The sequence below is a fragment of the Streptomyces sp. NPDC047453 genome (genome assembly GCF_040643155.1).
In the GTDB taxonomy this organism is placed as follows: domain Bacteria; phylum Actinomycetota; class Actinomycetes; order Streptomycetales; family Streptomycetaceae; genus Streptomyces.
The window spans coordinates 1-114,725 of sequence record NZ_JBEYTS010000013.1 but is presented as its reverse complement, the minus strand read 5'-3'; the positions used below and the strand labels follow the sequence as shown (position 1 = coordinate 114,725).

Genomic DNA, 114,725 nt, shown 5'->3' with positions numbered 1-114,725 from the left:
CCCCCAGGAGCGCAACCTACGGTTGACACATGACGAACCCCACCATCAGGTCGAGCGTCCGTCTGGACGACCTCATCTCGGCCATCAAGAAGGTCCACCAGGAACCCCTCGAACAGCTCCAGGACGCCGTACTCGCCGGCGAGCACCTCGGCGAGGTGGCGGACCACCTCATCGGGCACTTCGTCGACCAGGCCCGCCGCTCCGGCGCCTCCTGGACCGACATCGGCAGGAGCATGGGCGTCACCCGGCAGGCCGCGCAGAAGCGGTTCGTGCCCAAGGAGTCGGCCGACCTCGACCCCAGCCAGGGCTTCAGCCGCTACACGCCCCGCGCCCGCAAGGTGGTCATGGCCGCCCATGAGGAGGCCAAGGCCGCCGGGAGCGCCGAGGGAACCCCCGCGCACCTGGTCCTCGGGTTGCTCACCGAACCGGAGGCCATGGCCGCGCAGGCCGTCGAGGCCCAGGGCGTCACCCTGGACGCCGTCCGCGAGGCCGCTACCGCCGCCCTGCCGCCCGCGTCCGCCGACGCTCCCGAGCTGGTCCCGTACGGCTCGGCCGCCAAGAAGGCCCTGGAACTCACCTTCCGCGAGGCCCTGCGCCTCGGCCACAACTACATCGGCACCGAGCACATCCTGCTGGCCCTGCTGGAGCTGGAGAACGGCGAGGGCGTCCTCAGCGGCCTGGGCCTGGACAAGGCGCGCACCGAGGAGTACGTCGCGGCGGCCTTGGCGGAGCTGGTGAAGGACCGCGCCCGGCAGGACGAGGACCAGGAGCCGCACGACGGCGGACAGGACGGCTGACCGCACTCCCGAGCAGTGGGCCGGAGCCGTTGTCGGACCCGCCTGCGACACTCGCCGACATGACCGACCGGTGGGCTCTGGCACCGGCCGAGGACGGCGGCGCCGAGGTCGCCCCCCTCGGCCGGGACGGCCTGCCCGCCGGTCCGGTGCACCGTGCCGCCGACCTCGCGGAGGCGGTCCGCGGCAGGCCGGACGTCACACGATGGGTGTGGCGGTCCACCGCGGAGGTCTATCCACGCCTGCTCGCCGCGGGCGTACGGGTGGAGCGGTGCTACGACATCGAGGACGCCGAGACGCTCCTCCTCGGCCACGAGGGACGCCACGGCGAGCCCCGCTCGGCCGCCGCCGCCCTGGCCAGGCTGCGCGGCGGCCCCGTACCGCCGGACCCGCCGCACCGTTCCGCCGAACCCGGCGCGCAGTCCTCGCTCTTCGAACCGCAGGGCGTGCGCCTGCCGCTGGCGGACCTGATCACGGCCTACGCCGAGCAGCAGCGGCGGCACGAGCGAGCCGAGCATCCCGACCGTATGCGCCTGCTGACCGCGGCCGAGTCGGCGGGCACCCTGGTGGCGGCCGAGATGAACCGCGCGGGCCTGCCCTGGCGCGCGGACGTGCACCGCGAGGTGCTGCACGAACTGCTCGGCGAGCGGTACGCGGGCGGCGGCGAGCCCCGCCGCCTGGCCGAACTCGCGGACGAGGTGTCCGCTGCCTTCGGCCACCGGGTGCGGCCGGATCTGCCCGCCGACGTGGTCAAGGCCTTCGCCCGGGCCGGGATCAGGGTGAAGTCCACCCGCCGCTGGGAGCTCAGGTCCGTCGACCACCCGGCCGTCGAACCCCTGCTGGAGTACAAGAGGCTGTACCGGATCTGGGTCGCCCACGGCTGGTCCTGGCTCCAGGACTGGGTGCGGGAGGGGCGGTTCAGGCCGGAGTTCCTCGCCGGCGGCACGGTCACCGGCCGCTGGGTGACCAACGGCGGGGGCGCCCTTCAGATCCCCAAGGTCATCCGCCGGGCCGTGGTGGCCGACCCGGGCTGGCGCCTTGTCGTGGCCGACGCCGCCCAGATGGAGCCGCGGGTGCTGGCGGCGATCTCCCGCGACCCGGGGCTGATGGAGGTGGCGGGCCGGGACGCCGACCTCTACCAGTCGGTGTCCGACCGGGCCTTCTCCGGCGACCGCGCCCAGGCGAAACTCGCCGTGCTCGGCGCGGTCTACGGGCAGACCTCCGGCGACGGCCTGAAGAACCTCGCCGCCCTCAGACGCCGCTTCCCGAAGGCGGTGGCGTACGTCGACGAGGCCGCGCGGGCCGGTGAGGAGGGCCGGCTCGTACGGACCTGGCTGGGCCGCACCTGTCCCCCGGCCGCCGGGACGACCGAGGACGCGACCGGGGAGGCGGGCCTCCCGCAGGAGGATCCCGCCGCCGCACCACCCGCCGACCAGGGCTGGATGCCGGGGTACGCCTCCACCAACTCCCGCGCCCGAGGCCGCTTCGCCCGCAACTTCGTCGTACAGGGCAGCGCCGCCGACTGGGCCCTGCTGCTGCTCGCGGCGCTGCGCCGCACCTGCCGGGACATGGCGGCCGAACTGGTCTTCTTCCAGCACGACGAGGTGATCGTGCACTGCCCGAAGGGGGAGGCGGACACGGTCGTCGAGGCGATCCGGCAGGCCGCGGAGGTGGCGGGGCGGCTGACGTTCGGCGAGACCCCGGTGCGGTTTCCGTTCACGACGGCGGTGGTGGAGTGCTACGCCGACGCGAAGTGAGCGCGGGGGCGGGAGGTGAGCCTGAGGCCCGGCACGGGACCGACCCCGTACATGGACCCGGCAACGGCCCGAACACCCTACGGACCCGGCCCCCGCACACACCGAGCCTCGCACGGCCCCAGCGGCTGTGATCCGGCGGGTCAGACGACCGGCGGGCGGCCGAGCCGGGTCAGCCGCCACACGGTCCGCCAGCGCATGGGCCGCCGCTCCCCCGCGGGCTCGCGCAGCCCCTCCACGAACCCGCCGAACCAGGCCCGCAGCCCGGCGGACGAACGGGTCCGCGCCAGGGTGAGCAGCGTCCACACGCCGAGGTGCACCGGGATGAGCGGGAGCGGCAGCCGCCGCCGGACCAGCCAGACCCGGTTGCGGGCGGTGACCCGGTAGTAGATGGCGTGCCGGGCGGGCGAGGTCTTCGGGTGCCGCAGAAGCAGTTCCGGCGCGTAGAGGATCTTCCAGCCGGCGTCGGCGGCACGCCAGGCCAGGTCGGTCTCCTCGTGCGCGAAGAAGAACTCCGCGGGCCAGTCCCCGGTCTGCTCCAGCATCGCCATCCGCAGCGCGTGCCCGCCGCCGAGGAACCCGGTGACGTACCCGCCCCGCATCGGGTCCGACCCGCCGATCCGCGGCACGTGCCGCTGCTGGGTCTCGCCGCACTCGTCGGCGATGCGGAAGCCGACGATGCCGAGGCGCGGGTCGGCGGCGTACAGATCCCGTACCCGGCGCAGTACGTCGGCGTCGACCAGGAGCCCGTCGTCGTCCAGCTCCACGACCACGTCGACGTCCCCGAACTCCCGCAGCCGGGCCAGGGCTGCATTGCGCCCGCCGGGGCAGCCGAGGTTCTCGTCGAGATCGACCGCCGTGACCTCACCGGGCAGGGACAGCCGGCGGGCGAACTCGGGCAGCCGGCACCCGTTGCCGACGATCACGATGCGCGCGGGCGAGAGATCCTGCTTGGCCACGGACTCCAGCAGAGCGTCGACCTCGGCAGGCCGGTTGCCCATGGTCACCACCGCGACAGCGATCCTCGGCTCCACCACGGCCCTCATCCCATCCGACGACAACGGCGCCCGCACGGCGCCCCTCGTTCACCAGGATGTCGCCCGGGCGGCGCCGGTTGCTCCGACGCCACCTCACTTTGCGGCCTCTTACCCCCGCCTCACCGCAACCCTCCCGGAACCGGTACGAAAAACGCACGCCATGCCGTGAGTCCGTCAGCCGCCCGGGTGACGTCCGCGACATTCCGTGCGGTCACCCGGTCGGGTACTGTCCGGCGAAAGATGCCGGAGAGAACCGGTTCAGCCGCGTTTGTACCCCGATCATGCCCGAGTGAGCAAGCAACTCCGAAGTGCCGCACGCCGCCGGGCCGTTCCGGCCACCGTGGGCTCCCTCCTCGCCCTGTCCCTCCTGACCGCCCCGTCCGCCGACGCGCAACCCGCCGGCGCGCGACAGACCGCCGACGCGCAACAGACCGGCGGCGGGCTCCCGTCGCGTGCCGTGCCTCGGTCCAGGCCGATGACGGTCGCGGAGACCCGTACGGACGCCTACCTGAGATCGCTGCGCTCCCGGCCCGTGCCGCTGCGCGGGTTCTTCGTGAGCCTGCCCAAGGGCGGGGACCTGCACAACCACCTCTCCGGCGCGGTGTCCACGGAGTACCTGATCGAACTGGCCGTCGAGGACGGGCTGTGCGTCGAGACCGCGACGCTGACCGCCGTCGCGCCTCCCTGCGGGCCCGGCACCCGCCCCGCGGCGGACGCCCGGACCGACCGCGCCTTCCACGAGGCGCTGGTCCGCGCCTGGTCCATGGAGGACTTCCCGCCGGGCGGCAACGGCCACGACCACTTCTTCGACACCTTCGGGAAGTTCGGCGAGGTGACCTGGCGGCACCGGGGCAAGCTGCTCGCCCAGGTCGCCGACGACGTCGCGGGCCAGAACCAGTTCTATCTGGAGACCATGGTCACCCCGGCCTCCGACGGCGCGAAGCAGTTGGCCGCCGAGGTCGGCTGGGACAGCGATCTCGCCGCGCTGCACCGCAAGTTGGTGGCAGGCGGCAAACTGGACAAGGTGGTCGCCGCGGCCCGCAGGGAGGCCGACGACGGCGACGCCGAGTTCCGCGCGACCGAGCGCTGCGGCACCCGCCAGGCCCGGCCAGGCTGCCGGCTCACCGTCCGCTGGGTCTCGCAGGCCTCCCGGGGCAGCGCCCCGGAGCGGGTCTTCACCCAACTCGCCCTGGGCATGCGGCTGGCCGAGCGCGACCCGCGCTTCGTCGCGGTCAACCTCGTTCAGCCGGAGGACGGGGATGTCGCCCTGCGCGACTACACGCTCCAGATGCGCATGGTCCGCTATCTGCGCGGCCAGTACCCGAAGGCCCATGTCACCTTGCACGCTGGCGAGTTGTGGCCCGGGCTGGTCAAGCCCGAGGACCTGAGGTTCCACATCGAGGAGGCCGTCGACGTCGCCCGCACCGAGCGGGTCGGGCACGGCGTCGACCTCGTCCACGAGGACGGCTGGCAGAGCACGGCCCGCACCATGGCCGCCCGCCAGGTCGCCGTCGAAGTGCCCTTCAGCAGCAACGCCCAGATCCTCGGCGTGAAGGGCGCCGACCACCCCTTCACCACGTATCGCCGCTACGGCGTCCCCATCGTGCTGGCCACCGACGACCCCGGCGTGTCCCGGATCGACATCAGCCACGAGTACCAGTACGCCGCCACGACCTACGGCCTCTCCTACGCCGAGCTGAAGGACCTGGCGCGCGCCTCACTCCAGTACGCCTTCCTGCCCGGTGCGAGCCTGTGGCAGGGCAATCCCACCACCGCGGGCTACCGGGTCGTGTCCGCCTGCCGCGGTGAGCGCCCCGGCCTGCCCGTACGGACCCCGGCCTGTCAGCGCCTGCTCTCCCGCAGCCCCAGGGCGGAACTCGAATGGCGCCAGGAGGCGGCCTTCGCCGTCTTCGAGCGCACGCACACCCGCGCGGTGCGCTGAACACCCTCCGCGCCCTCCCCGATTTGTGCACGGGGCACTCCACGGGGGCACTCCGCGGCGAAAGCCCCGGCGTGCCCCCGTGGCCCCGCCTTCCGCAGCCCTCTCAGGGGTGGGCGGGGCTCTCGGCGGAGGGTGCGGCTTCGGGTACGTCGCCGGCACGGCCGGCCACGGTCAGCCGCAGCGTCGTGGCGGCCACGACTCCCGCCACCAGACCGCAGGTCAGGTCGGCGGGAACGCCGTCCCCGGGGCCCGCTGACAGGTACGTCAACCCCCAGCGCAGGCCCGCCCCGTCCGTCGCCATCCGCAGCGACTGGCTCGCCAGCAGCCCGAGGACGGTCGCGCACACCGCGCCGACCGCCATCGCCGGGACGGTGGCCCGGGTCAGCGGCACGGGCAGCCACCGCAGCGCCCACCACACCACCACGAGCAGCAGTACGCCGCGAAGCCGGTGCAGGAACCAGTCGCCGAACGGCGCGCCCGCCGGTCCCGCCCAGCCGCCGAGCAGGAGCCACTCGCGCAGCAGCTCACCCGGCTCGGCGAACAGCCCACCGACCGGGTCGAACCTCTGGATGGCGGCTGCCACCGACTGGTACGAGAGGACGAGCAGGGACAGCGCGATGATCGCGGTCCCGGCGGTGACGGAAAGGCGGGCGGCGCGCGCCGGGACTGCCTGCCGCGGCAGCGGACCGGCGCCCTTCGCGGTGATCCGGGCCGCGAACACCGTCCCCACCGCCGCGACCAGCGCGGTCACCACCAGGATCTGCCGCCCGGACGAGGTCGTGACCGCCAACTGGGGCAGGAAGCGGTAACTGCCGCGCCCCTGCGAGGCGATCAGCCACGGCGCGGAGACGGCCACCGCCAGGGTCCCCGCCACCAGGCCCCGGGCCACACACCGCGAGCAGCGTGGCGGGCAGCCGGCCGTACACCGGCGGCAGCCTGCGGACCAGGTGCAGCGCGCCGGGCACGAAGAAGGCGAACACCGCGCCGAAGCGGATCTGCATCGCGGTGTGGTAGAGCACCAGGTAGCGCGCTCCGTCGGGCTCAGGCGTGCCGTTGGCCCGGTCCGGACGCCCCGGCACCGAACCGCACGACGTCCGGTGGGTCGTACGACCAGGGGATGAGCCAGTGTTCGAGTTCGGTGGCGGTCCGGCCGCCGATCGCGTCGGCGGTGCCCGCCAGGTGCAGCGCCTGCACGCTCGCCCCCGCCCGCCACAGCAACGCCGTGATCAGCACACCCCCGACCAGCGCCGGTATCGCCGCGCGCCGATACGTCATGACCGTCCCCCGCCCTTGTCCGCGCCTTCCGCGCATCCCACAGCCGGGCGGCGACACTACGGCTCCCCGATCACATGCGGATCACAGCAGGCGGCCCGACCGGGCGCTCGCCGACCCCACGAAAGGCGGGGTCACTGCTCCGAGTCGGACGGCAGCAGGTCGTCCAGAGACAGGCCCTCCACGGCCAGGCCCTCCACCGGCAGGGCCTGCTCGCACCAGATGGTCTTGCCGTCGCGGGCGTGGCGGGTGCCCCAGCGCTGGGTGAGCCGGGCGACCAGCATCAGGCCGCGTCCGCCCTCGTCGAAGATGCGGGCCTGGTGCAGATGCGGGGCGGTACTGCTGGCGTCGGAGACCTCGCAGATGATCGTCCGGTCGTAGATGAGCCGCATCTGTATGGGCGGCTGGCCGTACCGGATGGCGTTGGTGACCAGCTCGCTCACCACCAGCTCGGTCACGAAGCCGATCTCCTCCAGGCCCCAGGTCGCCAGCAGGCGGGCGGTCCGAGCGCGGATCCGGGCCACTTCGGCCGGTTCCGCGGCGATGTCCCAGGTGGCGACCCGCGTCTCGTCCAAGGCGTGCGGCCGGACCAGCAGCAGTGCCGCGTCGTCGGCCGGGGGCTCGGGCAGCAGCGACTTGACCACGTGGTCGCACAGCGCTTCCAGCGAGGCGCACGGCTCGGTCAGTGCGTCGCGCAGTTCTTCCAGCCCCGCTTCCAGGTCGCGCTGCCGGGATTCGACCAGCCCGTCGGTGTAGAAGGCGAGCAGACTGCCCTCCGGCACCTCCAACTCCACCGTCTCGAACGGCACGCCGCCGACACCGAGCGGCGGCCCGGAGGGCAGGTCGAGGAAGTCGGCGCTGCCGTCCGGGGTCACGATGATGGGCACCGGATGGCCGGCACCGGCCAGGGAGCAACGCCCGGCCACCGGGTCGTACACCGCGTACAGGCAGGTGGTTCCGACGTCCACGGCGCCTCCGCGTGCCGGGTCGGCACCGTCGTCGGCGCCCGACTCCGCGGACTGCCGGCTCACCAGGTCGTCCAACCGGGTGAGCAGCTCCTCCGGGGTGGGATCGACATCGGCGAGGGTGCGCACGGCCGTACGCAGCCTGCCCATGGCCGCGGCGGCGTGGATGCCGTGGCCGACCACGTCCCCGACCACCAGCGCGACCCGGGCACCGGAGAGTCCGATCACGTCGAACCAGTCGCCGCCGACCCCGGCGCGGGGTGCGGCGGGCAGGTACCGGGAGGCGGCCGACACCGCCGAGTGCTCGGGCAGTTGCTGCGGCAGCAGACTGCTCTGCAGGGTACGAGCGATCTCGTACTGGTTCTCCAGTGCCGCGGCCTTCTCGATGCTCGCGGAGGCCAGCTGGGCGAGCTGGACGAGGATCGCCTCGTCGTCGGCCGTGAAGTCGCTGCCGTCCTGCTTGTCGGAAAGCTGGATCAGACCCAGGTTGCGACCGTCGGTGCCGATCAGCGGGACGGCCAGCCAACCGCGCATCGGCGGATGAACGGCGGCGTAGGAGCCGAAGCCCCGCCAGGCCGGATGGGCCTCCAGCTCGTCCTGGGTCATCCGCATCGGCCGGTTGTCCTGGCACACCAGGACATAGATCCCCTCTCCGACCGGGGGCGCGTCGAAGAAGCGGTACTCGCCGTACTTGTCCGACAGGGAGACCGCGTTGATCGCCTGGGCCCAGCGGAGGTTCGTGGTCATGCTGGTGACCGACTGGTGCGTGCCCACCAGCGACCTGGCCTCCTCGGTGACCGTCTGGAGGGCGTAGTCCAGTGAGGGCGCGGCATTGATCCGCAGACCGGCCCGGGCCAGGTCCTGCAACTGCTGGGACCGTCTGTGCTCGACCACGGCGGCGGCCGCGGCCTGCTCGTAGAGGCGACCGCGTTCGGCCGCGTCCAGCCGCAACCCGATCTCGCTCATCACCGAGGCGCCCAGTTGCTCCAGGGCGCGCCGCTGCTCCTTGTCCCACAGCCGCGGCCGGGTGTCGATCACGTACAGCGCGCCGAGCGACAGCTCCTCCAGCAGCAGCGGCACGCCCAGGTACGCGCGCATGCCGGTGGCAGCGACCGCGAGGTCGGACCGGTGCGCGGAGTCGTTCCGCACATCGTCGATGACCAGCGGCCGGCCGGACACCACCACCTCGGAGCAGAAGCCCCAGTCGACCCCCTCCTGCTCCCCGTGCCGCGGTACGGCTCGGCCGACCCCGCCCCTGATGAACTGCCGGTCCGCCCCGGCCAGACTGATCAGAGCCATTCGGGTGTCCAGCAGCCGTACGGCCAGGCGCACGGACCGGGCGAAGGCGTCCCTGGTCAGCTCGTCGACCGCGCGGACGGCGTCCACCGCGGCCAGCCGTGAGGGCTCGCGCAGCACCGCGGCAGGGTTCGGCGGGCTGCCCGCCTTACCGAGCTCGGCCATGACCCCTCCGCGCCTGCTGTGTGAGTACGCACCCCGCTCGGATCCGTGGTCCAGGGCCTTGGCCCGGGACCGCCAGGCCGCCCGAAGATCTCGCATGCGCCCTCGTGGCTTCCACCGAGGCCTGGACGTTCCGACCGGGGAGTCACCCTTGCCTGATTTCAAAAGTACGCCTGCCCGTCGCGGCGGCGAACTCGGCCGGGAACCACGGAACGACGAAGGACCAGCTGGGAACGTTCCCAGCTGGTCCTCCGGATGGAGCCGCTTTCGGGATTCGAACTCGAGACCTACGCATTACGAGTTGTCCGATCTTGGTCCGGGGGCGTCTGTAGACGTCCGTGTAACAGGCTCCACTGCCGGTCAGAGCGGGTTCGCGAACCTCGACGGACGTCAGTGGACAGTGCCGGATCGGGAGGCAAATGAGACTGCAACTGAGACTGGCCGCTGATCTCGCCGCGCCCCCAGAACACATCAGGCCCCGTTTCCATCTCTGGAAACCGGGCCTGACCTGGTGTTTCTCTGTCGGGGTGGCGGGGTTTGACCCCACGACCCCTTCGTCCCGAATCAGGCCCTGGAAGATCGTCTACCTGTGCTCCAGGTCAAATATGCAGGTCAGCGCGTCGGGGAGCGTCGGTCTCTGTCGGCTCCCCAGGGGCTTCGATGCAAGATCATCTCCAGGATTTCTCCACGGCAGCGCTCACGCCCCCTGCGCGCGGTGCAGGGTTCGGCGTGTGGTCCGCAAATCGGCTCTTCTCCCCGGATCCGCGGCCTGGTCCAGCGGCTCACCGGACGCCCGGACCCGGCCGAGGTGCCCTGGCTCCTCGCCGACCTCCTCACCAGCCCCGCGAGTGGCAGGCCAGCAAGCCCATCCCCACCCTTGAAGCCGCCCGGCTGACGCTGTGCGGCGGATGCCGCCGCGCCCTCACCGGTGGCACGGAGGGAGTGCTATGAGACAAGCTCAGGTCCCCCACCGTCAGGCGTAGGTCGTATTGCTGTTCCGTCGACGGCACCTCCCATTTCATAGACGAATGACAAAATTCCGTGTATGCGGCGCAGAGGGTAGGTATTTCTCCTGCGATGCGCAAAGCTATCCAGCGGTTCGTAGCCGACGCACAGCATTACTTCGCTCCCCTCATACGACTCCAGGTTAATCACCGCAGCCTCAAGCAGACCGAGCTCGCTGGCAAGTAAAGGGATATTGTCGCGGTGCCGGCTTGAGGCCAACCCGGCCCGTGCATACAGTGCCGGTATTAGCGTGGATCCGCTGGCCTTGGCGATTGTTTCTTTGTCGGCGTCGCTCAATTCGGCTATTTGAGTATAAGCATGCTCAAAACTAGTTCCTTCACTGGCCCCGACGTTTTCCTTCCCTGCCTGAGCGTGCAAGGTGAAGGAGATATCCACCCCAGGCCAATGTCAATCCGGCCAGGAGCCCGCCCAATGCCGTTCGGAGTAGTGATCCGGCGTTGGAGTCAGCTTGCACTTGACTGACCAGTTGAAGGGAAATAACCGCAAAGACGGAAAGAGCGATAGCGGCAAGCGCCGCCTTGCCCAGGTTTCTCATGAGAACCTCCGTGATGGGTGTGAGGCGGTAGATTGTGGCCATTTACGGCCCAATGCCGCTGCTGACCAGGAACGCCTGTCAGCAGCGGCTCTGAAACGGTTTCTCCCTGGGAGGTATCCGTGCGAACGGTCCTCAATGATTACTTAGGACATCAAACCCTCCAGGCTCTTCGGTGTTTGCCGGCTCCCCGGAGCAATCGCCGGCCGCGCCCCACAAAGCCGCCGCCCCTGGGGCAGACTGAACGGTCCCGGACGGCCGCGTACGGCGATGAATGAGACGGAAACTGAGACGGACCGACAGTCTCAAAGGCTGGTCAGACAATGTGCAGAGCACGGGGTTCCATGGCCGGGGAACGATCAGTCACGGACGTCGGCGACCCCGGCCCCGCGCTGCCGACGCCGCCCGACCAAATCCAGCACGAGGTCCCAGGCGGCTGCAGCACCGATCACCAGACACCCCACACGCACCCACGCCGCACTGCCGCTACTGGCAGCTACCCACACAGCCCAGACGAGCTGCACCACCGTCCAGCCGTTGCTGTCGAGAAAGGACCGATCCCGCCCCTGCGACACCACCTGCTCCCCCCTACGCCCAGCCGACGGGCGTACCCCTGAAACGTCGTGCGAACGTCGACCGTTGCCCCCCCATCATCCAACAGCCTCTTGCCTGTGTGCACTCGGCAGGATCGAACCTGCAACCTTCTGGTCCGTAGGCGTGTGCGCCACCTCCGGTGGATCGCGCGTGGGCCTCGTTCAGCACGAGGTGAACGAGGCGGGAGACGTGCCATCGGTGCGCCGTCGTGCGTTGTTGTAGCCGGTGTTGATGTCAGCGGTTGATGTCAGCCCACGTGCTCGGGAGCTGCGGTTTCGTCCGTGAATCCGTGCGCCGCGGGGCCCGTTGCCCGCTGTGCGAGCCACCCTGACACCCTAGGTCCACCGTTCACGGCGACCTCCTGGTGAACCGTCCGAACGTGCCGGAAGCCGTGGCGCAGGTAGTACGCCTGCAAGCCGGTGTTCGTCGTCCAGGCGTCCAGGCGAAGCCACTCGGCACCCGCACGACGGCCACGGTCCCCGGCCCAATCGAGCAGCCGGCCACCAAGGTTCTGGCCAGCGTGCGTACGCGCTACGGTCAGCTTGTTGATGAACAGGGAGGGTTGCCGTAGCTCATCTGCGGTCCACAGTCCCTCTTCCGCTTCCGGGGTCAATGTGATCGTGGCTGCCGTGGCGTCACCGTCGCGCACCATGAAGACCTCTCCCGCCTCGATGGTGGCGAGCAGCTTGTCAGCCGGGTAGGGACGCTGCCACTGGTCGGTACCGAGACCCGACAGCCAAGCTGCCGCCTCCTGTCGGAAGGCGAGCAGCTTGGCCAGGTCATGCGGTTGCGCTGAGCAGATTCTCACTGAGGCTCGTTCTCTTCCCGGCCGGACAGGGTGCCGATCTCGTAGTTCATCTGGTTCAGGTCGCCCCGGAACGTGGTGATCGTGCACCGAATCGGCTGATCCTCCGAGTAGCCGGTACGCGTCACCTTGGGCACCGCCGGTAAGGACCGGCCGGCGGTGCCGTGCGGCCGGTCCGTTCCGGTTCGCAGCACGGTTGCTGCGCCGACTGCCTCTCTCGCCCGTCCGTTCCGCGCGCTGCGTGAGGACGTACGGGCGAGAGCGCGGGGAGTCGGAACCGACTTCAACGGCGAGCGGCTCCCGGGGTGCCACCCGGGAGCCGCGTTCGGGCCGTTCCTCTGTGGAAGGAACCACGACCCAATGAACCACATCGTCACTGTTCAGGACGCTGTTACCGCGTTCGCCGACTTCATGGAGCCGACGGCCGCGGAGCTGGACGCGATCGAGCTGGAGATGCCCGCGATCCTCGCGGACGTCGACCTGATCGACGCGCAGATCATCACGCTCGACCGCACGCCGTCCGAGCTGGACGCCCGCCGTATCCGCCGGGCCCGCCGCCGGGCGCTCGCCGCCCGCGCCGCCCTGCTCAACCGCACGGCCGGCGCGATGGCGCCCGGAGGTGCGGCATGAGCGAGCCGACTGTACGCCTCGACTCCCTCCCTGAGGCTGTCGTAGCGCTGCTGCGCGCGGTGCATGAAGCACTGGACATCCCGCTGCCGGGCCTGACCGACGCCGACGAACGCGCCTACGCCAGGCTCTCGGAGTATCGGTTGCGGGACACGCGGGTCATCCTCGCCGGTGTCCTGGACGAGGGCCACGAGGTCAGCGGCGCCGCCGAGGCGCTGCGTACGTGGACCGAGCAGACGCCGGTCACTCACACGCCGTGGACCGATGGCGGGGGTGCGGCATGAACCGCAAGGAACTGACTCGCTCACAGCGGGTCGTGCTCGGGGCCGCGTTCGTCATCATGGCCGCCGTCGGTGGTATCGGCGGGTACGGCACTTTCAGCAACATCGGCCACGCCTACGGCACCGGCACTGCGCTCGGTGCGGTCGCCGCCGGTGAAGGCGCCACCGCCGTGCTGGGCCTGGTCCTGCTCGGGCTGACCATGCTGGGACAGTCCTCGCCCCGGATCGTCCGTCTCGGGCTGTGGGCGCTGCCCGCCGCCGCGTCCGTGATGGCCGCGATGGCGGGCCCCGACATCGGCCGGACCGTGATCTACGCCGTCACCCCGATGGGCATGTGCGTGTCCGCCGAAGGCATGGCGTTCCTGGCGCGGCGGATCGTCGTCCACACCGACGGCCACGATGCCGAAGCCGAGGCTCGCGCGGCGGCCGTCGTCCGCGAGCTGGCCTATCACCGGGCCGTCGCCGCCCCCGGCGACCTCAAGCGCGTGCTGGAGGACGCCGGCGCGGAGCCGTACAAGTCCGACGGCCGCACGGCCAGTTCGACGGTGCCCGCCCGGGTGTCCCACTCGCGCGGGCGGTAGCCGTTGCGGTGGTTGACTCTCTCGTCGCTGACCTGGCCGTATTCGGCGTTGCAGAGGGCGTCGGCCTCCGCGCCGGGCCGCCGAAGCCGCCGGCAATTACGAGGCGGCGGCGGAGTGGGAGGAGCGGGGGCAGCGCTACCCCCAGAAGCCGCCCGCACGGTGCGGCTGTGGATCGCCGACTCGGGTGCGCTGGACGAGCCGATCGGCCCGTCCCCGCTCGCCACGGACGACACCCTGACCGCCGACTACGCCAAGGGCCGCGCCCCCTGGGGTCACCTGCGCGGGGACGCTGCCGCGCTGAGCGTCCGCTGAACAAGAAAACCCAGCTCAGACAGCGTCTGAGCTGGGTTTCACTGGAGCCGCTTTCGGGATTCGAACCCGAGACCTACGCATTACGAGTGCGTTGCTCTGGCCATCTGAGCTAAAGCGGCGCGCTGCCGCATCATGATGCGATCGGCAACTTCGGTAAGTCTACACAGTTCCCGGGGGTGCTTCGCACACGCCCCGGGGCGCCCCTGGGGCCGGGGGCGCCGGGGTGGGCGCGGTGGTTACGAGCAGCGCTTTCCGTTCGCCGGAGGGGTGCCCTGGAGGAGGTAGGTGTTGATCTCGGAGTCGATGCAGCGACTGCCGCGGCGGTAGGCGGTGTGGCCGTCGCCGTCGTAGGTCAGCAGGCGGGCCGAGGAGAGCTGGCGGGACAGGGACTGGGCCCAGCGGTAGGGGGTCGCCGGGTCGCGGGTGGTGCCGACGACGACGATGGGGGCCGCGCCCTTGGCCTCGATGCGGTGGGGCCGGCCGGTGGGCTTCACCGGCCAGTACGCGCAGTTCAGCGTGTTCCAGGCGAGGCCGCGGCCGAAGACCGGGGAGGCCTTCTCGAAGGCGGGGAGGTATTCCTCCACCTGCTCGGGGGCGGCGAAGGGGGCCGGCAGGTCCAGGCAGTTCACGGCGGCGTTGGCGTACATCAGGTTGCTGTAGTGGCCGCCGGAGTCGCGTTCGTAGTAGCTGTCGGAGAGGGCCAGCAGGGCGGAGCCGTCGTTCTGCTTCATCGCCGACGCCAGCGCCGAGCGCAGTTGCGGCCAGGCCGCCTGGTCGTACATCGCCGCGATGACCCCGGTGGTGGCGAGGGACTCGCCGAGACGGCGGCCGCCGGCGGCACCGGCGGGGATCGACCGGGCGTCGAGTTTGCGGAAGAAGGCGGCGAGCTGGTCGCCGACCTGCTTCGGCGTCGCGCCGCGGCCGCCGAGCGGGCAGTCGCTCTGCTGTACGCAGTCCTTCGCGAACGACTGGAAGGCCTCCTCGAAGCCCGCCGTCTGGTCCAGGTTCATCTGGCGCGCCGACAGCGAGGGGTCCATCGCCCCGTCCAGGACCAGGTGGCCGACGCGGTCCGGGAACAGGCCGGCGTACGTGGCCCCGAGGAACGTCCCGTACGAGGCACCGACGTAGTTCAGCTTCCCGTCGCCCAGCACCGCGCGCACGATGTCCATGTCGCGTGCCGCCTCCATGGTGGAGACGTGCCGCAGCAGGCGGGCGTCGCGTGCGCCGCAGCCCTCCGCGAACTTGCGGTACGCGGCGACGAGCGCGTCGGTCTCCTTGCTGTCGTCCGGCGTGAAGTCGGTCTGTGTGTACGTGTCCATGTCCCGGTCGTCGAGACACCGCACGGACTCGCTGCGGGAGACCCCGCGTGGGTCCGTCGCGACCAGGTCGTAGCGGGCGCTGATCTCGGCCGGGTACCCGACACCGGCGTAGTGCTGGAGATAGGCGACGGCCGCGCCGCCCGGTCCACCCGGGTTCAGCAGGAGCGAGCCGAGCCGCTTGCCCGGGCCGGACGCCTTCTTGCGGGCCACGGCCAGCCGGACGTCGCCCGCGTCGGGCCGGTCGTAGTCGAGCGGCACCTTGACCGTCGTGCACTCGAAGCCGGACACCCCGCAGCTGCGCCAGGCCGGCTTCTGCTCGTAGTACGGCGACAGGATGGGGGGCGTGGCCCGCGGCAGCGCGGCCAGCGCCGCGTCCGCCGCGGGCTCGGTCCGGCGCTGCGTGGTGCCGGGGGAGCAGGCCGAGACCAGCAGGGCGGCGGCCGCCAGGAGGGTGCCGCCCGCGCGGGCCGCGCGGAGGGGGGTTCGGGGCCGGGAGACTCTGCTGCTGTTCGGACGAAGGGCGCGCCTGATGTGCATCCAGCGAGCGTAACTCTCCGCGATCCAATGAGTGCGTTACGTGCGGGTCGTTCCCCGTACGAGTGACGCCGTCGACGCCGGTGGCCTCGGTGTTCTCGGCGCACTTGGCGTACTCGTCAGCCCGCCCTCAGGGCCATCGTCATCGCCTCCACCGCCAGGAGCGGGGCCACGTTGCGGTCGAGCGCGTCGCGGCAGGCGGCGATCGCCTCTATGCGGCGCAGGGTGGATTCGGGCGAGCTGTCGCGGGCGAGGCGCTCCAGGGTGTCCTCGACGTCCGCGTTGGCGATGGCCACGCGGGAGCCGAGTTGGAGGGCCAGGACGTCCCGGTAGAGGCCGGTGAGGTCGGTCAGGGCGAGGTCGAGGCTGTCGCGCTGGGTGCGGGTGCGGCGGCGCTTCTGCTTGTCCTCCAGGTCCTTCATCACGCCCGCCGTACCGCGGGGCAGCCGGCCGCCCTGGGCCGCGCCCAGCGCCGCCTTCAGCTCCTCGGACTCCTTGGCGTCCATCTCCTCCGCGAGCGCCTTGGCGTCGTCCGCCGCCGCGTCGACCAGTTCCTGGGCCGCCCGGAGGCAGCCGCCTATCTCGTCCACGCGCAGCGGGAGCTTCAGGACGGAGGTTCGGCGTTCGCGTGCGGCCGGGTCGGTGGCCAGGCGGCGGGCCCGGTCGATGTGGCCCTGGGTGGCGCGGGCCGCGGCGGCGGCGACGGCGGGTTCGACGCCCTCCCGGCGTACGAGCATGTCGGCGACGGCGTCCACCGACGGCGTGCGCAGGTTCACATGGCGGCAGCGGGAGCGGATCGTGGGCAGGACGTCCTCGACCGAGGGGGCGCACAGCAGCCAGACCGTGCGCGGGGCGGGTTCCTCGACGGCCTTCAGCACGGCGTTGGCGGACTTCTCGTTCAGCCGCTCGGCGTCCTCCACGAGGATCACCTGCCAGCGGCCGGTCGCCGGGGCGGTGAACGACTTGCGCACGGTGTCCCGCATGTCGTCGGCGAGGATCTGCGTACCCACGGCGGCGACCGTGTTGACGTCGGCGTGGGTGCCGACCAGCGCCGTATGGCAGCCGTCGCAGAATCCGCAGCCGGGGACGCCGCCGAGGGCGCGGTCGGGGCTCACACACTGGAGGGCGGCGGCGAAGGCCCTCGCCATCTGCGTGATCCCCGCGCCGGGCGGTCCCGTGAACAGCCACGCGTGCGTCATCTTCGACGCCTCGGGCGGCGGCGCGTCCGTGGCGGCCGCGGTGACCAGGGCGTCGGCGTCCCGGGCAGCGGCGCTCAGCTGTTCGCTGACCTTCTCCTGCCCGACGAGGTCGTCCCACACGCTCATGGGTCACGCCGCCCTTTCGTCATGGTTCGTGGTGCGGGATCCATTGTGCGGGGCACCACTGACAACACGGCGTGCGGCCTCGCCCGAATCGGCGAGCGCACCATCGCCCCGATCACCGCGATCGGCGCCCGTCCGACGGCTCAGCGCCGCCGGTCCCGCCCCCGGCCGCCGTCGCCGTCGTCGAGCCCCTTGCCGTCCTCGCGCGGGCCCAGCAGCTCGTCCGCCAGGGTCGGCAGATCGTCGAGCGGCGTCTCCTCGGCCCAGTCCGGCCGTGGCCGCCGCCGGGCGACCGACTCGGCGTCGACCTGGGGCAGCTCCCGCGTACGGTCGTCGCCCTGGTCGGGCCGCGCGGCCGGCGACCGCTCGCCCCGCTCGTCCCGGAAGAAACCGGGCGGAACCCGGTCCGCGGGGTCCTCCCCGCGGACCGGAGGCAGGACCGCCGTCTCGTCCGCGGCGCCCGGCGTGAAAGCGGGCAGTACGGCGGTCTCGTCCGCGGCCCCCGGCGGGACGGGTGGCAGTACGGCCGTCTCGTCGGCGGCCCCCGGCGGAACCACGGGCTTCGGCAGCTTCGCGGTCACCTCGGACTCGGACTCGCCCGCCGTCCGCGGCCCCGACTCCGCCGACCCGCGGGACGCCCCACGGGAGCCCTCGCTCAAGCCCCGGCCCGACCCCTGGTCCGAGCCCTCGCCCGACGGCTTACCGCTCCCCCGGTCGTCCCGCACCGGCGGCAGCACCGCCGTCTCGTCCGCGGGCCCGCCCGACGCGTTCGTCGGCGTCACCAGCGGCGTCGGCACGGTCACCTCGCCCGGCGGCACCGCCGCGGCCGTCGGCTCCGTGGACCGGCGCGGACCCGACTGCGCGGTGGCCGCGGCCTGCTCCGCCGCCCGCCGGGCCTCCTCCGCCCGCAACAGGGCCTCCTCGGCCTTGCGCTGCTTCTCCAGCCGCCGCGCCTCGGCCTCGGCGCGCAGCCGCTCCTCTTCCTCGGCCTGCCGGCGCCGCTGCTCCTCCTCGGCCTTGCGGCGCGCCTCGGCCTCCGCCCGTGCCCGCTCCTCCGCGAGCAGCCGGGCCTGTTCCTCCTCGGCCTTGCGCCGGGCCTCCTCGGCGCGCTGCCGGGCCTCCTCGGCCTGCCGCTCGGCCTCGCGCCGCTGCGCCTCCTCCAGCTCGCGCCGCTTGCGCTCCTCCTCCTCGGCGCGCAGCCGCGCCAGCTGCTCCTGGCGCTCGCGCTCCAGGCGCTCCTCCTCGGCCTTGCGCCGGGCCTCCTCCTCCGCCTTGCGGCGCGCCTCCTCCTCGGCCTTCCTCCGCGCTTCCTCCTGCGCCTTCAGCTCGGCCTCGGACAGCGGCAGCATCTGGTCGAGCCGGTGCCGGACGACCGTGGTCACCGCCTCGGGCTCCTGCCCGGCGTCCACCACGAGGTAACGGCCGGGGTCGGCGGCGGCCAGCGCCAGGAAACCGGACCGCACGCGCGCGTGGAACTCGGCCGGCTCCGACTCCAGACGGTCGGGAGCCTCCGTGAACCGCTCACGCGCGGTCTCCGGCGAGACGTCCAGCAGGACCGTCAGATGCGGCACAAGACCGTTCGTCGCCCAGCGGGAGATCCGCGCGATCTCCGTCGGGGACAGGTCGCGGCCCGCGCCCTGGTAGGCGACGGAGGAGTCGATGTACCGGTCGCTGATCACGACGGCGCCCCGCTTCAGCGCGGGCCGTACGACCGTGTCGACGTGCTCCGCGCGGTCGGCGGCGTACAGCAGCGCCTCCGCGCGGTGGGACAGGCCCTGCGAGGACACGTCCAGCAGGATCGAGCGCAGCCGTTTGCCCACGGGAGTGGCGCCCGGCTCGCGGGTGAGGACGACCTCGTGGCCCTTGGACCTGATCCAGTCGGCGAGCGCCTCGGCCTGCGTGGACTTGCCGGCGCCGTCGCCGCCTTCGAGGGCGATGAAGAATCCGGACTCGGCGGGGGCCGTCACCGGGTCGTCGCCGCCCCGCAGGGCGTCGACGAGGTCCTGTCGCAGCGGTACGCCGGAGCGGTCGTCGACCTTGGCGAGGACCAGCGCGGCCACCGGCAGGAGCAGCGCGCCGACCAGCATCAGCGTGAACGCGGCGCCTCCGTGCGCGAACACGAACCGCCCGTCCTCGAGGCGGTGCGGGCCGATCCCGGCCGCGACCACGGGGGCGAGCACGGCACCGAGCGCCACGAAGACCCGTACCACCGCGTGCAGGTGCTCGGTCATGCGCGGCTTGCGGTAGTCCTCGGCCTCCTGGTCGAGCAGCGTGTGCCCGGTGTTGGCGGCGGCGCCCGCGCTGACTCCGGCCAGCGCGAGGATCAGCAGGACCGTGGTGACGTCGGGGACCAGCCCGGCGGCGAGCAGGGCGACGCCGGTGAGCGCGATCGTCAGGGCCAGCAGCCGCCGCCGCGACAGGGAGACCAGCGCCTTCGGCGCCGTACGGATGCCGACGGCGACCCCGCCGGTCAGGGCGAGCACCGCCAGCCCGTACAGCACCGGGCCGCCGCGCAGGTCCGTGGCGTGCAGCACGCAGACGGCGACCGCGGCGGCGATCGCCCCGGCGACGGACGCGCAGGCGAGCACGAGCAGCGGAACGGCACCCGTGCGGCCCTTGTCGACGCCGGAGCCCGTCTTCGGGCGGCGCAGCCCCTCCAACGGCGAACGCGGGCGCGGGGTGCGGGTGCCGGGCAGTTCCAGGTAGGTCAGCACGGACAGGGACGCGGCGAACAGGCCGGCCGCGACGTACGCGCCGAGGGCCGCCTGGTGCTGGTCGAACCAGGCGATGCCGGTGCCCAGGAGGTTGTTGAGCAGGGAGGCGGCGACCAGGGCGGCGGCCGCCAGCGGGACCGCCAGGAAGGTGGTCCGCAGCGACAGGCGGCGCAGGGCGTCCATGTGGTCCGGCAGCGGGCGCACCGTGGCGCCCTCCGGGGGCGGGGCGGGCAGCAGCGCGGGGGCCGCGCCCTCCCGGCACACGCTCCAGAAACGCTCGGCGACCCCGGTCACGAAGACGGTGACCAGGAGCAAGGCCAGGGCGTCGTCCGGCGTCCAGTCGATCCACAGGGGCGCGACGAGCAGCAGGGCGGCGCGCAGACCGTCGGCGCCGACCATGGTCCAGCGCCGGTCGAGCGGTCCCTCCTGGGAGGTGAGCGAGGTGAGGGGTCCGAGGAGGACCGCTCCGAAGAGCAACGTCGCCAGGATGCGCGCTCCGAAGACCGTCGCCACTGCGAAGGCCACGCCCCGGTAGCCACCGCCGAAGGGGCCCGCGGCGACCGCCGCCTGGAGGGCGAGGACGACCAGGACCAGGAGTGCGAGGGTGTCCCCGACGCCTCCCACCAGTTGGGCGCTCCACAGCCGCCGCAGCTGCGGTCGGCGCAGCAGGGCGCGGACGGCGCGCTCGCGGGAATCGGCCATGAGTGCGTCGTCGGGTGCGGAGGTGTGGGCCGTTGGCTGCTCGGCTCGCGTCATGCGTTCAGCCTATCGGGACCCACCGACAGCATGGAGTGACCGTCCGGACGTGCGCACGCCCCGACACCAAAGTGATGCCGGGGCGTGCCTTTCGCAAAGGAGCCGCGAGGGACCCGCGGTGCGATCAGTCCTCCGCCGCCTTGGCGGCCGTCGCCTTCGCGGTGGTCTTCTTCGCGGCCGTCTTCTTGGCGGTGGTCGTCTTCTTCGCCGCGGTCTTCTTCGCGGCCGTGGACGCCGTCTTCTTCGCCGTCGTCTTCTTGGCGGCGGCCTTCTTCGCGGTCTTCTTGGCCGGGGCCTTGGCGCGCTTCTCCGCGAGGAGCTCGAAACCGCGCTCCGGAGTGATCTCCTCGACGCTGTCGCCGGAGCGCAGGGTCGCGTTGGTCTCGCCGTCGGTGACGTACGGGCCGAAGCGGCCGTCCTTCACCACGACCGGCTTTCCGCTGACGGGGTCCTGGCCGAGTTCCTTCAGCGGCGGCTTGGCAGCCGCGCGGCCCCGCTGCTTGGGCTGGGCGTAGATCGCCTGCGCCTCCTCCAGCGTGATCGTGAAGAGCTGGTCCTCGGACTGGAGCGAGCGCGAGTCCGTGCCCTTCTTCAGGTACGGGCCGTAGCGGCCGTTCTGCGCGGTGATCTCCTGGCCGTCGGCGTCGGCGCCGACGACGCGCGGCAGCGACATCAGCTTCAGGGCGTCGTCCAGGGTGACGGTGTCCAGGGACATCGACTTGAACAGCGAGGCCGTACGGGGCTTGACCGCGTTCTTGCCGGTCTTCGGGGTGCCCTCGGGGAGCACCTCGGTGACGTAGGGCCCGTAGCGGCCCTTCTTGGCGACGATCGTGTGGCCGCTGGCCGGGTCGGTGCCCAGCTCGACATCGCCGCTGGGCTCGGCCAGCAGCTTCTCGGCCAGCTCGACGGTCAGCTCGTCCGGGGCCAGGTCGGCCGGGATGTCGGCGCGCTGGTGCTGCTCGGTCTCCTTCTCGCCGCGCTCGATGTACGGGCCGAAGCGCCCGACCCGCAGCACGATGTCGTTGCCCACGGGGAACGACGACACCTCGCGCGCGTCGATCGCGCCCAGGTCGGTCACCAGTTCCTTGAGGCCGCCGAGGTGGTCCCCGTCGCCGTTGCCGGCCTCGGCGGCGCCGCCGTGGCCGGTGCCCTCGCCGAAGTAGAAGCGCTTCAGCCACGGCACGGCCTTCGCCTCGCCGCGCGCGATGCGGTCGAGGTCGTCCTCCATCTTGGCGGTGAAGTCGTAGTCGACGAGCCGCCCGAAGTGCTTCTCCAGGAGGTTGACCACGGCGAAGGACAGGAAGGACGGCACCAGGGCCGTGCCCTTCTTGAACACGTAGCCGCGGTCGAGGATCGTGCCGATGATCGACGCGTACGTCGACGGGCGGCCGATCTCCCGCTCCTCCAGCTCCTTGACCAGGCTGGCCTCGGTGTAGCGGGCCGGAGGCTTGGTGGCGTGGCCGTCGACCGTGATCTCCTCGGCCGTGAGCGCGTCGCCCTCGCCGACCTGGGGCAGCCGGCGCTCGCGGTCGTCGAGCTCGGCGTTGGGGTCGTCGGCGCCCTCGACGTACGCCTTGAGGAAGCCGTGGAAGGTGATCGTCTTGCCGGACGCGCTGAACTCGACGTCCCGGCCGTCGGCCGTGGCACCGCCGATCCGCACGGTCACGCTGTTCCCGGTCGCGTCCTTCATCTGGGAGGCGACCGTCCGCTTCCAGATCAGCTCGTAGAGCTTGAACTGGTCGCCGGTCAGACCGGTCTCGGCGGGCGTGCGGAAACGATCACCCGAAGGACGGATCGCCTCGTGCGCCTCCTGCGCGTTCTTGACCTTCCCGGCGTACGTACGGGGCTGCGGCGGCAGGTAGTCGCCGCCGTACAGGTGGGTGACCTGGGCACGGGCGGCGGCGATCGCCGTGTCGCTCAGGGTCGTGGAGTCCGTACGCATGTACGTGATGTAGCCGTTCTCGTACAGCTTCTGGGCGATCTGCATCGTCGCCTTCGCGCCGAAGCCGAGCTTGCGGCTGGCCTCCTGCTGGAGCGTCGTCGTACGGAACGGCGCGTACGGCGAGCGGCGGTACGGCTTGGACTCGACGGACCGGACGGAGAAGCGGGTGTCCTCCAGGGCGGCGGCCAGGGCGCGGGCGGTGGCCTCGTCGAGGTGGAGGGTGTTCGGGCTCTTGAGCTGTCCCAGGGAGTCGAAGTCGCGCCCCTGCGCGACCCGCCTGCCGTCGACGGTCTGCAGCCGGGCGACCAGCGACGACGGGTCGCTCGCGTCACCCGCCCGGCCGGTGGCGAAGGTGCCGGTCAGGTCCCAGTACTCGGCGGAACGGAACGCCATGCGCTCGCGCTCCCGCTCGACGACGAGCCGTGTCGCGACGGACTGGACCCGGCCCGCCGAAAGCCGCGGCATGACCTTCTTCCACAGCACGGGCGAGACCTCGTAGCCGTAGAGGCGGTCGAGGATGCGCCGGGTCTCCTGGGCGTCGACCAGCCGCTGGTTGAGCTGGCGCGGGTTGGCGACCGCCTCCCGGATGGCGTCCTTGGTGATCTCGTGGAAGACCATCCGCTTGACCGGGATCTTCGGCTTGAGCACCTCCTGGAGATGCCAGGCGATGGCCTCGCCCTCGCGGTCCTCATCGGTGGCGAGGAAGAGCTCGTCGGAGTCCTTCAGCAGATCCTTGAGCTTCTTGACCTGGGCCTTCTTGTCCGCGTTGACGACATAGATCGGCTGGAAGTCGTGTTCCACGTCCACACCGAGGCGGCGGACCTCGCCGGTGTACTTCTCGGGTACCTCCGCGGCACCGTTGGGAAGGTCGCGGATGTGCCCGACGCTCGCCTCGACGATGTAGCCGGGGCCGAGGTAGCCCTTGATCGTCTTCGCCTTGGCAGGCGACTCGACGATGACGAGTCGGCGGCCGCCCTGTGCGGTCTCGCTGGTCGGGGACAACTTCGCTCTTCTCTCCGGTCGACGCTTGAGCCTCCCCAGGCCTTGATTTCCCGGGGGTCGGGTGGTGGTGACGCTGCGGAGTGTGACGGTACATCCCGCCCCCGTGTCAAACGGGAAAAGCCCGCAACGGCCACTCGAACGGTAACCCGACTACCCCCCTTCCTGCCGCCCGGACTGCTCACCAGGCTGTTCGGGCTGATGCGGAGGGTGATTTCTCAGTTACGGAGACCGGACAGGAGCGGCGGCCGTCACAGACGCCCGAAGCACCACACGCCGACGGTCAGCGCGGTCACGGCGGCCAGGGTCGCGACGGTCGCCGACGCGGTGCGGGGCAGGCCGTGGGCGACGGGTTCCCGGTGCCGGACCCGGACCGCCGTCCAGCCCAGCAAAGCCGCTCCGAACAGGGAGAACACCGTTCCCGCGAAGATCGTCGGCCCGCTCTCCATGTACGTCCCCTCCCGTCCCCGGATGCCCCGGTACGGGAGGCTGACACCCGCGGGCGACGACGACACCAACCCGCGGTGAACAGGAGTCGCCCCGCTCCCGGGGCGGCGCTCCGACGCCTTCGCGAGGTGACGGGAATCAAGCTCTCCGCTTTTTCCCGCGTTTTTCCGGCTCGGTCCCGGCAAAGATCGAAAACCTTGTCGGAGCACCGTCGAAACGGCCCACACGCCCCGAGAACGACGAGAACTCGCCGCCGCCCCAGTAGCACCTGTGGGCCCGGCGAGCGCTCAGGGGCGCACGGGCCTCATCGGTCGCGTGAACCGGTCACCGAGCCGGTTCCTCCACCGATTTCTGCGCCGGTTCGATGAAGCCCTGCTCCACCAGCAGGCGGATCTGGGCCGGAGTGCGGTCGCGCAGGAGGAGCGGGTTCTCGCCCATCAACTGGGCGATGGCGTCCAGGATGCGGCCGGCGCTCAGCGTGCCGTCGCAAACACCGGCGAAGCCGGCGCCCACCGTGTCCACCGTGGTGGCCCGGCGCATCCCGCGGTTCTGGCGCAGCACGACGTGCTCGGGGTCCTCGGCGCCGGGGAGCCCGACCTGCTCCTGGACCACCTCGCGCACGAGCCGGAAGTGACCGTCGAGCAAGGCCGCGTCGTCGTGGTCCCGCAGATAGTCGACGCGGGCGAAGTGCGCCCGGACGGTGTCGCCGAGCGGCTGCTCCACCGGGTGCGGCCACTCCTCCACGGTGATCGAGGGCGTCGCGGAGCCCGTCCTGCGCAGTGTGATCCAGCCGAAGCCCACGGCCCTGACCTTGCGCGCCTCGAACTCCTCCAGCCAGGCGTCGTACCGCGCCTGGTACTCCGCGGCGTCGCCGCGGTGGTCGCCGGCGTCCCTCAGCCACAGCTCGGCGTACTGCGTGACGTCCTGCACCTCGCGCTGGACGATCCACGCGTCGCACCCGCGGGGCACCCATGACCTGAGCCTGTCCTGCCAGTCCTCCCCTTCGACGTGCTGCCAGTTGGCGAGGAAGTGTGCGAACCCGCCCTCGTTCAGGCGGTCGCCCGCCTCTTGAACGAGCGTGCGGCACAGATCGTCCCCGCTCATCCCGCCGTCGCGGTACGTCAGCCGGGCGCCCGGGGAGATCACGAAGGGCGGGTTCGACACGATCAGGTCGAACCGCTCGTCGTCGTGGACCGGTGCGAACAGCGAGCCCTGGCGCAGATCGGCGGCCCGCGCGCCGGACAGCGCGAGCGTCAGGGCGGTGATGTGCAGCGCGCGCGGGTTGATGTCGGTCGCGGTCACGCGCGTGGCGTGCCGGCCGGCGTGCAGCGCCTGGATGCCGGAGCCGGTGCCGAGGTCGAGCGCGGAGCCGACCGGCGTGCGGACCGTGATGCCGGCCAGCGTCGTGGAGGCGCCGCCGACCCCGAGGACGACGCCCTCGTCGCGGCTGCCGATCCCGCCCGCGCCGCCCACCGCGCAGCCCAGGTCGGACACGATGAACCAGTCCTCGCCGTCGAGTCCGCCGTACGGCCGGACGTCCACAGTCGCGGCGACCTCGTCCGCGCCGGCACGCACCAGCCAGCCGGTCTCCAGGCACGCCTCGACGGGCAGGACGCCCGCCACGCGCGCGTACGGCACCGGCTGCTGGAGCAGGAACAGCCGGACCAGCAGTTCCAGCGGCGTGTCGCCGCGCGTGGCCCGGAGCGCGGGCACGGTCTCGGCGCGCGCCAGCGCCGCGTACGCGGGCGCGCCGAGCAGCTCCAGCAGTCCGTCGGCGGTGAAGGAGGCGCCGAGCAGGGCGTCCCGGAGCCGGGCGGCGACGTCCGGTCGGTCGGAGGCGGGCAGTGCGGGCAGGCTGGTGTCACTCACGCCCCCATTGTGTCGGCTCACTCCGACAGCGCACGCGCGCATGTGCCTGCGTGTGTCTGCGCGCGTGCTCGCGTGCGTCTCTGCGTGCCTGTCCGAGCGCCTGCCTGCGTGCGTCAGCCGCTCGTCGCCGGGGACGAGCCCGAGGTGGACGGGGTGGCGGAGGCGGACTTGCAACTCGGCTGCTGGGCCATCGCCCGGCCGACGTCGCCCTCCTCGAGGTTCTTCAGCGCGTCGCTCCCGGTCCGGCTCAGCTTGTCCAGCCGGGTGGCGACCTCCTTGAGGCCGTCCGCGAACTTGGCCTGGTCCTTGGTGTCGAGCTTGTCCACCTGCTGCTTCAGCGAGGTGTACGAGGCCGCCAGGCCGTTGAGCTCCTTGACCGCGTCCTGCTGCTTCTTCCGGCCGTTGTCGACCTCGGGTGCGCCGGCGGTGTTCACGGCCTGGCCGATGGCCTTGTAGGCGTCGGCCATGTCCTGGAAGGCCTGCGCGTCGGTCTTCTGGACCTGGGCCGGCTCGCTGTTGTCCGAGGTCTCCTTCTGGATGGCGGCGTTGGCGGCCTCGATCTTCTTCGCCTGCGGCTGCACCGCGTCGCACACCTGCTTGGCCCAGGTGTTCAGCGCGTCGTTCTTGCTGTCGGCAGCGCTGCTGGTGCAGCCCGTCAGTGCCAGTACGAGTACCGCACCGCCGGACAGTGCGGCCGCGAGCTTCTTGTTCACCGGGTTGGTCCCTTCCATGGCTCTCGGCCCCGGAACATACACGCCGTGTCGGCCACACCCGGGAGTCGGTCGCCCCTTGTGTGGTGTCTTGCGACCATTTGAACCAAGCGAGAGAAGGCTCACGGAGAGCATCCGCACACACGGCGGGCGGGCGACGCGTCGTACGCGCCGCCCGCCCGTCTCCTGAGCTGGGCCCGGGATGAGACCGCCTACGAAACCACCGCGGGATCGGCCGACTTGGAGACCCGTTCGGCGTTGTCGTCGTCGCCCACGGCGATACCGCGCCGCTTGGAGATGTAGACCGCGCCGACGATCACGGCCAGCGACAGGACCGCGATCACGATCCGTACGCCGAGGCTCTTGTCGCTGCCGTAGGAGAACTTGATGACCGCGGGCGCGATGAGCAGCGACACCAGGTTCATCACCTTCAGCAGCGGGTTGATCGCGGGGCCGGCGGTGTCCTTGAAGGGATCGCCCACCGTGTCCCCGATCACCGTGGCCGCGTGGGCCTCGCTGCCCTTGCCGCCGTGGTTGCCGTCCTCGACCAGCTTCTTGGCGTTGTCCCAGGCGCCACCGGAGTTGGCGAGGAACACCGCCATCAACGTGCCCGCGCCGATCGCGCCCGCGAGATAGGAGCCGAGCGCACCGACCCCGAGCGTGAACCCGATGAAGATGGGCGCCATGACGGCGAGCAGCCCGGGTGTGGCGAGCTCGCGCAGGGCGTCCTTGGTGCAGATGTCGACGACCTTGCCGTACTCCGGCTTCTCGCTGAAGTCCATGATCCCGGGCTTCTCACGGAACTGCCGGCGCACCTCGTACACCACCGAACCCGCCGACCGGGACACCGCGTTGATCGCCAGCCCCGAGAACAGGAAGACGACCGCCGCGCCGGCGATGAGGCCGACCAGGTTGTTGGGCTGCGAGATGTCCATGATCAGGGTCATCGGCGCACCCGAACCCGTCAGCTTCTCCCCGACGTCGCGCGCGCCGGTGGTGATGGCGTCCCGGTACGACCCGAAGAGCGCCGAGGCCGCGAGGACGGCGGTGGCGATGGCGATGCCCTTGGTGATGGCCTTGGTGGTGTTGCCCACCGCGTCCAGGTTGGTGAGCACCTGGGCGCCCGCGCCCTCGACGTCGCCGGACATCTCGGCGATGCCCTGGGCGTTGTCGGAGACCGGGCCGAAGGTGTCCATGGCGACGATCACGCCGACCGTGGTGAGCAGTCCGGTGCCGGCCAGCGCCACCGCGAACAGCGCCAGCATGATCGACGTACCGCCGAGCAGGAAGGCCCCGTACACGCTGAGGCCGATCAGCAGGGCGGTGTAGACCGCGGACTCCAGGCCCACGGAGACACCGGCGAGGACGACGGTGGCCGGACCGGTGAGCGAGGTCTTGCCGATGTCTCTGACCGGACGCCGGTTGGTCTCGGTGAAGTAGCCGGTCAGCTGCTGGATCACGGCGGCCAGCAGGATGCCGATCCCCACCGCGACCAGGGCGAGGATCCGCGGGTCGCCGTCCTTGCCCCTGATCGCCGCGTCGGTGACACCGGTGAGACCGGCGTACGACGACGGCAAATAGACGAAGACGGCGGCCGCGACCAGGGCGAGTGAGATCACCGCGGAGATGAAGAAACCGCGGTTGATCGCGCTCATGCCGCTGCGGTCGGCGCGGCGCGGCGCCACCGCGAAGATCCCGATCATGGCGGTGATCACACCGATGGCCGGTACGAGCAGCGGGAAGGCGAGCCCGTCGTTGCCGAAGGCCGCCTTGCCGAGGATCAGCGCGGCGACCAGCGTGACGGCGTACGACTCGAAGAGGTCGGCCGCCATGCCCGCGCAGTCGCCGACGTTGTCGCCCACGTTGTCGGCGATGGTCGCGGCATTGCGCGGATCGTCCTCCGGAATGCCCTGCTCGACCTTGCCGACCAGGTCGGCGCCGACGTCGGCGGCCTTGGTGAAGATCCCGCCGCCCACACGCATGAACATCGCGATCAGCGCGGCACCGAGGCCGAAGCCCTCCAGGACCTTCGGCGCGTCGGCCGCGTACACCAGCACCACACAGGAGGCGCCGAGCAGGCCGAGCCCCACCGTGAACATGCCGACGACGCCGCCGGTGCGAAAAGCGATCTTCATTGCCTTGTGCGAGACGGCGGTGAGATCCTTTTCCGGCTCACCCTCCGCAGGGGTCGCTTCACGGGCCGCCGCGGCGACACGTACATTGCTGCGCACGGCGAGCCACATGCCGATATAGCCGGTGGCCGCCGAGAAGGCGGCCCCGATCAGGAAGAACACCGATCGTCCGGCGCGCTGATTCCAGTCGTCCGCGGGCAGCAGCATGAGCAGGAAGAACACGACCACGGCGAATACGCCGAGCGTGCGCAACTGGCGGCCCAGATAGGCGTTCGCGCCTTCCTGGACCGCTTCAGCGATCTCCTTCATGCTGCTGGTGCCTTCGCCCGCCGCGAGCACCTGGCGCACCAGGACGCCTGCGACCACGAGCGCGGCCAGCGCGACGGCCGCGATGACCGCCACGATGATCCGATTGTCGTTGGTCAGCACTGCAGCTGCGAAGGTTGTGGGGTGGCCCAACTGATGAGGGGTAGAAAGCCCCGCCATTCGTCCTCCTTGACGCTTGGGCTGAGCTCAAGATGTGGACGGATTGTAGGTAGCGGAACCTGATCAAAACAGAGCGCGGCAAACCGAATTGCCCTTCACCTGCTCTTCAGCAAATGATCGACGTCACGCCACGGAACCCGAAAGAGGTAATGGTTCAAAACCATTGACCCTCGATCACTGCTTGATCAAATGATCTGCCGACCGGTCGTGAATTCATTCACGAATTCAAATGTACCTGGTGGAGGCGGCGGTGCAACAAGAAGGGCCCTGCGAAGCAGGGCCCTCGATGTGGTGCGCCGAACGGATGAGGTGCGTCAGGGAAGCGTCGCGACCGGCGGTGTGGTCGGCCAGGTCATCTTGATCAACCCGCCGTGCTCCCCTGCCGAAACCTCCACGTCGTCGACGAGGCCGCTGATGACCGCGAGGCCCATCTCGTCCTCTTCGGCCTCCGCCTCGTCCGCCGCGCCCGGGGCGTCCCCGGCGTGGTACGGCGCGTGCCGGGCCTCGTCGCCGACCTCGATGGAGAACTGCTTCTCCTCCTCGGTCAGCATCACCTTCACCGGTGCCGAGATCCCGCTGTTGCGATGCAGCCCCACGGCCCGGGAACAGGCCTCGCCGACGGCGAGTCTGACCTCGTCGAGGACGGCCTCGTCCACTCCGGCCCTGCGCGCCACCGCTGCCGCCACCAGACGGGCGGTCCTGACGTGCTCGGGCAGCGCGCTGAAACGGAGTTCGACGGTGGCCATGCATCCCCCTCGGAGCTACGGGCGTGCTGTAGGAGGACCGGGCCGCCGAAATGCCCGGCCCCCCGTTTGGGCTCTTCCGCCCCGGTCACCTGGCCGGGGCCGGTGGTCAGTCTGTCGCCGCCACCGCTTCGTCCACCGAGGTGTGGATCGGGAACACCTTGGTGAGACCGGTGATACGGAAGATCTTGAGAATGCGCTCCTGGTTGCACACCAGGCGCAGCGAGCCCTCATGGGCACGCACGCGCTTCAGGCCACCGACCAGCACGCCGAGCCCGGTGGAGTCGAGGAAGTCCACGCCCTCCATGTCGACGACGAGGTGGAAATTCCCGTCGTTCACCAGCTCGACCAGCTGCTCGCGCAGCTTGGGCGCGGTATATACGTCGATTTCGCCACCGACCTCGACGACCGTACGATCGCCGACGGTACGGGTCGACAGGGACAGGTCCACGGATCCTCCAGCACCTTGCTATCGAGCGGTCGCCCCTCAGGACACCTCGGCTTGAAGCCCCCGGGACGGTTCGCCAGCCGCGATGGCATTCAATCACTTACCGGCAGGCGTGCACGACGCCTTGGTCCCATTGTCCTGCACGTCGGTGACAGACTCGGTGCCGATGGCCAAGAATCACCGATCCGATCGATCCCCGGCTGGCCCCGCAACCCGCCTGGCGCCGGGCGCGGTTCTCGACCGGCTCGCCGCGGGGCAGAGCCGGGCTGCGCGCATCACTCATACGGAGCACTTGCCCCCGCGCGCGGGGCGCCATGCCGTCTGGCCCGACCGGATTCGGCCGGAGGTGATCGCGGCGGTCCAGGCGTGCGGGATCGAGCACCCGTGGGCGCACCAGGCGCGCGCCGCGGAACACGCCCTGGACGGCGACTCCGTAGTCGTCGCCACCGGCACCGCGTCCGGCAAGTCGCTGGCCTACCTCGTCCCGGTGCTCTCGACGTTGCTGGACGGTTCCGAGGCGGCCAACGGCCGCGGCGCCACCGCCCTGTACCTGGCCCCCACCAAGGCCCTCGCGGCCGACCAGTGCCGTGCGGTGAAGGAACTCGCCCGGCCCCTGGGCAAGGCCGTACGCCCCGCGGTGTACGACGGAGACACCCCGCCCGAGGAACGCGAGTGGATCCGCCAGTACGCCAACCACGTCCTGACCAACCCCGACATGCTGCACCGCGGGATCCTTCCCTCCCACCCGCGCTGGTCCTCCTTCCTGCGCGCCCTGAAGTACGTGGTCGTCGACGAATGCCACACCTACCGGGGCGTCTTCGGCTCCCACGTCGCCCAGGTGCTGCGCCGCCTTCGCCGGCTGTGCGCGCGCTACGGCGCCTCTCCGGTCTTCCTGCTGGCCTCGGCGACCGCCGCGGAGCCCGCTGTGGCCGCCCGCCGCCTCACCGGTCTGCCCGTGGTGGAGGTGGCCGACGACGCCTCGCCCCGCGGGGAACTGGTGTTCGCTCTCTGGGAGCCCCCGCTGACCGAGCTGCGGGGCGAACGGGGCGCGCCCGTCCGGCGCACCGCCACCGCCGAGACGGCCGACCTGCTGACCGACCTCACCCTCCAGGGCGTGCGCTCGGTCGCCTTCGTACGGTCCCGGCGCGGCGCCGAGCTGATCTCGGTGATCGCCCAGGAGCGGCTGGCCGAGATCGACCGGCCGCTGTCCCGGCGCGTCGCGGCCTACCGGGGCGGCTACCTGCCCGAGGAGCGCCGCGCACTCGAACGCGCCCTGCACTCCGGCGAGCTCCTGGGCCTGGCCGCCACGACGGCCCTGGAGCTGGGCGTGGACGTGTCCGGCCTGGACGCCGTGCTGATCGCCGGATACCCGGGCACCCGCGCCTCCCTGTGGCAGCAGGCGGGCCGCGCGGGGCGCTCCGGTCAGGGCGCCCTGGCGGTGCTGGTCGCCCGCGACGACCCGCTGGACACCTTCCTCGTCCACCACCCCGAGGCCCTGTTCGACCAGCCGGTCGAGTCCACGGTCCTCGACCCCGACAACCCCTACGTCCTCGCCCCGCACCTGTGCGCGGCCGCCGCCGAGCTGCCGCTCACCGAGGAGGACACCGAACTGTTCGGCGCCGCCTGCGCGGAGCTGCTGCCGCAGCTGGAGGCCGCGAAGCTGCTGCGCCGCCGGACGAAGGCCTGGCACTGGACCCGCCGGGAGCGGGCCGCGGACCTCACCGACATCCGCGGCGAGGGCGGACGACCGGTGCAGATCGTCGAGGCCGGCACCGGCCGGCTGCTCGGCACGGTCGACGCGGGCGCCGCGCACACGACCGTCCACGAGGGTGCGGTCCATCTGCACCAGGGCCGTACGTACCTGGTGCGCTCCCTCGATCTGGACGACTCGGTCGCCCTGGTCGAGGAGGCCGCCCCGCCGTACACGACGGTCGCCCGCGACACGACGGCGATCTCCGTCCTGGAGACGGACGTCGAGGTGCCCTGGGGCGAAGGCCGCCTGTGCTACGGCTCCGTCGAGGTCACCAACCAGGTGGTCTCCTTCCTGCGCAGACGTGTCATCACCGGTGAAGTGCTCGGCGAGACGAAGCTCGACCTCCCTCCTCGTACGCTGCGCACCCGCGCGGTGTGGTGGACGGTCACCGAGGACCAGCTCGACGAGGCCCGGATCAACCCGGAGATCCTCGGTGGCGCCCTCCACGCCGCCGAGCACGCGTCGATCGGCATGCTGCCCCTGTTCGCGACCTGCGACCGCTGGGACATCGGCGGCGTCTCCGTCCCGCTGCACCCCGACACCCTGCTGCCCACGGTCTTCGTCTACGACGGCCATCCGGGCGGCGCGGGCTTCGCCGAACGCGCCTTCCACACCGCGCGCGCCTGGCTCTCGGCCACCCGCGAGGCCATCGCCTCCTGCGAGTGCGACTCCGGCTGCCCGTCCTGCATCCAGTCCCCCAAGTGCGGCAACGGCAACGACCCGCTGCACAAGAGGGGGGCCGTGCGCCTGCTGACGGTGCTGCTGAAGGCAGCCCCGGAGGAGAAGGAGGCGGAGGTGCAGGCGGAGGCGAAGATGGATGCGGAGGCTTAGCCCACGCGGGTGAAAGGCACGGGCGCCATGGTCCCTGTGGAAGCCGTAGGCCCCGCTATGTATCCCGCGGAAGCCGTGGACCCTGCCATCCCTGCCGTGGATCCAGCGGAGGCCGTAGACCCTCCCATGGGCCCTCCAGGCCCCACAGACCCTGCCGTGGGCTCCCCGGGCCGCGCCGCCCTTGCCACGGGCCCCGCCGCCCCCGCCATGGGCTCCCCGGGCCCTACCGGCCCCGCCGGTCCCACCGGGGCGTCTGCCTGGGCCGCCGGTCCCGCTCTCGCCCTCACCTCCGCGGTGAAGGGTCCCCGTTCCACCGCCGCCGTGACGTCCGAGGTGTCGCCCACAATGGCGCACCGGACGAGTCGAGTGCCCTGTGCACGGGCCACCTCGTCCGCCCGGGCGCATGCGGCGGCACCGCCCTTCGCCCAGTGGCCCGCCGCCGCCAGCGCCGCGAGGTCGGCGGCCCCGGCCGCTCGGTGCCGGTCGACCACCGCCTGCCCCAGGGCGAGACCGATGCCGAACACCACGCAGAGCAGGGCGATCGCCCCGACGCTCCACACGGTGGCGGAACCGCGGTCGGACGGACGGCGTCCGCCACGTCCGCCACCGATGAGGCGACGAAAGCCGCGGAGGACCGGAATGCGGCACCTCATGTCCCCGTCCTCCGCTTCATGTCCCCGTCCCCCGCTGTGCGCGCGTCCCGAGCGTGTCCTCCGCCTCCGCCACGGCCTCCTCCCTCAGCCGGAAGGGCAGCACCTCCAGCCCCGGCGGGTCGGCCACGACGACCACGTGCACGTGGTCTCCCCGGCGGGTCACCGTGACCTTCGCTCCATGCGGTGCCACGTCCCGGTTACTCGGGTGACCGCGCCGTCCGGGTCCTGGCGGGCGGCGGCCCGGGCCCCTGCCCGTGCCGCGTCCACGCACTGGATCTGCGCGAGCACGACCAGCAGGACCCAGACCAGCGTCGTCACCACCAGCACCAGCACGGGCAGGACCATGGCCGCCTCCGCCGTCACGAACCCCGCGTCGGCGCCTTGCCGTTCCGCCCGGTGCGCCCGTGCCCGTTCACATCCGCGCACTGAGCGCTCGCTTCACGATGTTCTGCAACTCCGTCTTGACCTGGCCGCTCGTCACCACCTCGTACAGCAGCACGGCGAACGCCACCGCCGCGATGATCCCCATCGCGTACTCGGACGTCACCATTCCCGCGTCCCTGCGCGCCAGGGCACGCAGCCGTGCCCGCACCTTTTCGTACATCTCAACCCCCGTAACGTCTTGGTCTGTTGGTTGGCTGTTGTCTGTCAGTTGGCTGTTGTCTGTCAGTTGGCTGTTGTCCGCTGGTTCTCGACTCGCTGCTCCCGTATCCGTTCCGCCGGCGCCTCAGCCACCACCTCCGCCCAGCACTCCGCCCGCAAGGCCGATCAGCACGGGCAGCACGCCCACCGCGACGAAGGCGGGCAGGAAGCACAGCCCCACCGGCGCGGTGACCAGCACGGCCGCGCGGCGCGCCCGGGCCGTCGCGATGCGCGCCCGGTCGGCGCGGACGTCGGCCGCGAGCCGGGCCACCGGTCCGGCGGCGGGAAGGCCCGACTCGTCGGCCCGCTCCAGCAGCCGTGCCAGGGCCGCGGCCCCCGGTATCGAGGCGAGTCCGCGCCAGGCGTCGGCCGGCTGCCCGCCGAGCCGCACCTGGGCGGCGCCCCGGGCCAGTGCGTCCCCGACGGGGCCGCCCAGGGCCTCCCCGACGGCCTGGGCGGCGATCACGGGACCGGCACCGGCCGCGATGCAGGCCGCCAGCAGGTCGGCCGCGAGCGGGAGTTGACGGGCGGCTTCGGCCGCGCCGGACTCCGCTTCGGGGCGGCCGGCCGTACGCCGCCGCCACTGCCACATCCCGGCCGCCCCGGCCAGCCCGAGCGCGAGCCCGGTGAGCCCGCCGACCAGCACCCACCCGGCCCCGGCCACACCCACCGCCGGCAGCCACCGCCGCACGGCACCGGCCGCCAGGAGCCGTGAGCGCGAGCGCCATGCCTCTTCCGCCGAACGCTCCGTCCCCAGCAGCGCGGCCATCCGCCGCCGCGCGCTCCGCTCCCGGCCCATCGCCGCCAGCCATCTCACCGACAGCCACAGGAGCACCGCCGCCCCGGCGACCATCCCCAACCTGTGGACAACACCACCCGCGCTCACATCGCCTCCGCCCCTCGCACGATCCGCAGGGCCCACCACAGCCCCGCGCCCTCCAGCACGCCACCGATGGCCAGGCAGCCCAGTCCCGCTCCCGTGTGCAGCAGCACCCGCAAGGGATCGGCTCCCATGGCCGTGCCCAGCAGGAGTCCGAGGACCGGCAGGCCGGCGAGCATGACGGCCGTGGCCCTTGCGCCCGACAACTGGGCCCGCAGATCAGCGCGTTGGTCGCGCTCCACCCGCAGCGCGCCTTCGAGCCGGTCCAGCCCGGCCGCCAGGCCCGCGCCCTGGTCCACCGCCACTCGCCAGCAGGCCGCGAGGCCACGGAGGCCCTCGGCGCCCGGCTGCCGGGCCGCCGCGGCGAGCGCCGCGGGCACGTCGCCGCCGAACCGGGCCGCCGCCAGCACCGACGCCTGGGCGTCGCCGAGCCCACCCGAGTCCCGCGCGGCGCACAGCAGCGCCTCGCCCGGCTGCCGCCCGGCCCGCACCTCGCCGGCGAGCGCCCCGCACAGGGCGATCACCGCGTCCGCCCGCCGCTCCTGCCGTCGGCGCGCCGCCCGGGCGAGCCGGGTGCGGCGCAGCAGCGGCACCCCGACCGCCCCCGCGACGACCGGCAGCACCGAGGCACCCAGCACCGCGAGCACCATCCCGGCGGCCGGCGCCCACCACTCGGCGTGCAACCGCCGTCGAACCTGGGCCAGTCCGCGAAGGACCCGGCCCGAGAGCGGCGGCCCCGTGCCCTCCGGCCCGCCGCCGGCGAGCAGCGACCGCGCCCGCCGTGCCGCGGAGTGCCGGCCGCCCAGCAGCCACACGGCCGCCCCGGCACACACCGCGCCCGCGGCCACGCAGGCCGAGCCCGGAAACCACTCATCCATCGCGGTCGTCGCCCCCTCTCCCGCTCTCCGTCCGAAGCAGCCCCCGCAGCCGCTCCCACCCCCGTTCCGCCACGAACGCCTCCGCGCCCCAGCGCAGCGCCGGCACGGTCCGCACCAGTCCCGACGCGTCCCGCTCCAGCACCCGCACCTCGGCGATCCGTCGCCGCCCGGAGCGGTCCCGCACGAGGTGCAGTACCACCGACAGCGCGGCCGCCAACTGGCTGTGCAGCGCCGCCCGGTCGAGCCCTGCGGCGGTGCCCAGCGCCTCCAGCCGGGCGGGAACGTCTGCCGCCGCGTTGGCATGGACCGTGCCGCATCCGCCCTCGTGGCCGGTGTTCAGCGCGGCCAGCAGATGGACCACCTCGCCACCGCGCACCTCGCCCACGACCAGTCGGTCCGGCCTCATCCGCAGTGCCTGCCGCACCAGGTCCTCGAGGGTGACCAGGCCCGCGCCCTCCTGGTTGGCGGGCCTGGTCTCCAGGCGGACGACGTGCGGATGGTCGGGTCGCAGCTCCGCGGAGTCCTCGGCGAGGACGATCCGCTCGCCCGGTCCGGCCAGCCCGAGCAGCGCGCTGAGCAGCGTGGTCTTGCCGGTTCCGGTCCCCCCGCTGATGAGGAAGGACAGCCGGGCCTCGATCAGCGCCCGCAGCACGCGGTCCCCGCCGGGCGGCACCGTGCCCGCCGCGACCAGTTCCTCCAGCGTGAACGCGCGCGGCCGTACGACCCGCAGGGACAGGCAGGTGCAGCCGACGGCGACGGGAGGCAGCACCGCGTGCAGCCGGGTGCCGTCGGGCAGCCGGGCGTCAACCCATGGCCGGGCGTCGTCCAGCCGGCGGCCGGCCACGGCGGCCAGGCGCTGCGCGAGGCGCCGTACGGCCGCCGCGTCGGGGAAGGCGACGGCGGTCCGCTCCAGTCCGCCGCCCCGGTCCACCCACACCCGGTCCGGGGCCGACACGAGGACGTCGGTCACCGACGGATCGGCCAGCAACGGCTCCAGCGGACCGCTGCCGATCAGCTCGGAACGCAACTGCTCGGCCGCGCCGAGCACTTCGGCGTCCCCGAGCACACGGCCCTGTTCGCGCAAGGCCTGGGCGACCCGCGCGGGCGTCGGCTCGGCCCCGCTCTCGGCGAGCCACCGCCGTACACCGTCCAGCAACTCCGCGGGCATCCGGGATCCATTGGCAGGCACGGGCTCGCGGAGCGCATCCGCCGGGGCCGTCCGCAAGTCCGTTCGCAAGTCCGTTCGCAGGTGTTCGGCAACCGTCCTCATGCGGCGGCCGCCTCGATCAGCGCCCGCTCCCAGAAGGCGGTGCAGAAGCGGGCGAGCGGTCCGCGCGCCACCGCCCCGGGCGGGGTCCTGCCCTCGCCGGAGCGCCGCAACGCGGACTCCACGGGAACCTCGCCCGCGAGCGGCAGACCGAGCAGCCGGGCCACCTCGCGGTCGTCGAGCCCGGGCGCGTACGGCCCCCGGACCGCCACCCGCAGATCGCGCAGGACCATGCCGACCGCGGACGCCACCCGTGCCGCGGCCGCCACGGCGCGCAGCTCGGCGGGGACCACGAGCAGGCCGAGGTCGATCTGGGCGAGGGCCTCGGCGACCCCCTCGTCGACGCGGCGGGGAAGGTCGACCACCACGGCGCCACCGCGCCGCCGGGCGGCGGCCAGCACCGCCCGGACGGCCTGCGGCGGGACGGCCACGCAGTCGCCGCGGTCCCAGCTGAGCACGCGCAGCGAGTGCAGTTCGGGCAGCGACTCCTCCAGGGCGCCGCCGCCGACTCTCCCGCGCGAGGCGGCGAACGCCGGCCAGCGCAGCCCCTCGGCCGTCTCCCCGCCCAGCAGGACGTCGAGGCCGCCGCCCAGCGGATCGGCGTCCACGAGCAGGGTGCGCAGGCCCTCCCGCGCCGCGGTGACGGCGAGCGCGCAGGCCAGCGTGGACGCGCCCGCTCCGCCGCGGCCGCCGATGACGCCCACGGTGAGCGCGGGACGGCCGACGCCCTCGGCGACGTCGGCGATGCGGTCGACCAGCCACTGCTCGCCGTCGGGCAGCACCAGCACGTGATCGGCGCCGATCTCGATGGCGCGCCGCCAGATCCCGGAGTCGTCCTGGTCGCGGCCGACCAGCACCACTCCGCGCCGGCGTGCCGCCCCGCGCACCCGCCGAGCGGCGTCGTCGCCTACCAGCACCAGCGGCGCCGCCTCCCAGCCGCCTCTGCGCTCGGGCAGGCCGTGGTGGACCTCGGGTGTGGCGCCGGCCGCCGCGCACAGGCGCAGCAGGTCGTCGAGAAGCCCGGCGTCCTCGGTGACGATCAGCGGTCTGCCCTGGAGCCCTCCGGCATCGGGCGGTGGATCGTGTGTGACGGTTCCGGCCACGGGCCGAACCCCCTTCGCTGCTTCTTGCGCGCGGCCCGTGCGGCCCCGCGAATCCCGAACGTGAGAAGAACCGGCGACCGGCCTTCCTTTGGGCGGCCGATACGAACCGGCCGCACGCGCCCGGACAATCGGAACCGGCCATGAACTCGCCGGGAACGGTGCGCGTCGGAATCAGGGTGCAGTGATCCGGGGAATCGTGTGGATCTTGGTCAAAAACTGTGGACAACTCGATGGCTGTGAATATCGCCATCACCCATACCGGTGACCCCTGTACTGGTTCCCGTACGACTTCCACAGAGCAGCGTCACCACTACACAGCGTGACGGATCATGGAACCCCTTGAATCCCGCGCGGTGCGGCCGATCCGGCGCGGCAACCACGGACAGAAAGGGAGAAACCCACCCGGACATGCGACGACCCCCGCCGGGGGGGAGAGCGGGGGTCGTCTCCACGGCCGACTCGGGGGGGGAGGAGTCGGACCGGGTTGGCACGGTCGCGAACGATCCGTGACTTCCATGGTGTACCCGAGAGCCCTCTCAGGCAAACCCACGCGCCCACCTTACGCCGAATGGGCTGCCCCTATGCTCAGGGGCGTGGAAAACCACTCCTTGCCCCGCACAGCGGCCTTCTTCGATCTGGACAAGACGGTCATTGCGAAGTCGAGCACGCTCACCTTCAGCAAGTCCTTCTACCAAGGCGGACTGATCAACCGCAGGGCCGTGTTGCGAACGGCGTACGCCCAGTTCGTCTTCCTCGCCGGCGGCGCCGACCACGACCAGATGGAGCGCATGCGCGAGTATCTGTCCGCGCTGTGCCGCGGCTGGAACGTGCGGCAGGTCAAGGAGATCGTCGCCGAGACGCTGCACGACCTGATCGACCCGATCATCTACGACGAGGCCGCTTCCCTCATCGAGGAGCACCACACCGCCGGCCGCGACGTGGTCATCGTGTCCACGTCGGGCGCGGAGGTGGTCGAGCCGATCGGCGAACTGCTGGGCGCGGACCGCGTGGTGGCCACCCGGATGGTGGTGGGGGAGGACGGCTGCTTCACCGGCGAGGTGGAGTACTACGCCTACGGCCCGACCAAGGCGGAGGCGATCCGCGAGCTGGCCGAGTCCGAGGGGTACGACCTCAGCCGCTGCTACGCCTACAGCGACTCGGTGACCGACCTGCCGATGCTGGAGTCGGTCGGGCATCCGCACGCCGTGAACCCCGACCGGGCGCTGCGCCGGGAGGCCGTCGCGCGCGCGTGGCCGATTCTCGACTTCCACCGGCCGGTGCGGCTCAAGCAACGGCTGCCCGCGTTCTCCGTACCGCCGCGTCCGGCCCTGGTCGCGGCGGCGGCCATAGGCGCGGCGGCGGCCACCGCGGGGCTCGTCTGGTACACGAGCCGGCGCCGGAACTCGATCGTCTGATCCGCCGCCCGGCCGCCGGAAAAACCCGCGCGGCACTCGCGCGCCCTTTTAGCTCCTGTTTGAACCTGAAAGTAAAGAAGTGCGGCCAGGGGTTCCGCTTACTCCCGGCTTGCAGTACAAAGGACTCGACGGCCCGCGAGACCAAAGGACATCCGAAAGGATCACCTTTAAAGCTCAATTGGCCCCACGGACCGAGCATGAACACGGAGCACCCACGCGACGTCGACCCGTCGATTACGGGCCAGCCGCACCAGGTGACGGGCAAAGATCCCGACCTGATGGGCGACATATCGAGGACGCTTGGTAACTCGGTGGTCATGCCAGCGGCGGTACGAGTTCTCGTACCGCCGCAACCCTGTGTCCGGGTCCGTCACGCCGCCCCGCGCTGGAGCGCCTCGCACACCGCCGTGGACTCGCGCGCACCCAGCTCAACCGCCCTTGCGCAGTGGGCGATCCAGGCCGCCATGCCCTCCGGGGTGCCGGATACATAGCCGTCGAGGGCGGCCACGTAGGCCGCGCGGCCCAGTTCGGCGTGGCCGACCTCGGCGGGGCAGACCGACTTGGGGTCGAGACCGCTGCCGACCAGGACGATGCGCTCGGCCGTCCGGGCGACCAGGCCGTTGTGGGAGACGAAGGGGCGCAGTGCCAGGAGTTCGCCGTGCACCACGGCCGCCGTCACCAGGGCGGGCGCGGAGCTGCCGGCGATGATCAGCTCCGACAGACCCTCCAGGCGTCCGGACACCTCTGCGGCGCTCGGCGGCGGCAGCTCGATCAGCGGCTCGCCGACGTCCTCACCCTCCTGACGCGGCCGTCCGACCGCGTCCTCCTGGCTCCCGGCGGCCACGAGATGCAGCCTGGCCAGCACCCGCAGGGGCGACTGCCGCCAGATGGACAGCAGTTGGCCGGCCTCGGCCGTCAGCCTCAGGGCGGCGCCCATCACCCGCGCCTCGTCGTCACCGCTGAAGTCGGAGCGCCGGCGCACCTCCTCCAGGACCCAGTCCGCACCGGACAGCGCCGCGGAGCCGCGCGCACCGCGCAGTGCCGCCTCGGAGGTGATCTCGTTGCTCCGGCGCCGCATGACCCGGTGCCCGTACAGGCGGTCCACGGCCTTGCGCACGGACTCCACGGACTCGGCCACACCGGGCAGCGCGCCCAGGGCCGCAAGGGGGTCCTCCCTGCTCGCGCTCGTTCGAGAGCTTGGGGGAGGATCGGCGGCCGCTCCTGTCGTACTCATGAGTACGACCCTACGGGCCCGGGCACCCCGCCCCACGAAGGAGTGGTCTTCTTCACGCACCCCTCCACACTGAGCAATCAGAACACTACGCTTCGTGAACATGAAAATTGCTTTCGTCGGAAAGGGCGGCAGCGGCAAGACCACTCTGTCCTCCCTGTTCATCCGCCATCTCGCGGCCACCGGCGCGCCCGTCGTCGCGATCGACGCCGACATCAACCAGCACCTGGGGGCCGCGCTCGGCCTGGAGGAGGCGCAGGCCGCCGCGCTGCCGGCGATGGGCGACCGGCTGCCGCTGATCAAGGGCTACCTGCGCGGCACCAACCCGCGCATCACCTCCACCGAGACGATGATCAAGACGACCCCGCCGGGTGAGGGCTCGCGCCTGCTGCGCCTGTGCGAGGACAACCCGCTCTACGACGCCTGCGCGCACCCGGTGGAACTCGGCAGCGGCACCGCACGTTTGATGGTCACCGGCCCCTTCACGGACGCCGACCTGGGGGTCGCCTGCTACCACTCCAAGACCGGGGCGGTGGAGCTGTTCCTGAACCACCTGGTGGACAGCCGCGACGAGTACGCCGTGGTCGACATGACGGCGGGTTCGGACTCCTTCGCCTCCGGCATGTTCACCCGCTTCGACATCACGTTCCTGGTCGCCGAGCCGACCCGGAAGGGGGTCTCCGTATACCGCCAATACAGGGAGTACGCCCGCGACTACGGGGTCGTCCTGCGCGTCGTCGGCAACAAGGTGCAGGGCCAGGACGACCTCGACTTCCTGCGCGCCGAGGTCGGGGACGACCTGCTCGTGACCATCGGGCACTCCGACTGGGTGCGCGCCATGGAGAAGGGCCGGCCGCCCCGGTTCGAGTTCCTGGAGGACGCCAACCGCCGCGCGCTGCGTCTGCTCCAGGTCGCCGCCGACGCCACGTACGAGCTGCGCGACTGGGACCGCTACACCCGCCAGATGGTGCACTTCCACCTGAAGAACGCCGCCTCGTGGGGAAACGAGCGGACCGGGGCCGACCTCGCGGCGCAGATCGACCCCGGCTTCGTCCTCGGCGAGGGTGTCACCGCCCCGGCGTGAGCACCGCTACGGCTTGGGCGCCCCGGGTACACCCTTGGGGGCCGGGGCCGGGCGGCTCGGCAGGAAGGACGCCCAGCCCCGCGGCGGGGCCTCGCCGACCTTGAGGGTCCGCAGCTCGGCGAGGGTCCGCGGGTCCTGGGCGTCCAGCCAGTCGGCCAGCTGGCGAAAGGAGACACAGCGCACGTCGGGCTTGTTGCACACCTCCTTCACCACGTCCTCGACGGCACGCATGTAGGTGCCGCCGTTCCAGGACTCGAAGTGATTGCCGATCACCAGCGGGGCGCGGTTGCCGTCGTAGGCCCGGTAGAAGCCTTTCAGCACGCTGTCGCGCATCTGGTTGCCCCAGTAGCCGAACTTGGCGGGGTCGCCCTGGGTCTGCGTGCCGGACTGGTTGACCATGAAGCTGTAGTCCATGGCCAGTTGCTCGTAGGTGTGCCCGGGGAAGGGCACCAGCTGCATCGACAGGTCCCACAGGCCGTCCCGCCTCTTGGGCCACACCTGGTTGTTGACGCCGCTGCTGTCGTAGCGGAAGCCCAGTTGGCTCGCCGCCTCGACGAAGTTCTTCTGGCCCTCCAGGCACGGGGTGCGGCCGCCGACGAGCTCCTTGTCGTAGTCGAAGGGCAGCGAAGCGGTGTTCTTCATGCCGGTGTTGGTCCTCCAGGACTTCACGAACTGCTTGGCCTGGGCGATCTCGCTCTTCCACTCGTCGACCGACCACTTTCCGACTCCGCCGTCGAGGCCGCAGAAGTGACCGTTGAAGTGTGTGCCGATCTCATTGCCCTCCAGCCACGCCAGACGCGCCTGCTCGACCGTGTCGGCGATGCCCTGGGCGTCGTTGAAGCCGATCTCGGAGCTGCCCGGGGCGTGCTGCGGCGGGCGGTACAGGTCCCGCTTCCCCTGCGGGAGCAGGTACACGCCGCTGAGGAAGTAGGTCATGGTCGCGTTGTTGGCCTTGGCGACCTCGCGGAAGTGGGAGAACAGCTTCTGGCTGTCCTCCCCCGCCCCGTCCCAGGAGAACACGACGAACTGCGGCGGCCTCTCACCGGCCTTGAGCCGCTCCGGTCTGGCCAGGTGCGGCTGCGCTCCGGTGTACGCGGTGGACCCGTCGCCGATCAGGCGGACGATGTTCCCGGGCAGTTGCGGGCCCTTCTGCGGGGCGCCGGGCGCACCCCGCCTGGGCGCCTCGAGGCCGCTCGCGCAACCGGCGAGCGACGAGGCGCAGACCGCGGCGACGGCGACGCCCGCGGCGATCCTCTGGGCGGCGGCCATGTTTCGCCCACCTTCTTCCTTCTCTCGTCCGACGCCGGGACGGCGTGTGCTGGTGATGTGCCGGACGGGCCGACAACGCCGTCAAGATCGCATGGACGGGAGAAGGAATTAGTATGACAAGCCGATAAAAAGCTCACTTCACTCAACGAGGTGATTTGCTGCCCCATTTGAGTTGACAATTCAGGCATGGCCTTTACGCGGCATTACGATCGCTTTACTCAGCGCCGATTTCGCCGTTCCCGTTGAGTCCCGCTGAGTCAGCCGAAAGTCGAGTCAGCCGAAAATTCCGCGACCGCGCCACCCCGAGGAGACGGGAAACATGCCGGCCTGCGTCCCCGCCCACACCGCGAAGTCCGCCCGCACAGAGCGTTCCCACCCGCCGCACAGCCCGCCCCGGCGACCGCGTCGCCTCCGCCTCGCGGGGGCCGACCTGTCGGCCTCCGTCGCGGTCTTCCTGATCGCCCTGCCCCTCTCCCTCGGTATCGCCCTGGCCACCGGCGCCCCGCTGCGGGCCGGCCTCGTGGCCGCCGCGGTGGGCGGACTCGTCGCCGGACGGCTCGGCGGCTCACCGCTCCAGGTCAGCGGCCCGGCCGCCGGACTCACCGTCGTCACCGCCGATCTGATCCAGCGCTACGGATGGCGTACGACCTGCGCCGTCACCGTTCTCGCCGGTCTCGCCCAACTCGCCCTCGGCTGCCTGCGCGTGGCCCGCGGCGCGCTCGCCGTCAGCCCCGCCGTCGTGCACGGCATGCTCGCCGGGATCGGGGTGACCATCGCCGTCGCCCAGGTGCACATCGTCCTCGGCGGCAGCCCGCAGAGCTCCGTGCTCGACAACCTCCGCGCTTTACCTGCCCAGTTGACCGGCCTCGACCCGGCGGCCCTCGCCGTGAGCGCGCTGACCCTGGCGGTGCTGCCGACCTGGCCACGCCTGCCCGGCCGGGCAGGGCGCCTGCTGGGCAGGCTGCCGGCCGCGCTCGTCGCCGTCGCCGCGGCCACCGCCGTCGCCTCCCTCACCGGGCTGGTGCTGCCCAGGGTCGATCTGCCGTCCTGGCGCAGCCACGCCCTGGCCGGACTGCCCCAGGGGCCGGTGCTCGGGCTCGTCGCCGCGGTGCTCGGCACCACGCTGGTGTGCAGCGTGCAGTCGCTGCTCGGCGCGGTCGCCGTGGACAAGCTGGTCGCGGGCCGCGCCGGGCCGGCCGCCCGGGCCGGCCGCTCGGACCTGGACCGGGAACTGCTCGGCCAGGGCGCCGCCAACGTCGTCTCCGGCGCGCTCGGTGGCCTGCCGGTCGCCGGGGTGGCCGTGCGGAGTACGGCGAATGTGCGCGCGGGTGCCGTGAGCCGGAACTCCACCATGCTGCACGGCGTTCTCGTAGTGATCGCCGCACTGCTGCTGGTCCCGGTGCTGGAGTTCGTCCCGCTCGCCTCGCTCGCCGCCCTGGTGATGGCCGTCGGCGTCCAGATGGTGTCCCCGCACCACATCCGCACGGTGACCCGCCACCAGGAGGTGCCGGTGTACGCCGCCACCGCCCTCGGCGTGGCGGCCCTGGGCGTCCTCCAGGGCGTGGCCCTCGGCATCGCCGTGGCCGTCGCCGTCGCCCTGCGCCGCCTCACCCGAACCCGCATCACGCACGAAGAGCGGAAAGGGGTTCATCACGTCCATGTACGAGGGCAGTTGACGTTCCTCGCGGTGCCGCGGCTCAGCCGGGCCCTGCACCTCGTGCCGCCGGGAGCCGCGGTAGTCGTCCGGCTGGACGGCTCGTTCATGGATCACGCGGCGTACGAGGCACTGCAGGACTGGCAGCGGACGCACACCGCGCAGGGCGGCTCGGTCGAACTCACCGGCCGTCGTGCCGGAGTCCGCATCGCCGAGCCCGCCGCGCCGGACGGCGCCCGGTGCCGCTGCCGGCCCTGGACGCCCTGGCGCAACCACCAGTGCGGGAGCACGGCACCGGCACCCGGCGACCGCGGCCACCGGCTGGCGCACGGCATCCGCGCGTTCCAGCACAGCACGGCACCCCTGGTGCGCGAGGAACTGGCGCGGCTGGCGAGGGAGGGGCAGCGCCCGTCCCAACTCTTCCTCACCTGCGCCGACTCGCGAGTGGTCACGTCGATGATCACTTCCAGTGGTCCCGGCGACCTCTTCGTCGTGCGGAACGTGGGCAACCTCGTGCCGCCGCCCGGGCAGGGCGACGACGACTCGGTGGCGGCGGCCGTGGAGTACGCGGTGGACGTGCTCGGCGTGCGCTCCATCACGGTGTGCGGCCACTCCGGGTGCGGGGCCATGCAGGCCCTCCTCGCCTCGGGCCCTGGTTTCGCCTCAGGCACCGACTCCGGCTCCGGACACACCCGTACGCCGCTCGGACGGTGGCTGCGGCACGGGCTGCCCAGTCTGGAGCGGATGGCGGACGACGGCCGCCCCGGCCCCCGGCCGGCCGGACGGCCGCCCGCCGACGCGGTCGAGCGGCTGTGCCTCACCAACGTGGTCCAGCAGTTGGAGCACCTGCGCGCCCACGACTCGGTGGCCCGCGCCCTGCGGGAAGGGGCGCTGGAGCTGCACGGGATGTACTTCCACGTGGGCGAGGCCGAGGCGTACCTGCTCACGGGGGCGGACGGCGAGGAGACCTTCACCCGGGTCGCAGCGACGGAGACTCCGCAGGCGACGGCACCATCCCTCACATTGAGCGACACGTCGGGCACTCTCGGCGAGAAAACATTCCAGGAGTGAACCTCCGGGGATCGTCGTGCGTGACCCGTGGATGAGCGGGTGTCAGGATGAGGGGGGTTGACCGACACCCTGAGGCCCTCGGAGAATCGGGCACATTGATTGGTCTAAACCACTGGGACGGTGTGCGACGATGGCAGACAACGAGCGTTCTTCACTCTCCAACCTCCTGAAGGAGGAGCGACGTTTCGCGCCGCCCGCCGACCTGGCCGCGAACGCCAACGTCACGGCGGACGCGTACGAGCAGGCCAAGGCCGACCGGCTGGGATTCTGGGCCGAGCAGGCCCGCCGGCTGACCTGGGCCGTGGAGCCGACCGAGACGCTCGACTGGTCGAACCCGCCGTTCGCCAAGTGGTTCAAGGACGGCACGCTCAACGTGGCGTACAACTGCGTCGACCGGCATGTGGAGGCCGGGCACGGCGACCGCGTCGCGATCCACTTCGAGGGTGAGCCCGGCGACCACCGCGCCCTCACCTACGCCGAGCTCAAGGACGAGGTGTCCAGGGCCGCGAACGCACTGCTCGAACTCGGCGTCCGGAAGGGCGACCGAGTCGCGATCTACATGCCGATGATCCCGGAGACCGCGGTCGCGATGCTGGCCTGCGCCAGGATCGGTGCCACGCACTCGGTGGTCTTCGGCGGCTTCTCCGCGGACGCGCTCGCCACTCGCATCCAGGACGCCGACGCCAGGGTCGTCATCACCGCCGACGGCGGTTACCGGCGCGGCAAGCCGTCGGCGCTCAAGCCGGCCGTCGACGAGGCGGTCGAGCGCGTGGACAACGTCGACCACGTGGTCGTGGTCCGCCGCACCGGCCAGGAGGTCGCCTGGACCGAGGGCAGGGACCTGTGGTGGCACGAGATCGTCGACCGGCAGTCCGCCGAGCACACGCCGGAGGCGTTCGAGGCGGAGCATCCGCTGTTCATCCTCTACACCTCGGGCACGACGGGGAAGCCGAAGGGCATCCTGCACACCTCCGGCGGCTACCTCACGCAGGTGGCGTACACGCACTGGGCGGTCTTCGACCTCAAGCCGGAGACCGACGTGTTCTGGTGCACCGCCGACGTCGGCTGGGTCACCGGCCACTCGTACATCGTGTACGGGCCGCTGGCCAACGGCGCGACGCAGGTGATGTACGAGGGCACGCCGGACACCCCGCACCAGGGCCGCTTCTGGGAGATCGTGCAGAAGTACGGCGTGACGATCCTCTACACGGCGCCGACCGCGATCCGTACGTTCATGAAGTGGGGCGACGACATCCCCGCGAAGTTCGACCTGTCCTCCCTGCGCATCCTCGGCTCGGTCGGCGAGCCGATCAACCCGGAGGCGTGGATCTGGTACCGCAAGAACATCGGCGGCGACCGCACCCCGGTCGTCGACACGTGGTGGCAGACCGAGACCGGCGGAATCATGATCTCCCCGCTGCCGGGTGTGACCGCCGCCAAGCCCGGCTCGGCCCAGCGGCCGCTGCCCGGCATCTCCGCCACCGTGGTGGACGACGAGGCGAACGAGGTGTCCAACGGCGGCGGTGGCTACCTGGTGCTCACCGAGCCGTGGCCGTCGATGCTGCGCACCATCTGGGGCGACGACCAGCGGTTCATCGACACCTACTGGTCGCGGTTCGAAGGCCGGTACTTCGCCGGTGACGGCGCCAAGAAGGACGACGACGGTGACATCTGGCTGCTCGGCCGCGTCGACGACGTGATGCTCGTGTCCGGGCACAACATCTCCACCACCGAGGTCGAGTCCGCCCTCGTCTCCCACCCGTCGGTCGCCGAGGCGGCCGTGGTCGGCGCGGCGGACGAGACGACCGGACAGGCGATCGTCGCGTTCGTGATCCTGCGCGGCGCGGTCACCGAGACCGAGGACCTGGGCGCCGAGCTGCGCAACCACGTCGGCTCGACGCTCGGCCCGATCGCCAAGCCCAAGCGGATCCTGCCGGTGGCGGAGCTGCCGAAGACCCGCTCCGGGAAGATCATGCGGCGCCTGCTGCGCGACGTGGCGGAGAACCGGCAGCTCGGGGACGTCACGACGCTGACCGATTCCGCCGTCATGGACCTCATCCAGGCCAAGCTCCCCGCGTCGCCCAGCGAGGACTGAGCGGGGAACGCCCGGAAGACGGACGAGGACTGAGTACGGCCTCAAGGGGCACCCGGCGGGACAGGCGCCGGGTGCCCCTTCCGCATCCCGGGAGGACACCGGGACCCGCTCGGCCCCGCCTTGGGTAAGGTGGGCGGGACAACACAACGGAAAAATCCCTCAGGTGCGCCGGGAAGTCTGGTCGGCATGTGATCCGTCATGCCCACCGACCGGAGGTTCCCGTGGCCGCGCCCCGCACCGACACCCCAGCCCGCAAGTTCCTCGGACGCCTGTCCCTGCCCGAGCGAAACTTCGTGGCGGACGCGCTGCGCACCGAGACCGTCGGTGGTGTGATCCTCCTCCTCGCCGCCGTCGCCGCCCTGCTCTGGGCGAACATCCCCGGCCTGCGCGGCAGCTACGAGAGCGTCGGACACTTCCACCTCGGCCCCGCCTCCCTCGGCCTGAACCTCTCCGTGGAGCACTGGGCCGCCGACGGACTGCTCGCCGTCTTCTTCTTCGTCGCCGGGATCGAGCTCAAGCGCGAACTCGTCGCCGGAGACCTCAAGGACGGCAGAGCCGCGATCCTGCCGGTGATCGCCGCGCTGTGCGGCATGGCGGCACCGGCCGTCGTCTACGCCCTGACCAACCTCGTCTCGGACGGCTCACTCGGCGGCTGGGCGGTGCCGACCGCGACGGACATCGCCTTCGCGCTCGCCGTGCTCGCGGTCATCGGCACCTCGCTGCCCAGCGCCCTGCGCGCCTTCCTGCTGACACTCGCCGTCGTCGACGACCTGTTCGCGATCCTGATCATCGCCGTCTTCTTCACCGGAAGCCTGAACTTCGCCGCGCTCGGCGGCGCGGCGGCCGGCCTCGTCGTCTTCTGGCTGCTGCTGCGCAAGGGCGTGCGCGGCTGGTACGTGTACGGGCCGCTCGCCCTGGTCATCTGGGCGCTGATGTACAACAGCGGCGTACACGCCACCATCGCGGGCGTCGCGATGGGCCTGATGCTGCGCTGTGCCCCCCACGAGGGCGAGAAGACCTCCCCCGGCGAGCGCGTCGAACACCTCGTACGGCCCCTCTCGGCCGGTCTGGCGGTGCCGCTGTTCGCCCTGTTCAGCGCGGGCGTCTCCGTCTCGGGCGGGGCGCTGGCCAACGTGTTCACCCGGCCCGAGACACTCGGCGTCGTCCTCGGACTCGTCGTCGGCAAGACGGTCGGCATCTTCGGCGGGACCTGGCTCACCGCCCGCTTCACCAGGGCGTCGCTCAGCGAGGACCTCGCCTGGGCCGACCTGTTCGCCGTGGCGACCCTCGCCGGGATCGGCTTCACCGTCTCCCTGCTCATCGGCGAGCTGGCCTTCACCGGCGACGCGGCGCTCACCGACGAGGTCAAGGCCTCCGTCCTCACCGGCTCCCTCATCGCGGCGATTCTGGCGACCGTCCTGCTGAAGATCCGCAACGCCCGGTACCGGAGGCTGTGCGAGTCCGAGGAGCGGGACGACGACCTCGACGGCATCCCGGACGTCTACGAGCAGGACGACCCCGCCCACCACCTGCGCATGGCCGAGATTCACGAGCGGAAGGCCGCCGAGCACCGCCGGCTCGCCGAGGCGAAGACCGCCGAACAGGACGGGCGGCTTGCCGAAGTGCCGGACAGGGCAGGCGAGCAGGACGGCGGTCCGGCATGATCTGACGGGACGGTACAAATGACAGGAGCGTTCCCAGTCGGGCAGAAGTCAGGCAGTGACAGCAGCCGGACAGAGACCGGACGGAACGCAGTCCCAAGTCAGGCAGGAGAGGAAGACCGCGATGAGCGCACCCGACGGCAGCCCGGTCGGCACCGAACGCAGCATCGGCCAGCTGTTCGCCTCGGCGACCACCGAGATGTCGGCACTGGTGCACGACGAGATCGCACTGGCCAAGGCCCAGTTGCGCAAGGACGTCAGGCGCGGCGCGGCCAGCGGCAGCGTGTTGGGCCTGGCCGGTGCGCTGCTGCTGTTCTCCCTGCCGATGCTCAACTTCGCGCTGGCGTACGGCGTTCACACCTGGACCAACTGGAACCTCGCCCTCTGCTTCCTGGTGTCCTTCGGGGCCAATTGCCTGATCGCCGGCGTACTGGTGGTGATCGGTGTGCTCCTCGGGAAGAAGACGAAGAAGAGCCAGGGCCCGCAGAAGGTCGCCGCGTCCATGAAGGCGACGGCCGGGGTGCTCCAGAACGCCAAGCCGCACCCGCGCCCGGAACCGGCCGCCCTGGAGGACCGCTCGCCCGCGGCCATCGAGGCTGTGGCACGCTCGACCTCATGACGGAGCCCGCCACCCCTTCGGCGCAATCGACGCCGGTCGTCCGGATCGACCTGCCCGGCGGCAGGAAGGTGACGCACCGGGACGTCGCGGCCAACGGCGCCCGCTTCCACATCGCCGAGCTCGGCGACGGACCGCTGGTCCTGCTGCTGCACGGCTTCCCGCAGTTCTGGTGGACCTGGCGGCACCAGCTCGTCGCCCTCGCCGACGCCGGTTTCCGGGCCGTCGCGATGGACCTGCGCGGCGTGGGCGGCAGCGACCGTACCCCCCGCGGCTACGACCCGGCCAACCTCGCCCTCGACATCACCGGCGTGGTCCGTTCGCTCGGCGAGCCGGACGCCGCGCTGGTCGGCCACGACCTCGGCGGCTACCTGGCGTGGACGGCGGCCGCGATGCGCCCCAAGCTGGTACGTCGGCTCGCGGTCGCCTCGATGCCGCACCCCAGGCGCTGGCGTTCGGCGATGCTCGGGGACGTCCGGCAGACGGCGGCGAATTCGTACATCTGGGGATTCCAGCGTCCCTGGATCCCCGAGCGGCAGCTCACCGCCGACAACGGCGCCCTGGTGGCCCGGCTCGTACGGGACTGGTCGGGGCCGCGGCTGCCGGACGATGAGGCGGTGGAGACGTACCGCCGCGCCATGTGCATCCCTTCGACGGCGCACTGCTCCGTCGAACCGTACCGCTGGCTGGTGCGCTCGCTGGCCCGGCCCGACGGCATCCAGTTCTATCGCCGGATGAAGCGGCCCGTGCGCGTGCCGACGCTGCACCTGCACGGCTCCCTCGACCCCGTCCAGCGCACCCGCAGCGCGGCCGGCTCGGGCGAGTACGTCGAAGCCCCCTACCGCTGGCGCCTCTTCGATGGCCTCGGCCACTTCCCTCACGAGGAGGATCCGGTGGCCTTCTCGACGGAGCTGGTCAACTGGCTGAAGGACCCCGAACCGGATCGGTGACCCGGACGATGCGCCCGGTATCCGAACGTGAACAGCTGTCCTGCGAACTGCCAATTGCCCGGCGCATAGGCCAATTGGGGAGTCCGCGGGCGGTTATCGACCTTGGGGCGGGGGCAGACGTCCCGGTATGGGCTGGACGCACGACTACAACGACGTAGCAGGCACCCGCCGTTCGGTGAGCGGTCCCAACTCCCATCAGCGCGGAGCTCCGCCGCTGACGGACACGGATCCACGGGTGGGCATTCCCCGCATCCTGCGCCGCCGAGCGCGCTGGGTCTCGGTACGCCTGCGTCACAGCCGCGGCTGACCCGGCACGGCCTACAGCGCGCAGTCGTCGCTGCCCACCTGCTGGTTCGCGGTACGACCCTGCGCGATGTCCTGCTGGATCTCGCCGATCGTGAGCGCGTAGCCGGTGTCGGCGTCGTCGAGGGACTTGGCGAACACCACGCCGTACACCCTGCCGTCGGTCGTGAGCAGCGGGCCGCCGGAGTTGCCCTGGCGCACGGTCGTGTACAGCGAGTAGACGTCACGGCGCACGGTGCCGCGGTGGTAGATGTCCGGGCCGCTGGCCGTGATGCGGCCGCGCACGCGCGCGGCACGGACGTCGTACGACCCGTTCTCCGGGAAGCCGGCGACGATCGCGCCGTCGCCGCTGCGCGCGTCCGTGCCGGTGAACCTCAGGGCCGGCGCCTTCAGGTCCGGCACGTCCAGCACGGCGATGTCGCGGTGCCAGTCGTACAGGACGACCTTGGCGTCGTACTTCCGTCCCTCGCCGCCTATCTGGACGGTGGGTTCGTCGACCCCGCCCACGACGTGCGCGTTGGTCATGACGCGGCGGTTTCCGAAGACGAAGCCGCTGCCCTCCAGCACCTTGCCGCAACTGCGCGCGGTGCCCATGACCTTGACGACGGACTGCTTGGCGCGCAGGGCCACGGCGCTGTTCGCCAGCGCCGGGTCCGGGGGCTGTACGTCGGTGATGGGCTCGTTGGCGAACGGGCTGAAGACCTGCGGGAAGCCGTTCTGCGCGAGGACGGAGGTGAAGTCCGCGAACCAGGTGTCGGCCTGCGCGGGCAGCACCTCGGAGACCCCGAGCAGCACCCGGGAGTTGCGCACCTCCTTGCCCAGCGTCGGTATCGTCGTCCCGCCGAGGGCCGAGCCGATCAGCCAGGCGACCAGCAGCATGGCGACGACGTTGACCAGAGCGCCGCCGGTCGCGTCCAGGGCGCGGGCCGGGGACCAGGTGATGTACACGCGCAGCTTGCTGCCGAGGTGGGTGGTCAGGGCCTGGCCGACCGAGGCGCAGACGATCACGACGATGACCGCGACGACGGCCGCTGTGGTACTGACCGGTGTGTTGTCCGTCATCGCGTCCCAGATGACCGGGAGCGTGTACACGGCGAGGAGTCCGCCGCCCAGGAAGCCGATCACCGACAGGATGCCGACGACGAATCCCTGGCGGTAGCCCACGACCGCGAACCACGCGGCGGCGATCAGCAGCAGGATGTCCAGCACGTTCACCGCGTCGAGCCTCGCCTCATCATGTTCCGATCACCCCAGGTCGGCCTGTGTCCTCCTGGAGTTCCGCCCCCGGCAGCACCGACGCGGTGCCCACCCTGTCACGACCGCCAGTCGAGCGGGACCTGCTTGCCGCGGTCCCAGGGCCGCTCCCAGCCCGCGTAGTGGAGCAGGCGGTCGATGATCCCGGCGGTGAAGCCCCACACGAGGGCCGATTCGACCAGGAATGCCGGACCTTGGTGGCCGCTGGGGTGGACGGTCGTGGCCCGGTTGTCAGGGTTCGTGAGATCCGCCACGGGCACGGTGAACACGCGTGCGGTCTCCGCCGGGTCGACGACACCGACCGGGCTGGGCTCGCGCCACCAGCCGAGCACGGGTGTGACGACGAAGCCGCTGACCGGGATGTACAGCCGGGGCAGCGCACCGAACAGCTGGACGCCGCCCGGCTCGAGCCCGGTCTCCTCCTCGGCCTCGCGCAGCGCGGCCCGCAGCGGGCCCTCGCCCTGCGGGTCGCCGTCCTCGGGGTCGAGCGCCCCGCCGGGGAACGCCGGCTGGCCGGCGTGCGAGCGCAGGGAGCCGGCCCGCTCCATGAGCAGCAGCTCGGGGCCGCGCTCGGCCTCACCGAAGAGGATCAGGACGGCGGACTGGCGCCCCGCGCCGTCCTCCGGCGGCAGGAAGCGGCTCAGCTGGACCGGCCGGACCGTCTCGGCCACGCGCACGACCGGCCCGAGCCAGCCGGGCAGCCCCTCCGTGCTGAGCGCCACCGAGCCGCCCTGCGTCCCGCTCGCCTCACTCGCCCGCGTCATCGCCACCCCCGTTCCCCTCGCCGTCCTGCCGTGTCCAACGCCCGACGGCACCGAGATCGTTCCGCGTCATCCGGCCCCGGTGTCATCCGGCCCCCAGCGGCGGTGCCGGCCTGCCGCCCGCGTCCAGGTAGGACTGCGGCGGCTTGAGGCGCTGGCCCGGGAAGCCGCCCTTCTCGTACTTGAGCAGCTTCTTCGCCTTCTCCGGATCCGTCTCGCCCTCGCCGTAGGCCGGGCAGAGCGGGGCGATCGGGCAGGCACCGCACGCGGGCTTGCGGGCGTGGCAGATACGGCGGCCGTGGAAGATCACGTGGTGCGAGAGCATCGTCCAGTCGCTCTTGGGGAAGAGCGCGGCGACGGCGGCCTCGATCTTGTCGGGGTCGGTCTCCTCGGTCCACTGCCAGCGCCGCACCAGCCGCTGGAAGTGCGTGTCCACGGTCAGTCCGGGCCTGCCGAAGGCGTTGCCGAGGACCACGAAGGCGGTCTTGCGGCCGACGCCGGGGAGCTTGACGAGGTCCTCCAGGCGCCCCGGGACCTCGCCTCCGAACTCCTCCGCCAGGGCCTTGGACAGGCCTATCACCGACTTGGTCTTGGCCCGGAAGAAACCGGTGGGCCGCAGGATCTCCTCGACCTCCTCGGGGTTGGCGGCGGCGAGGTCCTCGGGGGTGGGGTACCTGGCGAACAGCGCGGGCGTGGTCTGGTTGACCCTCAGGTCCGTGGTCTGGGCCGACAGGACCGTGGCGACCAGCAGCTGGAAGGGGTTCTCGAAGTCCAGCTCGGGGTGGGCGTAGGGGTACACCTCGGCGAGCTCGCGGTTGATACGGCGGGCCCGGCGGACCAGGGCCGTGCGCGACTCGTTCTTCGGCGGTTTCGGGGCGAGCGTCTTCGCCGGCGCGACCTTCTCGACGGCGGCACTGGCCTTCTTCGGCGCGACCGTCACCTTCTTCGGGGCCACGGCCTTCTTGGCGGGGGCCGTCTTCTTCCGAGGTGCTGCCTTCTTCGCAGGTACTGCCCTCTTCACGGGTGCCCTTTTTGCCGCTTTTGCCATGTTCGTTCCATCGTCGGGCTCTTGTTCGCCCACAGCGGAATCCTCACGTACAACCACCCGCCCAGCCCCCTCGGCCTGCGCTCTCACCGGCGATTTGGACACCCGGCCAGCCTAAAGCCCAGCACCGACATCCGCTCCGGACCCCCGAGATCGGACCCCGATTGGCCCCCTGCCGCGTAAACGGGCACACCTGTGCGGCATCCTTGTGACAGATCACACTGTTTGGACCGTCCGGCAAAATGGGGAACACGGACCCCTGGCACACGGGGGAGCAAGATCCTCTGAGCAGGTCGACAAGGAGAGAACTCGTGGACGACGTTCTGCGGCGCAATCCGCTCTTCGCGGCGCTCGACGACGAGCAGGCCGCGGAGCTCCGCGCCTCCATGACGGAGGTGACACTCGCACGTGGCGACTCGTTGTTCCACGAGGGCGACCCGGGCGACCGGCTCTACGTGGTCACCGAAGGCAAGGTCAAGCTGCACCGCACGTCCCCGGACGGCCGCGAGAACATGCTGGCCGTCGTGGGCCCCGGCGAGCTCATCGGTGAACTGTCGCTGTTCGACCCGGGCCCGCGCACCGCGACCGCGACCGCGCTGACCGAGGTCAAGATGCTGGCCCTCGGCCACGGCGACCTCCAGCCCTGGCTGAACGTGCGGCCCGAGGTGGCCGGCGCCCTGCTGCGCGCCGTCGCCCGGCGCCTGCGCAAGACCAACGACCAGATGTCGGACCTGGTCTTCTCGGATGTTCCGGGCCGTGTCGCCCGTGCTCTGCTGGACCTCTCCCGCCGCTTCGGCGTGCAGTCCGAGGAGGGCATCCACGTGGTGCACGACCTCACCCAGGAGGAGCTGGCCCAGCTGGTCGGCGCCTCCCGCGAGACCGTGAACAAGGCCCTGGCCGACTTCGCCCAGCGCGGCTGGCTCCGCCTGGAGGCCCGCGCGGTGATCCTGCTGGACGTGGAGCGCCTCGCGAAGCGTTCGCGCTGACCCGTCGCGGTCCTGTGGGCCCCGTTCCCGGCCGGGACGGGGCCCTCGCCGTCGGCCCTCGTCGTCGGCCGCAGGACGGGGCTCGTCGTCGGCCGTCAGATGAGACCGTGCTCCCGGAGGTACTCCAGCTGGGCGCGCACCGAGAGCTCGGCCGCCGGCCACAGGGAGCGGTCCACGTCCGCGTACACGTGGGCGACGACCTGGGACGGGGTCCGGTGGCCGGACTCGACGGCCGTCTCGACCTGGGCGAGACGGTGGGCCCGGTGGGCGAGGTAGAACTCGACGGCGCCCTGGGCGTCCTCCAGGACGGGTCCGTGGCCGGGCAGGACCGTGTGGACGCCGTCGTCGACCGTGAGGGACCTGAGCCGCCGCAGCGAGTCCAGGTAGTCGCCCAGACGGCCGTCGGGGTGCGCGACGACGGTCGTGCCCCGGCCCAGGATCGTGTCGCCGGTGAGCACGGCGCGGTCGGACGGCAGGTGGAAGCAGAGGGAGTCGGCGGTGTGGCCGGGGGTCGGTACGACCCTCAGCTCCAGCCCGCCCACCTTGATCACGTCACCCGCGCCCAGGCCCTCGTCGCCCAGCCGCAGGGCCGGATCGAGCGCACGCACGCGCGTGCGGGTCAGCTCGGCGAAGCGGGCGGCGCCCTCGGCGTGGTCGGGGTGGCCGTGGGTCAGCAGGGTCAGCGCGATCCGCTTGCCCGCCTCCTCGGCGGTGGCGACCACCTGGGCCAGGTGGCCCTCGTTCAGCGGCCCGGGGTCGACCACCACGGCCAGGTCGGAGTCGGGCTCCGAGACGATCCAGGTGTTGGTGCCGTCCAGGGTCATGGGGGACGCGTTGGGCGCGAGGACGTTGACGGCCCGCGCGGTGGCGGGGCCGGCCAGTACACCGCCCCGGGGCTGACCGGGTAGCGCTGCTGCGTCGGTCATGCGAGAGGGCCTTCCTCGGCGTCGGCCGGGCGGGAGCGGCGGCTCACGCGCGGGCCGTGCCGCTCGGGATGTGCTTGGTGAACTCGTCGTGCCCCGGCCAGGTCAGGACCACCTCGCCGGCCACCAGGCGGGCCCGCGCGAGCACGGGGGTCAGATCGCGGGACCGCGCGGCGGTGAGCGCCTCGGCGGGGCTGCCGCAGGGCACCAGCTGGCGCAGGGTGGCGATGGTGGGCGGCATCATCAGCAGCTCGCCCCGGTCGTACCCGGCCGCCGCCTCCGCGGGCGCGATCCACACCGTGCGGTCGGCCTCCGTGGAGGCGTTCCGGGTGCGCTGGCCCTCGGGCAGCGCGGCCACGAAGAACCAGGTGTCGTAGCGGCGGGACTCGAACTCGGGGGTGATCCAGCGGGTCCAGGCCCCCAGCAGGTCCGAGCGCAGGACCAGGCCCCGGCGGTCCAGGAACTCCGCGAACGACAGCTCACGGGCGACCAGGGCGGCGCGGTCGGCCTCCCAGTCGGCACCCGTGGTGTCGCCGACGACACTGTCCGCGTCGGGGCCGGCGAGCAGGACGCCGGCCTCTTCGTACGTCTCGCGGACGGCCGCGCAGACGATCGCCTGGGCCGCCTTCTCGTCGACGCCGAGCCGGTCGGCCCACCACGCGCGCGAGGGCCCCGCCCAGCGGACGTGGTGGTCGTCGTCACGGGAGTCGACGCCACCGCCCGGGTACGCGTACGCGCCTCCGGCGAAGGCCATGGAGGCGCGTCTGCGCAGCATGTGCACCGCGGGGCCGGAACCGGTCTCCTTCAGGAGCATGACGGTGGCCGCGCGCTTCGGCGCGACCGGTGTGAGGCTGCCGTCCGCGAGCGCGCGGATACGGTCCGGCCAGTCCGGGGGAAACCACTGCCCATTCGCCATGGGCGGAGGCTATCCCGTGGTGCGCGAATGTTCGAGAGGTGACCGAGGTCAGAGCCGGTTCCGGGCTCCGCCTACGGCTCCAGCTCCACCTGGATCTCCACCTCCACGGGGGCGTCCAGCGGCAGCACCGCCACACCGACCGCGCTGCGCGCGTGCACGCCCTTGTCGCCGAGGACCTCGGCCAGCAGCTCGCTGGCGCCGTTGACGACGCCCGGCTGGCCGGTGAAGTCCGCCGCCGAGGCGACGAAGCCCACAACCTTCACCACGCGCGCGACACGGTCCAGGTCGCCCGCGACGGACTTGACGGCCGCCAGGGCGTTCAGCGCACAGGTGCGCGCCAGCTCCTTGGCCTCCTCCGGGGTGACCTCCAGGCCCACCTTTCCGGTGACCGGGAGCTTTCCGTCCACCATCGGCAGCTGGCCGGCGGTGTAGACGTACACGCCGGACCGCACCGCGGGCTGGTAGGCGGCCAGCGGCGGCACGACCTCCGGCAGCCTCAGACCCAGCTCCGCCAGCCTCGCCTCGACCGCGCTCATGCCTGCTTCTCCCGCTTCAGGTAGGCCACCAGCTGCTCGGGGTTCGGTCCGGGCACGACCTGGACGAGCTCCCAGCCGTCCTCGCCCCAGGTGTCCAGAATCTGCTTCGTGGCATGGACGAGCAGCGGCACGGTTGCGTATTCCCACTTGGTCATGTGGCCGACTGTATCCGCTGCCGCCGGCGGGCCACGGGGCGACCACGACGCCGGTTCTCCACAGCCTCCCGCGTGACCCGAGCGCGAACTGGTTAGTCTCGAATACGTGAGCAGGCTCCAGGTCGTCAGCGGCAAGGGCGGGACCGGAAAGACGACGGTCGCCGCCGCCCTCGCGCTGGCCCTGGCCACGAAGGGGAAGCGGACGCTCCTCGTCGAGGTCGAGGGCCGGCAGGGCATCGCACAGCTCTTCGAGACGGAGGCGCTGCCCTACGAGGAACGGAAGATCGCCGTCGCTCCCGGGGGCGGGGAGGTGTACGCGCTGGCCATAGACCCCGAACTGGCCCTGCTGGACTACCTCCAGATGTTCTACAAGCTGGGCGGTGCCGGCCGGGCCCTGAAGAAGCTCGGCGCCATCGACTTCGCCACCACCATCGCGCCCGGACTCAGGGACGTCCTGCTGACCGGCAAGGCGTGCGAGGCGGTGCGGCGCAAGGACCGCAGCGGACAATTCATCTACGACTACGTCATCATGGACGCGCCGCCCACCGGGCGCATCACCCGCTTCCTCAACGTCAACGACGAGGTGGCGGGCCTGGCGAAGATCGGCCCGATACACAATCAGGCCCAGGCGGTGATGCGGGTGCTGAAGTCGCCCGAGACCGCCGTGCACCTGGTGACGCTGCTGGAGGAGATGCCGGTCCAGGAGACCGTCGACGGCATCGCCGAACTGCGTGCCGCCCGGCTCCCGGTGGGGCGCATCATCGTGAACATGGAGCGCCCGCAGGTGCTGGACGCGGGCGACCTGGAACTCGTACGGACCGCTTCGCGCACCGCGCTCGCCCGGTCGCTGTCCTCCGCCGGGCTCGGCGGAGGACAGCGCGGTCAGAACGCCGAGCGGCTGGTGGGTCCGCTGCTGGAGCAGGCCGAGGAGTACGCCGAGCGTTACACGCTGGAGGAGGAGCAGCGGTCGGTGCTGAGCGAGCTGGGTCTGCCCCTGCACGAACTGCCGCTGCTCGCCGAGGGCATGGACCTGGCGGGCCTGTACGAACTGGCGACCGAGCTGCGGAAGCAGGGGATGTCATGAGCCCGGACCCGGCACCCGCGCGGGAGACCGCGCGCACCTCCGCCCCCGCGCACGACGGCGTCCGCCATCTGGCACCCACGCGCGCGCTCGAGGTCGACCCGCTGCTCGACGACCCGACGACCCGGATCGTGGTGTGCTGCGGCTCGGGCGGGGTCGGCAAGACCACCACCGCGGCGGCCCTCGGCCTGCGCGCCGCCGAGCGCGGCCGCAAGGTGGTCGTCCTGACCATCGACCCGGCCCGCCGGCTCGCCCAGTCCATGGGCATCGACTCCCTGGACAACGTCCCGCGCCGGGTGAAGGGCACCGAGGGCGAGGGCGAGCTGCACGCCATGATGCTCGACATGAAGCGCACCTTCGACGAGGTCGTCGAGGCGCACGCGGACCCCGAGCGGGCGGCCGCGATCCTGGCCAACCCCTTCTACCAGTCGCTCTCCGCCGGCTTCGCGGGCACGCAGGAGTACATGGCGATGGAGAAGCTGGGCCAGCTTCGGGCCCGGGACGAGTGGGACCTCATCGTCGTCGACACCCCGCCGTCCCGCTCGGCCCTGGACTTCCTGGACGCGCCCAAGCGGCTCGGCTCCTTCCTCGACGGCCGGCTGATCCGGCTGCTGACGGCCCCGGCGAAGCTGGGCGGGCGCGCGGGGATGAAGTTCCTGAACGTCGGGATGTCGATGATGACCGGCACGCTCGGTAAGCTGCTGGGCGGTCAACTGCTCAAGGACGTCCAGACGTTCGTGGCCGCGATGGACACGACCTTCGGCGGCTTCCGTACCCGCGCGGACGCGACGTACAAGCTGCTCCAGGCGCCGGGAACCGCGTTCCTGGTGGTCGCGGCCCCGGAGCGGGACGCGCTGCGCGAGGCCGCGTACTTCGTCGAGCGACTGGCCGCGGAGAAGATGCCGCTGGCCGGTCTGGTGCTCAACCGGGTGCACGGCAGCGGCGCCGGTGAACTCTCGGCCGAGCGGGCGCTCGCCGCCGCGGAAAATCTTGAGGAGGCCCGCATTGTGGATCAGCGGGACGGGAAAGCTGGAATTCGTAACTCTCCCGAAACGTACGGCAGTTCAGACTCTCCCGCTGCTCATCCCGATTCCGGTGCGCCTCCCGCGGACCCCGAGGCGCCCGCCGACGACGACTTCGAGCCGGAGTCGTCCGTCGACCAGGTCACCGCGGGCCTGCTGAGGCTGCATGCCGAGCGCATGCAGCTGCTCTCCCGTGAGCAGCGCACGCGTGACCGCTTCACCGCCCTGCATCCCGAGGTGGCGGTGGCCGAAGTGGCCGCACTGCCCGGGGACGTACACGACCTCACGGGGCTGCGGGACATCGGAAACCGGCTCGCGGAACACCGCCGCGAGCTGCCCGAGCCGGGCGCCTGACGGGCGCCCGCCGGGGGCTTCCGCAGCCCCTCCCCGCGGCGGGACGGCCACGGACACACGGACTCACGAACACAAGGACAACCGCGGCCCGCCCAGGAAGGACGACTCAGCCGCCCCCGAAGGCAGACCACCCAGAAGGGAGGGCGCCGCCGCCCAGGAAGGACGACGCCTCAGCCAGCCCCCTCAGCCCACCGCCGCGTAGTCCTCGTACACCTGGTCGTCGGCGAGGGACACCAGTCCGGCGCCCCGCTCGTACTCCATGCGCGCGGTCTCCAGCAGCCGGCGCCAGGAGGTCACGGTCGGCCGCCGGCGCAGCAGTGCGCGGCGCTCACGCTCCGTCATTCCCCCCCAGACGCCGAACTCGACGCGATTATCGAGCGCGTCGGCGAGACATTCGGTGCGAACCGGGCATCCGGTGCACACCGCCTTGGCCCTGTTCTGCGCTGCTCCCTGAACGAACAGTTCATCCGGATCGGTAGTGCGACAGGCCGCCTGCGCACTCCAGTCGGTTACCCAGCCCATACCGGCGCCGTCCTCTCCCGAAATCGAGGCTCCCCCACGGCGGCAGCGGCATATTCACCGCCGCCAGTTGAGGACGTTACGGAAGGTGGGCACGGCGCAACACCCCCAGCGGGCCCAATCTTGAATGGCCCGAACGGACTATGGGTAAGCGGCAGATCACCCGGGGGAGTGAGCTGGCGACATGCGCGACATTCCGGGCGCAGTGGGGCAGTTACGGTGCGCCGCAATGGACACCAGATGACACACAGGGCGAATTCAGGCACGTATCCCACACGCCCCGACCGCGCGCCCCGACACCATCCGGACCTGCCGACCAGAAAAGTCGAGCGGAGCCAGAACGTTTCGGAGCTGCCGGACGTACTGATACGTGGCCGCACCGCTGTGACAGTCGAGAGCAGCTTAGGCCAAGGCATATACGCGTGTCCGGCGAATGAGAACGTAGACGCCTCACGTTGCTACACCCCACGCGGCACCGGGGGGCCGTGTTCGACAGCCGGGGTGGCGAACTGCGCCTGCGAGGTCACCGTGCGCGTTGAGGTGTTGCCTGCTCGGCGACCCTCGGATGTCACGATCCTGTATTCGAACATTCCGAGGAGCCCCGCTCCGTCGGATCGCACATCACTACGGATTAGGCTGCCCCCATGCCAAAGAAGCGCTCGGGCGGTGGTCTGTCGTCAACGCAGCAGGCCGCCAAGTTCCTCGGTGTCAGTGTGCTCGCGGGAGCCGTGATGGCGGGCATCGCACTGCCCGCGGCCGGCGCGCTGGGCCTGGCCGCCAAGGGATCGGCCACGGGGTTCGACGACATCCCGGCCAACCTCAAGCGTCCGCCGCTCAGTCAGCGGACCACGATCCTGGACAACAAGGGCGAGCAGATCGCCCAGGTCTACTCCCGCGACCGTACGGTGGTCCAGCTGAAGGACATCTCGCCGTACATGCAGAAGGCGCTCGTCGCGATCGAGGACTCGCGCTTCTACGAGCACGGCGCGATCGACCTGAAGGGCGTGCTGCGCGCGCTCAACAAGAACGCGCAGAGCGGCGGGGTCTCCCAGGGCGCCTCCACGCTCACCCAGCAGTACGTGAAGAACGTCTTCGTCGAGGAGGCCGGCGACGACCCGACGAAGGTCGCGGAGGCCACCCAGCAGACCATCGGCCGCAAGATCAAGGAACTGAAGTTCGCGATCCAGGTCGAGCAGGACCTGGGCAAGAAGAAGATCCTCGAGAACTACCTGAACATCACGTTCTTCGGCCAGCAGGCCTACGGCGTCGAGGCCGCCTCCCAGCGCTACTTCTCCAAGCACGCCAAGGACCTGACCCTGCCCGAGGCGGCGCTTCTCGCCGGCATCGTCCAGTCCCCGAGCCGCTACGACCCGGTCAACGACGAGGCCGAGGCCACCAAGCGGCGCAACGTCGTCCTGCAGCGGATGGCCAGTGTCGGCGACATCTCGCAGGCGGAGGCCGACAAGGCCAAGAAGGAACCGCTGGGCCTGAAGGTCACCCAGCCGCGCAACGGCTGCATCACGGCGATCAGGGGCGCGGGCTTCTTCTGCGACTACGTCCGCGAAGTGTTCATGAACGACCCGGTGTTCGGTAAGAGCCGGACGGACCGGGCGAAGATCTGGAACCGCGGTGGTCTGACGATCCGCACGACGCTCGACCCTCAGGCGCAGGATTCCCTGGGGAAGGCCGTCCGCGACCACGTCAACGCGAGCGACGCCGTGGCCACGGCGGCAACCATCGTCGAGCCCGGCACCGGCAAGATCCTCGCCATGGGCCAGTCCCGTCCGTACGGCTTCGGCAAGAACGAGACCCAGATCAACCTCTCGGTGGACAAGGCCATGGGCGGTGGCGCGGGCTACCAGCCCGGTTCCACGTTCAAGCCGATCGTGGCCGCGGCCGCCATCGAGGGCGGCAAGCCCGCGACTCAGGAGTACTCCTCACCTTACAAGATGCCGTACCCGAGCCCGGTCGCCGCCTGCGACGGCAAGAACTGGGTGAACACGAAGGGCTTCGATCTCACCAACGAGAACGAGTCGGAGGTCGGCCCGTACGGCATGAAGGAGGCGACCGCCAAGTCGGTCAACACCTACTACGTGCAGCTGATCAGCGACATCGGCATCTGCCCGGTGAAGAACATGGCCGGCAAGCTGGGCGTGCAGCGCGCGGACGGCACACCGATCGAGCAGAACCCGTCGATCGCGCTCGGCACCCAGGAGGTGTCGCCGCTGACCATGGCGAGCGCGTACGCCACGTTCGCCTCCCGCGGCACGTACTGCACACCGATCGCCATAGAGTCGATCACTCAGACCACCGGCAACCAGAAGAAGTCCCTGACCGTCCCGAAGTCGACCTGCTCGCGCGCGATGTCGGAGACCACCGCCGACACGGTCAACACGCTCCTGAAGGGTGTGGTCGAGGACGGTACGGGCACGCAGGCCGGCCTCGGCGACCGTGCCAGCGCCGGCAAGACCGGTACGACGGACTTCCGCTTCGCGGCCTGGTTCGTCGGCTACACGCCGAACATGGCGGGCGCGGTCTGGGTCGGCGACCCGGCACACCAGCGGCGCATGGTCAACATCACCATCGGCGGCACCCCCTATGAGAAGGTCTTCGGTGGCCAGGTCCCCGGCCCCATCTGGCGCGACATGATGTCGGGTGCGCTGGCGGGCAAGGACGCCCCGTCCTTCAACCTCGTGAACATCCCGGACCCCGAGAAGGACAAGGACAAGGACAAGCACAAGGGCAGGGGCCGGGGAGACGGGCACGGGAACGGGGGCGACAACGGCGGGAACAACCCCTTCCCGAACCCGTCCATCACGCTCCCGGAGGGCTTCTTCCAGGGCCAGAACGGCGGACCGCGGGGCAACGGCAACGGAGGACGCCGCGGCTGATGGGCAGGTGGCCTGACGGGCGGGCGGCGGGGACGCCGTCCCGCGCCTCGGCCACAGCGAAGGGGCGCCGGCGGATGGCCGGCGCCCCTTCGTCGTACGTAGCCGGGTCCGTCCCCGAGGACCGGCCGGGTCAGCCGGCCAGAAGCTTCTTGACCGCGGCGGCGACACGGCCGCCCTCGGCCTGGCCCGCGACCTTGGGGTTCACGATCTTCATGACCGCGCCCATGGCCCGCGGCCCCTCCGCACCGGCGGCCTTCGCCTCCGCCACGGCCTGGGCGACGATCCGGTCCAGCTCCTCGTCGGACATCTGCTGGGGCAGGTACGCGGCGAGCACCTCGCCCTCCGCCTTCTCCCGCTCGGCCGACTCGGCGCGACCACCCTGCTCGAAGGCCTCGGCCGCCTCCCGGCGCTTCTTGGCCTCCTTGGTGATCACCTTGAGGACCTCCTCGTCGGAGAGCTCGCGCTTCTCCTTGCCCGCGACCTCCTCCTTGGTGATCGCGGCGAGCGTCAGCCGGAGCGTCGAGGAGCGGAGCTCGTCACGCGCCTTGATCGCGGCGTTGAGGTCATCGTGCAGCTTCGACTTGAGCGTGGTCATGAGGTTGATTGTCGCAGGTACGGCAAGGCTCCCGCGCGCCGATTTACGGAGCCCGGCGGCACGCCGATCCCCGGGCGGAGCCCGCGCGTTGGCGCCGCGGCAGCCCACGGGCGATTTCCGCCGCACGGCGTGGGCCTGAGACGATGGACACATGCGCGCGCGATACGGAGTACCCCTGGGCATCACGGCGGTCGCGGCCGCCGGTCTCCTCTACTCGGCGGGGTTCGAAGCCCGCTCCTTCCGCCTGAGGCGGGTGACGGTCCCGGTCCTGCCCTCCGGCATGCGCCCCCTGCGTGTCCTCCAGGTCTCCGACATCCACATGGTCGGCGGCCAGCGCAAGAAGCAGCGCTGGCTGCGCTCGCTCGCCGGACTGCGCCCCGACTTCGTGATCAACACGGGCGACAACCTGTCCGACCCGGAAGGCGTGCCGGAGGTCCTCGACGCCCTCGGCCCGCTGATGGAGTTCCCGGGCGCGTACGTCTTCGGCTCCAACGACTACTACGGCCCCAAGCTGCGCAACCCCGCCCGCTACCTGCTGGAGAAGACGAGCGGCCGGCACGGCCTGAACGGCAACGCGCCCGCCGTCGGGGTGATCCACAACCCGTGGGAGGACCTGCGGGACGGCTTCGACGCGGCCGGCTGGCTCAACCTGACGAACACGCGCGGCACCCTGAAGCTCGAGGGCCTCTCGGTGGAGCTGACGGGCCTGGACGACCCGCACATCAAGCGGGACCGCTACGCCAGGGTGGCGGGCGGCCCGTCCACCGCGGCGGACTTCTCGATGGGCGTGGTGCACGCCCCGTACCTGCGCGTCCTGGACGCCTTCACGGCCGACGGCTACCCCCTGATCCTGGCCGGCCACACCCACGGCGGCCAGCTCTGCATCCCCTTCTACGGCGCCCTGGTCACCAACTGCGACCTGGACACCGACCGGGTGAAGGGCCTGTCCACCCACACCGCCGAGGGCAGCACGTCCTACCTGCACGTCTCGGCCGGCTGCGGCACCAACCGCTACACCCCGGTCCGCTTCGCCTGCCCGCCGGAGGCGACGCTGCTGACGCTGGTGGGGCGGGAGTGACGCGATAGCGGTACGGGCCTGGGGGCGGGGCAGCGACGGTTTCTCACCGCACGGCAATCCGTAACCCACGTAACCCATACGGGCTACCCGAATCGCCCCCTATGTCCGCCCTCCCTACCGTGAGGGCATGGCCGCCGAGACCCCCGAACCGCCCGAGGTGCCGAAGACCCCTCCGACGCCTTCCATACCTCGGGACATACCGGAGCTTCCCGCAGTCCCGGGCATCGTCAAGCTGATGCCCTCCTCCTTCGTCCCCCCGACCGCCGTCATGGCGCCCACCCGCCACCCCAGGGCGGCGGCCTACCGCCTCCTCACCGCCGCGGTGATCACGGTCGCGGTGGCCGTGGAACTGCACCTCGGCTCCCCGGCGCGCGTCCTGAGCGTGTTCGCGATCCAGAGCAACATCCTCCTGGCCCTGGTCCTCTTCCTCTCGGCCCGCAGGGCCCGGGCGGCCCGCCAGCCCCTGCCGGCCACACTGACCGGAGCGACCGTGCTCTACGCCCTGATCACGGCCCTCGTGCACCACGCGATCCTGGCCCGCACGTCGCCGGCGTTCTCGATCACGGGCGAGCCCGGCACCCACCCGCTCTGGCAGAAGGCGGCCACCGTGATCCTGCTGACGGCGGCCCCGATCGCCGCCCTCCTGGACTGGCTCCTGCTCACCGAGCCCGACCGCCTCCACCTGCGCCAGGCCGCACCATGGCTGCTCTACCCCCTGGCCTACCTGGTCTTCTCCCTCACCCGCGGTGAACTGCTCCCCGCCGACGCCCCCGACCGCTACCTCCACCCCTTCCTGGACGTCTCCCAGCACGGCTACAAGCACGTCCTGGCCAACGCCCTCCTCCTGGGCCTCGCCTTCTACGCCCTGGCCCTCCTCCTCGTAGCCGTCGACCACACCCGCCCGAACCCGATCCGCCGCCGCACCAAAACCGGATTTCGCCTCTGGCCACCAGTGGGCTAAAGTAAACGTCGTCGCCGCGACAAGCAGCGACATCGGGGTGTAGCGCAGCTTGGCAGCGCGCTTCGTTCGGGACGAAGAGGTCGTGGGTTCAAATCCCGCCACCCCGACGCTGGTCAGAGGCCACATACGGATTTCCGTATGTGGCCTCTGTCGTGCTCGGGGGCCAAACGAAGTTGATCAGGCAACCGCGCCGCCCTCTACCTGCACCTCTGCCTCCTCCCCTTCCTGTTCATCGGCGAAGATGCCGTCCATGGCTTCGGCGCCCTTCGTGATCACGAGCCGGAGCTGCTTCCGGTAGACCGCCTGGTCGTCGCCTGGCTGCTGTGACCGACCAGCAGAGCGATCATCTCCAGTGGAATGCCATGGTCGGAGAGCAGCGGCACAAAGCGGTGCCGGAGCTCCCGCGGCGTCCACTCCGGCCGAGGTCGCGTTAGCCGCGGTGCGTGCCCGCGACGATGTGGTGCGCAACGTGTACGGCCAGCGGCTCGCTCGCATCGACAAGGAAGCCGGGGACTTCGCCACCGCCGTCGATGTGGATGCGGAGAGGACGATCCTCCGTGCGCATTTCGCCGCCGGCATCGCTCTGTGCCAGGCCGCCGGATGCGTGGTCACCGGGATCGACGGCGCCCCGATCGGACAGGCCGACCGCGGACTCGTGGTGGCCGCCGACGGCGAAGCCCGCCAGCTGCTGATGTCGGTGTCCGTAACCGAAGCTAGTGCTGCGACCTGGAAGGTTCACCGGCTCGCGACGCCCGGCACGACACCTCCGCCCAGACCGTCTTGCCCACGGGGTCCCTCGGCGTCCAGCCCCAGCGCATGGCCAGGGCGTCCACCAGGATCAGACCGCGCCCCGACTCCCCGTCGGGGTGGGCCGAAGGGGCGGTCGTCGGTGGGCGTTTGATCAAGGCGGCGTCCGCCACTTCGACGCGGATCACGTCGGTGGTCATGTCGAGGGCGAGACTCAGCGCGAAGCCGTGGCCGGGGACCCGGCCGTGTCGTACGGCGTTCGCCGCAAGTTCGCCGACGATGAGCGCGATCGTGCACGACGCGTCCGACGCCGGCGGGTACCCCCACTCCTCCATGCGCCGCACGGCAAGGCGCCGGGCCAGCCGCGCGCCCCGGGGCGTGGAGGCGAACCGCTCCGTGAAGTGGTGGTAGTTGGGCGCTACGCCCTCTCCCGGTGTGGTCGTTCCTGTCAGCACGGCCTGTCTGCCTTCCCGCGAAGTGCACGAGTCATTACGTTCCGTACTCAAGAGTCGTCCGGCGGCCCTACGCCCGAAAGGTGGCGCAGCCTTACCTTTCAACTCGTAAGGAACGGAAGTAACGCCTTGGCCAACGGAATTGACCCCAGTACGTCCATGGCTGCGCTGTTCGGTTCACGGGGGCGCAGACTCCGTACGGCGGCCGGACTGACCCAGGCCGAACTCGGAGCCAAGACACATGTGGTGAGCACCCGGATCACGCAGATCGAGCGCGCGTCGGGGGCGAAACCGACGCTGCGGCTGGCCCGCGCGCTCGACGCCTCACTCGGGCGGACAACCTGTTGGTCGAGCTGTGGCCGTACGTGTATCGGGAGGCGTTTCCGGACTGGTCGCGGGCGTTCATGGCCTACTCGGAGCGGGCGGTGTCCATCAGGGAGTACGCGGCCCACGTGGTGCCGGGCTTATTGCAGAGCGAGGCGTACGCGCGAGCGGTGCTGAGCGTCGGCCGGACGCTGCACAATCAGGAACAGTTGGAAGAGCGGATCACCGCCCGCCTGGAACGGCAGGAACGCCTCAGCTCTCCCGGTCGGCCTGAGATGTGGGTCATCCTCGACGAAGCGGTACTGAGGCGTCCCATCGGTGGCCAGGCCGTCATGTGCGAGCAGTTGGAGCGACTGCTCGAGGCCGGATCGGAACCCCATGTCACCGTGCAGGTATTGCCGTTCGACCAAGGCGAGCACGATGCGATGGGTGGCTCGCTGACAGTTCTGACCATGCCGGACGAGTCCGAAGTCGCCTACACCGAAGGCGCGCACTACGGCCAGCTCATCGAGGATGCGGCCGAGGTCAGGAGTTTCGCGCTACCTACGATCGGCTACGCGCGGCAGCTCTGCCCCCGCTCATGTCGCTCGACATGATCCGATCCGTGATGGAGGGCAACCACCGTGGAGCGAAGGTCCCGTCCCGATCTGAACGGCGCCGCGTGGCGCAAGAGCAGCTACAGCAATCAGGAGGGCGGCAACTGCGTGGAGGTGGCGGAGGGGTTCCCCGGCGTCGTGCCCGTCCGTGACAGCAAGGTCCCGCACGGTCTCGCTCTGACCTTCGAGGCCGGCTCCTGGGCAGCCTTCATAGGCCAGTTGAAGGCCGGCCGTCACCGCGTCTGAGCCGACCGGGCCCTGGTGTCCGACACGTCGCCGACGCCGCCGCCGAGAATCTTCACGGCCACCGCACTCGAACGCGACGGTGGTCAGCCGTAGGAGCCCTCGGGAAAGGAACGCACACCAGCATGCGGATCGTGGAACTCTCCTTCACCTCCGCACCCGAGCGGCTCGCGGCGCGTCCTGCGCACCGCGAGAAGCACACCGTCCTGCACGAGAAGTGGATCGCCCGCATGGCGGGGCCGCTCGCCGGGCGACTCGGGCACCGTCATCGTCGTCGACGTACCGGGCCGCGCCGCCCTCGACGAACCCCTGGCTGAAGCCCCGTACTTCAGCACCAAGGGCGTGAGGTGACCGGCCTGCGGGAGTGGCAGCCGTTCATCAAGTGACGCAAGAGGGAAAAAGGTGTCCATGGGGCATGGGTTCGATGTGCGTGGTCGTGTTCTGCTGGGTGGGCTTCCGTGGTGGGGCGGGGGAATTCGATGATCGAAAAAGCTTCGCGGGCGCCGAATTCTCCCGTCCGGGCCTTCGGTCGGATACAGGTGAAGTGTTCGGAGGGGTCGCATTCACTAAGCGGAGATTGATCTCCGCGTCGGCTCTTGCCGGGCTGATCTGCAATATTCACGGTCTCGCCACAACCTGGTCGAACATTCGCACGCTCTCCACAATCGCCCGGCTCGGGCCCGTGATGGACGGGATCATGAGACCTGATCGCGATCAAAGGCCCCGCTGTCGGCCGGCAAATATCCGGACATCAGAGGTAGGAGAGCAGACCTTTCACGTGGCGCAGCTCACTGAGCAATGTCAAGTGGTTCGGCCGGAAAACTCGGTCGGGTTGCCCGGGGCACCGGGAAAGTGGTTCCATCACGGCTGAACGCGGTGACTGGCAGTCACAATACGGCTCTGTGCCGACATTCCCCTGACGTATTGAGATCGTCGAGTGGGCGCGGCAAGGACAAGAACCAGGAAACGGCGACCGCCCCTTTGTGAACGGGCGGTCTGCGCCGGTCAGGAGGGAGCAACGTGGGTTGCTCGCACGCCGTGGGATGCCCGCTTTTCCCCCTGCTCAGGGCGAGCTTGCAGGGTTGGCGCGACTACTACTGCGACAGCGCGGACCAGTGGCACGACTGCGCCCGCTACCAGTTGTCGCTCACCGGCGAGCGCGTGCCGATCAGCCTGCTGCCCAACGGGGCGACCGCGCGGCACCTCGAAGGCACGGCCGGTGCGAACCGGTCCAGCGCGACCAACCCCACGCAGGCACCCCGGCAGGCTCCGCAGCCGCAGCCCGACGCGTGGTCCCGGCCGGCACCGGCCGGGCCGCCTGAGCCGGCGTCACTTGGTCGCGAGCAACCGGAGAGCACGGCCTGGTTCGGGGCGGCACCGTCCCCGGCACCGGTCCCGCCACCGGTCTCGCCTCACCAACCGTCACCCCACACACCGACTCACCACACACCGACTCACCACATAACAACTCCCCGCCCCTCGGACCGCCCCGCTCCGCACACGGCGCATGCGTCCCGCGCGAAGCGCGGCTTGTGGGGTCGGCTCGCCGACTGGATGAGAGGTCCGGCATGAACTACTGGCCCTGGTGGGCGGGCGCGGTCGGGCTCGCTCTGGTCACCGTCAACTACACCCTCACCACCGATCGTTCCTTCGGGGTGTCGTCGGCCTGGGACCGCGTGCTGCACTGGCGCAGCGAACGGCGTCTCGAGCAGATGGACGACGAGTTCGCCGACGATCAGGAACTCGCCGAAGCGCTCGCCGCGGCCACCGCTGAGCACTTCGGAACCCTGCCCGGAGCGCCGGCCTCGCCCACGGGACCCGGAGCGCCGGCCTCCGCCCAAGTCCCGTACGCGGAGTCGCAGCCCCCGTACGGAGCGCCACCGCAGCCGCCGGCTCCGGACGTCGAACCGGTGGCGACAGAGGGTTCCTCGGTCACGAGCCAGCGTCCCGCCCCTCTGGTCACCCAGGCCGCCCTGCTGGTGTCGATCTTCCTGGGCGGACTGATCGCCTCGCTCGCGTCCGGGCGGTTCGAGCTCCGCTACGACATGGGTCCGGGCTTCCGGGACTTGGTCACCGCCGATCCGATCACGATGGTCGTCCTGCTGTTCCTGGGCGGCGTGCTGGTCGGCTTCGGCACCCGGCTGGCCGGCGGGTGCAGCTCCGGCCACGGGCTGAACGGCTGCGGCCGGCTGCGCCCGGTCAGCATCGTCGCGACCGCCGTGTTCTTCGGCACCGCCGTCGGGGTGTCGTTCCTCCTGTGGAAGGTGATCTGATGCGTACCCGGGGCGCGATTCTGCTGGCCAACATCATCACCGGGCTGGCCCTCGGCTTCACCGTCTCCAACATCGGCTTCGGCGACTACGCCGAGCTGAACCGCATGTTCACCTTCCAGGACCTGCGGATGTTCCTGTCCTTCGCGGGCGCCGTCGTGATCATCGTGCTCGCGTTCGCCCTGCTGCGGGTGCGCCGGACCCCGGGGCGGATCCACGCCGGTGTGATCCCCGGCGCGGTGCTGTTCGGCACGGGGTGGGCGATCTCCGGCGGCTGCCCGGCGATCCCGATCACCCAGGTCGCCGGCGGCTACCTGCCCGCCCTGGTGACCATCGTCGGCGTCGCCGTCGGCATCTGGCTTTGCCGCTGGGCCAACGCACGCTTCTTCCACCTGGACCGCGGCTCCTGCGGGCTGTAACCAGGTCGACCGGCCTGTGCTCATGTCCTGACGCACCGCGCACCGTGAGGTCCCGCCGTCACTGGGAACGGCGGGACCTCACGCGGTCTCCGGCAGACGCGAGGATGTTTGCCGCGTTTTGACCTAAATCGCCATCCGATTCCCGCTCTTGGACGTATCCACTCAGAGACAAGTTCCAGCAGGAGGAATTATGGCGATCTTCAACGCACTCTTCCCCACGCTGAACCGGGACTACGGTGAACGCGGCGGTGGCGGCGGCGGACGCGGCGGACACGGCGGACGTGGACGCGGCGGACGCGGCGGACACGGCGGACGCGGTCGCGGTGGACGCGGCGGACGCGGCGGACGCGGCGGACGCGGCGGACGCGGTGGGCGCTACTGACAGCGACACGGAGCGGAGCGGACCGGTGCCCGAAGGAGCCGGTCCGCTTCGTTGGCGTGTCCTGAGGCGTCTTCTGTCCGTGGGCACGGACGCCGACGACGTGGTGGCTGCCGCCCCGCCGTTGCCGCCGCGCGAGATCTTCCGACGCTTCTGGCCCTACACCAGCGGGCGCCGACGCTGGCTCCTGCCGCTCGTCCTGCTCAGTCTGACGGGGCCCGTCATCGACGCGGCCGAACTGTGGCTCTTCAAGGTCATGGTGGACGAGGTACTCGTCCCGCGGGACCTCCACCCCTTCGTCTGGATCGCGCCGACGTATGTGGGACTCATCCTCGTCGGCGGCATCCTGGGCTTCGCCGACGAAGTGACCTCCGCGTACGTCAGTGAACGCTTCCTGCTCGCCCTGCGCTCCGACGTCTTCCGGCACCTCCAGGGGCTGTCGCTCAGATTCTTCGAACGGCGGCGGCTGGGGGACGTGCTGTCGCGGATCACGGGGGACGTGGACGCCGTCGAAACGTTCCTGCTCTCGGGTGTCGTGGACGTGCTCTACGACGTGGTCCGGCTGGGCATCTTCCTCGGCCTGCTCTTCTACCTGAGCTGGGACCTCACGCTCATCGCGATCGTCATCGTGCCGCTGTTCTGGGGCGCCGCCGTCCACTTCTCCCGGCTGATCAAGCAGGCGTCGCGCGAGCGCAGGCGCCGCAGCGGCTCGCTCAGCGCGGTCGCCGAGGAGTCGCTGGGCAACATGACCCTGGTGCAGGCGTACAACCGGCAGGACTGGGAGCAGCGCCGCTTCGAGCGGGAGAACGTGGGCCGTTTCCACGCCGCGATGGCCTCGACGCGGATCGGTGCGGTCTACGAGCCGCTCGTGGAACTCATCGAGGTGTGCGGCGGCGTCGCCGTCATGGCGCTCGGCACCTGGCAGCTCGCGCAGGGGCACCTCACGCTGGGCGGGCTGCTGGTCTTCCTGGCGCTGATCGGCAAGCTCTACAGCCCGGTCCGTGATCTGTCCCATCTCGGCGCCACCTTCTACTCCGCCTCCGCCTCCGCCGAGCGCATAGCGGAGCTGCTCGACCAGCGGTCCGAGGTCCGGGAGGCCGCGGATGCCCGGCGGATCGGCCGGGCGCGCGGCGAGGTCGAGTTCGACGGCGTGTCCTTCCGTTATCCGGACACGTCCCGCTGGGCGCTGTCCGACGTGTCGTTCCACGTCCACCCCGGCGAGACCCTGGCCCTGGTGGGAGCGAGCGGGGCCGGGAAGTCCACGGCGGCCAAGTTGCAACTGCGGTTCTACGACCCCGACCAGGGCGCTGTCCGCCTCGACGGCACGGATCTGCGGGATCTGGTCCTGTCCGACGTGCGCGACAACGTCGCGGTGGTGCTGCAGGAGACGCTGGTCCTGCACGGCACGGTGCGGGAGAACATCGCCTACGGCCGGCCCGACGCGACCGACGCCGAGATCGTGGAGGCGGCCCGCGCCGCGGACGCCGACGAGTTCATCCGGCTGCTCCCGGAGGGTTACGACACCGTGGTCGGCCAGCGTGGCCAGACACTGTCCGGCGGACAGCGCCAGCGGCTGGCCATCGCCCGCGCGATGATCAGGGACGCGCCCGTACTGCTCCTGGACGAGCCCACCACCGGCCTGGACATGGAGTCGAGCCGCCGGATCATGGACCCGCTGCGCCGGCTCATGGCCGGCCGGACGACCATCGTCATCTCCCACAACCTCCTCACGGTCCGCGACGCCACCCGGATCGTGGTGCTCGATCACGGCCGGGTCACCGAGTCCGGGACCCACGACGAGCTGTTCGTGCGCGGCGGCATGTACGCCCGGCTGCACCGGCTGCACAGCATGGCCTCGTCCGCCGGGCCCCCGTCGCAGGGCACGGTGCTGTCATGACCGCCGTCACGCAGAAGGCCGTGGAGCCGCCGCTGCCCGCGGGCACCCGCCCGGTCCCCGGCTACCGGATCCTCGGGCACCTGGCCCGCACGGGCTGACTCGACCTGTACGGCTCCTGGAGCGAGGAACGGGCCTTCCGCTGCGTCACAACCCTCAGGAAGTCTCCTCGCCCGTGGCGAAGTGGGCCCTGGCCAGGACAGTGCCATCGGGGGCGATCACCCGCGCGCCGGCCAGCTTCGCGGGGTCGACGGTGGCCGGGCCGCCCCACGAGCCGCGGCCGTGGTGCAGGGTGAAGTCACCGACGCGGATGGTGGTGCCGTCCTTGCGCACCAGCCGGCAGGTGACCCTGCCCTCGTGGGGAGCGCCGGTCTTGGCGAGGTCGACGGTCATGTAGATCCAGCCCGGGGAGCCGGGATGGGCGTAGACCTCGCCGGCCGGCTTTCCGGCCGCGTCGGCGGAGGTGAACCCGCCCCACAACATGCCCGACCCGACGGCGGCGGTCGAGGCGGGCCCGGCCACGGTGGACTCGATCGCCGTGCCGACCGCCCAGCCGCCGAAGCCGACGGCGAGGAGGACGGCGCCCGCGGCGGCGGCGACCCGTGGCCGTATCCGGCCGAGCACGCCCGGACGCGGGATGCCCGGCGCCCGGGCGTGCGCACGCCCGTCGTGTGCCGCCCGCTGCGTCAGCGCCTGCGCCACCCGGCTCTCGAACCCGACCGGCGGCTCGCTGCCCGGCAGGAGCCCGATCAGCCGGTCGCCCAGCAGAGTCAGCTGTCCGATGTACTCGCGGCAGTCCGCGCACCTCTCCAGGTGCGCGACGGCACCGGCCCGCTCACGGCCGGGCAGCACGCCCAGCGCGAGCTCGACGCCGATCTCGCGAAACTTCTCGCAGCTGATCTCACTGGCCATGGTCGCCTCACTGGAAGGAGGCAAGGGTGGTGCGCAGCTTCCCCATCGCCGTCCTGACCCGTGTCTTGGCGGTGCCCAGCGGAATGTGCTCCCAGTCGGCGATCTGCTGGGCGGTCATGCCGTAGATGCCGGCCATCACCAGGGCACGGCCCTGTTCGCGCGGCAGCTCGGCCACGGCGGCGCGCAGCCGGGACGACGCCTCGTCGGCCAGCGCGTGCCGCTCGGGGGTGTCACTGACGACGTCCAGGATCGCGTCGAGGTCCTCCGGCGCCACCGGCTCCTGACGCCGTGACCGTACGGCGTCAATGGCGAGGTTGTGGGCGATGGTGGTCAGCCAGGTCGTGACCGACCCGCGGCGCGAGTCGTAGATCTGCGCGTGCCGCCACGCCCGCTCGAATGTCTGCTGAGAGATGTCCTCCGCTAGCTGGGGGTCACCGGTGACCGCGACGGCGACACCGAAGACCCGGTGCTGAAACCTGCGTACGAAACTGACCGCGAGTTCCGGATCACCGGTTGCCAGCCCGGACAGCAGAGCCTCATCCGGGAGCCGGCCCACCGGGAACCAGCTTCTCGACACATCCGTATATACGGACCATCCCCGCGCAGGGATTGCCCGACCGAAACGGAATCCCATGCTCCGATTCTCTCGCGGGACCGCTCTCCGCGCGCTCTGTCGCGGAACGGTTTCGGGCAGGGGGCCCTCGGTGACCGCGCGGGAGCCGGGTGGATGGTGGAACCACGCGTCCCGGTACGGCAGTCTCTTCCCTCGTGGGGAGCGTTCCGTATCAGGGTGGTGTGCCGGACGGCACGGGCGTGCACATGGTGGTGTGCGGGGACGACGGGCTCGCGCACCGGTTGGTCGCCGAGTTGCGGGGGGTGTACGGCGAGCACGTGACACTGGTCGTGCCGCCCTCCGAGCGCACGGTGCGGCCACCGGTGGTGGGCCGCAGCCGCACGGCGTCGGCGCTGCTGGACCGGGTGGTGAGCGCGGCCGTGAACCGGGCGGGCGTCGGGGCCGGCGGCGCGGGCAACGGCACGGGCGGGAGCGCGGGCGGTACCGCGGGCGGCCCACCCGCCGGTGCGAACCGGCTTTTGGAGGCCGCCGAACTGACCGAGGCCGTACTCGCGGACGCGGGTGTGGAGCGGGCGGCGGCGCTGGCCCTGGTGTACGACGACGACGAGACCAACATCCGCGCCGCCCTGACCGCCCGCCGCCTCAACCCGCGGCTGCGGCTCGTGGTGCGCCTGTACAACCGGCGGCTGGGCCAGCACATCGAGGAGCTCCTCGACCAGACCGCCGCGCTGGCGGTCGGCGGCGACCACGCGGCGGGCGCCGACGCGTCCACGACCGTGCTGTCCGACGCCGACACCGCCGCGCCCGCGCTGGCCGCCAGCGCCGTCGTCGGCACCAGCAAGGTCGTCCAGACCGACGGGCTGCTGCTGCGCGCGGTGGAACGGCCGCCGCCCGCGCCGGGACAGGTCGCCGACCCCGGGCTGTGCACACTGGCGCTGCTGTCCGCGACGACCAGCGATCCGGCCGGCGCGGACGGTTCCGAGGACAGCGGCGACCAGCGGCCGCAGCTGCTGCCGGACGAGGCGGCGGTACGGGCGGCCACCGGGCGCGCGACCGTGGTGCTGGAGCAGGTCTCGTACGCGGCCGGTGCGCCGCTGTCCGCCAGACGCGTGGTGGCGGCGGCCGTGCCGCCCCTGACGTCGCTGTTCTCGCGGCGGCTGCGGTGGACGGTGGCGGGTCTGCTGGCGTGCGTGTTCGCGCTCGCGGTGGCGTTGTGGGTGGTGGCCGGGGTCCATCCGCTGGGCGCGGTGTACCTGACGCTGCTCGACCTGTTCGCCATCGACGACCCCGCGCTCGGCGAACCGGTCGGACGGCAGCTCCTGCAACTGCTGACCGGGCTGGTGGGTGTGCTGCTGCTGCCGGTGGTGCTGGCCGCGGTGCTCGAGGCGCTGGGCACGTTCCGGTCGGCGTCCGCGCTGCGCAGGCCGCCGCGAGGGCTCGGCGGGCACGTCGTCCTGCTGGGACTCGGCAAGATCGGCACCCGGGTGCTGACGCGGCTGCGGGAGCTGCGCATTCCCGTGGTGTGCGTGGAGTCGGACCCGGAGGCGCGCGGCGTGCCCACGGCGCGGCGGCTGCGGGTGCCGGTGGTGCTCGGGGATGTCACGCAGGAGGGCGTGCTGGAGGCCGCGAAGATCCACCGCGCGCACGCGCTGCTCGCCGTGACCAGCGCGGACACGACGAACCTGGAGGCGGTGCTGTACGCGCGGTCCGTGCGCCCCGATCTGCGGGTGGTCCTGCGGCTGTACGACGACGACTTCGCCACCGCGGTGTACCGCACCCTGCGGGCCGCGCACCCGAACGCCCTGACGCGCAGCCGGAGCGTGACTCACCTGGCGGCGCCCGCGTTCGCCGGCGCGATGTTCGGCCGGCAGATCCTGGGGGCGATCCCGGTGGAGCGGCGGGTGCTGCTGTTCGCGTCCGTGGACGTGGGCGGGCATCCGCAGCTGGAGGGCAGGACGCTCGCGGAGGCCTTCCGGCCGGGGTACTGGCGGGTGCTGGCGCTGGACGTGGGGATGACCGCGGACGAACGGCGGGATCCGGCCGCACCGGAGGCGGCGGCCGAGCACCCGGGCCGGGCCTCGGGTCTGGTGTGGAACCTGCCCGGCACCTATGTCCTGCGGAAGGAGGACCGGGTGGTGCTCGCGGCGACCCGGCGCGGTCTGGCGGAGCTGCTGGGCCGCGGGTCGCGGGAGCGGACGGGGACGCAGGAACCGTAGGAACGGGAGCGCAGGAACCGAGGAACGGGGGGCGCAGGGAGCGTAGGAGGTGCGCGGGGCGGGCCGGGGGTGGCTCAGGACGCGTGGTCCTGGGCCACCTGCGCCCCGCGGCTTCCCTACTTCGGCAGATGCCGCTCCGCGAAGTCCAGCTCCAGGCGGATCTGCTTGATGCGTTCGTCGACGACCAGGGAGCCGTGGCCGGCGTCGTAGCGGTACACCTCGTGGACGGCTTCGCGTGTCTTGAGGCGCTTGACGTAGTTCTCGATCTGGCGGATCGGGCAGCGCGGGTCGTTGACCCCGGCGGAGATGTAGACGGGCGCCTCGACCTGGTCGACGTAGGTCAGCGGCGAGGAGGCCTCGAAGCGCTCGGGCACCTCCTCCGGAGTGCCGCCGAGCAGGGTGCGGTCCATGGCCTTCAGCGCTTCCATCTCGTCGTGGTACGCCGTGACGTAGTCGGCGACCGGGACCACCGCGATGCCCAGCGCCCACAGGCCGGGCTGGGTGCCGAGACCGAGCAGGGTGAGGTAGCCGCCCCAGGAGCCGCCGGTGAGGATCAGCCGGGCCGGGTCGGCCAGTCCCGAGCCGACGGCCCAGTCGCGGACCGCCGCGATGTCCTCCAGCTCGATCAGGCCCACCCGGTGCTTGAGCGCGTCCGTCCACGCCCGGCCGTAGCCCGTCGAGCCGCGGTAGTTGACCCGGACCACCGCGTAGCCGTGGTCGACCCAGGCGGCGGGGCCCGCGGCGAAGGAGTCGCTGTCGTGCCAGGTGGGGCCCCCGTGAATGTCGAAGACCGTGGGGAGCGGCCCGGTCGCGCCCGCGGGCCTCTGCACCAGGGCGTGGATACGGCCGCCGGGGCCCTCCACCCACACGTCCTCCACCGGCACCGACCCCGGGGACTTCATTCCGGGCGGGTCGAGGACCACCCCGCCGTGCGTCGAGCGGACCGCGGAGGGCTCGGCCGCCGAGGACCACAGGTACTCCACGCTGCCGTCCGGGCGGGCGGTCGCCCCGGAGACCGTGCCGGGCGGGGTGGGGATCGTCGTCAGTTCACGGGTGGCCAGGTCGTAGCGGAACAGCTCGCTGCGGGCCTCGAAGCCGTGCACGACGAGCAGTCCGCCGCCGTCCGGGCACCACTCGGCGCTCACGTCGCCGGGCAGGTCGAGCGCCAGGTCGTGCTCCTCGCCCGTCGCCACGTCCCACACCAGCGGCTCCCACCTGCCGCGTCTTTGGTGGCCGACGAGCAGCCGCGTGTCCCCGTCGACCGGCGCGAAGCCCAGTACCTCGAGGCCCAGCTCGACCGTCCCGCCCTTGGTGTCGTCCAGTTCGGCGACCTTCGTGCCGTCCGGGCGCAGTACGCGCAGCGCCGAGTGCATCGCGTCGCCGTGCTCGGTGTGCTCCAGGGCGATCAGCGAGCCGTCGTGGGAGAGGTCGCCCACGCCTGCCGACTCGCGGTGCCGGTAGACCTCCGTCACCCGGCCGTCGCGGGCCAGGTGCAGGGTCGTGCCGTCCTCGTCCGTCGAGCGCCCCACGACCGCCGTGCGGCCGTCCCGGCCGAGCGCGAGGCCCGCCGGATACGACGCCGCGAGGCCGGGCACGGCCGCCTCGTCGGCCCCGCCCTCGAAGGGCTGCCGCCGCCAGACGCCGAACTCGTCGCCGTCCTTGTCGTCGAACCACCAGATCCAGCGCCCGTCCGGCGAGAGCACACCGTCCGTCGTGCCGTTCGGCCGGTCGGTGACCTGCCGCTGCCCGCCCGTCGCCCGGTCCCAGGCGTACAACTCGTACGTCCCCGTCGCGTTCGACACGAACAGGGAGCGCTCCGGCGCGTCCTCCGCCCAGTCGGGCAGGGACACCCGGGGCGCGCGGAAGCGCTTCTCCCAGTCCGGCATCTCCTCGATGAGTGCCCGCCGGTCGAGTTGCTGCGGCGAGTCGGACCCGTTGCTCTCAGTCATGACCCCATACTGCCCGGTCCCGCCGACAAATCGCCGACCGGTCTCCCCAGCCTGTGGACAACTCCGCCCGGACCCTTCGCATCCTCTTGCGATTTCCACACCTTTCCCACCCGCCGGGCGTCCCGCGTCCCGGCCACCCGGCGCCCCTGAGTGCCGACCCCGCGACCGGGGCGGAGCGTGCGGCACCGTACCGTTGAGGGCGTGTACCGGTTTCTGCTGACACCTCGCTGGTGGGGCATCAACGTCTTCGTGCTGCTCGCCATCCCCTTCTGCGTGTTCATGGGGTCCTGGCAGCTGAGCCGGTTCGAGGCCCGGGTGCAGGACCACCGGACCGCGACCGAGCAGGCCGCCTCCTACCGCGAGGAGGCGCCGCGCCCGCTGGACCGGCTGCTGCCCGTGGACAAGCGCACGTCCGGCATGCAGACCACCGCGACCGGCCGGTACGCCGATCAGCTGCTGGTCCCGGACCGCGAGCTGGACGGCAAGCCCGGGTACTACGTGCTGACGCTGCTGCGCACCGACTCCGGCAAGGCGCTGCCGGTCGTCCGCGGCTGGCTGCCGGGGACCCCTGACCCGGCCCGGGTCCCGGCGCCGCCCGCGGGCGAGGTCGCGGTCACCGGAGCGCTCCAGGCGTCGGAGACACCGGGTGACAACGGGGTCAGCGCCCGGGGCGGACTGCCGTCCGGGCAGACCGCGGCGATCAGCGCGGCCTCGCTGGTGAACCTCGTGCCGTACGGCGTGTACGACGCCTGGGTCACCCTCAACCACGCCGACCCCGGAATGACGGCGGTGCCGGCGAAGGCCCCCGACAACACCGGGCTGGACCTGAAGGCGTTCCAGAACCTCGGCTACACCGGCGAGTGGTTCGTCTTCGCCGGCTTCGTGGTCTTCATGTGGTTCCGGCTGCTGCGCCGCGAGGTGGAGGCCCTGCGGGACGCGGAACTGGGGCTGGCGCCCGCGGAGGCCGACGAGGCCCCGGTGCCGGCGCCCGTGTCGAGCGGCGCATCCGGCGCCTGACCGGCCCCTACGACGCCGGGAGCACCCCGGTCCGGTAGATCGTCCCCGCACACGCGTTCGTCACCGTCGCCGACGCCGAGGGCGAGCCGGCCTCCGGGGTGTGGGAGACCACGACGCTGCCGTCGGCCGTGCTGTCCGCCAGGAGCATCTGGGTGTTGGCGCCGCCGTCGGTGCCGGTGCTCGCGGCACCCGTGGTGCTCGCGCCCTGGGTCGGGGACGGGTCGGCCGAGGGCCCGCCGGTCTCGTTGCCGCCGGTGCTGCCGCCGCCGCTGGTCGGACAGGTCTGGGAGGGCACCCAGGCGAACTTCACCTCGTACGCCGAGCCGGACGGCAGGAGCAGTCCGGGCACCTCGGTGGAGGGGTCGGGCAGCTCCGCCGCCGCGTCGCCGGAGGTGTGCGCGACCACGGTGATCCTGGTGGCGTCGGCCGCGCCCTGCGCGAGGGTGCTCACCGATCCGGAACCGCCGACCCGGCAACTGCCGGCGGAGACGTTGGTGACGTGGAAGGTGCCGTAGACGACACCGGCCGAGTCGGGAGCGTCGACGGTGGCGGTGGCGGGGCCGAGCTGGGCGGCCGTGCACACCGGGGCGTCGCTGCCGGAGGAGGCCGAGGGGCTGTCCGGACCGCCGGTGGGTCCGCTGTCGGCAGCGGTGTCCGGACTGCCCTTGTGGTCTTCCTTCCGGTCCTGCGGGCCCCCGCCGGCGGCCTTGTCCGAGGAGCCGCCGATGCCGCTCTCGCCGCCGTCCGGGTTCTTGCCCTGGCTCGTGCCGCCCTGGGCCTGGGAGGCCTTCCCGGCGATCTCCGGATTGGCGTCGGAGTCGGCGGTATAGGACACGTGTACGAGGGCGGGGATGGCGGAGCCGACGAACAGGGCGGCGGCCGCCAGGCCGACGACGGCCTGCCGCTTGCGGGCCCGCCGCGCCGGCACCGCGCGCCGCAGGTGGTTCAGCGTGCCGTCCCGCGGCTCGACATCCTGGACCGCCTGGTGCAGCATCCTGCGCAGTTCCAGCTCGTCCGAGTCGAGCCCGTCCGGGCCGAGTTCGTCGGGGCTGTGGTTCACGGTTCCGTTCCCAGCGTGCGATTGCGTGTGCTCTTGATGCTCCGGCTCGCGCGAAGCGCCGGGTTCGTCCGGCTCGCGGTCGTCGCGGTCCTCGTCGTGGTTCCTCATGCCGACGCCCCCATCGCGACCCGCAGCGCCGCGATGCCGCGCGAGCCGTACGCCTTCACCGAGCCCAGCGAGATCCCGAGGGTCTCGGCGACCTGCGCCTCGGTCATGTCCGCGAAGTAGCGCAGCACCAGGACCTCACGCTGGCGGCGCTGGAGGCCTTTCATCGCCTTGATCAGGGAGTCGCGCTCCAGCTGGTCGTAGGCGCCCTCCTCGGCGCTGGCCATGTCCGGCATCGGCTTGGACAACAGCTTCAGGCCGAGGATGCGGCGGCGCAGGGCCGAACGGGAGAGGTTGACGACCGTCTGCCGCAGGTAGGCGAGGGTCTTCTCCGGGTCCCGGACGCGTTTACGGGCGGAGTGGACGCGGATGAACGCCTCCTGGACCACGTCCTCGCAGGAGGCCGTGTCGTCGAGGAGGAGCGCGGCCAGGCCCAGCAGCGAGCGGTAGTGCGCGCGATAGGTCTCGGTGAGATGGTCGACGGTGGTGCCGGCCGCCACGGTCTCCTCGGCGGCCTCACGCTGACTGGGTATGCGGGCGGGCCGCGCGGCGGGCATGGGCGCGATCACCGGCATGCCGCCGGGAACGCGCGGACGGAGCGCCGCGCGAGGCGGCCGCAGTGCGGTGCCGCGGGTCGCCGCTGGGGATACCTCACGCTCGAAGAGCCTGGGGGTGAACTCGAGAACCTCTGCCACGCCAGTTGGACACGTCTCCCCCCACCGAGGTTGTACGTGCCGGGCAAGTCATTTGCGCCGTGTGACACGTCCGACGACGTTCTCGCGGCAGGCGGCACAACCAAATGCGCCTGGTATGCCCTCATGCGTCCCGCTCATCCCCTATGCCTGAATCACCGGGACGTCCCCACGTCCCGCAGCGTCCCCACGCCCCCGAAGGGCGACCGCAAAGACGCTCCCCGCCCTTCGTGCGGTTGCAAAGGACGGGGAGGCAAATCATCAGCCGCCGAACGGCATGGATCAAGTGGTCCAGCCCACCGGCCGGACCATGATTCTTACATGGATCCTACAAACAAACAGGCCCCTGGCCACGGTATTTCCGGCCGGGGGCCCACTCGCGCGACAGGAGTCACGGCGCCTCGGCCGCCACCAGTTCCGCGATCTGCGCGATGTTCAGGGCCGCGCCCTTGCGCAGGTTGTCACCGCACACGAAGAAATCCAGCGCCGTGGGATCGTCCAGCGCCCGACGCACCCGCCCGACCCACGTCGGATCGGTGCCCACCACGTCGGCGGGCGTGGGGAACTCGCCCGCCGCCGGGTCGTCGTACAGCACCACGCCGGGCGCGGTGGCGAGGATCTCCCGCGCCTTGCCGACCGTGACCTCGCCCTCGAAGCGGGCGTGCACCGTCAGGGAGTGCGTGGTGACCACCGGGACCTGCACGCAGGTCACGGCGACTGGCAGCCGCGGCAGCCCGAGCACCTTGCGGGACTCGTCCCGCAGCTTCATCTCCTCCGACGACCAGCCCTCGTCGCACAGCGACCCGGCCCACGGCACGACGTTCAGCGCCACCGGCTCCGGGAACGGACCGGTGTCGTCCCCGACGGCCCGTCGCACGTCACCGGGGCTGGTCCCCAGCTCGGTGCCCGCCACCAGGGACAGCTGCCGGCGCAGGGTCTCCACGCCCTCGTGTCCGGCTCCGCTCACCGCCTGGTACGAGGAGAGGACCAGCTCGCGCAGGCCGAACTCGGCGTGCAGCGCGCCCAGCGCCACGATCATGGACAGGGTGGTGCAGTGGGGGCTGGAGACGATCCCGCGCGGGCGCCGCCGCGCCGCGTGCGGGTTGACCTCGGGCACGACGAGCGGCACGTCCGGGTCGGTGCGGAAGGCGCCCGAGTTGTCGACCACCACCGCGCCCCGGGCGGCGGCGAGCGGCGCCCAGTGCGCGGCTGCCTCGTCGGGGACGTCGAACAGGGCGATGTCCACCCCGTCGAAGGCGTCCTCGGCGAGCGCGGCCACCTCGACCTCCTCGCCGCGCACGGTCAGCCTGCGGCCGATCGCGCGCTCGGACTCCGCGCCGCTCGGGCGCGGGTGGGAGTCCGGGGGAATGGCGAGCAGGCGGATGTCGCCCCAGATGTCCGCGCGCTGGGACAGGATCCGGAGCAGTACCGTGCCGACGGCTCCGGTCGCACCCACGACCGCGAGCGTCGGTCGGTCGCTCATCGCCCGGTGCCTCCGTAGACGACGGCTTCGTCGCTGTCGGAGTCGAGCCCGAAGGCGGTGTGCACGGCGCGCACGGCCCCCGGCACGTCGTCCTGGCGGGTGACGACCGAGATACGGATCTCGGAGGTCGAGATCAACTCGATGTTCACGCCCGCGTCGGACAGCGCGGTGAAGAAGTCGGCGGTGACGCCCGGGTTGGTCTTCATACCCGCGCCGACCAGGGAGATCTTGCCGATCTGGTCGTCGTAGCGCAGGGAGTCGAAGCCGATGCCGGCCCGGTTCTTCTCCAGCGCGTCGATGGCCTTGCGGCCCTCCGCCTTCGGCAGTGTGAAGGAGATGTCCGTCAGGCCGGTGGAGGCGGCGGACACGTTCTGCACGACCATGTCGATGTTGATCTCGGCATTGGCGATCGTACGGAAGATGGAGGCGGCCTCGCCGGGCTTGTCGGGCACGCCGACGACCGTGATCTTGGCCTCGGAGGTGTCGTGTGCGACACCGGAGATGATGGCCTGCTCCACCTTCTTGTCCCCTCGCTGAATCGGCTCGCTGCTGACCCACGTGCCCTGCAACCCGCTGAAGGAGGATCGGACGTGGATCGGGATGTTGTACCGGCGCGCGTACTCCACACAGCGGTGGAGCAGCACCTTGGAGCCGGACGCGGCCAGCTCCAGCATGTCCTCGAAGGAGATCCAGTCGATCTTCCGGGCCTTCGCCACCACGCGCGGGTCGGCGGTGAACACGCCGTCGACGTCGGTGTAGATCTCGCACACCTCGGCGTCGAGGGCGGCCGCGAGCGCGACGGCGGTGGTGTCGGACCCGCCACGCCCCAGCGTGGTGATGTCCTTCCGTTCCTGGCTGACGCCCTGGAAACCGGCGACGATGGCGATGTTGCCCTCGTCCAGCGCGGTCCGGATACGGCCCGGCGTGACGTCGATGATCCGGGCTTTGTTGTGCACCGAGTCGGTGATGACACCTGCCTGGCTGCCGGTGAACGACTGGGCCTTGCTGCCCAGGTTTTTGATCGCCATGGCCAGCAGGGCCATGGAGATCCGCTCTCCGGCGGTCAGCAGCATGTCGAGCTCGCGCCCGGCAGGCATCGGGGAAACCTGCTCGGCGAGATCGATCAGCTCGTCCGTCGTGTCGCCCATCGCGGAAACCACGACAACCACGTCGTTGCCGTTCTTCTTGGCTTCCACGATCCGCTTGGCGACGCGCTTGATGCCCTCGGCATCGGCTACGGAGGAGCCTCCGTACTTCTGCACGACAAGGCCCACGTGCGCTCCTCGCTCAGTCCGTGTCCATCGCACTCACGCATATGCGGTGCGGTCGGCTCAGTCTATCGAGCGTCCGAATTTCCCTTTCGCGATATCGCATGGTGAGATACCCGGCGCCCGTTCGTCAGAACGGCTCATGCCCAGGGAGTGGAATGCCACTCGGAAAGTGCGCCGCGTCACACCGTGCGGTCAGGCGCCCGGCGCAGTCCCAGCGGGTCCGCGATCTCCTCCGCCATGACCTTGCCGGCCTCGAACTCCAGGGTCTCGTCGCCCATGCCCTGGTCGGTGTCCAGGCCGTCCAGCTCCTCCAGGGGCTGGTTGAGGCGGACGTGGGCGACCAGGGACTGGAGGGCGCGCAGGGTGGCGGAGGCCGTGGAGCCCCAGTTGGAGAAGTAGGAGAACTGCCACCACCACAGGGCCTCGGTGGTGCGGCCGGCGCGGTAGTGGGCCATGCCGTGCCGCAGGTCGGCCATGACGTCCGCCAGGTCGTCGGAGATACGGGCGGGCACGGGTGCCCGGCGCGGCTCGTAGGGGTCGAAGACCTCGGAGTAGACGTCGATCGGCTCCAGCAGGCGCGCGAGGTTCTCGCGGAGCTGGTCCACGTCCTGCTCCGGGCCGGAGTCGGGTTCGTAGCGCTCGTCGGGGACGATGTCCTCGTGCGCGCCGAGCCGGCCGCCGGCCAGCAGCAGCTGGGAGACCTCCAGCAGCAGGAAGGGCACCGCCGAGTCCGGCTCGTCGCCCTTGGCGACCTCGGTGACCGCGACCAGGAAGCTCTCCACCTGGTCGGCGATCTGGACCGCGAAGTCGTCCGGGTTCTGGCTGGTGGCGTGCAGCGTGGCGTCAGACATCTAGGAGTCGTCTCCCCTCGAAGGCGCGGCCGAGGGTGACCTCGTCCGCGTATTCCAGGTCACCGCCCACCGGAAGGCCGCTGGCCAGGCGGGTGACCTTCAGGCCCATGGGCTTGATCATGCGGGCGAGGTACGTCGCCGTCGCCTCGCCTTCGAGATTCGGGTCCGTGGCCAGGATCAGCTCGGTGACCGTGCCGTCCGCCAGACGGGCCAGGAGTTCCCGGATGCGCAGGTCGTCCGGGCCGACGCCCTCGATGGGGCTGATCGCCCCGCCGAGGACGTGGTAACGGCCGCGGAACTCGCGGGTGCGCTCGATGGCGACGACGTCCTTCGGCTCCTCGACCACGCAGATGACCGAGGGGTCGCGACGGCTGTCGCGGCAGATCCCGCACAGCTCCTCCTGCGCGACGTTGCCGCAGGTCGCGCAGAAGCGGACCTTCGCCTTCACCTCGAGCAGGGCCTGAGCGAGCCGCCGTACGTCCGCCGGTTCCGCCTGAAGGATGTGGAAGGCGATCCGCTGCGCGCTCTTGGGACCGACGCCGGGCAGCCGCCCGAGCTCGTCGATGAGGTCCTGGACCACGCCTTCGTACAACGGACTGCCGTCCTTCCTGGTCGCTTCGGTACGTACGGTAGTTGCCCGGAGCCCGCCTCAGAAAGGCAGCCCCGGGATTCCGGTGCCGCCGCCCAGGCCCTGGGCCAGCGGGCCGAGCTTCTGCTGCTGGAGTGCCTGGGCGTTCTCGTTGGCCGCCTGGACGGCGGCGACGATCAGGTCGGCGAGGGTCTCGGTGTCCTCCGGGTCCACCGCCTTGGGGTCGATCTTCAGCGCGCGCAGCTCGCCGGCGCCGGTGACGGTGGCCTTCACCAGACCGCCGCCCGCCTGCCCGTCGACCTCGGTCCGCGCCAGCTCCTCCTGGGCCCGCTGAAGGTCCTGCTGCATCTTCTGGGCCTGCTGGAGCAGCTGCTGCATGTTGGGCTGGCCACCACCGGGAATCACGATCAGCTCCTGCGTTCGTACGGCTTTCCGGGCGGGGGGCCGATTCGCCGGTTCCCCGCTGGCACGAGCCTACGTGGTCCGGGCAGGCAGCGCCCCGCCACTCTTTCGAGTGAGTCTTGGATGAGTTCTATACCTGATCAAGGCCCTCTTACGGGCGGAAAAGCCGTACTTCCCGGCGCCTCGCCACCCATTGGGGGGTAGGAAGGGTCCGGCGTGTCAGCCAGCGTCACGGATCGTAATCAGTAGGGAGTGCCGGGTGGGTCAGCCGGAGATGCAGCCCGAGCGGCCGCCGCAGAACGGGCGGGACGATGGGGCGGCCGGGCTGCGGCCGGGCGATCTGACCGGGCGGCCGTTCCCGCTCGGCGACTGGAGCGAGCCGGCGCAGCGGCTCGACGAGCTGTATCGCTGGGTGGAGCGGGGGGCGCTGCAGACCGTGGCCTGGTATCTCGGGGAGCGGGTGTGGAAGCGGCGCGGGGCGCGTGCGCTGCGGGCCGGGGCGGCGGCGGGGGCGGTGACGGGGGCGGCGCTGCCCCTGCTCGATCTGACCGGGGCGGCCGACGGCGTGGCGCCGTGGGGGTATGTGGCGCTGCTGCTGTGCGTGGCATGCGTCGGGATCGACCGGTACTTCGGGGTGACGGCCGGGTGGATGCGGGACGTGGCGACCGCGCAGGCCGTGCAGCGCCGGTTGCAGGCGCTGCAGTTCGACTGGGCGTCCGAGAACGTGCGGGAGGTGCTGGGCCCGGCGGAGGGAACGGCCGGCGAGGCCGCCGAGCGGTGCCTGGGGGTGCTGCGGCGGTTCTCGGAGGACGTCAACGAGCTGGTGCGCACGGAGACGGCCGACTGGATGGTGGAGTTCCACATCGGCTCGGCGCCGATGGGCCTTCAGGCGGCGGGGCCGGGGGCGACCGGGCGGGCCGAGCCGGGCGGCGGGCACGGGCGCCTGCCGCTGCCGCCGGGCGCCGCACGGCCGAACATGCCCCGGCAGCGGCCGCCGGAGCCGCGGTGACTCCGGTCACCGCCCGGTGGCGCCGACGCCGTCACTGCCTGGTGTACGCCAGCTTCTCCCCGCTGCCGGTGTTCACGCGCTGGAGCGTGCCGTCCGGCAGCAGGGTGACCTGCGTGGCAGCGCCCGGGTTGCACCCCTCGCTGTGCTGTCCGGTCGTGACGACGGAGGGGCCGATCTCCAGTGGGCCGCCGCTACTCGGGCGCTGGGCCAGCCGGGCCTCGAACACGCAGTGATAGGTGCTGCCGCTGTCGGTGGGGCCGTCGGCGACGAGGGTGAGCACGGTGTCGCCCACGTCTCCCTGGGTGATGGTGAGCCGGCGGCTGTTCGCTCCGTAGGCGTTGTGGATCGTCGCCGTCCAGCTGCCGAGGTAGCCGGTCGGGACCACGCCGTCGGCCGGTGACGGGGACTCCGGCTGCGAGGCCGCCGGTGACGGGTCGGAGCCGTCGGGGCCCGTGGCGTCGTGCGTGGTGGGCACGCTGACGGCCGGCGTCGGACCGGCCCCGCCGCCCTTGTTGTCGCTGTCGCCGCCGCCGCGCATCAGGGCGTACACGGAACCGCCCGCGCCGAGCGCCACCACCAGTGCCACCGCGACCAGCGCCGCGGTGGAGCGGCCGCTGCGGCGCGGCTCCCGGTCCCGGAGCGGGCTCGGGCCGTACGGCGGGGTCGAGCCGATCGGGGGCGGGCCGTACGGAGGGGTCTGGCCGAGGCCGCCGTACGGGTGGTTCCCGGGCGGCGCGCCCCAGCCGCCCGGCTGCTGCGGGTAGCCGTAGGCGGCGGGCTGCGGGTGCTGCTGGGGGTAGCCGTACGGGACGGAAGCGGGTGCCGGGCCCGGCGGTGGCACCTGCCCCGCGATCATGGTGGGCAGGTGATTGACCGGAGTGTGGCCCCCACCGCCGGGCTGCCCGGGCGGCGGCACGGAGGCGTCGGAGACGGGCGCGTGCTCGGGGGAGGCGTACGGCTGCGCCCCGGCGGGACCGGCAGCACCCACCCCCTGCGAGCCACCCCCGGCCCCGGAACCGGCAGCGGGCGCCCCGGAGACAGCCCCAGCCCCTCCAGGAACCCCGGCGGCTCCCGGCACACCGGGCGGCACCGAGGCTCCGTGAGGGCCAGGCACACCGGCAGCAGGCGCTCCCGGAACGACCCCAGCGCCTCCCGGAGCCCCAGCGCCTCCCGGAGCCCCGACGGCTCCCGGAGCCCCGACGGCTCCCGGCACACCGGGCGTACCGGACGGCGCGGCCGCCCCGTGAGGGCCAGGCACACCGGCAGTGGGCGCCCCCGGAACGGCACCAGCCCCGCCCGAACCCCCGGCGGCTCCCGGCGTACCGGGCGACACCGGCGCCCCATAAGGGCCGGGCGCACCCGAAGCGGCGGCTGCGGCGGCCCCGAGCCCGGCAGCCGGCGTTCCCGGCACTTCCCCGGGAGCCCCGGACGATCCGTAAGGGCCGGGCGCACCCGACGCCTGCCCCGCGGGGCCCGTCGGGCTCTTGGTGAGGTCGGGGGGTGCCGCCGGCTCGCGCGGTTCCTCCGGGTTCTCCGCTTCCAGGAGCTGGACCGCGTGGCGTCCGAGCTGGGCGACCAGGGCGCTCGGCAGCCACGGGTCGCGCAGGCGGCCGTCGGCGATCGTGTCCTCGGCGCCGGTGCGCTGGACGATCTGGTCCACGGTGGGCCGGGCCGCCGGATCCTTCTTCAGGCAGGCGCGGACGAGGTCGGCGATGCCCTCGGGCAGCGCCTCGAGGTCGGGCTCCTTCTCGGCGATGCGGTACATCAGCGCGTGCACTCCACTGTCGGTGCCGCCGAACGGAAGCACGCCGGTCGCCGCGTACGCGATGACCGAGCCCAGGCAGAAGACGTCGCACGCGGTCGTGATCCGGTCGCCGCGGACCTGCTCGGGCGCCATGAACCCGGGCGAGCCGACCAGCGCGCCGGTCCGCGTGAGCCCGCCGTCCGTGACGGTCTCCAGCGCGCGGGCGATGCCGAAGTCGATGACGCGCGGCCCGTCGATCGTCACCAGCACGTTGGAGGGCTTGAGGTCGCGGTGGATGAGGCCGGCGGCGTGGATGTCCTTCAGCGCACCCGCCAGCCCGGCCGCGAGGATCCGCACCGACCGCTCGGGCAGCGGGCCGTGGTCGTGCCCGACGACCCGTTGCAGGCTCGGCCCGGCGACGTACCCGGTGGCCACCCACGGCACGGCGGCCTCGGTGTCCGCGTCCAGTACGGGCGCGGTCCAGTACCCGCCGACCTGTCGCGCGGCCCGCACCTCCTGCCGGAACCGCGCCCGGAACTCCTCCTGCTGCGCCAGCTCCGGCCGCACCAGCTTCACGGCGACGGTCCGCCCCCGGTCCGACCGGGCCAGGAACACCTGCCCCATGCCGCCGGCCCCGAGCCGCGCCAGCAGCCGGTACGCGCCGATACGCTGCGGATCGCCAGGCCCCAGCCGCCTCTCCATGGCCGAACCGCCTCCCCCCGATATCCCCCGATACGGTCCCTGTGCGTCAGACCGAGAATAGTGCGGCGGCCGTCCGGCCGGGCGCCCCGGTGTCTACGGTTCCGTAACAGGTCCGATCCGTAACAGGTCCGACCCGCGCGGGCCCGCTCACGACAACCTGTCGCTAAAACCCCGCGTCCGCAGACAGGGCGCCGATGTCGCGCTCCCGTCCGCGCCGTTTACCCTCGGCCGCATGACCCCTCAGCCGAATCCCGAAGCCGGTGCAGTCGTCAAGGCCGCGGACCGGGCGCACGTGTTCCACTCCTGGTCCGCCCAGGACCTCATCGACCCGCCGGCCGTGGCCGGTGCCGACGGTTCGTACTTCTGGGACTACGACGGCAAGCGTTTCCTGGACTTCACCAGCGGGCTCGTCTTCACCAACATCGGCTACCAGCACCCCAAGGTCGTCGCCGCGATACAGGAGCAGGCCGCCACGCTGGCCACGTTCGCGCCGGCGTTCGCCGTCGAGGCACGGTCCGAGGCGGCACGGCTGATCGCCGAGCGGACGCCGGGCGACCTGGACAAGATCTTCTTCACCAACGGCGGCGCGGACGCCGTCGAGCACGCGGTGCGCATGGCACGGCTGCACACCGGGCGGTCCAAGGTGCTCTCGGCCTACCGCTCGTACCACGGCGGCACGCAGCAGGCCATCAACATCACCGGCGACCCGCGACGCTGGGCGTCGGACACCGGCTCGGCCGGCGTGGTGCGCTTCTGGGCGCCCTTCCTCTACCGCTCCCGCTTCTACGCCGAGACCGAGGAGCAGGAGTGCGCGCGGGCGCTCGAGCACCTGGAGGCGACGATCGCCTTCGAGGGGCCCGCGACCATCGCCGCGATCATCCTGGAGACCATCCCCGGCACCGCCGGGATCATGGTGCCCCCGCCCGGCTACCTGGCCGGGGTGCGCGAGCTGTGCGACAAGTACGGGATCGTCTTCATCCTGGACGAGGTCATGGCCGGCTTCGGGCGGACCGGTGAGTGGTTCGCGGCGGACCTCTTCGACGTCGTGCCGGACCTGATGACCTTCGCCAAGGGCGTGAACTCCGGGTACGTGCCGCTGGGCGGTGTCGCCATCTCCGGGAAGATCGCGGAGACCTTCGGCAAGCGGGCCTACCCCGGCGGTCTGACGTACTCCGGGCACCCGCTGGCGTGCGCGGCGGCCGTCGCGACGATCAACGTGATGGCCGAGGAGGGCGTCGTCGAGAACGCCAAGCGGCTCGGTGCCGAGATCGTGGAGCCGGGGCTGCGCGAGCTGGCCGAGCGGCACCCGAGCGTCGGCGACGTGCGCGGCGTGGGCATGTTCTGGGCCCTGGAACTGGTGAAGAACCGCGAGACCCGCGAGCCGCTGGTGCCGTACAACGCGACCGGGGAGGCGAACGCCCCCATGGCAGCCTTCGGCGCCGCCGCGAAGGCGAACGGCCTGTGGCCCTTCATCAACATGAACCGCACGCACGTCGTCCCGCCGTGCAACGCGACCGAGGCCGAGCTGAAGGAGGGCCTCACGGCACTGGACGCCGCGCTGTCGGTGGCCGACGAGCACACCGCGTAGCGGCGCGGGCCGCGCGAGCCGGAATCGGCGGCATCCCGAACGCGTAAGGTGGCGTGCTCGTAGACATGGATGTACGAGTACGCCACCCGCACGCGCAAGGAGACGCCCCGACCATGCCCGGCATCAGCGGCAACGGCGCCGTGACGCGCAGCACCCTGCGGCAGCAGATCGCGGACGCGCTCCGGGACGAGGTGCTGGCCGGGCGGCTCCAGCCGGGGCAGGAGTTCACGGTCAAGGAGATCGCCGAGCAGTACGGGGTGTCCGCGACCCCGGTGCGCGAGGCGCTCGTCGACCTGTCCGCGCAGGGCCTGCTGGAGGCCGACCAGCACCGCGGCTTCCATGTGCGCGAGTACTCGCTGCACGACCTCCACGACATGATCAAGGCCCGTGCCCTGGTCACCGACGGCATGTTCCAGGCCGCCGTCTCGGCGCCCGAGGCCTTCCGCCGGCCCGACGACCCGTACGTCAAGGCCACCCTCACCGGAGTGCGCCGGCGCGGCGAGGAGGCGCAGCGCGCGGCCACCGCCGGCGATCTGACCGTCCTGATCGGCTACGACCTGCGCTTCTGGCGGGAGCTCGGCGCCCTGTTCGGCAATCCCTACCTCTCCGACTTCCTGAACCGGCTGCGCGTGCAGTTCTGGGTGTGCGCGGTGCAGCACCTGCGCCGCCGCGGCGATCTGCGCGGCCTGCTGTGGTCCGCCCACACCGAACTCGTCGACGCCATGGTGAGGGGCGACGCCCCGGCCGCCCGGGCGATCGTCGCCGCCTACAACGCGCACGACCTCGCCCTCGTCGAGCGGCTGGCCACCGCATGAGCGGGACCGTCACCGGGGCCGTCGACCTGTCCGTCGTCATCCCGGCCTACAACGAGGAACGGCGGCTCGGTCCCACCCTCGACGCGGTCACCGCCTACCTGGCCGACAACGAGGGCCGCTTCGGCTCGTGGGAGGTCGTCGTCGCCGACGACGGATCCACGGACGGCACCGGCGGCCTCGTCACGGACCGCGGGGACCCGCGCGTCCGGCTCGTCGCCGGCGACCGCAACCGCGGCAAGGGCCACGCCCTGCGCCTCGGGGTGGCCGCCACCCGCGGCCGCCGGGTGCTGGTCACCGACGCCGATCTCGCCGCCCCCATCGAGGAGCTGGAACAGCTCGACAAGGCGCTCGGCGAGGGCGGCGCGGCCGCGATCGGCTCCCGCTCGGTGCCGGGCGCGACGATAGCCAGGCGCCAGCACCGGGTGCGCGAACTGCTGGGCCGCGCCGGGAACTTGCTGATACGGCGCATCGCGGTGCCCGGCATCCGCGACACCCAGTGCGGCTTCAAACTCTTCGAGGGCGACCAGGCCCGGGAGGCGTTCGCCGCCTCCCGGCTGAGCGGCTGGGGCATCGACGTGGAGGTCCTCCAGCACTTCCGCCGCCGCGACTGGCCGGTGGCCGAGGTGCCGGTCCGCTGGTCGCACCAGACCGGTTCGAAGGTCGGCCCGCTGGACTACCTCCGGGTCCTCGCCGAACTGGGCCGCCTCAAGGCCCGTTCCGTGCGCCCGGCCGACCTGTTCGCCGCCGCGCTCTTCCTGCTGATGGCGGTCACCCTCTACTCGGGCCGCCTCTTCGGCCCCGCCCACCGCTACCTCCCCGACTCCCTCCAGGACCAGAACCAGTGGGAGTGGTTCTTCGCGGTCACCGCCGACAGCGTCGCCCATCTGCGCAACCCCCTGTTCACCGATCTCCAGGGCTTCCCCGACGGCGTGAACCTCATGGCCAACACGGTCATGCTGGGGATGTCCGTCCCCTTCGCCCCGGTCACGCTGGCCTTCGGTCCGGCGGTCTCGCTGAGCGTCTGCATGACCCTGGGGCTCGCGGCCACCGCGGCCGCCTGGTACTGGCTGATCGTCAGACGGGTCGTACGGCATCGGGGCGCCGCCTTCACCGGCGCCTGCCTGGCCGCCCTCGCCCCGCCGATGGTCAGCCACGCCAACGCGCACCCGAACTTCGTGATCCTGTTCGTGATCCCGCTGATCGTCGACCGGGCGCTGCGCCTGTGCGAGGGCACCCGGGTGCGACGGGACGGGATCGTGCTCGGGCTGATGGCGGCGTACCAGATCTTCCTCGGCGAGGAGCCGCTGCTGCTCGCCGCGATGGGCATGGCCCTGTTCGCCGCCGCCTACGGGCTCGTGCGCAGGGACGTCGCGCGGGAGGCCTGGCGGCCCCTGCTGAAGGGCCTGCTGATCGCCGCCGCGGTGTGCCTGCCGATCGTCGCCTACCCGCTGTACTGGCAGTTCGCGGGCCCGCAGAGCTACAAGAGCGTGCTGCACGGCGACAACGCCGGCAACAGTCCGCTCGCCCTGATCTCCTTCGCCGAGCGCTCCCTGTTCGCGGGCGACGCCCAGAAGGCGAACGCCCTGTCCCTGAACCCCACGGAGCAGAACGCCTTCTATGGCTGGCCCCTGCTCCTGCTCGCCTTCGGGATCACCGTACGGCTGTGGGAGCACGCGCTGGTGAAGGCGCTGGCGGTCACGACGGCCGCCGCGGCCCTGCTGTCCCTGGGCCCGAAGTTCCGCGTCCCGCTGACCGACACGGTCTACCCCGGCCCCTGGGCACCGCTCGCCCACCTGCCGCTGTTCGAATCGGTCATCGAGGGGCGCGTGGCGATGATCTGCGCGCCCGCACTGGGCATGCTGCTGGCGATCGCCGTCGCCAGGATCACGGCGACCGGCCGCGTCGGCACGCTCTACGGCGGCCTGCTGGCGGTCTGTCTCGCGCTGCTGCCGCTGGTCCCGGCGCCGCTGAAGGCCGAGGACCGCGCCCCGGTACCGGAGTTCATCACGGCCGGCCTGTGGAAGTCCTACGTCCGCGACGGCGAGTCCCTGGTGCCGATACCGCTGCCCGACCCGGGCAACGCGGAGGCCCTGCACTGGCAGACCGCGGCCCACCTCGGCTTCAAGCTGCCCGGCGGCTACTTCAACGGCCCCTACGGCCCCGACCGCGTCGGCATCTACGGCGCCGTCCCCCGCCACACCTCCAACATGCTGCGGGACGTGAGCTACACCGGGTCCCTACCGGCCCTCGGCAAGAACTGGCGGGCCCAGGCCCGGCGGGACTTCGCCGACTGGCACGCCGGCGTCCTGGTCCTGGCGCCCCAGCAGCACGAGGAACCGCTGCGGGAGGCGGTGACGAAGCTGGTGGGCCGTCCGGGCACGTGGACCGGCGGGGTGTGGGTATGGGACCTGCACGAGGGGAGCTGAGCGGTTCCGCACCGACTACGCTTTTACACTCTTCTTCACACTCTTCGACCACCGAACACGCTGGAAGCCCTGCCCTCCCCGAGGAGCCCTCTTTGGCCTGTGACCTGTGGCTGGTACCGCTCGTCGACGTCTTGTGCCACACCCCGGACAACCCGTTCGCCGAGGAACTCGCGCAGTACAACAAGGTGCTCGCCGAAAACGGGCTTCCACCGGTGCCGGTGTACCAGTACATGCCCGGCCTGTCCGGGGAGGTGGCGCCGGTGGCCGGCTTCGACTACGACGCGCTGCACTTCCTGCGCCGCGCCTACCTCCTCCAGCTCTGCGGCCTGCCGCTGACCCCGGTCGACGAACTGGGCGGCGACTACGAGCAGTTGCTGGAGATGTTCGAGACGACGGCCCAGCAGTCCCACCTGGTCTGGCACTACGACCACGCCGGCGCGTACGTCCCGCTGGACTTCCCGCACCCCCTGTCCAACGAGGAACTCCTTTCCGGCGGCGGCCCATTGGGGTCCTCACAGGCCCTCCTGCGCGAACTGGAGCACGTCGCCCCGTCGTTGGGTATCGACCCGGCCAACCCGCCGGCCGCCCCCGACCCTCCGCTCGGCCCCACGGAACTGGAACAGGCGGCCGCCCCCGCGCCGTACGACCCCAGCCCCTTCGCCCGCGAACGCCACGTCTGGCTGAGCCTCCACGCGGCGGCGACACGGAGCCTGGCGCAGGGCTCGATGATCGTCTTCAGCTGAGGTCGGACGACCCACTGCCCGCCGCAGGCCGGCGGGCAGTGGGTGCACCCTCGCGACGAGCCGCCTTCCCGCCGGGGTGACCACGCAGGTCGAACGCGAGGGACGGCCTGTGCGGTGACTCCGCGCAGGCCGTCCCGTCGGACCTCCCGGAAGGGGGCGCCGTTCTAGAGGAACGAGTTGATCTCGATCGTCTCGTCGCGGCCCGGGCCGACGCCGATCGCGGAGATCGGGGCGCCGGACATGTCCTCCAGGGCCTTGACGTAGGCCTGGGCGTTCTTCGGGAGGTCGGCGAAGGTCTTGGCCTTCGTGATGTCCTCCTGCCAGCCGGGGAGGTACTCGTAGACGGGCTTCGCGTGGTGGAAGTCGGTCTGGGAGTACGGGAGTTCCTCGACGCGCTCGCCGTCGATCTCGTAGGCGACGCAGACCGGGATCTGCTCCCAGCCGGTGAGGACGTCGAGCTTGGTGAGGAAGAAGTCGGTCAGGCCGTTGACCCGGGTGGCGTAGCGGGCGATCACCGCGTCGAACCAGCCGCAGCGGCGGTCGCGGCCGGTCGTCACACCCCGCTCGCCGCCGATCCGGCGCAGCGCCTCGCCGTCCTCGTCGAACAGCTCGGTCGGGAAGGGGCCGGAGCCGACGCGGGTGGTGTAGGCCTTGAGGATGCCGATGACGCGGCTGATCTTCGTCGGGCCGACGCCGGCGCCCGTGCAGGCACCGCCCGCGGTCGGGTTGGAGGAGGTGACGAAGGGGTACGTGCCGTGGTCGATGTCCAGCAGCGTGCCCTGGCCGCCCTCGAAGAGGACCACCTTGTTCTCGTCCAGCGCCTGGTTGAGGATCAGGACCGTGTCGGCGACGTACGGCTTGATCTGGTCGGCGTAGCCCAGGAGCTCCTCGACCACCTGATCCACGGCGATCGCGCGCCGGTTGTACAGCTTGGTGAGGATCTGGTTCTTGGCGTCGAGGGCCGCCTCCACCTTCTGGGTGAGGATCGACTCGTCGTACAGGTCCTGCACCCGGATGCCGACGCGGTTGATCTTGTCCGCGTAGGTCGGGCCGATGCCCCGGCCGGTGGTGCCGATCTTCCGCTTGCCGAGAAAGCGTTCCGTCACCTTGTCGACGGTGACGTTGTACGGCGTGATGACGTGGGCGTTGCCGCTGATCAGCAACTTTGACGTGTCGACGCCTCGCTCGTTCAGACCGCTCAGCTCGGAGAGCAGGACCGACGGGTCGACGACCACACCGTTGCCGATGACCGGCGTGCAACCGGGCGAGAGGATTCCGGAAGGAAGGAGGTGCAGTGCATACTTCTGGTCACCGACGACGACGGTGTGGCCGGCGTTGTTACCGCCTTGGTATCGCACTACATAGTCCACGGAGCCACCGAGCAGGTCGGTGGCCTTCCCCTTGCCCTCGTCACCCCACTGAGCACCGAGCAGCACAAGTGCGGGCACGCGCGTACACCCCTTCCGGGCGGGGCATGTCCAGGGTCAGGGGCGTACGCGGAGGGTTCACCGCCGCGTGCACCGCGACCGTCGTCGGCCGCTCAACCGTCGGACCGGATGCCCCGGAATAGACGAAGCCCCCGGCGCAATAGCGCAAAGGGGCTCTTGCACAAAGATGCTACCCGAGGAAGCGAGGCAGGACCGAGGTGGCGACTTATCCGACGTCCGATCAGCTGCTGGTGGTCATCGACCCGGTCGCCCGGAGGACGGACGGGGAGTCCGTGAGGATCGCGAAAGACGTGCTCAGCGCGGGTGCGGCCGCCAAGGTGTGCCTGCCGGACGGGCCGGAGGAGTTCACCCGTGCGCTGGCGCGGCGCGGCTCGCGGCGGCCGGTGGTGGTCGGCGACGACCGGGCGCTGCTGCGGGCGGTGTCGGCGCTGCACCGGCAGCGGGAGCTGGCCGGATGCGCACTGTCGGTGGTGCCGGTCGGGGGCGCCCTGTCGCTGGTCCGCTCGCTGGGGGTGCCGACGGGGCCGGTGGCGGCGGCCCGGGCGGTGCTCGAGGGCGCCGAGCGGCGGCTGGACCTGCTCGTCGACGACAGCGACGGGGTGGTGCTGGGCATGCTGCGCATCCCGCCGGTCTCCCCGCGTCAGGAGGATCCGGCGGGGTCCGCGGCGGTCTCGTCCGGAGCAGGACATCCGTGGCTGCGGACCTGCCAGTCCCTCGTACGGACGCTGGTGACCCGCCCGCCGAGGGCCACGACGGTCGCCGGGCCGGGCGGCCCCTCCCGGCTGCGGGTGGAGGTCGACGGGGAGACGGTCGTGGACCTGGAGCAGCCGGTGGAGGCGGTCTCGGTCACGCCGGGCGGCGGCACGGGGAAGGCCGAGGTGGAGGTGCGGCGGCTGTCGGTGGGCGCGGAGGCCTCGCCGCTGCTGGCCCAGGGCCGCACGGTGACCGTCTCGGGAGCCGGCTTCCGCTACCGGGCGGACGCGGTGGTGGCGGGGCCGGTACGGACGCGGACATGGCGGGTCGTGGAGGGGGCCTGGGGCCTGACGCTTCCGGTGACGGGGTGAGCAGGACCCGGGGGGCCGGCCGGCCGCGTCACCCGCGGGGCTTCTCCTCCTGGTAACGGCGCCAGCGCTCCATCATTCCGGCGACGTCCTGCTCGATGAACTCGAAGAACGCCAGCGTGTCGGCCAGCCGGCGTCCGGCCGGGGTCTCGGCCCCCAGGCTGGCCACGCCTTCCCGCAGGGCGTCCTCCCAGCGCTTGATGAGCGCGTCACGGCTGGTGAGCGCCTCGTACCACTGGTCGCTGTGGACCCGGTAGCGCTCCCGCCGCGAGCCGGGCTCCCGCTCGCGGGAGACCAGGTGCACCTGGGCGAGGTAGCGCACCGCGCCGGAGACGGCCGCGGGGCTGATCTTCAGCTGGCCGCCGAGCTCGGCTGAGGTCAGGGCGCCGGCGTCGGAGGCGAGCAGCGCGGCGAAGACCCGGGCCGGCATGCGCGGCACGCCCGCCTCGACGAGCTGGGCCGCGAAGTGCTCCACGAACTGCGACACCACCTCGGGATCCCGCTCCACCGCCGCTTCCCGCTCCGCCATCCCGGACCCTCTCCCCTGGTCGGACACCACCGTCGAGTCTAACCTCGCTTTTATACGCTTCCTTAACTTCACAAATTTGTGAAGTTAGCGTACGTTCCAAAGCATGACCACGGCAAACCCCGCCATCGAGGTATCGGGCCTGCACAAGTCGTTCGGCGGCACGCGGGCGCTGGACGGCCTCGACCTGAATGTCGCCGCCGGCGAGGTGCACGGCTTCCTCGGCCCCAACGGCGCCGGCAAGTCCACCACCATCCGGGTCCTGCTCGGCCTCCTGCGCGCCGACTCGGGCGCCACCCGGGTGCTGGGCCGCGACCCCTGGGCCGACGCGGTCGAGGTGCACCGCCGGATCGCCTACGTGCCCGGCGACGTGACCCTGTGGCGCAACCTCTCCGGGGGAGAGGTCATCGACCTGTACGGCAGGCTGCGTCAGGGGGGCCGCGCGAAGCGCGTCAGGCAGGGTGGTGGTGAGCGACGGGCGGGCGGCCTCGACCGGCGGCGCCGGGACGAGTTGATCGAACGGTTCGAGCTGGACCCGACCAAGAAGGGGCGGACGTACTCCAAGGGCAACCGGCAGAAGGTCGCCCTGGTCGCCGCCTTCGCCTCCGACGTCGACCTGCTGATCCTGGACGAGCCGACCTCGGGCCTGGACCCGCTGATGGAGGAGGTCTTCCAGCGGTGCGTGGAGGAGGAGCGCGACCGGGGCCGCACCGTCCTGCTCTCCTCCCACATCCTCAGCGAGGTCGAGGAGCTGTGCGACCGGGTGAGCATCATCCGCAAGGGCCGCACGGTGGAGAGCGGCTCGCTGGCCGACCTGCGCCACCTCACCCGCACCAGCGTCACCGCCGAACTGGCCGGACCGCCCAACGGGCTCGCCCGGCTGCCCGGCGTGCACGACCTCGACGTCCAGGGGCACCGGGTCCGCCTCCAGGTGGACACCGACAAGCTGAACGAGGTGCTGCGCTCGCTGAGCGAGTCGGGCGTGCGGTCGCTGACCTCCACCCCGCCGACGCTGGAGGAGCTGTTCCTGCGGCACTACCACGACGAGGCCGAGGCCGAGGCGGGCTCCGGGACCGGCGCGGAAGCCGCGGAGGTGGCGCGATGACCGCCGCCATCTCCACGCCCGCCGCCGTACCCGCCGCCCGCTCCCGCAACCTGGCCGGCACCGGCACCCTGCTGCGGTTCGCCCTGCGCCGCGACCGCGTGATGATCCCGGTGTGGGTCGCGGTGAACGCGCTGATGGTCCTGTCCATGCCGAGCACGCTCAAGGGCCTGTACGCCACCCCGGCCGAGCGCGCCGACCTGGTGCATCAGATGGCGACGAACGCCTCTCTGCGCGCCATGGTCGGCCCGGTGTTCGGCGACTCGCTGGGCGCGCTGACGGCCTGGCGGGTGGGGGTGTACGCGGGTGCCCTCGCCGCCGTCATGAGCCTGCTCGTCGTCGTCCGGCACACCCGGGACGAGGAGGAGAGCGGACGGCAGGAACTGGTGTCGTCCGGGATGGTGGGCCGCCGGGCACCGCTGACGGCGGCGCTGCTGGCCGCGGCGGTCGCGAACGCGGCCCTGGCCCTGCTGATCACGGCCGGTCTCGCCGGGCAGGGCGCCGCCGGTGCCCTGGCCTTCGGGCTCGGGGTGGCGGGCGTGGGCATGGTCTTCGCCACGATGGCGGCGATCGTCGCCCAGCTCACGGAGAGCGCCCGGCTGGCCCGGGGCCTGACGTCCGCCGTCCTGGGCGCCGCCTTCGTGCTGCGGGCCGCGGGCGACTCCGGGACGGACGACGGTTCGTCGGTGCTGACCTGGCTGTCCCCGCTGGGCTGGCTGGAGGACCTGCGCGCCTTCGCCGCCGAACGCTGGTGGGTGCTGCTGCTGTTCGCCGCGGCGACCACCCTCCAGGCGGGTATCGCCTACGACCTCGCCGGACGCCGGGACCTCGGCATGAGCTTCCTGCCCACCAGGCCGGGACCGGCCCGGGGCCGCCTCGCCACGGCGGGCGGGCTGGCCTGGCGGCTGCAACGGGGCAGCGTGGTCGGCTGGAGCATCGGCTTCTTCGTCGCCGGAGTCGTCTACGGCGGGATGGCGGACGGCGCGGCCCAGCTCGTCGGCGACAACGCCAAGGCGCGGGAGATCTTCCAGCGGATGGGCGGGCAGTCCGGTCTGACGGACGCCTTCCTCGCCGCGATGGCCGGGATGCTCGGCCTGGTCGCCGCGCTCTACGTCGTGGCGTCCGTGCTGCGCCTGAACGGCGAGGAGACGTCCGGCCGAGCCGAGCCGGTGCTGGCGGGCGCGGTGGGCCGGCTGCGCTGGGCCGCCGGGCATCTGCTGATCGCCTTCGGCGGGTCCGCCCTGATCATGCTCCTGGCCGGGCTGGGCATCGCGGTCGGCCACGGCAAGCAGGTCGGGCCGGTGCTCGGCGCGTGCCTCGTGCAGGTGGCCGGGGTGTGGGTGATCGGTGGCATCGCCGTCCTGCTCTACGGCGTCCTGCCGCGGGGTGCCGTGGCCGCGTGGGGCGTGGCCGGAGCGGTCCTGCTGATCGGCTGGATCGGGCCCGCGCTGAACGTCCCCCAGTTCGTGCTGGACCTCTCCCCCTTCGGCCACCTGCCGAAGCTGCCGGGCGGCCGGATGGAGTGGGGCCCGGTCGCCACCCTGCTCGCCCTCGCCGCACTCCTGGTGACCGGAGGACTGGCGGGCCTGCGCAGACGGGACATCAGCGGCTGAGCATACGGCGGGGCGTGCGGCTCGGCCGGCGATGCTTGAGCTCCTCGGCGTCGAGTTCGATCGGATTCGACGCCGAGGAGCTCCCGATCCGTCAGCCCACCGCCACGTTCAGCCCGTCCAGCCCGCGGATCACGAAGTTCGGCTTCCGGTCCGGCTCCGCCGCGAGTGTGAGGGTCGGGGCTCGCTCCAGCAGGGCCGTCATGGAGGCGGCCAGTTCGATGCGGGCCAGGGGGGCGCCGATGCAGTAGTGGATGCCCGCGCTGAAGGAGATGTGGGGGTTGTCCCGGCGGGTGAGGTCCAGGCGCTCGGGGTCGGTGAAGAGCGCCGGGTCGTGGTTGGCCGAGCCGAAGAGCATGGCGATCTCCGCGCCCCTGGGGATCGTGGTGCCCGCTATCTCGATCTCGTCCAGCACCCAGCGCTCGAAGAGCTGGAGCGGGGTGTCGTAGCGCATCAGCTCCTCGATCGCGGAGGGGATCAGGGAGTGATCCGCGCGCAGGGCCGCCAGCTGCTCCGGGTTGCGGAACAGCGCCCACCAGCCGTTGACCGTGGCGTTCACCGTGGCCTCGTGACCGGCGTTGAGGAGCAGCACCGCCGTGGAGATCATCTCCTGCTCGGTCAGCCGGTCGCCCTCGTCGTGCGCCGCGATCAGCCCCGAGATCAGGTCCTCGCCCGGCTCCTTGCGGCGCTCGGCGATCAGCTCCCGCAGATAGTCGGAGAACTCGACCGACGCCCGTACCGCCTTCGCCGCCGTCTCCTCGGACGGGTTCAGCTCGTACATCCCGCAGATGTCCGCCGACCAGGGTCGCAGCTGCGCCCGGTCCGGCTCGGGGATGCCCAGCATCTCGGCGATCACGGCCACCGGCAGCGGTTCGGCCACGTCCCTCAGCAGATCGCCGCCGCCCGCCGCCACCAGCGTGGCGACCAGCTCGTTCGCCAGGTCGTGCACGTACGGCTTGAGCCGCTCCACCGTGCGCGGCGTGAACGCCTTCGACACCAGGCGCCGGATCCGGGTGTGGTCCGGCGGCTCCAGGTCGAGCATCCCGTGGTCGTTGAGGACGTGGAACGGCTCGTGCTCCGGCGGGGGCGGCGTACGACCGAAGTCCTCGTGCGTGAAGCGGTGCTGGTACGTCCGGCCCAGCCGCCGGTCCCGCAGCAGCGCCGAGACGTCCGCGTGGTGCGGCACCAGCCACTGGTCGGTGGGCTCGTAGTGGAGCACGCGGCCCCGCGCGCGCAGCTCGGCGTAGACCGGGTAGGGGTCGGCGAGGAACGCCGGGTCCCACGGGTCGAAGGCGAGGCCGGAAGGAGCGGACATGCCCGGACGTTAGCCCGGCCACCCCCGATCCGACCAGGGGTGTCACCCACCTCGCACGGCTCGGCCCGGGGACCGCCCGGGGCGGCTCACCTCGGCGTGACCAGTCGCGCCTCGTAGGCGAACACCGCCGCCTGGGTGCGGTCCCGCAGGCCCAACTTGACCAGGACGCGGCTCACATGGGTCTTGACGGTCGACTCGGCGACCACCAGCCGCTCGGCGATCTCCGCGTTCGACAGGCCCTGCGCGATCAGCACGAGCACCTCCGTCTCCCGCTCGGTCAGCTCCCCGTACGCCGCCTGCGCGGTGGGCGCAAGCCGCGGGGGCTCGGTCAGCTTCGAGAACTCCGTGATCAGGCGTCTGGTGACCGAGGGGGCGAGCAGCGCCTCGCCGGCCGCGACCACCCGCACCCCGTCGGCGAGCTGCCGCGCCGAGGCGTCCTTGAGCAGGAACCCGGAGGCCCCGGCCCGCAGCGCCTGGTACACGTACTCGTCCAGGTCGAACGTGGTCAGCACCAGCACCTTCGCCGTGCCGTCCGCGGCGACGATCTCCCGGGTCGCCTCTATGCCGTTCAGCTCCGGCATGCGGATGTCCATCAGTACGACGTCCGGGGCCAGTTCGCGTACCCGCTCCACCGCTTCGCGGCCGTTGACGGCCTCGCCGACGACCTCGATGTCCGGCATCGCGTTCAGCAGGACCGAGAAGCCCTCGCGCACCATCATCTGGTCGTCCGCGACCAGCACCCGGATCGTGCCCGCCCTCATGCGCCGGCCTCGTCGTCGTCCGTGCGCTCGACCACCGTGGCGACCGGCAGGAACACCGCCACCTCGTACCCGCCGTCGTCGGCCGGGCCCGCCGTCATCTCGCCGTCGAGCATCGACACCCGCTCCCGCATGCCGGTGATGCCGTGTCCGGATCCGGGCGAGGGCTTGAGCAGGGACGGCTTGGGCGGCGGGCCGTTGACTATGCGCAGGGCCAGCCCGCCGAGGACGTAACCGATCTCGACGCGGGCGCTCGCGCCGGGCGCGTGCCGCAGGGTGTTGCTCAGGGCCTCCTGGACGATCCGGTACGCCGACAGCTCGACGCCCTGCGGGAGTTCGCGTACCGCGCCCATCGTCGTCCTGTCCACCGCCAGCCCGGCCTCCCGCACGTTCTCCAGCAGGGTGCCGAGGTCGGCGAGGGTGGGCTGCGGGGCCTCGGGGGCCTCGTAGTCCTCCGCGCGGACGACGCCGAGGACGCGGCGCAGCTCGGTGAGGGCCGCCACCGCGTTCTCCCGGATGGTGGCGAAGGCCTTCTCCAGCTCCGGCGGCGGGTTCTGCACCCGGTAGGGGGCGGCCTCGGCCTGGATGGCGACGACGGACATGTGGTGGGCCACGACGTCGTGCAGCTCTCGGGCGATCGTGGTGCGCTCCTCCAGCAGGGTGCGGCGGGAGCGTTCGTGCGCGGTCACCGTCTGCTGGGCGGTCACCTCCTGCTCGGCGTCCTTGCGTATGTGCCAGACGGTGACGACGAGGAGGACGAGCGCGGAGAGGACCAGCATGGGTGCCGAGTTGTTGCTGTAGACGTAGCCGAACAGCGCGTCGGCGAACACGGCGTAGAACGCGGTGGTCGCCCACATCCACGCCGCCGTGCGCGGCCGGGTGCGTATCGCCGCCACCGTGAGCACCGTCAGGTGCGCGATGTAGCTGCCGGGCTGCCACGGCCAGGTCGTGTAGCTGCCGACGAGCCACGCCGAGACCATGGCCGCCATCAGGGAGACCCAGAACGCTCCGACCGGGCGGGTCAGGGTGAGCAGCACCGGGGCGAGGGCCAGCAGACCCGGCAACAGGGCCGCGCCACTGCCCGCGCTGCTCGCCCAGCCGACGAACAGCGCCAGCAGGCCGGCTCCCACCACTACTGCGTGCGGGGTCCAGGCCGCGTACGGACGCAGGCGGCCGGGCAGCCGCCGGGTCAGCGGGCCGTCGACACCCATGGGCCGCAGCGGACGGTAGGCGAAGGCGTCGTGGAACAGCCCCTGCCGCAGCCCGTGCAGAGCCTTCGCGGCGAGCTTGTACTCCGGGCTGCGCGGCTTGTACGGGCTGAAGGCGCCGTCCGGCGTCGTCTGCTGCGCCTGCTGCGTCTGCTGCGTATCGGTCACGCTGAAAACGGTAGGCGCAGGCGGCGGTCGCGGTCGTCCCCTGTGAGAGGGGTCCTTCGCGGTCCGTCTCAAGTACTACGGGTAGTGCCCTGCTTCCCTCGTTCAGTACCCGGAGGGGCGAACCAGTCCCGACTCGTAGGCGAACACCGCCGCCTGGGTGCGATCCCTGAGGCCCAGTTTCACCAGGATGCGGCCCACGTGGGTCTTCACGGTCTGTTCGGCGACGACGAGATGCCCGGCGATCTCCGCGTTGGACAGGCCCTGCGCGATCAGGGCGAGCACTTCCGTCTCGCGTTCGGTCAGTACGCCGATACGCGACTTCAGCGGGGCGCGCGGTGTGTCCTTCAGCCGGGAGAACTCCGCGATCAGCCGGCGCGTGATCCCCGGCGCCAGCAGCGCGTCGCCGGCCGCGACCACCCGGACCGCCTCGGCGAGCTGGTCCGCGGACGCGTCCTTGAGCAGGAAGCCGGACGCGCCGGCGCGCAGCGCCTCGTACACGTACTCGTCCAGATCGAAGGTGGTGAGCACCAGGACCTTCATGTCCGGGGTGGCGGTCGTGATGCGGCGGGTGGCCTCGATGCCGCCGAGCTCGGGCATGCGGATGTCCATCAGGACGACGTCCGGGGAGACTTGCGCGGCCCTGGCGACGGCGTCCAGGCCGTCCACCGCCTGGCCCACCACCTCGATGTCCGGCTGGGTGTTGAGCAGCACGGTGAATCCCTGACGGACCATCTGCTGGTCGTCGGCGATGAGTACGCGGATGCTGCCGCTCGTCATGGAGTGTCTTCTCCTGTCGGGGACGGTGAGCCGGGAGCGGCGCCGGGGCCGGTGCCAGAGTCGGGGCCGGGGCCGGGGTCGGCGGGCGCGCCGGGCGGTTCGACGTGGACGACGAGGGTGTCGGCCGGGTCGGTGTAGATGACGGGCAGGCGGGGTGGGCCGATCCCGGTCACGGGCGCGATGCCGTCGCGGGGGAGGAAGGCCGAGACCGCGAAGCCGCCGTGCAGTGTCCTGGCCGCCGTGACGTGCCCGCCCAGCATGGTCGCCCGCTCGCGCATGCCGAGCAGGCCGTGCCCGGCGCCCGGGGAGGGCTGGACGGGCTGTCGGGGGCGGGAGTTGACCACGTTCAGGAACAGGCCGTCGGCAACATGCGTGACTTCCACGCGGACCGTCGACCCCGGGGCGTGCCGCAGGGCGTTGCTGAGGGCCTCCTGGACGATGCGGTACGCCGACAGCTCCACGGCGGGCGGATACGGCCGGCGCTCGCGTCGCGAGTCCTCGGTGTCCATGGTGACCGTCAGACCGGCGGCGCGGGTGTTCTCGACGAGGGCGCCGAGGCGGTCGAGGGTGGGCTGCGGGGCGTCCGGGGCGACCCTCGTGCCGGGTTCGCCGAGGCCGTACGGGTCCTCGGGATTCTCGGAACGCAGCACGCCGAGCACCCGGCGCAGTTCGGCGAGCGCCTCCAGCGCGTTCTGCCGGATGCCGTCGAGGTTCTCCTTCAGCTCCGGCGAGGGGTTCTGCGTGAGGTGCGGTGCCACCTGCGCCTGGATGGAGATCACCGACATGTGGTGGGCGACCACGTCGTGCAGCTCACGGGCGATACGGCTGCGCTCCTCCAGAAGCGTGCGGCGGGCCCGCTCCTCCGCGGTGAGCGTGGTCTGCTGCACCAGTTCCGCACGGGCCTCGCGGCGGCCGCGCAGGGCGGTGCCCAGCACCACCACGACCGCGAACAGGGCCGTCGCGAGAGCACCGGTGGGCTGGTAGTACGCCGCGCCCCACACACCCTGGAGGACGTAGGTGACCAGCGCGGTCAGGGCCAGCGCCTCCGCGGCGACGCGGGTGCGCACCCGCAGGGCGAGCAGCAGCATGACGAACAGGTGGGCGATGATCCCGGACGCGGTCCAGGGCCAGGTGAAGTCGTTCACCTCGCGGGCGAGCAGCGGGCCGCGCAGCGCCACCGCCCCCAGCACCGTGGCCGCCGTCGACAGCCACCACGCCGGGATGGGCCGCCACAGGGCGAGCGCCACCGCACCGGCCTGTCCGAGCGCGATGAGGAAGACGTACCCGAAGGCCAGCCGCGCGTCCCCCTGGAGTTGGGCCGCGGCGCCCAGCAGCACCGCGAACGCGACCAGCCATACGATCCCGTGCGGCAGCCAGCGCAGCCAGACGGACGGGGGCAGCGGATCCAGCCGCGCGGTCCACAGGTCGTCGCGCAGCACCCGCAGTCCACGCCTGACGCGGCTCTGCCATCGCATCACGCGCCCACTTTAGGGTCTGGCGTGTGGGACGCCCCGGGACGATGGGACCGGACCACCCGGGAACGGCGCCGGCCACCGTCCTGCTCACAGGTGCGGAAAGCAGCCCAGCAGACGGTCAGGGCGAGGGCGAAGACCGGGAGCCAGGCCAGCCGGGCCGCCACCCAGCCGAGGTCGTCGGGGAGCGTGTGCAGACCCGGGACGCGGCCGGCGAGCAGGCCCACGGCGGTGATCGCCATCAGGGCCGTCTGATGCCAGAGGAAGATCGTCATCGCGGAGAGGTTGACCAGCACCACCGCCGCCCAGGCGAGCGGGCGGCCCATCGCGCGGCGCAGCCGCTCGCGCAGGAGCAGGGCCAGGCCGCACTGGGCCAGGCCGAAGGTGACGGCCGCCAGGGTCGGCGGGTTGAGGTTGGAGACCGCGGCCCCTGGTACGCCGACCATCGACGCCGGGTAGCCCGCCCAGGCGACGAGGGCCGCGGTCGCCGTCGCGCCGCAGGTCAGCAGTATCCAGCCCGCGCGGCGGCGGTCCAGCTCACCGCGGGTCCACGCCGCGCCCAGGGTGTACGGCACGAGCCAGCCTGCCGGCAGGTTCAGCCAGCCGAGCCAGGAGGGGGCGCCGAGGCCGAAGCGAAGGAGGTCCACGTGCAGGACGACGGCCAGGGGCCACAGGGGGCTGAGCCGGGTGAGCAGGGGGGTCGCCGCCGTCAGCAGGGCGAAGACCAGGAGGAACCACAGAGGGGACAGAGCCAGCTTCACGAGGGTGCGGACGGTGTCGAGGTCCGCACCGGTCAGGAGGAGGGCGGCGGCGGTGACCGTCCAGAGGGCCAGTACGGCCGCGACCGGCCTGAACAGCCGGGACAGGCGGGCGCGGAGCCACCGCGGGTAGCTGGTCCCACGGACGCGGGCCGAACGGTAGCCGCGGGTGGCGACGTGCCCGCCGACGAGGAAGAACACGGCGAGGGTCTGGAACACCCAGGAGACCGAGGTCAGGGCGGGCAGGTAGTGGAGGGGGCTCGCGGTGTGCAGGGTGGGGTGGGGCTGGGTGCGGGTGTCCGCGACCAGGGCCGTGACCAGCCAGTGCCCCAGGACCACGCCGAGGATGGCGAGGGCCCGCAGGGCGTCCACCGCCCGGTCCCGGTGCGGCGGGGTCTGGTGGTGGAGGCGGTGGGCGGAGGCTCGTACGCGGGTGAGTACCGGTGTGAGGCGGTCAGTCACCGTACACCTCGTTCGTGGCGCCCAGGACGATCCGGGCCAGGTTGGTCAGGGACGGGGAGCCGGGCGCGAAGTAGGCGCTGTGACCGCCGCTTCCGGCCGTGAACCTGCGGGCGCCGAAGGCGGGGTCCATGGGGTCGGCGCCCAGACCGACGGTCCTGCCGAAGAGGTCGGCGTGGACGTGCGGCACGTTCGCCACCCAGTCGCCGGTGCCACGGGCCGCCCAGACACGGGCCCGGGTGTGCAGCGCGGGCACGGAGTCCGCGCCGGTACCGGGGCTGCCGATGAGGGCGATGTCGTTCACGTCCAGGCCTGCCGCGGCGCGCCCGCACACCACCGAACCGTAGGAGTGGCACACCAGGGTGATGTGCGGCGCCTGCCCCGCCACGGTACGCAGGTCGCGTATCAGCTCCCGCAGATGCGGGGCCGCCTGCTCGGCGCGGCCCGTGGTGAGCACCGAGGTGCTGACCGTGCCCGGCGTCTCGTAGCCGAGCCAGGCGACGACCGCTGGGCGCGCACCGGCCGCGGTCTCGCGGCCGAGCGCCTGGTACAGGGCGAGTGCGCCCTTCCGGAAGCGGTCGTAGGTGTCCAGGGAGGTGTCCGAACCTGGGACGAGGACCGCTGTGCGGTCGGCGTGCGCCAGGTCGCCGAACACCTCCGTCACGCGGCCGGAACCGCGGCCGTCGAAGGAGAGCAGACGACGCGAGGGTGACGCCAGCGCCCGGTCCACGGCCGCGCGGTGCGTGTCGCCGTGCGCCGCGGCCATGTCGGAGGCGCGGGCCGCGTCGGCGCGGTTCGCCCCGTAGGCCGCGTCGAGGGTGGTCCGGGTCAGGGGCGCGAGAGCCGCCGGGGCGGGCGCGGGAATCCGGGGGCGGGCCGCGGCCGACAGAGGCACCACGAGGGCACCGGTGACGAGGAGGGCGAGCAGGGCCCGCCGCCATCTGCCGGCCTTGGCCCCGACACCGGACATCGCTCCCGGACCGGCACTCAGGCCCCCTTCCGGGCCGGGACTTGTGTCCGCTCCCGAACCGGCGCACAGGCCCGCCCCTGAACGGGCACTCGGGCCCATTCCCGAGCCGACACTCGGGTGCGCTCCCGAACCGGCGCTCAGGCCCACCCCTGAACGGGCACTCGGGCCCATTCCCGGGCCAGCGCTCGGGCCCATTCCCGAGCCGACACTCGGGTGCGCTCCCGAACCGGCGCTCAGGCCCACCCCCAGGTCAGCGCTCGGACCCGCCCCCGGGCCGGCATTGAAACCCGCTCCGGGACCGGCATTGAAGCCCGCTCCCGGACCAGCACTCAGGCCCGCTCCCGGCCTCGCGCTCGGACCCGACCCTGGACGGGCACTCAGGTCCGCCTCCGAACCGGCACTCAAGCCCACTCCCAGGCCGGCGCTCGGGTGCGCTCCCGAACCGGCGCTCAGGCCCGCCCCTGGACGGGCACTCAGGCCCGCCTCCGAACCGGCACTCAAGCCCACTCCCGGACCAGCACTCAGGCACGCTCCCGGACTCGCGCTCGGACCCGCCCCCAGACCGGCATCCGGCCCGGTCTCCGGGCCCGCGCCCAGTCCCGCAACCCCGCCCAGGCCCGCGCCCAGTCCCGCAACCCCGCCCAGGCCCGCGCCCGATCCCGCAACGCCGCCCAGGCTTGCGGCTATGCCCCGTCTCTCCCACCCACGCCCCACGGTCATCCCCTCCGGCTCCGACCGGCCGTCGGGCCGGTCCGGAAGGGAAATTACGGATCCGGGGGCGTAGCTCGCGTCACGCCAGGGAGGTGTTCGCGGCCATAGCTCTCAAGTACTACGGGTACGACCGGGTTGCCCGGTCGGGACGGAGGCCGAAGTCACCACGCCAGCTGGGCGATCTCCTCCGCCACCACCGCGCACGCGTCGGCCGCCGGGTCGATCAGGGGGAAGTGGCCGACCTCCTCCAGGAGGGTCAGGCCCACCACCTCGCCCGCCTTCGCCGCAGCGTCGGCGTAGGACTCCGCGACCACCTGCGGTACGTCCAGGTCGTCGCGGCCCTGGACGAGGGTCGTGGCGATGCCGGTCGGCAGCAGCAGAGCCGGGTCGGCGTAGGGCTGCCGCTCGACGAACCCCTCTTCTCCGCCGAGCAGTTGACGGGCCGCCCCGCCGCACACGTCCAGCTTGTCGGCGACCGCGAAGTCGGCGATGGGGGCGAGTGCGACCACGCCCCGCAGCGGGGCGGGGCGGTCCGTGCGCCAGGGCGCGTCCGCGGGCAGGACGTGCCGGGCCGCCGCCCACAGGGCCAGATGGCCGCCCGCCGAGTGGCCGGTGAGCACCGTGCGCCGCGTGTCGGCCTGCGGGAGCGCCTCCCGGGCCAGCGCGGGCAGCGCGTCGAGCGCCGCCGCCACGTCGTCGAACGTGTCCGGCCAGCGGCCCGCGACCGGGTCCTCGCCCGGCGCCGCCGGGGCGGCGCTGCCGCGTCGGTACTCGACGCAGGCCACGGCGAAGCCCCGGCGGGCGAGGAAGTCCGCGAACGGGGTGATGTGGCGACGGTCGTACGGGGCCCGCCAGGCGCCGCCGTGCAGCACCACCACGAGCGGGGAGGACTCCGAGGAGCCGGCCGCGCCGCGCGTGCGATAGAAGTCGACGACCTGGTCGGGGTGGTCGCCGTAGGCGGCGGTGCTGTCGGGTGCGACGGGCGCGTGCGAGAAGACCGACTCCTCCTCCGCGGCGGCGCGCGCGGCCGCGTCACGGCCGCCGGAGTTCCCCGGTTCCGCGGCGGTGGGGGTTCCCTCCGCACGCTCGGACTCGAGCGCTCGGGGGACGGGGGCGTCGGCTTCCGGCATGCTCCAACCTCTCAGCGGTGAAACGGTTTTGGCGGTCCGGGAAGGAAATCAACCGGCCGTTGGCCGGGACGGTATCAGGCCGGTGACGTGCGCCGACATGGGGATGTCACGCTGGGTGAGGCTGAACGGTCCTGCCGCACGGTCCGGGACCGTGCGGCAGGAAACCTCCGTTCCGGTACACCCGCAGGAGCGGGGCGTACGGCGGTGCGTCAGCCGGCCAGCACCGCTGCCAGCACCCGCGCCGCCCGCTCCACGTCCGCGAACCCGACGTAGAGCGGGGTGAAGCCGAAGCGCAGGACGTCGGGGTGCCGGAAGTCGCCGACCACCCCGCGTTCGATCAGCCGCTTCATCACGTCCCCGGCGTCCGGGCAGCGCAGGGCCACCTGGCTGCCCCGCTCCTCGTGGACCGCCGGGGTCAGGGACTCCACGCGTCCGGCGGGGACGTACTCGGCGACGCACTCCAGGAAGAAGTCCGTCAGCGCCAGGGACTTGGCGCGTACGGCCTCGATCGGTACCCCGCCCCAGACGTCCAGCGCCGCCTCCAGGGCGAGCAGGGAGAGGATGTCGGGGGTGCCGACCCGGCCGCGGACCGCACCCGCCGCCGGTTCGTACTCGGCCCGCATACCGAAGGGCTCGGCGTGCGAGTTCCAGCCGGGCAGCGGGGAATCGAAGCGGTCCTGCACATCGCGGCGGACGTACAGGAACGCAGGTGAACCGGGGCCGCCGTTCAGGTACTTGTAGGTGCACCCGACCGCCAGGCGGACTCCGTGCCCGTCCAGCCCCACCGGCAGGGCGCCCGCGCTGTGGCACAGGTCCCAGACGGCGTACGCACCCGCCGCGTGCACCGCGGCGGTCAGGGACGGCAGGTCGTACAGCCGGCCGGTGCGGTAGTCGACGTGGTTCAGCAGGACCGCGGCGGTGCGCGGAGTCAGCGCCCCGGGCACCTCGGCCGGCGTCACCGGACGCAGCGCGCAGCCCGTCATCCGGGCCGCCGACTGCGCGATGTACCCGTCCGTGGGGAACGTCGTCGCGTCGACCAGGATCTCGTCCCGGTCACCGCCGCCGCTCTCTTCCCGGGCCATCCGGACCGCCGCCACCAGCGCCTTGAACACGTTGACGCTGGTCGAGTCGCCCACCACGATCTGGCCCGGCGCGGCCCCGACCAGCGGGGCGATCCGGTCGCCGACCCGCTCGGGCGCGGTCCACCAGCCGCTCTCCGTCCAGGAGCGGATGCGCAGCTCGCCCCACTGGCGGCGTACGACGTCGGTGATCCGGTCCGGGACGTCCGCCGGGAGCGCGCCCAGCGAGTTGCCGTCCAGGTAGACGCCCTCGTCGAGGACGAACCGGTCGCGCAGCCCGGCGAGTTCGTCGGCGGCGTCCAGCTTCTCCGCCCTGATGGTCAACTCAGACATGGGACCTCGCCGTCCACAGCTCGGGAAAGACGTTCTTCCGGGCCCGCTTCTCCAGCCAGGCCACGCCGGCGGAGCCACCCGTGCCGGACTTGGCGCCCATCGCGCGGCGGGTGGCGACGAGGTGGTCGTTGCGCCAGCGCCACACCAGTTCGGCGACGTCAGTCAACGCCTCGCCGAGCCGGGCGAGTTCGTCGTCCTGTTCACCGGAGTAGAGCGCCGCCCAGACGGCCTCGACCTCCTCGCTGGGCTCGTACCGCAGCGACACGTCGCGGTGCAGCACCGCGTCCGGGACCGCGTGCCCGCGCCGGGCGAGCAGCCGCAGCACCTCGTCGTACAGGCTCGGCTCGTGCAGCGCCTTCTCCAGTTCCGCGTGGGCGCGGGGGGCGCCGCGGTGCGGGACGAGCATCGAGGCGGACTTGTCGCCGAGCAGGAACTCCATGCGGCGGTACATCGCCGACTGGAAGCCGGAGCCCTCGCCGAGGGCGCCGCGGTAGCTGTTGAACTGGGCCGGAGTGAGTGCGGCGAGCGGCTTCCAGGAGGCGTTCAGCGCCTGGAGCTCGCGTACGGACCTCTTCAGCGCGGCGATCGCCGTCGGCACGTCGTCCGAGCGCAGGGCACGGGCAGCGGTCTCCCACTCGTGGACGACGACCGTGAACCACAGCTCCATCACCTGGGTGGTGACCAGGAAGACCATCTCTCCGGGGTCGTCGGAGAGGGTGTGCTGGAGGTGGGTGAGCACGTCCGCCCGGACGTAGTCCTCGTAGGGCGTCGTGCCTGCGAAGTCGAGATGCGGGGTCTCGGGCTCAGGGGCCTCAGCGGGCTGAGAGGTCGAGTGAGCCGGTTGGGACATCGCTGTCTCCTGTTGTACTCCGGGTAGCGGTCCGCCCCTGCCGATGCCGGCACGGGGGCCCCGGTCCCCACCGGCATCCTGCGCATCACGTGGACAGATCGCAAGGCCCGCCCGGTCACACGGGCGGGCCTCGTACTCGTACGGGGTCAGCCCAGGGTCCGCGCGGCCGTCTCCGAGGAGTCCTTCAGGAACTGCGTGCAGCGCTCGTACTCCTCCTGCTCGCCGATCGCGTGGGCGGCGCGCGCGAGGGCGTGCAGGGCGCGCGGGGAGCCGCGGTTGGGCTCGTGCTCCCAGAAGAAGGGCGCAAAATGTGCCCCACTGAGGATCGGCCCGGGAGGACCAGGACATGACGGAGCAGGAGTGGCTGGACAACGTCGCGGCACAGCTGCCGGAGCGGGACTTGGAGTGGGTGCTGGACCTCGCCAGGATCTGCTCCACGCAGTGGACGGACGGCAAGCCTCCGACGGGTGCGGCGGGCGAAACCTCCGAGCCTGGCGCCCCATCCCCTCACGCACCGCTCGCGCGAACCGTCCCGGCCGAGGAGTCCGAGGCCGCATAGAGCGCCTCCCTGGGGAGGAAAAACCTCAGGTCAGACATCCCATGCCGTTGTGGTGTCAAGTGGCGGCCGAGAGGGTCGCGTGGTGTGACCACGCGGTGGATTCGTCGTAGGGAGTGCGCGTCTTG

Annotated in this window: 93 protein-coding genes, 2 tRNA genes and 9 pseudogenes; 41 read left to right on the top strand and 63 right to left on the bottom strand. The window is 71.9% G+C overall.

The genetic code is table 11. The annotated features are described in order from the left end of the window. Positions 1-29: 29 nt before the first annotated feature. Both ABZ818_RS14960 and ABZ818_RS14955 read left to right on the top strand, forming a co-directional pair. A complete protein-coding gene (locus tag ABZ818_RS14960) occupies positions 30-797 on the top strand; it encodes a Clp protease N-terminal domain-containing protein (protein WP_361414229.1) in 768 nt (255 codons plus the stop codon). 59 nt (positions 798-856) lie between these two features. Then, a complete protein-coding gene (locus ABZ818_RS14955) occupies positions 857-2,551 on the top strand; it encodes a bifunctional 3'-5' exonuclease/DNA polymerase (RefSeq protein WP_361414227.1) in 1,695 nt (564 codons plus the stop codon). A gap of 140 nt (positions 2,552-2,691) precedes the next feature. Here ABZ818_RS14955 and ABZ818_RS14950 read toward each other — a convergent pair whose 3' ends face one another. Then, complete coding sequence (locus tag ABZ818_RS14950; RefSeq protein WP_361414225.1) at positions 2,692-3,585, bottom strand: glycosyltransferase; 894 nt, start codon at positions 3,583-3,585, stop codon at positions 2,692-2,694. A 289-nt stretch (positions 3,586-3,874) separates the two neighbouring features. On the opposite strand from ABZ818_RS14950, the gene ABZ818_RS14945 reads away from it, so the two are divergent. Then, positions 3,875-5,527, top strand: coding sequence for an adenosine deaminase (locus tag ABZ818_RS14945; RefSeq protein ID WP_361414223.1), 1,653 nt, complete (start codon positions 3,875-3,877; stop codon positions 5,525-5,527). A gap of 103 nt (positions 5,528-5,630) precedes the next feature. Here ABZ818_RS14945 and ABZ818_RS14940 read toward each other — a convergent pair whose 3' ends face one another. The 6 genes and pseudogenes from ABZ818_RS14940 to ABZ818_RS14915 form a co-directional block, all read right to left on the bottom strand. Further along, positions 5,631-6,401, bottom strand: coding sequence for a hypothetical protein (locus ABZ818_RS14940; protein ID WP_361414221.1), 771 nt, complete (start codon positions 6,399-6,401; stop codon positions 5,631-5,633). A gap of 167 nt (positions 6,402-6,568) precedes the next feature. Beyond that, complete coding sequence (locus ABZ818_RS14935) at positions 6,569-6,802, bottom strand: hypothetical protein (protein WP_361414219.1); 234 nt, start codon at positions 6,800-6,802, stop codon at positions 6,569-6,571. A gap of 131 nt (positions 6,803-6,933) precedes the next feature. Further along, positions 6,934-9,225 carry a SpoIIE family protein phosphatase gene (locus ABZ818_RS14930; RefSeq protein WP_361414217.1) on the bottom strand — a complete coding sequence of 764 codons (2,292 nt, stop codon included), beginning with the start codon at positions 9,223-9,225 and terminating at the stop codon, positions 6,934-6,936. 942 nt (positions 9,226-10,167) lie between these two features. Then, entirely contained in the window at positions 10,168-10,623 is a 456-nt protein-coding gene (locus ABZ818_RS14925) for a hypothetical protein (RefSeq protein WP_361414215.1), read from the bottom strand. A gap of 998 nt (positions 10,624-11,621) precedes the next feature. Further along, the gene (locus tag ABZ818_RS14920; RefSeq protein WP_361414213.1) at positions 11,622-12,182 is read right to left on the bottom strand and encodes a GNAT family N-acetyltransferase; all 561 of its coding nucleotides are present in this window, start codon (positions 12,180-12,182) and stop codon (positions 11,622-11,624) included. Next, a pseudogene (locus tag ABZ818_RS14915) lies at positions 12,179-12,304 on the bottom strand (GntR family transcriptional regulator); the annotation flags it as partial. The gene ABZ818_RS14920 and the pseudogene ABZ818_RS14915, both read right to left, overlap by 4 nt. Positions 12,305-12,539: 235 nt before the next feature. On the opposite strand from ABZ818_RS14915, the gene ABZ818_RS14910 reads away from it, so the two are divergent. The 3 genes and pseudogenes from ABZ818_RS14910 to ABZ818_RS14900 form a co-directional block, all read left to right on the top strand. Next, entirely contained in the window at positions 12,540-12,809 is a 270-nt protein-coding gene (locus ABZ818_RS14910) for a DUF6284 family protein (RefSeq protein WP_361414211.1), read from the top strand. After that, the gene (locus ABZ818_RS14905; RefSeq protein WP_361414209.1) at positions 12,806-13,090 is read left to right on the top strand and encodes a hypothetical protein; all 285 of its coding nucleotides are present in this window, start codon (positions 12,806-12,808) and stop codon (positions 13,088-13,090) included. The genes ABZ818_RS14910 and ABZ818_RS14905 overlap by 4 nt, the downstream gene beginning before the upstream one ends. Beyond that, a pseudogene (locus tag ABZ818_RS14900) lies at positions 13,087-13,554 on the top strand (conjugal transfer protein); the annotation flags it as partial. The gene ABZ818_RS14905 and the pseudogene ABZ818_RS14900, both read left to right, overlap by 4 nt. A 62-nt stretch (positions 13,555-13,616) precedes the next feature. Here ABZ818_RS14900 and ABZ818_RS14895 read toward each other — a convergent pair. Further along, positions 13,617-13,739: pseudogene (locus ABZ818_RS14895) on the bottom strand (transposase); the annotation flags it as partial. 88 nt (positions 13,740-13,827) lie between these two features. Between ABZ818_RS14895 and ABZ818_RS14890 the strand changes: the two are divergent. Further along, complete coding sequence (locus ABZ818_RS14890) at positions 13,828-13,980, top strand: hypothetical protein (RefSeq protein ID WP_361414349.1); 153 nt, start codon at positions 13,828-13,830, stop codon at positions 13,978-13,980. Positions 13,981-14,022: 42 nt separating this feature from the next. On the opposite strand, the gene ABZ818_RS14885 is transcribed toward ABZ818_RS14890, so the two are convergent. From ABZ818_RS14885 to bldG, 11 genes are all read right to left on the bottom strand, one after another. Next, positions 14,023-14,099: transfer RNA gene (locus ABZ818_RS14885), tRNA-Thr, on the bottom strand. Positions 14,100-14,216: 117 nt separating this feature from the next. Then, positions 14,217-15,836: an alpha/beta hydrolase gene (locus ABZ818_RS14880; RefSeq protein WP_361414207.1), complete on the bottom strand. Its 1,620-nt coding sequence runs from the start codon at positions 15,834-15,836 to the stop codon at positions 14,217-14,219. A 116-nt stretch (positions 15,837-15,952) separates the two neighbouring features. Beyond that, entirely contained in the window at positions 15,953-17,158 is a 1,206-nt protein-coding gene (locus ABZ818_RS14875; protein WP_361414205.1) for a DNA polymerase III subunit delta', read from the bottom strand. Positions 17,159-17,298: 140 nt separating this feature from the next. Next, positions 17,299-20,625 carry a dTMP kinase gene (gene tmk / locus ABZ818_RS14870; protein WP_361414203.1) on the bottom strand — a complete coding sequence of 1,109 codons (3,327 nt, stop codon included), beginning with the start codon at positions 20,623-20,625 and terminating at the stop codon, positions 17,299-17,301. Between the two features lie 124 nt (positions 20,626-20,749). Next, complete coding sequence (gene topA, locus ABZ818_RS14865; protein ID WP_361414201.1) at positions 20,750-23,569, bottom strand: type I DNA topoisomerase; 2,820 nt, start codon at positions 23,567-23,569, stop codon at positions 20,750-20,752. Between the two features lie 248 nt (positions 23,570-23,817). Further along, a complete protein-coding gene (locus tag ABZ818_RS14860) occupies positions 23,818-24,015 on the bottom strand; it encodes a hypothetical protein (RefSeq protein ID WP_361414199.1) in 198 nt (65 codons plus the stop codon). A gap of 322 nt (positions 24,016-24,337) precedes the next feature. Next, on the bottom strand, positions 24,338-25,882 hold the full coding sequence (locus ABZ818_RS14855) for a class I SAM-dependent methyltransferase (protein WP_361414197.1): 1,545 nt from the start codon (positions 25,880-25,882) through the stop codon (positions 24,338-24,340). 113 nt (positions 25,883-25,995) lie between these two features. Then, a complete protein-coding gene (locus ABZ818_RS14850) occupies positions 25,996-26,613 on the bottom strand; it encodes a small secreted protein (RefSeq protein WP_361414195.1) in 618 nt (205 codons plus the stop codon). A 191-nt stretch (positions 26,614-26,804) separates the two neighbouring features. Further along, positions 26,805-29,210 carry a sodium-translocating pyrophosphatase gene (locus ABZ818_RS14845; protein WP_361414193.1) on the bottom strand — a complete coding sequence of 802 codons (2,406 nt, stop codon included), beginning with the start codon at positions 29,208-29,210 and terminating at the stop codon, positions 26,805-26,807. Between the two features lie 314 nt (positions 29,211-29,524). Further along, positions 29,525-29,956 (bottom strand): ATP-binding protein, encoded by a 432-nt coding sequence (locus tag ABZ818_RS14840; protein WP_361414191.1) that lies wholly within the window; start codon positions 29,954-29,956, stop codon positions 29,525-29,527. 106 nt (positions 29,957-30,062) lie between these two features. Next, positions 30,063-30,404 carry an anti-sigma factor antagonist BldG gene (bldG, locus tag ABZ818_RS14835; RefSeq protein ID WP_009189842.1) on the bottom strand — a complete coding sequence of 114 codons (342 nt, stop codon included), beginning with the start codon at positions 30,402-30,404 and terminating at the stop codon, positions 30,063-30,065. A gap of 82 nt (positions 30,405-30,486) precedes the next feature. On the opposite strand from bldG, the gene ABZ818_RS14830 reads away from it, so the two are divergent. Beyond that, a complete protein-coding gene (locus ABZ818_RS14830; RefSeq protein WP_361414189.1) occupies positions 30,487-32,985 on the top strand; it encodes a DEAD/DEAH box helicase in 2,499 nt (832 codons plus the stop codon). 263 nt (positions 32,986-33,248) lie between these two features. On the opposite strand, the pseudogene ABZ818_RS14825 reads toward ABZ818_RS14830, so the two are convergent. The 7 genes and pseudogenes from ABZ818_RS14825 to ssd all read right to left on the bottom strand — a co-directional run. Continuing rightward, positions 33,249-33,596, bottom strand: a pseudogene (locus ABZ818_RS14825) (Rv3654c family TadE-like protein); the annotation flags it as partial. A 58-nt stretch (positions 33,597-33,654) separates the two neighbouring features. Continuing rightward, a pseudogene (locus tag ABZ818_RS14820) lies at positions 33,655-33,983 on the bottom strand (TadE family type IV pilus minor pilin). Between the two features lie 67 nt (positions 33,984-34,050). Further along, complete coding sequence (locus ABZ818_RS14815; protein WP_361414187.1) at positions 34,051-34,242, bottom strand: DUF4244 domain-containing protein; 192 nt, start codon at positions 34,240-34,242, stop codon at positions 34,051-34,053. A gap of 123 nt (positions 34,243-34,365) precedes the next feature. Then, positions 34,366-35,133, bottom strand: a complete 768-nt coding sequence (locus ABZ818_RS14810) for a type II secretion system F family protein (RefSeq protein ID WP_361414185.1) — start codon at positions 35,131-35,133, stop codon at positions 34,366-34,368. Between the two features lie 29 nt (positions 35,134-35,162). After that, the gene (locus ABZ818_RS14805) at positions 35,163-36,038 is read right to left on the bottom strand and encodes a type II secretion system F family protein (protein ID WP_361414183.1); all 876 of its coding nucleotides are present in this window, start codon (positions 36,036-36,038) and stop codon (positions 35,163-35,165) included. Continuing rightward, positions 36,031-37,206 carry a TadA family conjugal transfer-associated ATPase gene (locus tag ABZ818_RS14800; protein ID WP_361414181.1) on the bottom strand — a complete coding sequence of 392 codons (1,176 nt, stop codon included), beginning with the start codon at positions 37,204-37,206 and terminating at the stop codon, positions 36,031-36,033. Before ABZ818_RS14800 ends, ABZ818_RS14805 begins: the two co-directional genes overlap by 8 nt. A 98-nt stretch (positions 37,207-37,304) precedes the next feature. Next, entirely contained in the window at positions 37,305-38,408 is a 1,104-nt protein-coding gene (gene ssd / locus ABZ818_RS14795) for a septum site-determining protein Ssd (RefSeq protein ID WP_361414179.1), read from the bottom strand. A 581-nt stretch (positions 38,409-38,989) separates the two neighbouring features. Between ssd and ABZ818_RS14790 the strand changes: the two genes are divergently transcribed. Next, on the top strand, positions 38,990-39,823 hold the full coding sequence (locus ABZ818_RS14790) for an HAD-IB family hydrolase (protein ID WP_361414176.1): 834 nt from the start codon (positions 38,990-38,992) through the stop codon (positions 39,821-39,823). A 370-nt stretch (positions 39,824-40,193) separates the two neighbouring features. On the opposite strand, the gene ABZ818_RS14785 is transcribed toward ABZ818_RS14790, so the two are convergent. Next, positions 40,194-41,057, bottom strand: a complete 864-nt coding sequence (locus ABZ818_RS14785) for an oxidoreductase (RefSeq protein WP_361414173.1) — start codon at positions 41,055-41,057, stop codon at positions 40,194-40,196. Positions 41,058-41,157: 100 nt separating this feature from the next. Here ABZ818_RS14785 and ABZ818_RS14780 point away from each other — a divergent pair, with 100 nt between their 5' ends. Next, on the top strand, positions 41,158-42,138 hold the full coding sequence (locus ABZ818_RS14780; RefSeq protein WP_361414170.1) for an ATP-binding protein: 981 nt from the start codon (positions 41,158-41,160) through the stop codon (positions 42,136-42,138). 6 nt (positions 42,139-42,144) lie between these two features. Here the strand turns inward: ABZ818_RS14780 and ABZ818_RS14775 are convergent, their stop codons facing one another. After that, complete coding sequence (locus ABZ818_RS14775; RefSeq protein WP_361414167.1) at positions 42,145-43,407, bottom strand: hypothetical protein; 1,263 nt, start codon at positions 43,405-43,407, stop codon at positions 42,145-42,147. A gap of 319 nt (positions 43,408-43,726) precedes the next feature. Here ABZ818_RS14775 and ABZ818_RS14770 point away from each other — a divergent pair, with 319 nt between their 5' ends. From ABZ818_RS14770 to ABZ818_RS14745, 6 genes are all read left to right on the top strand, one after another. Next, a complete protein-coding gene (locus ABZ818_RS14770) occupies positions 43,727-46,132 on the top strand; it encodes a SulP family inorganic anion transporter (RefSeq protein WP_361414165.1) in 2,406 nt (801 codons plus the stop codon). Between the two features lie 130 nt (positions 46,133-46,262). Next, complete coding sequence (gene acs / locus ABZ818_RS14765; protein ID WP_361414162.1) at positions 46,263-48,227, top strand: acetate--CoA ligase; 1,965 nt, start codon at positions 46,263-46,265, stop codon at positions 48,225-48,227. A 221-nt stretch (positions 48,228-48,448) separates the two neighbouring features. After that, positions 48,449-49,891: a Na+/H+ antiporter NhaA gene (gene nhaA, locus ABZ818_RS14760; RefSeq protein WP_361414159.1), complete on the top strand. Its 1,443-nt coding sequence runs from the start codon at positions 48,449-48,451 to the stop codon at positions 49,889-49,891. 121 nt (positions 49,892-50,012) lie between these two features. Next, on the top strand, positions 50,013-50,507 hold the full coding sequence (locus tag ABZ818_RS14755; protein ID WP_361414156.1) for a phage holin family protein: 495 nt from the start codon (positions 50,013-50,015) through the stop codon (positions 50,505-50,507). Further along, on the top strand, positions 50,504-51,454 hold the full coding sequence (locus ABZ818_RS14750; protein ID WP_361414153.1) for an alpha/beta hydrolase: 951 nt from the start codon (positions 50,504-50,506) through the stop codon (positions 51,452-51,454). The genes ABZ818_RS14755 and ABZ818_RS14750 overlap by 4 nt, the downstream gene beginning before the upstream one ends. 127 nt (positions 51,455-51,581) lie before the next feature. After that, entirely contained in the window at positions 51,582-51,761 is a 180-nt protein-coding gene (locus ABZ818_RS14745) for a hypothetical protein (protein ID WP_361414150.1), read from the top strand. A gap of 11 nt (positions 51,762-51,772) precedes the next feature. Here the strand turns inward: ABZ818_RS14745 and ABZ818_RS14740 are convergent, their stop codons facing one another. From ABZ818_RS14740 to nth, 3 genes are all read right to left on the bottom strand, one after another. Further along, entirely contained in the window at positions 51,773-52,972 is a 1,200-nt protein-coding gene (locus ABZ818_RS14740) for a MarP family serine protease (protein ID WP_361414147.1), read from the bottom strand. Positions 52,973-53,070: 98 nt separating this feature from the next. Further along, positions 53,071-53,775: a CoA pyrophosphatase gene (locus ABZ818_RS14735; RefSeq protein ID WP_225076963.1), complete on the bottom strand. Its 705-nt coding sequence runs from the start codon at positions 53,773-53,775 to the stop codon at positions 53,071-53,073. Between the two features lie 82 nt (positions 53,776-53,857). After that, entirely contained in the window at positions 53,858-54,820 is a 963-nt protein-coding gene (gene nth / locus ABZ818_RS14730; protein WP_361414144.1) for an endonuclease III, read from the bottom strand. A 308-nt stretch (positions 54,821-55,128) separates the two neighbouring features. On the opposite strand from nth, the gene ABZ818_RS14725 reads away from it, so the two are divergent. Beyond that, positions 55,129-55,803, top strand: a complete 675-nt coding sequence (locus ABZ818_RS14725; protein ID WP_100568471.1) for a Crp/Fnr family transcriptional regulator — start codon at positions 55,129-55,131, stop codon at positions 55,801-55,803. 95 nt (positions 55,804-55,898) lie between these two features. On the opposite strand, the gene ABZ818_RS14720 is transcribed toward ABZ818_RS14725, so the two are convergent. The 4 genes from ABZ818_RS14720 to ABZ818_RS14705 form a co-directional block, all read right to left on the bottom strand. Continuing rightward, on the bottom strand, positions 55,899-56,729 hold the full coding sequence (locus ABZ818_RS14720) for an MBL fold metallo-hydrolase (RefSeq protein WP_361414140.1): 831 nt from the start codon (positions 56,727-56,729) through the stop codon (positions 55,899-55,901). A gap of 43 nt (positions 56,730-56,772) precedes the next feature. Next, positions 56,773-57,642: an NUDIX hydrolase gene (locus ABZ818_RS14715; protein ID WP_361414137.1), complete on the bottom strand. Its 870-nt coding sequence runs from the start codon at positions 57,640-57,642 to the stop codon at positions 56,773-56,775. 71 nt (positions 57,643-57,713) lie between these two features. After that, on the bottom strand, positions 57,714-58,178 hold the full coding sequence (locus tag ABZ818_RS14710; protein WP_225076967.1) for a RidA family protein: 465 nt from the start codon (positions 58,176-58,178) through the stop codon (positions 57,714-57,716). After that, positions 58,175-58,333 (bottom strand): DUF4177 domain-containing protein, encoded by a 159-nt coding sequence (locus ABZ818_RS14705; protein ID WP_009189813.1) that lies wholly within the window; start codon positions 58,331-58,333, stop codon positions 58,175-58,177. The genes ABZ818_RS14710 and ABZ818_RS14705 overlap by 4 nt, the downstream gene beginning before the upstream one ends. 106 nt (positions 58,334-58,439) lie before the next feature. Between ABZ818_RS14705 and ABZ818_RS14700 the strand changes: the two genes are divergently transcribed. Together ABZ818_RS14700 and ABZ818_RS14695 are read left to right on the top strand one after the other, a co-directional pair. Next, a complete protein-coding gene (locus ABZ818_RS14700) occupies positions 58,440-59,417 on the top strand; it encodes an ArsA-related P-loop ATPase (RefSeq protein WP_361414134.1) in 978 nt (325 codons plus the stop codon). Next, positions 59,414-60,790 (top strand): ArsA family ATPase, encoded by a 1,377-nt coding sequence (locus ABZ818_RS14695; protein WP_361414131.1) that lies wholly within the window; start codon positions 59,414-59,416, stop codon positions 60,788-60,790. The genes ABZ818_RS14700 and ABZ818_RS14695 overlap by 4 nt, the downstream gene beginning before the upstream one ends. 183 nt (positions 60,791-60,973) lie before the next feature. Here ABZ818_RS14695 and ABZ818_RS14690 read toward each other — a convergent pair whose 3' ends face one another. Then, positions 60,974-61,312, bottom strand: coding sequence for a WhiB family transcriptional regulator (locus ABZ818_RS14690; RefSeq protein ID WP_172632898.1), 339 nt, complete (start codon positions 61,310-61,312; stop codon positions 60,974-60,976). Between the two features lie 641 nt (positions 61,313-61,953). On the opposite strand from ABZ818_RS14690, the gene ABZ818_RS14685 reads away from it, so the two are divergent. Continuing rightward, entirely contained in the window at positions 61,954-64,200 is a 2,247-nt protein-coding gene (locus ABZ818_RS14685) for a transglycosylase domain-containing protein (RefSeq protein ID WP_361414128.1), read from the top strand. A gap of 130 nt (positions 64,201-64,330) precedes the next feature. Here ABZ818_RS14685 and ABZ818_RS14680 read toward each other — a convergent pair whose 3' ends face one another. Continuing rightward, a complete protein-coding gene (locus tag ABZ818_RS14680) occupies positions 64,331-64,795 on the bottom strand; it encodes a GatB/YqeY domain-containing protein (RefSeq protein ID WP_361414125.1) in 465 nt (154 codons plus the stop codon). A 151-nt stretch (positions 64,796-64,946) separates the two neighbouring features. On the opposite strand from ABZ818_RS14680, the gene ABZ818_RS14675 reads away from it, so the two are divergent. The 3 genes from ABZ818_RS14675 (at position 64,947) to ABZ818_RS14665 (ending at position 66,941) form a co-directional block, all read left to right on the top strand. Next, positions 64,947-65,873: a metallophosphoesterase gene (locus ABZ818_RS14675; RefSeq protein ID WP_361414122.1), complete on the top strand. Its 927-nt coding sequence runs from the start codon at positions 64,947-64,949 to the stop codon at positions 65,871-65,873. 127 nt (positions 65,874-66,000) lie between these two features. After that, positions 66,001-66,834, top strand: coding sequence for a Pr6Pr family membrane protein (locus ABZ818_RS14670; protein WP_361414119.1), 834 nt, complete (start codon positions 66,001-66,003; stop codon positions 66,832-66,834). A 33-nt stretch (positions 66,835-66,867) separates the two neighbouring features. Beyond that, positions 66,868-66,941 (top strand) — tRNA-Pro (locus ABZ818_RS14665). 70 nt (positions 66,942-67,011) lie between these two features. Here the strand turns inward: ABZ818_RS14665 and ABZ818_RS14660 are convergent. Then, positions 67,012-67,250 (bottom strand): annotated as a pseudogene (locus ABZ818_RS14660) (site-specific integrase); the annotation flags it as partial. 146 nt (positions 67,251-67,396) lie between these two features. On the opposite strand from ABZ818_RS14660, the pseudogene ABZ818_RS14655 reads away from it, so the two are divergent. After that, positions 67,397-67,534: pseudogene (locus ABZ818_RS14655) on the top strand (phosphatase); the annotation flags it as partial. A 13-nt stretch (positions 67,535-67,547) separates the two neighbouring features. Here ABZ818_RS14655 and ABZ818_RS14650 read toward each other — a convergent pair. Beyond that, the gene (locus ABZ818_RS14650; RefSeq protein ID WP_361414331.1) at positions 67,548-68,033 is read right to left on the bottom strand and encodes an ATP-binding protein; all 486 of its coding nucleotides are present in this window, start codon (positions 68,031-68,033) and stop codon (positions 67,548-67,550) included. A 159-nt stretch (positions 68,034-68,192) separates the two neighbouring features. Between ABZ818_RS14650 and ABZ818_RS14645 the strand changes: the two are divergent. The 6 genes and pseudogenes from ABZ818_RS14645 to ABZ818_RS14620 all read left to right on the top strand — a co-directional run. Then, positions 68,193-69,096 (top strand): annotated as a pseudogene (locus ABZ818_RS14645) (helix-turn-helix transcriptional regulator); the annotation flags it as partial. Next, complete coding sequence (locus tag ABZ818_RS14640; RefSeq protein WP_361414329.1) at positions 69,005-69,199, top strand: DUF397 domain-containing protein; 195 nt, start codon at positions 69,005-69,007, stop codon at positions 69,197-69,199. The pseudogene ABZ818_RS14645 and the gene ABZ818_RS14640, both read left to right, overlap by 92 nt. A gap of 122 nt (positions 69,200-69,321) precedes the next feature. Next, positions 69,322-69,513: a hypothetical protein gene (locus ABZ818_RS14635; RefSeq protein WP_361414117.1), complete on the top strand. Its 192-nt coding sequence runs from the start codon at positions 69,322-69,324 to the stop codon at positions 69,511-69,513. A 1,251-nt stretch (positions 69,514-70,764) separates the two neighbouring features. Continuing rightward, on the top strand, positions 70,765-71,469 hold the full coding sequence (locus ABZ818_RS14630) for a YeeE/YedE thiosulfate transporter family protein (RefSeq protein WP_361414114.1): 705 nt from the start codon (positions 70,765-70,767) through the stop codon (positions 71,467-71,469). Next, the gene (locus ABZ818_RS14625; RefSeq protein ID WP_361414111.1) at positions 71,469-71,885 is read left to right on the top strand and encodes a YeeE/YedE thiosulfate transporter family protein; all 417 of its coding nucleotides are present in this window, start codon (positions 71,469-71,471) and stop codon (positions 71,883-71,885) included. Before ABZ818_RS14630 ends, ABZ818_RS14625 begins: the two co-directional genes overlap by 1 nt. A 236-nt stretch (positions 71,886-72,121) precedes the next feature. After that, entirely contained in the window at positions 72,122-74,161 is a 2,040-nt protein-coding gene (locus tag ABZ818_RS14620) for an ABC transporter ATP-binding protein (RefSeq protein ID WP_361414108.1), read from the top strand. A gap of 153 nt (positions 74,162-74,314) precedes the next feature. Here the strand turns inward: ABZ818_RS14620 and ABZ818_RS14615 are convergent, their stop codons facing one another. Further along, positions 74,315-75,070, bottom strand: a complete 756-nt coding sequence (locus tag ABZ818_RS14615) for a hypothetical protein (RefSeq protein WP_361414105.1) — start codon at positions 75,068-75,070, stop codon at positions 74,315-74,317. Positions 75,071-75,077: 7 nt separating this feature from the next. Then, positions 75,078-75,647, bottom strand: coding sequence for a sigma-70 family RNA polymerase sigma factor (locus ABZ818_RS14610; RefSeq protein WP_361414102.1), 570 nt, complete (start codon positions 75,645-75,647; stop codon positions 75,078-75,080). 242 nt (positions 75,648-75,889) lie between these two features. On the opposite strand from ABZ818_RS14610, the gene ABZ818_RS14605 reads away from it, so the two are divergent. Continuing rightward, a complete protein-coding gene (locus ABZ818_RS14605; RefSeq protein ID WP_361414327.1) occupies positions 75,890-77,860 on the top strand; it encodes an NAD-binding protein in 1,971 nt (656 codons plus the stop codon). A 116-nt stretch (positions 77,861-77,976) separates the two neighbouring features. On the opposite strand, the gene ABZ818_RS14600 is transcribed toward ABZ818_RS14605, so the two are convergent. Then, the gene (locus tag ABZ818_RS14600) at positions 77,977-79,809 is read right to left on the bottom strand and encodes a prolyl oligopeptidase family serine peptidase (RefSeq protein WP_361414099.1); all 1,833 of its coding nucleotides are present in this window, start codon (positions 79,807-79,809) and stop codon (positions 77,977-77,979) included. A 201-nt stretch (positions 79,810-80,010) separates the two neighbouring features. On the opposite strand from ABZ818_RS14600, the gene ABZ818_RS14595 reads away from it, so the two are divergent. Next, complete coding sequence (locus tag ABZ818_RS14595) at positions 80,011-80,826, top strand: SURF1 family protein (protein WP_361414096.1); 816 nt, start codon at positions 80,011-80,013, stop codon at positions 80,824-80,826. A gap of 7 nt (positions 80,827-80,833) precedes the next feature. Here the strand turns inward: ABZ818_RS14595 and ABZ818_RS14590 are convergent, their stop codons facing one another. The 7 genes from ABZ818_RS14590 to ABZ818_RS14560 form a co-directional block, all read right to left on the bottom strand. After that, the gene (locus ABZ818_RS14590) at positions 80,834-81,886 is read right to left on the bottom strand and encodes a hypothetical protein (protein ID WP_361414093.1); all 1,053 of its coding nucleotides are present in this window, start codon (positions 81,884-81,886) and stop codon (positions 80,834-80,836) included. 104 nt (positions 81,887-81,990) lie between these two features. Next, positions 81,991-82,566 (bottom strand): SigE family RNA polymerase sigma factor, encoded by a 576-nt coding sequence (locus ABZ818_RS14585; protein WP_141366402.1) that lies wholly within the window; start codon positions 82,564-82,566, stop codon positions 81,991-81,993. Between the two features lie 508 nt (positions 82,567-83,074). Further along, the gene (locus tag ABZ818_RS14580; RefSeq protein WP_361414090.1) at positions 83,075-84,166 is read right to left on the bottom strand and encodes an aspartate-semialdehyde dehydrogenase; all 1,092 of its coding nucleotides are present in this window, start codon (positions 84,164-84,166) and stop codon (positions 83,075-83,077) included. After that, on the bottom strand, positions 84,163-85,440 hold the full coding sequence (locus ABZ818_RS14575; protein ID WP_361414087.1) for an aspartate kinase: 1,278 nt from the start codon (positions 85,438-85,440) through the stop codon (positions 84,163-84,165). The genes ABZ818_RS14580 and ABZ818_RS14575 overlap by 4 nt, the downstream gene beginning before the upstream one ends. A 176-nt stretch (positions 85,441-85,616) precedes the next feature. Further along, complete coding sequence (locus tag ABZ818_RS14570) at positions 85,617-86,288, bottom strand: DUF5063 domain-containing protein (RefSeq protein ID WP_361414084.1); 672 nt, start codon at positions 86,286-86,288, stop codon at positions 85,617-85,619. Then, entirely contained in the window at positions 86,281-86,880 is a 600-nt protein-coding gene (gene recR, locus ABZ818_RS14565; RefSeq protein WP_141359690.1) for a recombination mediator RecR, read from the bottom strand. The genes ABZ818_RS14570 and recR overlap by 8 nt, the downstream gene beginning before the upstream one ends. 57 nt (positions 86,881-86,937) lie before the next feature. Beyond that, on the bottom strand, positions 86,938-87,282 hold the full coding sequence (locus tag ABZ818_RS14560; protein ID WP_141359691.1) for a YbaB/EbfC family nucleoid-associated protein: 345 nt from the start codon (positions 87,280-87,282) through the stop codon (positions 86,938-86,940). Between the two features lie 256 nt (positions 87,283-87,538). Here ABZ818_RS14560 and ABZ818_RS14555 point away from each other — a divergent pair, with 256 nt between their 5' ends. After that, a complete protein-coding gene (locus ABZ818_RS14555; protein WP_361414081.1) occupies positions 87,539-88,288 on the top strand; it encodes an SLATT domain-containing protein in 750 nt (249 codons plus the stop codon). Positions 88,289-88,319: 31 nt separating this feature from the next. Here the strand turns inward: ABZ818_RS14555 and ABZ818_RS14550 are convergent, their stop codons facing one another. Next, complete coding sequence (locus ABZ818_RS14550; protein WP_361414078.1) at positions 88,320-90,734, bottom strand: protein kinase; 2,415 nt, start codon at positions 90,732-90,734, stop codon at positions 88,320-88,322. Between the two features lie 232 nt (positions 90,735-90,966). Between ABZ818_RS14550 and ABZ818_RS14545 the strand changes: the two genes are divergently transcribed. The 4 genes from ABZ818_RS14545 (at position 90,967) to ABZ818_RS14530 (ending at position 96,306) form a co-directional block, all read left to right on the top strand. Then, the gene (locus tag ABZ818_RS14545) at positions 90,967-92,322 is read left to right on the top strand and encodes an aspartate aminotransferase family protein (protein ID WP_361414075.1); all 1,356 of its coding nucleotides are present in this window, start codon (positions 90,967-90,969) and stop codon (positions 92,320-92,322) included. Between the two features lie 113 nt (positions 92,323-92,435). Then, the gene (locus ABZ818_RS14540) at positions 92,436-93,137 is read left to right on the top strand and encodes a GntR family transcriptional regulator (protein WP_141359694.1); all 702 of its coding nucleotides are present in this window, start codon (positions 92,436-92,438) and stop codon (positions 93,135-93,137) included. After that, complete coding sequence (locus ABZ818_RS14535) at positions 93,134-95,563, top strand: dolichyl-phosphate beta-glucosyltransferase (RefSeq protein ID WP_361414071.1); 2,430 nt, start codon at positions 93,134-93,136, stop codon at positions 95,561-95,563. The genes ABZ818_RS14540 and ABZ818_RS14535 overlap by 4 nt, the downstream gene beginning before the upstream one ends. Before the next feature lie 92 nt (positions 95,564-95,655). Beyond that, entirely contained in the window at positions 95,656-96,306 is a 651-nt protein-coding gene (locus tag ABZ818_RS14530) for a hypothetical protein (RefSeq protein WP_361414068.1), read from the top strand. Between the two features lie 164 nt (positions 96,307-96,470). Here ABZ818_RS14530 and ABZ818_RS14525 read toward each other — a convergent pair whose 3' ends face one another. Further along, on the bottom strand, positions 96,471-97,754 hold the full coding sequence (locus tag ABZ818_RS14525) for an adenylosuccinate synthase (RefSeq protein WP_141359700.1): 1,284 nt from the start codon (positions 97,752-97,754) through the stop codon (positions 96,471-96,473). 197 nt (positions 97,755-97,951) lie between these two features. On the opposite strand from ABZ818_RS14525, the gene ABZ818_RS14520 reads away from it, so the two are divergent. Further along, positions 97,952-98,818 (top strand): diacylglycerol kinase family protein, encoded by an 867-nt coding sequence (locus ABZ818_RS14520; protein WP_361414065.1) that lies wholly within the window; start codon positions 97,952-97,954, stop codon positions 98,816-98,818. 28 nt (positions 98,819-98,846) lie between these two features. Here ABZ818_RS14520 and ABZ818_RS14515 read toward each other — a convergent pair whose 3' ends face one another. Further along, complete coding sequence (locus ABZ818_RS14515) at positions 98,847-99,344, bottom strand: MarR family transcriptional regulator (protein ID WP_361414062.1); 498 nt, start codon at positions 99,342-99,344, stop codon at positions 98,847-98,849. Between the two features lie 103 nt (positions 99,345-99,447). Between ABZ818_RS14515 and ABZ818_RS14510 the strand changes: the two genes are divergently transcribed. Further along, a complete protein-coding gene (locus ABZ818_RS14510; RefSeq protein WP_361414059.1) occupies positions 99,448-100,446 on the top strand; it encodes an ABC transporter ATP-binding protein in 999 nt (332 codons plus the stop codon). Further along, entirely contained in the window at positions 100,443-102,056 is a 1,614-nt protein-coding gene (locus ABZ818_RS14505; protein WP_361414056.1) for an ABC transporter permease, read from the top strand. Before ABZ818_RS14510 ends, ABZ818_RS14505 begins: the two co-directional genes overlap by 4 nt. A gap of 91 nt (positions 102,057-102,147) precedes the next feature. Here ABZ818_RS14505 and ABZ818_RS14500 read toward each other — a convergent pair whose 3' ends face one another. From ABZ818_RS14500 to ABZ818_RS14450, 11 genes and pseudogenes are all read right to left on the bottom strand, one after another. Beyond that, complete coding sequence (locus tag ABZ818_RS14500) at positions 102,148-103,368, bottom strand: cytochrome P450 (protein ID WP_361414053.1); 1,221 nt, start codon at positions 103,366-103,368, stop codon at positions 102,148-102,150. Positions 103,369-103,454: 86 nt separating this feature from the next. Beyond that, a complete protein-coding gene (locus ABZ818_RS14495; protein ID WP_361414050.1) occupies positions 103,455-104,129 on the bottom strand; it encodes a response regulator transcription factor in 675 nt (224 codons plus the stop codon). Beyond that, the gene (locus ABZ818_RS14490) at positions 104,126-105,502 is read right to left on the bottom strand and encodes a histidine kinase (RefSeq protein ID WP_361414047.1); all 1,377 of its coding nucleotides are present in this window, start codon (positions 105,500-105,502) and stop codon (positions 104,126-104,128) included. The genes ABZ818_RS14495 and ABZ818_RS14490 overlap by 4 nt, the downstream gene beginning before the upstream one ends. Before the next feature lie 102 nt (positions 105,503-105,604). Continuing rightward, the gene (locus ABZ818_RS14485; protein WP_361414044.1) at positions 105,605-106,279 is read right to left on the bottom strand and encodes a response regulator transcription factor; all 675 of its coding nucleotides are present in this window, start codon (positions 106,277-106,279) and stop codon (positions 105,605-105,607) included. Continuing rightward, the gene (locus tag ABZ818_RS14480) at positions 106,276-107,754 is read right to left on the bottom strand and encodes a sensor histidine kinase (protein WP_361414325.1); all 1,479 of its coding nucleotides are present in this window, start codon (positions 107,752-107,754) and stop codon (positions 106,276-106,278) included. The genes ABZ818_RS14485 and ABZ818_RS14480 overlap by 4 nt, the downstream gene beginning before the upstream one ends. After that, the gene (locus tag ABZ818_RS14475) at positions 107,754-108,971 is read right to left on the bottom strand and encodes an acyltransferase (RefSeq protein WP_361414041.1); all 1,218 of its coding nucleotides are present in this window, start codon (positions 108,969-108,971) and stop codon (positions 107,754-107,756) included. Before ABZ818_RS14475 ends, ABZ818_RS14480 begins: the two co-directional genes overlap by 1 nt. Further along, positions 108,964-109,938: an alpha/beta hydrolase gene (locus tag ABZ818_RS14470; RefSeq protein ID WP_361414038.1), complete on the bottom strand. Its 975-nt coding sequence runs from the start codon at positions 109,936-109,938 to the stop codon at positions 108,964-108,966. The genes ABZ818_RS14475 and ABZ818_RS14470 overlap by 8 nt, the downstream gene beginning before the upstream one ends. Positions 109,939-110,810: 872 nt before the next feature. Further along, the gene (locus ABZ818_RS14465; RefSeq protein WP_361414035.1) at positions 110,811-111,779 is read right to left on the bottom strand and encodes an alpha/beta hydrolase; all 969 of its coding nucleotides are present in this window, start codon (positions 111,777-111,779) and stop codon (positions 110,811-110,813) included. 209 nt (positions 111,780-111,988) lie between these two features. Beyond that, positions 111,989-113,191 carry a kynureninase gene (gene kynU, locus ABZ818_RS14460; protein WP_361414033.1) on the bottom strand — a complete coding sequence of 401 codons (1,203 nt, stop codon included), beginning with the start codon at positions 113,189-113,191 and terminating at the stop codon, positions 111,989-111,991. Then, entirely contained in the window at positions 113,184-114,041 is an 858-nt protein-coding gene (locus ABZ818_RS14455) for a tryptophan 2,3-dioxygenase family protein (protein ID WP_361414030.1), read from the bottom strand. The genes kynU and ABZ818_RS14455 overlap by 8 nt, the downstream gene beginning before the upstream one ends. Before the next feature lie 146 nt (positions 114,042-114,187). Continuing rightward, a pseudogene (locus tag ABZ818_RS14450) lies at positions 114,188-114,334 on the bottom strand (DUF3151 family protein); the annotation flags it as partial. Positions 114,335-114,387: 53 nt separating this feature from the next. On the opposite strand from ABZ818_RS14450, the gene ABZ818_RS14445 reads away from it, so the two are divergent. Next, positions 114,388-114,600 (top strand): hypothetical protein, encoded by a 213-nt coding sequence (locus ABZ818_RS14445; protein ID WP_361414347.1) that lies wholly within the window; start codon positions 114,388-114,390, stop codon positions 114,598-114,600. Positions 114,601-114,725: the final 125 nt, after the last annotated feature.

Excerpts from the sequence above, each read along its gene's own strand:
- ABZ818_RS14960 (WP_361414229.1), top strand. The coding sequence starts at position 30 with ATGACGAACCCCACCATCAGGTCGAGCGTCCGTCTGGACGACCTCATC.
- ABZ818_RS14955 (WP_361414227.1), top strand. The coding sequence starts at position 857 with ATGACCGACCGGTGGGCTCTGGCACCGGCCGAGGACGGCGGCGCCGAG.
- ABZ818_RS14935 (WP_361414219.1), bottom strand. The coding sequence starts at position 6,802 with ATGACGTATCGGCGCGCGGCGATACCGGCGCTGGTCGGGGGTGTGCTG.
- ABZ818_RS14930 (WP_361414217.1), bottom strand. The coding sequence starts at position 9,225 with ATGGCCGAGCTCGGTAAGGCGGGCAGCCCGCCGAACCCTGCCGCGGTG.
- ABZ818_RS14910 (WP_361414211.1), top strand. The coding sequence starts at position 12,540 with ATGAACCACATCGTCACTGTTCAGGACGCTGTTACCGCGTTCGCCGAC.
- ABZ818_RS14905 (WP_361414209.1), top strand. The coding sequence starts at position 12,806 with ATGAGCGAGCCGACTGTACGCCTCGACTCCCTCCCTGAGGCTGTCGTA.
- ABZ818_RS14880 (WP_361414207.1), bottom strand. The coding sequence starts at position 15,836 with ATGCACATCAGGCGCGCCCTTCGTCCGAACAGCAGCAGAGTCTCCCGG.
- ABZ818_RS14875 (WP_361414205.1), bottom strand. The coding sequence starts at position 17,158 with ATGAGCGTGTGGGACGACCTCGTCGGGCAGGAGAAGGTCAGCGAACAG.
- tmk (WP_361414203.1), bottom strand. The coding sequence starts at position 20,625 with ATGACGCGAGCCGAGCAGCCAACGGCCCACACCTCCGCACCCGACGAC.
- ABZ818_RS14860 (WP_361414199.1), bottom strand. The coding sequence starts at position 24,015 with ATGGAGAGCGGGCCGACGATCTTCGCGGGAACGGTGTTCTCCCTGTTC.
- ABZ818_RS14850 (WP_361414195.1), bottom strand. The coding sequence starts at position 26,613 with ATGGAAGGGACCAACCCGGTGAACAAGAAGCTCGCGGCCGCACTGTCC.
- ABZ818_RS14845 (WP_361414193.1), bottom strand. The coding sequence starts at position 29,210 with ATGGCGGGGCTTTCTACCCCTCATCAGTTGGGCCACCCCACAACCTTC.
- ABZ818_RS14840 (WP_361414191.1), bottom strand. The coding sequence starts at position 29,956 with ATGGCCACCGTCGAACTCCGTTTCAGCGCGCTGCCCGAGCACGTCAGG.
- ABZ818_RS14830 (WP_361414189.1), top strand. The coding sequence starts at position 30,487 with ATGGCATTCAATCACTTACCGGCAGGCGTGCACGACGCCTTGGTCCCA.
- ABZ818_RS14815 (WP_361414187.1), bottom strand. The coding sequence starts at position 34,242 with ATGTACGAAAAGGTGCGGGCACGGCTGCGTGCCCTGGCGCGCAGGGAC.
- ABZ818_RS14810 (WP_361414185.1), bottom strand. The coding sequence starts at position 35,133 with ATGGTCGCCGGGGCGGCGGTGCTCCTGTGGCTGTCGGTGAGATGGCTG.
- ABZ818_RS14805 (WP_361414183.1), bottom strand. The coding sequence starts at position 36,038 with ATGGATGAGTGGTTTCCGGGCTCGGCCTGCGTGGCCGCGGGCGCGGTG.
- ABZ818_RS14800 (WP_361414181.1), bottom strand. The coding sequence starts at position 37,206 with ATGCCCGCGGAGTTGCTGGACGGTGTACGGCGGTGGCTCGCCGAGAGC.
- ABZ818_RS14790 (WP_361414176.1), top strand. The coding sequence starts at position 38,990 with ATGCTCAGGGGCGTGGAAAACCACTCCTTGCCCCGCACAGCGGCCTTC.
- ABZ818_RS14785 (WP_361414173.1), bottom strand. The coding sequence starts at position 41,057 with ATGAGTACGACAGGAGCGGCCGCCGATCCTCCCCCAAGCTCTCGAACG.
- ABZ818_RS14780 (WP_361414170.1), top strand. The coding sequence starts at position 41,158 with ATGAAAATTGCTTTCGTCGGAAAGGGCGGCAGCGGCAAGACCACTCTG.
- ABZ818_RS14775 (WP_361414167.1), bottom strand. The coding sequence starts at position 43,407 with ATGGCCGCCGCCCAGAGGATCGCCGCGGGCGTCGCCGTCGCCGCGGTC.
- ABZ818_RS14770 (WP_361414165.1), top strand. The coding sequence starts at position 43,727 with ATGCCGGCCTGCGTCCCCGCCCACACCGCGAAGTCCGCCCGCACAGAG.
- acs (WP_361414162.1), top strand. The coding sequence starts at position 46,263 with ATGGCAGACAACGAGCGTTCTTCACTCTCCAACCTCCTGAAGGAGGAG.
- ABZ818_RS14755 (WP_361414156.1), top strand. The coding sequence starts at position 50,013 with ATGAGCGCACCCGACGGCAGCCCGGTCGGCACCGAACGCAGCATCGGC.
- ABZ818_RS14750 (WP_361414153.1), top strand. The coding sequence starts at position 50,504 with ATGACGGAGCCCGCCACCCCTTCGGCGCAATCGACGCCGGTCGTCCGG.
- ABZ818_RS14745 (WP_361414150.1), top strand. The coding sequence starts at position 51,582 with ATGGGCTGGACGCACGACTACAACGACGTAGCAGGCACCCGCCGTTCG.
- ABZ818_RS14735 (WP_225076963.1), bottom strand. The coding sequence starts at position 53,775 with ATGACGCGGGCGAGTGAGGCGAGCGGGACGCAGGGCGGCTCGGTGGCG.
- nth (WP_361414144.1), bottom strand. The coding sequence starts at position 54,820 with ATGGCAAAAGCGGCAAAAAGGGCACCCGTGAAGAGGGCAGTACCTGCG.
- ABZ818_RS14720 (WP_361414140.1), bottom strand. The coding sequence starts at position 56,729 with ATGACCGACGCAGCAGCGCTACCCGGTCAGCCCCGGGGCGGTGTACTG.
- ABZ818_RS14715 (WP_361414137.1), bottom strand. The coding sequence starts at position 57,642 with ATGGCGAATGGGCAGTGGTTTCCCCCGGACTGGCCGGACCGTATCCGC.
- ABZ818_RS14710 (WP_225076967.1), bottom strand. The coding sequence starts at position 58,178 with ATGAGCGCGGTCGAGGCGAGGCTGGCGGAGCTGGGTCTGAGGCTGCCG.
- ABZ818_RS14705 (WP_009189813.1), bottom strand. The coding sequence starts at position 58,333 with ATGACCAAGTGGGAATACGCAACCGTGCCGCTGCTCGTCCATGCCACG.
- ABZ818_RS14695 (WP_361414131.1), top strand. The coding sequence starts at position 59,414 with ATGAGCCCGGACCCGGCACCCGCGCGGGAGACCGCGCGCACCTCCGCC.
- ABZ818_RS14690 (WP_172632898.1), bottom strand. The coding sequence starts at position 61,312 with ATGGGCTGGGTAACCGACTGGAGTGCGCAGGCGGCCTGTCGCACTACC.
- ABZ818_RS14685 (WP_361414128.1), top strand. The coding sequence starts at position 61,954 with ATGCCAAAGAAGCGCTCGGGCGGTGGTCTGTCGTCAACGCAGCAGGCC.
- ABZ818_RS14680 (WP_361414125.1), bottom strand. The coding sequence starts at position 64,795 with ATGACCACGCTCAAGTCGAAGCTGCACGATGACCTCAACGCCGCGATC.
- ABZ818_RS14675 (WP_361414122.1), top strand. The coding sequence starts at position 64,947 with ATGCGCGCGCGATACGGAGTACCCCTGGGCATCACGGCGGTCGCGGCC.
- ABZ818_RS14670 (WP_361414119.1), top strand. The coding sequence starts at position 66,001 with ATGGCCGCCGAGACCCCCGAACCGCCCGAGGTGCCGAAGACCCCTCCG.
- ABZ818_RS14635 (WP_361414117.1), top strand. The coding sequence starts at position 69,322 with ATGCGGATCGTGGAACTCTCCTTCACCTCCGCACCCGAGCGGCTCGCG.
- ABZ818_RS14630 (WP_361414114.1), top strand. The coding sequence starts at position 70,765 with ATGAACTACTGGCCCTGGTGGGCGGGCGCGGTCGGGCTCGCTCTGGTC.
- ABZ818_RS14625 (WP_361414111.1), top strand. The coding sequence starts at position 71,469 with ATGCGTACCCGGGGCGCGATTCTGCTGGCCAACATCATCACCGGGCTG.
- ABZ818_RS14615 (WP_361414105.1), bottom strand. The coding sequence starts at position 75,070 with ATGGCCAGTGAGATCAGCTGCGAGAAGTTTCGCGAGATCGGCGTCGAG.
- ABZ818_RS14605 (WP_361414327.1), top strand. The coding sequence starts at position 75,890 with ATGGTGGTGTGCGGGGACGACGGGCTCGCGCACCGGTTGGTCGCCGAG.
- ABZ818_RS14600 (WP_361414099.1), bottom strand. The coding sequence starts at position 79,809 with ATGACTGAGAGCAACGGGTCCGACTCGCCGCAGCAACTCGACCGGCGG.
- ABZ818_RS14585 (WP_141366402.1), bottom strand. The coding sequence starts at position 82,566 with ATGCCGGTGATCGCGCCCATGCCCGCCGCGCGGCCCGCCCGCATACCC.
- ABZ818_RS14580 (WP_361414090.1), bottom strand. The coding sequence starts at position 84,166 with ATGAGCGACCGACCGACGCTCGCGGTCGTGGGTGCGACCGGAGCCGTC.
- ABZ818_RS14570 (WP_361414084.1), bottom strand. The coding sequence starts at position 86,288 with ATGTCTGACGCCACGCTGCACGCCACCAGCCAGAACCCGGACGACTTC.
- ABZ818_RS14550 (WP_361414078.1), bottom strand. The coding sequence starts at position 90,734 with ATGGAGAGGCGGCTGGGGCCTGGCGATCCGCAGCGTATCGGCGCGTAC.
- ABZ818_RS14545 (WP_361414075.1), top strand. The coding sequence starts at position 90,967 with ATGACCCCTCAGCCGAATCCCGAAGCCGGTGCAGTCGTCAAGGCCGCG.
- ABZ818_RS14540 (WP_141359694.1), top strand. The coding sequence starts at position 92,436 with ATGCCCGGCATCAGCGGCAACGGCGCCGTGACGCGCAGCACCCTGCGG.
- ABZ818_RS14535 (WP_361414071.1), top strand. The coding sequence starts at position 93,134 with ATGAGCGGGACCGTCACCGGGGCCGTCGACCTGTCCGTCGTCATCCCG.
- ABZ818_RS14515 (WP_361414062.1), bottom strand. The coding sequence starts at position 99,344 with ATGGCGGAGCGGGAAGCGGCGGTGGAGCGGGATCCCGAGGTGGTGTCG.
- ABZ818_RS14510 (WP_361414059.1), top strand. The coding sequence starts at position 99,448 with ATGACCACGGCAAACCCCGCCATCGAGGTATCGGGCCTGCACAAGTCG.
- ABZ818_RS14505 (WP_361414056.1), top strand. The coding sequence starts at position 100,443 with ATGACCGCCGCCATCTCCACGCCCGCCGCCGTACCCGCCGCCCGCTCC.
- ABZ818_RS14500 (WP_361414053.1), bottom strand. The coding sequence starts at position 103,368 with ATGTCCGCTCCTTCCGGCCTCGCCTTCGACCCGTGGGACCCGGCGTTC.
- ABZ818_RS14495 (WP_361414050.1), bottom strand. The coding sequence starts at position 104,129 with ATGAGGGCGGGCACGATCCGGGTGCTGGTCGCGGACGACCAGATGATG.
- ABZ818_RS14485 (WP_361414044.1), bottom strand. The coding sequence starts at position 106,279 with ATGACGAGCGGCAGCATCCGCGTACTCATCGCCGACGACCAGCAGATG.
- ABZ818_RS14480 (WP_361414325.1), bottom strand. The coding sequence starts at position 107,754 with ATGCGATGGCAGAGCCGCGTCAGGCGTGGACTGCGGGTGCTGCGCGAC.
- ABZ818_RS14470 (WP_361414038.1), bottom strand. The coding sequence starts at position 109,938 with ATGTCCGGTGTCGGGGCCAAGGCCGGCAGATGGCGGCGGGCCCTGCTC.
- ABZ818_RS14465 (WP_361414035.1), bottom strand. The coding sequence starts at position 111,779 with ATGCCGGAAGCCGACGCCCCCGTCCCCCGAGCGCTCGAGTCCGAGCGT.
- kynU (WP_361414033.1), bottom strand. The coding sequence starts at position 113,191 with ATGTCTGAGTTGACCATCAGGGCGGAGAAGCTGGACGCCGCCGACGAA.
- ABZ818_RS14455 (WP_361414030.1), bottom strand. The coding sequence starts at position 114,041 with ATGTCCCAACCGGCTCACTCGACCTCTCAGCCCGCTGAGGCCCCTGAG.
- ABZ818_RS14445 (WP_361414347.1), top strand. The coding sequence starts at position 114,388 with ATGACGGAGCAGGAGTGGCTGGACAACGTCGCGGCACAGCTGCCGGAG.